This window comes from Amycolatopsis jejuensis (assembly GCF_000717335.1).
GTDB lineage: Bacteria > Actinomycetota > Actinomycetes > Mycobacteriales > Pseudonocardiaceae > Amycolatopsis > Amycolatopsis jejuensis.
Genome location: NZ_JNYZ01000012.1, coordinates 1 through 112,660 on the forward strand (window position 1 = coordinate 1; position 112,660 = coordinate 112,660).

Genomic DNA, 112,660 nt, shown 5'->3' on the forward strand with positions numbered 1-112,660 from the left:
CACGGGCACCACCTCCACCCGGCAGAGTGCCAGGCGTGGCAAATGAGCGGCCCGAAGGGAGCTATTACCTCGCCAACCTTCTGGGGCGCGGCACTAGCAGCAGCGAGATCCCGGCCTGCACCATCATGGTCATTTTCGCCCAGATTCGCAGCGGCATCACGTCGGTGGGGCTGAATGCGGTGGCGTTGGTGAACGACATGTACAGGTAGTCGAGGTACCGCGGTTCCCATTCGGCCTTGGCCATCGACGGGTCGCTCATCTGCGGGAACTGCAGGTCGGGGTATTCCGCGCGGCCGGTCGCGCGCCGGGCCGGGCCGCCGCGGTCGAATTCCCAGTACCAGAGTGAGAAGACGACGACGTTGGTCCAATAGATTACGACGCCGCTGATCAGTACCTGCACCGCATGTCCGCGCAACGAGCCTTCGGCAATCCCGATCACGAGCTGTACCGCCGACGCGCCGTTCAGCACACTGACCACGGCGAGCGCGGCCAGCGAGATCATCCGCTCGATGGTGTTGAATTCGCTCACGCGGCCAGGGTTCAGCAGCATCAGCGCGACGATCAGCACCGCGGTCAATGCGGGCAGCAGCCACCACGGCCGGAGCACCATCTCGTCGGGAAGGGCGAGCTGCAGCGCGAGAGTCCCCATCACCACGATCGCCGCGGGCCAGCGCGTCTCGCCGTTGGTTGCCCGCCGCCAGGCAGGCAGTCGTTCCTCAGCCACCTGCACACGGTAGGGCGCGCGCGACGTCAGGGCGAAGCAACGCGCGGCAGTTTTCGGGCGACGTCGGTGCGGCTGTGGGCGCCTAGCTTGCGTAGCACCTTCGCGACATGCTGTTCCACCGTACGAGGCGACAGGAACAGACCGTCGGCGATTTGCCGGTTTGTCCGGCCTTCCGCGAGCATCTCGGCCACTTCGCGCTCTCGCGGGGACAGTTCCCGACCGTAGCCGCGACGGCCGCGCTGTGACGGTGCCCAGGCACCGTGCTCGCGTAGCAGGTGGTGGCACCGGCCTGCGTCACGTGTCGCGCCTAGCTGTAGGTACGCCGTCGCGGCTTCGCTGAGGGACGTCGTCGCGTCGGATTGGCCTGCTTCGAGTCGACAGCATGCTGCGCGGTCACGCATTCGTGCGGCGAGATACGGCATCGGCAAGTCCGCGTACGCGACGGCGGCTGCGTCGAAGAGGGTTGCGGCGGCTAGGTGTTTCGCACGCGCCGCGGTCAACACAGCGTGACCCGCGTGCAGGGCTGCGGCCGCGAAGGGCGCGTCACGGCCTTCGATGCCGCGCGCGAACTTCTCGACGAAGGCGTCGGCGTCTGGCCAACGTCCTGCGCGCGTGTACGCCTCCGCGGCGGCCGGGACCAACGACGCCGCCCAGACCCACACGCCTTTGCGCCGAGCGGCGTCGACAGCGATGTCGGCTGCTTCGCAGGCCGCGGCGACCTCGTCGGTCGACAGCAGTACGTCGATCAGCACCGATGCTGCGCACAGCACGACGGGAATCGGACCGTCGCCGGGCCGGTGCGCGGACGCCGCGGCCAGATGTCTTCGCGCCGCCGTGAACTCACCGCGCACGGCCGCCAACCCACCCAGGACCAGCGACGTTTCCATCACGAGGGTGCCCAGCTGCGGGTGCCGGGTGCGGATGTCGTCGGTCGCTTCGGCCAGCCCGTCCCACTCGCCGCGGAACCACGCGAGCCGGACCTTGGTTCCCTCCAGCAACCTCTGTGGATACCGCGCCTCCGCTGCCCGTCGTAAACCCTCGCTGACCAGCTGTTCTGCCCGGTCGAGATGGCCGGACCACGACTGCGCGTCGGCGAGGTTGCCCCACAGCCGGGCCAGCTGGACGCGTTCGGCGACGGTCGGCGCGGTGTCCGGCAGCGACTGGAACTCCGTCCACGCCGTCCCGTCGCCGATGTGCGCGGCGGTCGCGATCCGGTCCGCGGTGAGCGCCAGCCGGGCCTCGGGATCGGTCAGTCCGGAGTGGACTTCCCGCGCCCGGCGCATCCACCGCTCGTGCCAGGACAGCGGGGTCAGCCCGTCGAACGGCAGCGCCAGCAGGTTGATCCCGCGCGCGGCCAGGTCCGGCCGGTCGGCCAGCTCGGCCAACGCCTGTTCGACGGCCGCGCGGCCTTGCTCCAGCCTTCCGGCGACGCGGACCAGCAGCAGGCCCTGCGCCAGCCGAATCCTCCCGCGCACGACCGGCGGCAACGGCCGGTCGTGGAGGACCTGCTCCAGCGTCGCGAGCACGTCCGGCCGGAAGGCGCGTAACGCAACTTCGCCGAGTTTCGTGGCGAGCCGTCCGACCGCGGACTCGGCTGCCTTCGCGACGATCGCCTGGAGCAAGTCGATCGCGCGCGCGGTGTCACCCTGCTCGATGGCCTCGTCGGCGGCGGCTTCCGCGTAGTGGCGCCATTTCTCGACGCATCCGGCGGCGAGGGCGTGCTCGGCCAGGAGCGACAGCGGTTGCCCGGGTAGCTCGATTGCCTTGGCGTGCAAGCGCTTCCGCTCGGCTGAGGAGACGCCGTCGTACACCGCTTTCCGGGCGAACGGAAAGCGGAAGCCGTACCGGTTGTCGTCCATTTCGCCCAGCAGGTCGCCGGACAATGCCTCGGGCAGTTCATCCAATCCGGCGAGCTGGGCCAGAATTGCCGGCTCGGCGGGGGTACCCAGCACAGCGGCGGCTTTCACCAGCCGGGCGACGGATTCCGGTAATGCGGCAAGCTGGGTGGAAATCGATTCCCGAAGCGGGACCGGCACTTCCAGCTGGTCCAATGCGGGCAGTTCAGCGCCCCTCAGTGCGCGGAGTGTTTCCTCTGCGACAAACGGGATTCCGGCGGTGTATTCGTGCAATGCTTCCGCGAACTCCGCAGTGACAGGCGCGTCCAGAATATCGCGAGCCATTGCGGTAACCGCAGGGATGTCCAACGGCCCCAAGGTGACCCGCGCCGTGTGCACGCCCGGTACGGTCGGGCCGCCCGCGCGGCTGGTGGCGACTATCCCCAGCTCCGGCGGCCAATCCACGGCGAGAAACCGCAGCAGCTCACCGGTTCCCCGGTCGGCGCGGTGGAGGTCGTCGATGAGCAGAATGGCCGGACCGCACGCAATCAGCAGTTCGCGGAACGCGCGGAAAACCCGGTGCCGCTGTGCGCCCGGATCCGGCAGCAATTCCGGCGCGGGCGGCAGCACCCCGGCCAGTTCCGGAAGGAGCGGACGCAGGGCTCCGGCGACCGGGCTCAACGGCCCGAGCCGATCACCGGCCGTGCGTAATGCGTCGAGAATCGGGCCGTACGGAAATGGTTCCCGCAATCGTGGACACGCGCCCCGCAGCACCCGGACCTCGGCGAACTCCGGTCGCGCGGCGAGTTCGGTGAGAAACCTCGTGCGACCCATTCCGGGCGCTCCCTCGACCACGACCGCAGCGGGGCGGTGCTCGAGCACGTCGGCGACCGCGGCGATTTCGCGGTCGCGTCCGGTGAACAGCGCCGGGCGCGGGCGCACGGAAATCGACGTCGGAACGGCCGGCCACATGACGACCTCCCTGCGCGAGCGTCTTGTCCGTTTCGCCCGGAGCCTAAGCAGCGCTCCGCAGTTGGTAAACCTTCCACCAGCGGTGTCGCGAACCGGGCGCTAACCCGTCTGCCTGCGCACCGTCACCGGTTGGCAGAAGGAACCCCGGCGACCGGTCACGAAGCGTGCGAAACCGCGGGGGAATCGGCGGCTCAGCGGGACAACCCACGGACCGCCCGCGCGGGGGCCAACACACGGTAGTCGCGCAAATACCTACTTAAGGACTGCCCCGGCCGGGGCAGCTACCTATTCTCCCCACCCCTTATTGCAGTGGACTGGACCAGGTCGCACGCTTCGAAGCCGGGGGGAAACGATCACGAGGGAGAAGCATGAGAACCATCCGATTCCTCGGCGCCGCAACTGCTGCCGCTGCGGTGGCCGCCACCTTCGCCGGGATCCCGGCCGCCGGTGCCGCCCCGCTCAATCCCGGCCTGGTCCCCGCCATGCAGCGCGACCTCGGCCTCACCCACGCCCAGGCTCTCACCCGCCTTGCCCGGGAAGACGCCGCCGGCCAGGTCGGCGCGAGCCTCGAGAAGGCGCTCGGCGACAGCTTCGGCGGCACGAGCTTCGACGCGGCGACCGGCAAAGCCCGGGTCGGCGTCACGAACCCGGCGCTCGTGGACCGGGTGCGCGCGGCCGGGGCCGAGGCGCAGGTGGTGCGGTACAGCGCTCGGCAGCTCGACTCGAACGTGCAGACCCTGAACGCCAGCGAGAAGGCCGCGCCGAAGTCGGTCACCGGCTGGGGAGTGGACACCGCGAGCAACCGGGTCACGCTGACTGTCCTCAGTGGACAACGGGAAGCGGCCGACACCTTCGTGCGACAGTCCGGTGTGGACACTGCCGCCGTCGATGTGGTGGAAACGCCTGCGGCGCCCACGCCGCACTACAACGTCCTCGGCGGAGATGCTTACTACATCGGCGGTTCTTCCCGCTGCTCCGTCGGTTTTTCGGTGAACGGCGGCTTCCTGACCGCCGGCCACTGCGCGGCACTCACCGGCGGCGGCGCGCTGACCGGCTACAACCGGGTCGCGATGGGTTCGTTCTCCACCTACCGGTTCCCCGGCTCCGACTACGCTTTCGCCCGGGTCAACAGCAACTGGACGCCGGTGGGCCAGATCAACAACGGCACCCGCGTGACCGGTTCCACCGAGGCGGCGGTGGGCGCGTCGGTGTGCAAATCCGGGTCCACCACCGGCTGGACCTGCGGCACGATCCGCGCCAAGAACCAGACCGTGCGGTATCAGGAAGGCACCGTGACCGGCATGGTGCGCACCAACGCGCGGTCCGACCACGGTGACTCCGGCGGCTCGTTCATCAGCGGCAACCAGGCGCAGGGCCTGCTTTCCGGCGGGGACACCGTGAACAGCTTCTACTACCCGGTGAACCGGGCCCTTTCCGCGACCGGCACGACGCTCGTCCGCGGCTGAATCTCCTTTCGGTCCCCCGAAAAACAGCAGGGCGGCTCGAGTACCTCCAGAGTACTCGAACCGCCCTGCTGCCTTCTGTGCCGCGGGATCGGCAGCTCTCAGACGTTGCTGATCTCCTCGATCAGCGCGTCGATGTCGAAGTGCTCGCTCTCCACGCCGAGCGGCACCAGCTCGTAGGACGATTCCAGGAACGCCTCCAGGTCGGCGCGTTCCAGCTCGAACGACGCGTACCCGTCGGGCGATTCGATTTCCAGCGTGAGCAAGGCCTCGTCCTCGGACAGGTCAGGGCGGATCCGCACGTCGCCGATCCCGGTCGGCTCGGTGAGCCCGGTCACGAGCAGGTCACGGGCGAACGTCCACTCGATCCAGCGGCCGCGTTCGGTCCGGAACGCGACGGTGACCGCGAACGGCTCCGACACGTGGTAGGAGAGGCGGGACAGCACCGGCGTAGTGCTCTCGTTCAGCAACACGAACTGGGTCTGGTGTACGGCGTCGGTGGTGTGCACGGCTGCTCCTGGTGTCCTCCGGTCGTTCGCGCCTCGCGAACTGGTCGGCAGGGAGATGATCGACAGGGGAGGCCGTGACGCCGTTCCGGCGACGTTCACGCGATCGGTTGCATCAGGCCGCGAACAGGTAACGCCGGGAACAAAATCGCTATGTCGCGCGGCCGGTCAGGAAAGCGGCAGCGTGAGGCCCACTTTGACGCGGTCCATCGCCACGCTGGTGGTGAAGTGGCGGACGTCGGGGTTGTCGAAGAACATCCGCCGCGTGAACGCCTCGAAGGCGGCCATGTCGGGGCAGGTGACCACGAGCGCGAAATCGGCGGTGCCGGTGACGTAATAGCACTGCTGCACGCAGTCGTCGGCCAGTACCTGTGCGCGGAAGGCGTCGAGCACCGCCAGGTTCTCGCGCTCCATCTCGACCATGACGACGAACGTCATGTCGAGCCCCAGCGCGGCCGGGGACAGCACCGCGACCTCTTTCTCGATCACCCCGGCCTCGCGCAGCCGTTTGATGCGCCGCTGCACGGCGGCCGCGGACAGGCCCACCTTGGCGCCGATCACCTCGGCAATCGTGCGGGCGTCGGCCTGCAGGCAGGCGAGGATGGCAAGGTCCAGCCGGTCGAGGTCGGGAGTGCGCACGCTTCAGGCTAACCGGATGGACCGACAAAACGCGCCGGGTTTACCTGGGCACGGGACCTCCTCGCGCAATACCTCCTATCGAGCGAATGTGGAAGAGGTCTCTTAGTGACGTAGAACACAACTGACCGGTCTACCCAGGGGTAGGCCATACAAGGGAGAGAGCCGGCGACGTCCGCCATCAGCCGGTCTGGGAGGTTCCATCGTGACTGCCGCAGGATCGCTGCCGCCCCGTTCCGCCGTCGTCGCGGGGCTCGGTGGCGCGCTGCCCGACCGGGTGGTGACGAACGAGGAAATCGCCGCCCGCCTGGACACCTCAGACGAGTGGATCCGCACGCGTACCGGGATTCGCGAACGCCGCCAGGTCGCTCCCGGGCAGTCCACTGTGGATCTTGCCGAGGAAGCAGGCCGGGCCGCGCTCGGCGACGGGCGCGCGGACGCGGTCGTGCTGGCCACGTCCACGGCCGACCAGCTGTGCCCGGCCACCGCCCCCCAGGTCGCCGCCCGGCTGGGGCTGGGGACGGCGCTGGCGTTCGACGTCAACGCGGTGTGCAGCGGGTTCGTGTACGCGCTGGCCACGGCGGCGGGGTTGATCGCGGGCGGTATCGCGACGCGGGTGCTGGTGATCGGCGCGGACGTCTTCACGTCCCTCATCGACCCGGACGACCGCACCACGGTCCCGATCTTCGGCGACGGCGCAGGCGCGGTCCTGCTGCGCGCGGGCGAGCCGGGCGAACGCGGTGCGCTTGGCCCGTTTGACCTGCACAGCGAGGGTGAGCTGGCCAAGCTGCTGTGGGTCGAAGCGGGCGGCGCGGCCCGGCGCGTGTCGGATGACCCGAAGGACCGGTTCATGGTCATGCAGGGCACGGCCGTGTACCGCCACGCATGCGCGCGGATGGCGGAATCGTCGCGTGCGGTGCTGGAGCAGGCCGGCTGGATGGTCGGCGACGTCGACCGGTTCGTGGGGCACCAGGCGAACATCCGCATCCTCCAGGCGACGGCCAAGCAGCTCGGCATGCCGGCGGACGCGGTCGTGGCGAACATCGACCGGGTCGGCAACACGAGCGCGGCGTCGATCCCACTGGCGCTGGCGGACGCGGTCGCGGACGGGACTTTGGTGCCGGGTCACCGGGTGCTGCTGACGGCCTTCGGAGCGGGGCTGACCTGGGGGTCGACGGTGTTGACGTGGCCTTCGCTGCCGTGAGCTAAGTCGTCCACGTACGGGTTTCGCGGTGCCGGCCGCGGAGGTGGAGTTCTCCGTGCAGGCGCCAGTGTTCCCGTTCGCCGCCCAGTGCCGACTTCACCGTCGTTTCGCTGGCCAGCACCCGGGACGGCACCGCTTTCGCATGCTCGGTGAGCCGGGCTGCTTCGTTCACCGCGTCGCCGATCACGGTGTACTCCAGCCTGCTCGACGCACCCAGCTGGCCAGCGAACACCTGTCCCGTCGCGACGCCGATGCCCAGGTCAAGCTCGCCTTCGGCCAGTACTGCGTCGCGGATTGCGCGAGCTGCGGCGAGCGCCATCGTCGGGCCGTCGGCCAGCCGGGTCGGCGCGCCGAACACGCACAGCGCTGCGTCGCCCTGGAACTTGTTGACCAGGCCGCCGCGCGCGTCCACCGCGGACACCACGCTCGCGAAGAACCGGTTCAGTTTCGCCACCAGCTCCCGCGGCGGAGTGCGCGACGCGAGCGCCGTCGAGTCGACGACGTCCACGAACAGCGCGGTGACCTCGCGGACGTCGCCGGACAGGGAAGCGCCGTACTCGAGCGCGTGGCGGGCGACGTCGGTGCCGACGTGCCTGCCGAACAGGTCCCGCATCCGATCCTGTTCGCGCAGGCCCGCGGCGAGTTCGTTGACCGACGTCTGGAGCATGCCGATCTCGCTGGAGTCATCGACGTTGACGTGCACGTCCGTGCGGCCGCGCGCAATTCCGTCCAGCGCGACCCGCAACCGGTGCAACGGTGCGGCGACGGCGCGGGACAGCAGCGCGGTGCCGATCGCGCCGGTGACCAGCCCGGTCACCGACAGCACGATCAGGCTTGCCGTGGGGTTCCCGTGCCCGAGATCGGGTGGCGTGGTCACCAGCAAGACGCCGATCAGCGGTACCCCGCTGGCCAGCGCCCACGTGACCACCAGCCGGGTCAGCACGGTGACCGGCAGCGAGCCACTCGGCGGCAGGACGTCGAGCGCCATCGTCATCACCGGCCGCGCGACCCATTCCGCGGCGAGGTACGTGAGCCCGGCCGTGGTCAGGCCGCCGAGACCGATGGTGAGCGCGATGCCCGCCGCGTCGCCGAACGACCCGAGCACCCCGGCTAGCGTCCCCAGCGTGAGCGCGCCGAGCAGCCACAACGTGCCGCTGACGACGGCCATGTCGATCGGCAGCCGCAGCGCGCGACGGGCCTCGGCCTCAGTGGGCGGGCGGCCGATCGTGAACCAGACGACGGTGCGGCGCTGCAGGTAGGCCGTCCAGAGGGTGCCGACGAGGAGACTCACCGCGACCACGACGGCGGCGGTGACCCCGAGCGTCCAGCCGCGGTCGCCGACGTCCTCCGGCAGACCCTGCAGGAGCAGCAGCAACGCCACGACCCCCGCACCGGCCACACTCGACCCCGCGCCGAGCGCGGCGAAGCCCAGGCTGGTGCGCAGAACCAGCCGGAACCTCCCTGCGGTTTTCCTGCGCACGAGCCGATCGTATGGGGTCGGGGCTCAGAACTCCCATTCGCCGATGCGACCCATCCGGCGGACGGCGGGGATGAGCGCGGTGGCGCGCAGGGCGAGCCGGGACGCGGTGGGGAGTTTCGTGAGCGTGTCACCGGCCGCCCACTCCGATGCGTCCAAACAGGACACCAGGCTAAGGCCGTAGCGCTCGAGGTCATGCGGATCGTCGATGCCCCAACGGAGAGTGGCCCCCGAGCGGCGGACGACCGGGTTCACCATTTGCGCCTTGATGCCGAGCGAGCTGAAGAAATCGCACACGAGCCGGCCGGACGGGAACTTGCCGACGAGCCTGCGGACCAGCTCGCCGCCGGACTCCGCGGTGAGGTACATCGTGAGCCCCTCGGCCACGATCAGCGCCGGACGGTCGCCGGGTACCTGATCCAGCCACTCGAAATCGGTGACCGACGAGCCGATCGTGGTGTAGCCGTCACGTTCCGGGTACAGCCGGGTGCGCAGGTCGACGACCTCCGGGTAGTCCACGTCGAACCACGCGACGGTGGGCGGTGGATCCAAGCGGAAGACCCGCGTGTCCATGCCGCAGCCCAGGTGCAGGACGACCGCGTCGGGATGCTCGGACAGCCATTTGCCCGCGATTTCGTCCATGGCGCGGGCCCGGATCGCCACCGACACGGCGGTGTTCTCGTTGACGCCGAGCTTGCGGAAGTCGTAGTCGATGCGCCGGACGGCCTCGTCGGCAGCGGTGTCGCCGAGAATCGGATCGGCGCGGCGGGCGTCGAGTGCGCGGCCGAACAGCGTGCCGAGCATGGTCGCCTTTTCCCCGGTGAAGTGGACTTTTTCCACGGTCTGCCCCCTGCTGTCAAAACTTTCACAAACTTGTGAAGACTGTAGCGCTGTTTGGGTCCTCTTGCTCAGGAAGACGCGTAGTCGTGCGCGTAGGTTTTCGCGTCTAGCAGATGTTTGAGCGTGATCTCGCGGGCGGCGGCAGCGTCGGAACGGCGGATGGCGTCGAGGATGGCGCGGTGCTCGTCGACGGCCTTGCGAATCTGCCCGGGCAACCGCAGCGCGGCCCGACGTTCCTCGCCGACGAGCGCGAGCACGGAACGGAGCAGGTCAGCGACGTCGTCGTTACCCGCGTTCCCGGCAATGACCCGATGGAACTCGGCGTCGGTCGCAATCACCCGCAGCATGTCCCCGGCCTCGGCCGCAGCGGCCATCTCGGCGACGTTGTCCGCAAGCCGCTGCACGACCCGCGGCGCATGATGCCGCGCAAGCCGCTCGGCGAGGGTCGGCTCGACGGCCGCCCGCAGGTCGAAGAGCTTCTCCACGAGCTGCTCGTGCTCGGAAAACCAGCTGCTCAGCGGCCCGGCTTCCTGTTCGCGGACGTACGTGCCGGACCCCGCGCGAATCTGGACGTACCCGATGGAATCCAGCACCCGCAACGCCTGCCGCAACGACCCGCGGCTGATGCCGAGCTGCTCGCACAGCGTCCTTTCCGCAGGCAGCCGCGACCCCGGCGGGAGCTCACCGGAGTCGATCATCCCGCGCAGATGGTCGACGGTGGCGCTCCATACCTGATCGGTTTCGTGGGCCACGCCGTCCATCCTGGCAGCCGAGGGCGCGGGGCGGGAAATTGTCGGTGGTGGGTGTCACTATCGGGAGTGGGTTTGGTCAGGGGAGGAGAACGTGGTGACTGCGAAGTTCAAGGATCTGGCTTTGGATGCGATGGATCATCAGGCGATGGCGGACTGGTGGTGCGGGGTGCTGGGGTATGTCCGGCGGGAGGTGGCTGGCACGCGGGGGTCGCCGGTGCCGATCGTCGACCCCGGTGGTGAGGGGCCGCTGATCTGGATCAACCCGGTTCCGGAGCCGAAGACGGTGAAGAACCAGATGCACCTGGACGTCTGGGGAGATCCGGAGGAACTTGCGGCAGCCGGGGCGCGGATGGTGGCGCCCCGGGGAGGAGACCGGGAATGGCACCAGATGGCAGATCCGGAGGGGAATGAGTTCTGCGTCTTTGAGCGGTGAGTGCGGGTGAGTGGTGGGGCGGAGAAGGGAGGTGCGGGCTGGGCGGGGTTGAACTCGGTGTGGGCCGGTTGCTTGGAGTGTGTCGGTGTTGACTGCGCGGTGGCTGAGCCCGGTGTGAGTCGTGGGTTGGCTGCCCGGCTGAGCCGGAGCAAGTCGGTGCGACTCCGCGGGGCCGAGTCCAGCGCGAGCCGTGGGCCGGTAGTCCCGCACAACCGGCGGGAAGAGGCACGGCACGTGTGCGGCCGGGATCACGGCGCGGGCGGCGAAAGGGGCCAAACGTGGGAGCCCAAACACAGGAGTCCAAACACAGCAAGCCGTCCGGTGCGCGTCGGGTACAGTGCGTGCATGTTCTGCGTATGCGTGGCTCTGGACTGGTGGGCGCCGTCCGAGTGACGGCCGTCGGGTAAGCCCTTCGGGTCGTCTTCGGACGACCGTGTCCTCTACCGCGCCGCGTGCGTGCTCGTTCGAAGGCGGCTCCTGTCAATGGAGTCCTTCGTGGAACATCTTGCTGCTCATGGAAAAACGACGATTTCCTGGAATGAGAACGGCCGTTCTCGGTCGGCCGAATGGCGGTCGGCTGGTGGGGTGCGGCCGCCGGGGCGAATCGAGGTCATAGAAACCGGACTGCGGGCCGATCGGGCACTTCGGCTGGCTTCGCAGGGGGTCGGGATGTTGTGGCGGGCCGATTTCGCCGATGCGCGGCGGCTGCTTTCCGGGATGAGCACGATCTTGGACCGCCGGTCGGTCGAGGCTTCGCCGGATGGGGCGACGAGCTTCTACCGGCACCGTCAGCGGCGGAAGAACCGGGCGCGGGTGCTCGGAATGCTCCTGATCGAACTCGACGCCGGACGCGATCTCCCCGGGCGGGCGTGCGTGCGGTTTACGGCGACATCGTGGAGCCGTGCGTCGTCTCGGTTCGGGAGCTTCTCGGGGTGCTGAGCGCTCATCAGTGGCGGCAGGACGGCGTCCCCGTCCCGGCGCTGAACGCGCGGATTCATCCCCACTACGGCGTATTTCCGCCGACCCGTAACGAATACGTCGATCTCGTCGCCACTGCCCGGATGACCGGTGTGCGCACGGCGTTCGACATCGGCACCGGCACCGGAGTGCTCGCGGCGGTACTTGCCAAACGCGGAGTTCGCCGCGTCGTGGCTACCGACATCGCACCGCAAGCCGTGGCCTGCGCGCGGGACAACATCCACCGGCTCGGCTTGAGCGGCCGCGTGACCGTGACCCAGACCGACCTGTTCCCACCCGGCCGCGCTGACCTGGTGGTCTGCAACCCGCCGTGGCTACCGGCAACGCCGAGCTCACCACTCGACGCGGCGGTTTTCGACCGGGGCGGGCGCATGCTGTCGGGGTTCATCCGCGGCGTCGCGGACCATCTGACGCCCGGCGGTGAGGCCTGGCTGGTGCTGTCGGACCTCGCGGAACTGCTCAGGCTGCGTACCCGTGCACAACTACTGACCGAATTCGCCGCGGCCGGGCTTGCCGTGCGCGGGCGGATGGAGGTGCGTCCGAGACCTGCCCGGGATGCACGTGACCTGCTCGCGGCGGCACGAGCGGCCGAACGGGTCTCACTGTGGCGTCTTGGCCCGGAAAACGGTGGATGAGTGTCGGACCGGACACATCGCGTCGCCGGGATCGGCGTGGGTGCCTAGGGTCAGCCTGTGAGTGCTTTATGACGTGGTGGCACGCCGTGGTCATCTTCGTCGCCGGGATGTGGGCGGGGACGATCAACACGGTCGTCGGCTCCGGCACGCTCGTCACGTTTCCCGTGCTGGTCGCGCTGGGGTATTCGCCGGTGACCGCGACGACGTCCAATGCCGTCGGGCTGGCGCCGGGGACCATCAGCGGGGCGTACGGGTACCGGGCCGAGCTCGTCGGGTACTGGCCGCAGGTGGTGCGGTTCGCCGTTGCCTCGTTCTTCGGGGCCATCGGCGGCACCATCCTGCTGCTGACGTTGCCCAAGGGCGCCTTCGAGACCGTCGTACCGGTGCTCGTCGGGCTGGCGGTCGTGCTCGTGATCGTGCAGCCGCGAGTGTCCAAGTGGGTGCAGAAACGCCGCGAGGCCAACGGGCGCGAGCACCACGCCGGTCCGCTGCTTTTCGGGCTGCTGTTCGTCATCGGCATCTACGGCGGCTACTTCACCGCCGCGCAGGGCGTGATGATGATGGCCGTCATGGGCATGCTGCTGTCCGAATCCATGCAGCGGCTCAACGGCGTGAAAAACGTGCTGTCGGCCGTCGTGAACATCGTCGCGGGCACGATTTACGCGTTCGTCGCGCCGGTGAGCTGGCCGGTGATCGGGCTGCTCGCGCTCGGCTCCACGATCGGCGGCCAGCTCGGGGCCCGGATCGGCCGCAAGCTGTCGCCCACCGTGCTGCGCGGCGTGATCGTGGTGATCGGTCTCGCCGCTGTCGTACAGCTGGTGCTGAAGTAGCTCAGCCCGCCAGGAACTCCCGCGCGGCGGCCAGCACCTGGTCGTTCTCCTCCGGGGTCCCGATCGTCACGCGGGCGCCCTCGCCGGGGAACGGCCGCACGATCAGCTTCCGGTCCAGCATGTGCTCGGCGAACGCCGTCGTCCGCTCGCCCAGCGGGAACCACACGAAATTCGCTTGCGTCGGCGGGATTTCGTACCCGATCTCCAGCAACGCGTCGCGCACCCGGGTGCGTTCGGAGATGATCTCGCGGCAGCGGGCGAGCAGCTCGTCCTCCGCGTCGAGCGACGCGATCGCGGCCACCTGCGCGATGCTGTTCACCGAGAACGCCACGTACACCTGGCGCAACGCGTCGGCGATCGGCTCCGGCGCCACGGCGTACCCCACCCGCAGCCCGGCGAGCCCGTACGCCTTCGAGAACGTGCGCAGCACCGCCACGTTGTCCCGCGAGCGGGTGTACTCGATGCCGTCCGGCACCTCGGGGTCGGTGACGAATTCCTTGTACGCCTCGTCGAGCACCACCAGCACGTGCGGCGGCACGGCGGCGAGGAACCGTTCGATCTCGTCGCGGTGCAGCGCGGTACCGGTCGGGTTGTTGGGGTTGCAGACGAACACGAGCTTCGTGCGGTCGGTGATCGCCGCGAGCATCGCGTCGAGGTCCAGCCCGTGCTCCGGAGTGACGGGGACCTTCACGCCGGACGCATGGGCCACCTGGACCACGATCGGGTAAGCCTCGAACGACCGCCAGGCGAACAGCACCTCGTCGCCAGGGTCGCACAACGCCTGGATCATCTGCTGGCACAGCGACACCGAGCCGCAGCCGATCGCGACCCGTTCCACCGGCACGTCCAGCCGCCGGGCCAGCCGCTCGCGCAGCGCCTGCGACCCGCTGTCCGGGTACCGGTTCACGCCGGTCAGCGCCGCCGTGATGGCCTCCTGCACGCTCGGCAGCGGGCCCCCGGGCACCTCATTGCTCGCCAGCTTGACGGCGCCCTCGATCGTCCGGCCAGGGACGTACTTCGGCAACGAATCGAGGTCGGGACGGGGGGCGAGGGACGGCATCGTCGGTTCTCCTCGGTTTTCACGGGACGGCGAGGCCACCGTATCTCGCCCCGGCCGATCCGCAAAGGTTCCCAATGTTCACCCGGAGGTGATTGCATGAGGCGATGACGTCGACGACCACCGTGGAACACCAGCGTACCGACGGCCGCACCCTCCGCCTCACCTTCGCCGAACCCGAGGGCGTCATCCGCGGCGGGCTCGTCGTGCTGCACGCGGGCCAGGGCGTCACCGACGGGGTTCTGCTGCTGGTCACGAGCCTCGCGGGGGAGGGCTGGCTCACCGTCACACCGCACATCGACCGCGACGAGCGGCTGACCCAGCGTGACCTGCTCGCCGCCACCGACGTCACGTTGGAATGGCTGCTGGAGCGCGGCGTCGACGCGGATCTGCGTGGCGTCGTCGGGTTCGACCTCGGCGGTACGGCCGCGCTGGTGGTCGCGTCGCATCGCAAGCTCGGCGCGGCGGTGAGCGTCGGCGGGCAGGCGGTCACGGAACTGCCGAAACTGCTGGAAATCGCCGGGCACGTCACGAGCCCGTGGCTCGGCATGTACGGCGACGCGGGGGACGAGGCCGGCGAGGCCGAGGTGGAGCAGCTGCGCGAGGCCGCTGCGGCGGCGAAGGTGGCCACCAACGTCGTCCGCTACCCGGGTGCGAACCACCGCTTCGATGCCGATCCCGGTGCCGCGGCGGAAGCTTGGCAGCGCACCCTCGCCTGGTTCGACGCGCACCTGAGGTGACGTACGGGTTTAGCATCGGAGAGTGACCGCCGACATTCCCGAGGTGCTCTGGCGACCCGACGCGAACCGGGTCGCCGATTCGAAGATCGAAGCCTTTCGCGAGTGGCTGCGCGACCGGCACGACGTCGATCTCACCGATTACGACGACCTGTGGCATTACTCGGTCGAGCACGTCCCCGAATTCTGGGCCGCGGTCGCGGAATTCTTCGGCGTACGTTGGCACGAACAGCCACGGGAAGTGCTGTCCGGGGCAATGCCGACGGCAAAATGGTTCGACGGTGGCACGCTCAATTACGCCGAGCATTCGCTGAGTCCCGGCGCCGGAGCACCGAAAGCCGACGACGAGCTCGCCGTGATCTTCCATCGTGAAGACGGTTTCGCCGAGCAGCTGACGTATGGCGACCTGCGTGCACACGTCGGCGCGGCGCGTGCGGCGCTGCGGGCGCTCGGCGTCGGCAAGGGCGACCGCGTGGTCGCGCTTGCCCCGAACTGCCCGCAGACGCTCATTGCATTCCTCGCCACGGCAAGCCTCGGCGCGATCTGGTCGTCGTGCTCCCCGGACTTCGGCATTCGCGCGATTTCCGACCGTTTCACGCAAATCGAGCCGAAAGTGCTCGTCGCGGTGAACGGGTACGCCTACAACGGCCGCGCTTTCGACGTTCGCGGCACCGTGCAGCGGCTGCGCGAGCAAATCCCGTCCCTCGAAGCCACCATTCTCGTGAAATACGTCGGCGACGGAACCCTGGAGCACACCGTCGACTGGAACGCGCTGCTCGCCGAACACTCCGGCGGCGAACTCGCGTACGAGCCGGTGGATTTCGCGCATCCCTTGTGGGTGCTGTATTCCTCGGGGACCACCGGGCTGCCGAAGGGGATCGTGCAGGGGCACGGCGGGATCGTCGTCGAGCATTTCAAAGCGCTGGCCCTGCAGACCGGACTCGGCCCCGGCGACCGGTTCTTCTGGTTCACCACCACCGGCTGGATGATGTGGAACTTCGTCGTCTCCGGGCTCACCGTCGGTGCCACGATCGTGCTGTACGACGGCAGTCCCGGCCATCCGGACCTGAATGTGTTGTGGCACTTGGCCGAACAGCATCGGGTCAGCTACTTCGGCACGTCCGCGCCGTTCATCCAGAGCTGTCTCAAAGCGGGCATCACGCCGTCCGCGCGCTACGACCTCAGCGCCCTGCGCGCGCTCGGCTCGACCGGCGCGCCGCTGTCGGTGGAGGGCTTCCGCTGGATTGCCGACGAGATCGGCCGCGACGTGCAGATCTGCTCGGTTTCCGGCGGCACCGACCTGTGCGCGGCCTTCGTCGCCGCGGCCCCGGACGTTCCGGTGTGGCTCGGCGAGATCTCCTGCCGCGCGCTGGGGGCGGCGGTGGTGGCGCTCGACGAGCAGGGCGAGCCGGTGGTCGACGAGGTAGGTGAGCTGGTGATCACCGAGCCGATGCCGTCGATGCCGGTGTACTTCTGGAACGACCCGGACGGCTCACGGCTGCGCGAGGCGTACTTCGAGATGTACCCGGGACGGTGGCGGCACGGCGACTGGATCAAGATCACCCGCCGTGGCTCGGCGGTGATCTACGGCCGCAGCGATTCCACGCTCAACCGCGGCGGCGTACGGATGGGCACCGCCGAGTTCTACCGGGTCGTGGAGGGGCTCGCCGAGGTCGCGGACTCACTGGTGGTCGACACGTCGGCCGTGGGCAACGAAGACGGGCAACTGCTCTGCTTCCTGGTCCTCGCTTCGGGTGTCTCGCTCGAGGAAATCGAGCCTGACCTGCGGAAAGAGCTCCGGAACGCGCTGTCGCCGCGACACGTACCCGATCGGTTCATCGTCGTCGCCGAGATTCCCCGTACGTTGAACGGTAAGAAGTGTGAGGTACCGGTGAAGAGAATCCTCTCCGGAGTCGCGCCGGAGAGGGCGGTGAGCAGGGACGCGCTGGCCAATCCGGCCGCGCTCGAGCCGTTCGTGGAGCTCGCCGTGAAGTGACAGGGGGAAGCATGGCAAGGCCGTACGTGTTGCACGCGTGGTGACGGGGACCCGCGCGCAGCACACCTGGCACGTGGCCGGCGTCACGTCGGTCGTGGCCATTACGTGGGTGACCAGGCTGGCCGGCCTGGCCACGCTGGTGTCGACCGTGGTGCCGGTCGGCCGCAACCTGCGCGGGCACGTCGCGGAGTGGCTGGAGCTGCCGCAGGACGCCACCACCGCCGCGGCTGCCGTGTCGCTGGTCACCGGGGTGGTGTTGATCATGCTCGCCGCGGGGTTACGTCGTCGTAAGCGCCGCGCGTGGCAGCTGGCGGTGGCGTTTTCGGCGTTGCTGACCGTGTCCCATCTGGGGCTGCGGCATGTGTTCGGCGCCGGGGTGGTGTCGGTGGTCCTGCTTGCCGGGCTCCTCGCCACGCGCCGGTATTTCATCGCGCGCCCCGATCCGACGGTCGGCCGCTGGCGGGCGTTGCGCGTGCTGCTGCAGTTCCTGCTGGCCGGGTTCGTGCTGAATGTGGTGCTGCTGTCGGTCGCGCCGGCCCGGATGGTCGACCCGCTGAGCTTCGCCGACCGGCTTGCCCACTCGGCGCTCGCGCTCACCGGGGTGAGCGGGCCCGCGGTGTTCCACGAGATGTGGTTCGAGGATCTGTCCGCAACCATCGGGCTCCTCTTCAGCATCGCCGGGGTGCTGGTGTCGGCGTACTTCCTGCTGCGCTCGGCCGAACCCGCACCGGAACTGTCCGACGACGAGCTCGCGCGGCTGCACGCCTTGCTGCAGCAGCACGGAGAACGCGACTCGCTGGGGTATTTCGCGTTGCGGCGCGACAAGTTCGCGGTGTTCTCGAAGACCGGCAAGGCGGCCGTCACGTTCCGGGTGATCGGCGGGGTCGCGCTGACCTCGGCCGACCCGCTCGGCGACCACGAGGCGTGGCCCGGCGCAATCGAGGAGTACCTGGACGTCTGCCGGCGGGGCGCGTGGGTACCGGCTGCGATGGGCGCGTCCGAGCTCGGCGCGACGGTGTGGGCGCGGTTCGGGCTGGAGGTGCTGGAAATCGGCGACGAGGCGATCGTCGACACCGCGACCTTCAGCCTGGAGGGCCGCGTGATGCGCGGCGTGCGGCAGGCGGCGTCGCGGACGAAGCGGGCCGGGTACAAGGTGCTGGTACGCCGGGCCGAAGACCTGCGCCAGGGCGAGCTGACCGAGCTGGTGCACCTGGCCGCGACCTGGCGCGGCACCGAAACCGAACGCGGATTCTCGATGGCGCTGGGCCGGATGGGCGACCGCGGTGCGGTGATCGTCACGGCCGAACAGGGCGGACGCGTGCGCGGCGTACTGCAGTTCGTGCCGTGGGGCGAGCGAGGCCTGTCGCTGGACGTGATGCGCCGCGACCGGACGGCCGACAACGGCGTCAACGAGCTGATGATCTCCGAGCTGCTGCTGCACGCCCGCGACCGCGGGATCGACCACGTGTCGCTGAACTTCGCCGCTTTCCGGGCCCTGATGGAACAAGGCCAGCGCATCGGCGCCGGCCCGGTGGCGCGGCTGTCGGCGAAGGTACTGCACTTCTTCTCGCGCTGGATCCAGATCGAAAGCCTGTACCGGTTCAACGCCAAGTTCCAGCCCCGGTGGGTCCCGCGGTACCTCGTGTATCCCGGCGTGGGTTCCCTCCCGCGGGTAGGCATCGCCACCTTCGAAGCCGAGGGTTTAGGAGGCCGTTCCCCCTGGCTGCGGCGGCTGCTACACCGTTGAGGGGGGTCCGTTCCGGAGGAGGCCGGGGGGTGTGTAACCTATCTGAGCAGTGGTCGTTTGGGCCCAGGAGGCTTCGCCTAGTCTGGTCTATGGCGCCGCACTGCTAATGCGGTTGGGGGTAACCCCCCCTCCCGGGTTCAAATCCCGGAGCCTCCGCTGGTACCTGTTACGGCAGGTGCTAGATTGACAACTGAACACGCGCCCGTAGCTCAGCTGGATAGAGCATCTGACTACGGATCAGAAGGTCAGGGGTTCGAATCCCTTCGGGCGCACGTCTGGTCGAGACAGATACGGCAGGGGCCTTGTTTCCATTCGTGGAGACAGGGCCCCTGCCTATATCCGGCGGCAGCCGCGCGGGCGTGCAGCAGCAGCTCGGAGATCATCAGCTCGTTGACCCCGGCGCCCGCGCCCATTGGCCGCGATCCCGGCGTGTCGGGCCGAAACATCGAACCCCATCGCTGCGGGGACAACCTTCAGCCGTCTTCACCGGGATCGTCCGCAAGCAACCGCTGGGTCGCAAGGGAGCTGCGGTCGATGATGATGCCGTCCTTGATCACGTCGCGGATCTTGCGGTAGTTCTCCGGGGCGGCCAGCGGGTCATCGTCGAGTATCACCATGTCGGCGGCCTTGCCGGGGGTCACGGTGCCGTAGTGGTCGCTCTTGCCGTACGCCTCCGCCGTGTAGGCGCTTGCGGAGCGCAGGATTTCCATTGGTTCCATCCCTCGCTCCCAAGCGGCCTTGATCCACCGGAAGTGGGCTGATCCGAGGTGAGTCGGCATGTCCGGCACGGAGTCTTCGAGGATGCCGGGGCGGAATCCCGGGTGGTTTTTCACGCGTTGCCCGTAGGCGAACGCGTCGGTGGTCAGCAGGACACGGGCGCCCTTGGCGATGAATGCGCGGTTGTTCTGGTCGCTGATGGCTGCACGGGCTCCGAGTTGGGGCTTCGCGTCGGCGAGCCACGCCAGGTACCGCTCGGTGTGGAACATGGTCATGCACGGCAACTGGCGGGCGACGATCTCGTCCATGAGCGGTTCGGGGATCGGGTGGCCGCCGGTGATGTCGGGGTGCTGAAGCAGGTCAGCGCCTGCCTCGACCTCCATGCGCAGGGACTCGATCGAGGTTGTGTGCGCCTGGACCAATTTCCCTTCGGCGTGCGCGGACGCCACGATCCTCCGCTGGGCTTTTTCGGAGAACAGCAGAAAGCCTTCCATGCGATGGTCGGACGCGGCGTACTTGATGAAGTCGACACCAGTGGCGTGAACGTAGGCGACAACCGCGTCACCGATCTCGTCGACCGTCAGCGAGATCAGCTCGGTGCCACAACCGACCTCCCACACATCGTTGATGCGTTGCTTGGTCGCGGGCTCGAAGGTCAGACCGGTCTTGAAGAAGTCCTCGGACATCGGGCCGCCCAGGCCGAGAATGTTGCCGGCGCAGAAGAACCGCGCCCCTGCCCGCCGGCCGCTGTTGATCGTCTCGCGGGCCGTGACGAGCGGTCCGGCCGGGCCCCAGGTGTCGAACACCGTCGTCAGACCGTACTTGAGGGCCAGTTCGGCGGCCTCGAACGCCAGCTCCTCGTAGCGGCCTTCGAACTCCAGGAGCGTGTCCGGTGTACGGGCCGAGACGAGATGGACGTTCGCATCCATGAGACCGGGAATGAGGTAGCTGCCTGAATAGTCGCGGACCTGAGCCTCGGCCGGCACGGGCACCGATGCTGTCGGCCCGGCTGCGCTGATCAGGCCGTCGGTTACGACGCCCGTTGCGTCGGGCACGGGAGAGCACCCGGTCCCGTCGATGAGGGTGGCGTGCTGTAGCGCGACCACCTCTGTCATGGTCACTACCTCTTCCCTGTGCCCAGCCGGAGATCGCCTGCCCCTGGCGTCCCTACCTTGCGGAATGCCTCCGCGACTTGCTCCCGGCTCGATCCGCGCATCAAGAGGAGCAGGAGAACGAGCCGGGATCTGAGGCCGGTGAGGTAACCCGCCGGGATGAGGCCACGATCCAGGAGGTCGCTTTCGGATCCCGGGAAACCATAAGTATGAGTGAGCAGCTCGCCGCTGCCGGTCCGCGAGGCAAGCACGACCGGTATGCGTGCTGCGAGCTGCTGGAGCGGCGCGACCATCGTTCGAGGCACATGCCCTCCACCGAGAGCCTCGACGACCAGACCGGAGTAATCGCGCTCCGCGATGGAAGAAAGCAGCCGCCCGTCGTCGCCGAATCCGACTTTAAGGAGTGCAACGGAAGGGACCAGGGCGCGGTCCGGCCAAACATGGTGGCGCCCGACCGGGCGGACTGCCACCCTGACGTTGCCCTCGGAGATCCAGCCGATCGGACCGGTGGGCGTAGAGCGAAACGTTGCGGGACTCGATGTGTGCGTCTTCTGGACGAAACGCGCTGCGTGGATTTCGTCGTTGAACACCACGACGGATCCGAGGCCCCTCGCTGCGGTGCTGAGCGCGACGCGGACTGCAGCAACGAGGTTGGCCGGCCCGTCCGCACCGGGAAGACTTGGGTTGCGCATCGCACCCGTCACGACGATGGGCTGGTCTCCGTTCCACAGCAGGTCGAGCAGGAAGGCGATCTCCTCCAGGCAGTCACTGCCTTGGATGACGACCGTTCCGGTCGCCCCCGCAGATACCTGCCTGCCGATGTTCTCCACCAGTTCGACCAGGTCGGGTACGGTCAGCTCGAACGAAGGCGCCTGCCGAAACGAGATCGCGGAGACGTCGGCCATCGCGGCCAGGCCGGGCACAGTTGCCATCAAGTCCTCGGCCGTCAGCCGTGGAATTGATCCCATGCCGAGCTCTGCGGGCGAGGCCATGGTGCCGCCGGTCGCGAAGACCGCCACCTTGGGCCGGGCATCAGACATGTTGTCCCTAACCGTTTCGAGTCTTACTTTGTAATGCGCGCAAACAACTCCGACAGGTCGGGTGCCTGCTCGATGGCGAACACCGCTTCGTGTAACGCGTCGGCGTCCTCATGAGAGACCACGCCTTCGGTCAGGTGCTGGAACTTCGCGCGGAGTTCTTCCTCGGTGAGAGGATTCTCAGCGGAGCCACGCGGATGTGTGACGTGGCGTGAGTGTCGCGTGCCGTCGCGAGTCGTCAGCGTGACCGTCGAGGCGACGGACTGGCGACCGGCTCCCGCGGCCTCGTCGAGGCTCTTGTCTCCCTTGACGGTGATGCGATCGTGCAGCTCCTTGACGCGCTCGTCCTCGAGACGGCGATCGTTGATGATGTCGTCGAATCGGACGGTTCCGTGATGGGCTGCGACGGCGACGACGTACTGCAGATTGTGTGATCGCAGCGGGTTTCCGTCGACCACCTCGTAGACCGAGAGGGGAGCGCGGACCGTGATGCTCTCGATCCGGTCGACCGGAACCTGGTCCTCGTCGCGGATGGCGAGGACGCCCTCGACGCTTGCCGGGATGAAGACACAGCAGGACCAGCGTTTGAAGAACAGCTGGCTGACTTCGAGGGACGAGGTGTCCTGCGGCCAGAGCTTGGCCTCGTCCCAGGAGTCGGAAAAGGCGCGGCCGAACGGGTACTTGCCGGCGAGGATGTCCGCCGGACCCTTCAGCCCGGCGGCGGCGAGCAGCGCCGCTTGTGCGCCGTTCCGGGCGGCAAGGCCGATATTCAGGGGCCGCGACTGTTCGGAGGGATCGTCGACCCACGCCAGCAGCCCCGAGGAGGAGTTCCCGGCGAGTCCGAGTGCGTCCAGGAAAGTCTCGTCGTCCAAGCCGAGTAGCAGTCCCGCAGCGACGGCGGCGCCGAACGTGCCGGCGACGGTCGAGGGATGGAACCCGCGCGCATACTGCGCGGCCGGACCGAGCGCGAAGCTGATTCGCGCAGCTGCGTCTATTCCGCCGACGACGGCGGCTAGCAAGTCGGCGCCGCTGCACTGCATGCGCTGTCCGACGGCGAGCGCGGCAGGGACGACGACGGCGGTCGCGTGGACGTTCGCGGTCGGATGATGACTTTCGATGTCGCAGTAATACGCCAGGGTCCCGTTGAGGAGAGCCGCGGTCACCGCGTTGGTTCGCATGCTCGACCCGATCAGTGAGGACTCGGGTACCCCACCGGTCTCCTTCGCGACGCCTTCGACGAGGCCGAGGATCGGCCAGGAATCGGCGGTCGCGGCGAGCATCGCGCCAAGGCAGTCGAACAGAGCACGCTTGCCGTCGTGGAGCGCCTGGTCCTGCAGCGCCGGATACCGATAGTCGCGTAATGAGGCGACAAAGCGCTCGGTCGTGGTAGTGGTCAACGCTGTTCCCCCGGTCATTGTTCGCCATCCGGACTGAAACCGAGCACGCTCGCGAGCTGGGTCAGGTCCGGCATCTCGAGTGTCGGTGCCGGCGTCCCGTCCGCGAGCGTCTGGCCGTGCCGGTTGATCCAGATCGTCGGAATGCCCATCGGCACTGAACGCGGCAGGTCGACGTATTGCGACTGTGCGACGTGAACCGCGTCGTGGGGACTCACGCCCGCTTTCTCGAGAACGAGCTCAAACAGCGCCGCGTCCGGCTTGTACGCACGCACGTCCTCTCCGGTGAACACGTAGGTGAACGGATCTCCCAGAAGCCTGCTGCTCTCGCGGATGATGTCGTGCTGGCTGTTGGAGATCGTGGCCAGCGGCACGTGCCGCGCGAGCCGGGCAAGCGTGCCGGCAGCATCCGGGAACGGTCTGGCGGCTGCCATCGCATCCCCGAAATCGTGGCCGTCGTCGGCGTCCAGCGGTACGTCCGCAGCAGCAAGAGCCGTGCGCAACGTCGTCGTCAGCAACTCTCGATACGGCAGGAAGGGTCCGGTCACTGCAGGCAATGCGTGGCCGTAGTACCAGTCGCGGTAGAAGCTCGAAACGTCAAGATCGACGCCTTTGCGGGCGAAAAGGGCGCGAACATATGCGCGCAAAGCCGTATCCCAGTCGATCAGCGTTCCATACGTGTCGAAAGTGATCAGGTGTGGTTTGCCGGGCAAGGGGGCGGCCATCGACGTCCTCCTCGGCGCTGTGCCGCGCCTCTGCGGCAACAGGCCCTATGGTAGTTTTGACCCTGTCGATACATCAGACGCTAGCGCGAGCCGGAACAGGAGTCAAATGTCTTTTGAACCTTACGGCGAGCGAGCCGTGAACACCGTCGTGGCACTGGTCAACAGCCTCGCCCCCAGCGACGGGACCGACGGCCTGCCGGATCTCGACGCGTGCGCTCAGCTCCTCGGCGAGCACGGCTGGATCGTCGACGATCTGACGTCAGCCGACTTGAGGTTTCTTCGGAAGTTGCGCCCCCGGCTGCGCTTTGCGTTCGAGGTTCAGGACGAGAGGGAGCTGGTGACGCACCTCAATCGGCTGTTGTCCGAATGCGATGTGCTCCCCCAGCTCACCGATCACGACGGGGCTTGGCACTTTCACTACGCGCGTCCCGGTGCGACGCTGGCGCAGCGCGTCTTCGTGACGGGCCTGATGGCGCTCCTGGTCGTGGTTCGAGACCGCGGATCGGACCGGCTCAGAATCTGCGCCGCCGACGGCTGCGCAAACGTGCTCTTCGACACGACCAAAAACCACTCTCGTCGTTTCTGTGATGCCCGAACATGCGCAAACCGCGTCCACACGGCGGCATATCGCCGTCGGCAGCGGGTGAAAGCCGATACGCCGGATCGTTGACCATGACCTCAACTGGCGGGTGTGAAGGGAGGGGGGCCGAACCGATCGAGCAGGGGGTTGCCACAAACGCCGTGAGGCGGCCGCCGACGGCGCGTCCACGGGCCGGGAGAATGTGCAGCCGAAACCCGCCGAAGATTCGAGGAGATTGTTCGCGCGGGGTGCGCAGAATTTGACAACGGATCAATTATGCCGCGAAGGACTTCTGACCTCGGCAAATGATCGGCGACTCGAAAAAAGCGATACCGGGATGCAGCACAATATCCGCGTACGGCACGGTCCGATTGGGCAGGCCTTGCGGCACCTGGTGATCACAGTCGGGCGGGGTGCCGCCTCGGCGGAAAGCACCACGGCCAACCGGACGGCGACTTTCGTCAACCCGGACCGGCCAGCCGATCTGGATCGGCGGCAGGGGCAACGGTGACGGCTCGAAGAACCCGACCGGCCTGCCCCGGCTGAACGACGGCCAGCGGGCGACGGTCACCGTGCCCGAATCGGGCAATCCGGGCCACCGGCGTGGAAAGTTCTTCGCCCGGCAGGGTGGTACCGGAAAATCGGGCAGCAGCTTCCATTGCGTGGTCGGCGATTGCGGCAACGTGGCCGACCGCTGTACCCGCCGGTGAACAGCCGACCAGCCTTGCCGAGTTCACCTTCGACCGGCGCGACAAGGCTGCGCCTTGGTACGACGTCAGCTACGTGAATGCGGTGTCGTTCTCCATTACGATCGAGACGACCGGTGCGAAGCCCGCGCCCGGTTCGAACCAATGCGAGACGATGGGCTGCTCGGCCCCGCTGCTGCGGTACTGCCCGCCGGCCAACCTCACCACGCGCGACGGCAAGCTGCAACGGATTCGGCGTCACGTTCCATCGAGGGAATTGATTGCGGCTGCCGGAACCGGAGCGAACTACGGCAGTACCGGACGCAGATGTCCGGTGCCTGTTGAGCGGCAACGGCGGGTTTCGCAAGGAGCCCGCCGTCACCCCTGGCCGACGTGCGCAGGAAGGGCGGGCGGAAATCGGAACCGGTGGACAATTGTGCCCATTTCGTCGAGCTTGATTTTCTGAAGGCAGCAGTTTGGGAAGCGGTTGACCCGCGCGGGCATTTTGTGCTTCCTGAATTTGCTATCGTTCGCGGATGTGGTACGACTATTTCGTGGCCGCGGACGACGAGACGGCGGCTCGTGAGCTCGAGAATCCGGATACGGCCCGGAGCGCTGGTTACCCCGAGCTCGTCGCGAAGGGTGTCGATCCCGAGCTCGACCTGCTGCCCGTCGAGGCGGTGCTGACCGGCCGGACGACTGATGAGGTCCAAAACGATCCGGCCCACTGCCCGCTGGTCGCGCAAGTCGACGAAGGTGAAGTGGTCATCCTGTCGCTCGCCGACAGTTTCCGCGACGCGCTCGCCGCCGCCGATGTTGGTGCGCTGCACGCCGCTGCGGTCGCCTTTGTGGAAGTGAACGAGGCAGGAGAGGTCGAGGAGGTGGCTGGGTTCTTGACCGAACTCGCTGTCCTGGCCAAGGGCGCAGTCGAGAATGGACACCGGCTCTACTGCGAGATCGCCTGCTGACCGGATTCCTCCGGCGGCCGCGTTCGGCGTGCTCTTCAATGGAGCATGCGGTGGATTCGGTCGTCTCAACCGGTGGCCCGCCGGGTGCCCTGCGACCCGGCCTCCCACGATGATCGTCGGAGGGCTCACCATGCTTCGAACGCGACCGCGTCGACGGTGAGTTGCGGGTGGCGTCGAGATACGAGCGCAGCGTCTCCCGGAGCACGTGCCCGCCGTCCGTGTCGGATGTCGTGGGTGTGAGACAGCGGTCCACCGGCACCGCGCCGCCGTCGTCCGCCGAGGCCACGGCCAGTTGCAGCGACAGCCTTTCCGCGGTGAGCAAACCCGACCTCCCGAAGGCAAGGCCCACGCCGAGGACCTGGCTCGCGCGCCGGAACGACGTCGGCAGGTCGGCTAGTTCGGCAACCGGTCCGACGGCCACCGCGAGATGCTCGGGGATCACCGGCGACGTCGCCCACGAAGATGCCCAGCAGGGAGGGCGCGTGACGAGTTGTCCGCGCGACCAGTTCGGTCAGGGCGCCGCGCTCGGCCGTGGCACGCCGCGGGCATCCCGCTACTCGTGGGCAACACCCGCGACGAGGCCGTCCTGCACCTCGGGACCGCTGTTGCCACCAGGCTGCTCGGCGGGATCCTCGAAGGGTTCGGCTCGCGCGGCCCCGTCATCGAGGTGACCTATCGCCGGGTCTGCCCGGATGCCCCGGACGAGCGGCTCGCCACCGCCCATCGTCGGTGACGCCGCGCTGCGCTACCCCGCGTTCGCCGTCGTCCGCGCAGAGGTCTTCTGCTACCGCTTCGACCAGCCCACCGTCCGCGACGGGCGGCCGCTCGGCGCCGAGCTTCCCCACCTGTTCGACCCCGGGGAAACCGCGGCGGGCCGCACCTGGCGGGCGAGGTCGACGCCGAGCGGGTGCGGGCGGCGTGGGCGGCCTTCGCGACCACCGGACGACCTCGGCCTCCGCACGGGGAATGGCCGCGCCACAGCGTCCGGCAGCCGACGGCGTTGGCGATGTCGGCCACGGGCTTCACCCCCGTGACCGAGCCACTCGCCGCGATCTGGCTGCCGCCGACCTGACCGAACCGCCTTCTCCCGACCGGAGGAACAGGTGACCCAGCCCACTCCGTTTGCGGATTTCGCCCCGAATGCAACGCTGTCACCACGACCGGGGACAAGTGGTTGTGACAACAGTTGCGGATCAAGGCTGGGGGTGGGGGATGCCGGCTGACGTCCCGGGTTCCCCCGACGGCGATCAGGGCCTGTGGGAGCAGGCGGCCACCGGGGACGTCCAGGCGTTCGGGGTGCTCTTCGACCGGCACGCTGCCGCCGTGTGGAACTACGCCTACCGGCTGACCGGGTCCTGGGCTACCGCCGAGGACCTGACCTCGTTGACCTTTCTCACGGCGTGGCGACGGCTCCGCGAGGTGACGTTGGTGAACGACAGCGCGCGGCCGTGGCTGTACACCGTCACCGCCAACTTGGCTCGTCGCGAGCAGCGGCGGCTCGGGCGGTTTGCGGCGGCGTTGACGAGGCTGCCGCGGGCGGCCGTCGTGCGGGATCATGCTGAGGACGTGGCTGGGCGGGTCGATGCGGACCGGCGGTTGCGGACCGTGCTGGGGGCCGTCGCGAAGCTGCCTCGGGCCGAGCGGAGGGCGGTCGAGCTTTGCCTGCTGGGCTCGCTTTCGACGGCCGATGCTGCGGCGGTGCTCGGGATCGCCGAGCCGAGTGTGCGGGCGCGGATCTCCCGCGCGCGCAGCCGGTTGCGCACGTTCCTGCAGGACACCGACGTACTGACCGGGGAGGAGTTCTGATGTCCGACGACCTGAACCTGCCCCCGGACCGGCCGATGCCGGACCTCCTCAAGGAATCCATGTGGAACCGGCTCGCGCCGGAGCTGCGCAGGCCGCGGCGGAAGGTGGGGCGGCCGTTGGCGGTTGCCGCGGCTGTCGGGGCTTTTGCGTTGGGCGCGGTGCTCGTGTTCGCGCCGGTGCGGCAGGTGGCTCCGGAAATGACGCACGTGCCGGTCGGCACTGCGCCGGATGCCGCGGACTGGCAGCGGCTCAGGGAATGCCTCGACAGTGCGCGCGGTCTTGGCATCACCCCGCCCGACCCGAAGGGCTGGCGGCCGTCGCTCAAGATCAAGGCGAATGCCAATCATTCCTCGTACCTGTTCATACGCACCGAAATCGCGACTGCGAGGTGCCTTCTCGAGCCAGGCAATCCGGCCGTGCTTGCCGGGACCACCTCAGTCCAGCTTGCCGGAGAGAACCTCCTGACCAGCTTCCGCTCCGTCGAGCACTACCCCGTGCACTCCCTCTTCTCCAACGACGGCCTCGTGACGGGAATGGCCGGCAACGACGTGGAATCGGTCGCCTTGATCGCGCCGGACAATTCCCTGATCCCGGCTGTGCTGATGGACGGGTTCTATGCGGTCGACGTTCCGGATGGGTTTCCGCGGGTTTCCCAGCTCCGGATCCAAGTGAAACTGTACGACGGGCAAGTGCTGACCGCGTACGCCGCTTAGCCGAGTAAAGGAATTCGAAATGTCACTGGGGCTGAGTGCGCCCGAAATCACCCGGGAACAGCCTGGTCCGGCGGGGCGACCACGGTATCTGCTGCCGGTCACGACGGCCGTGTTGTCGACGCTGTTCTTTTTCCTGGTGCACGGGCACCTGATCGATGACACCTACATCACCTTGAGTTACGCGCGAAATCTGGCTTTTCACGGCACCTGGGGATTGCTGTCCGACAGTGTTTCGAATACCGCGACGTCACCGCTCAATGTCCTTTCCCTGGCCGCGTTGACCTTCATTCTGCGTGACGCGGTTTCCGCCGCGGGGGTCCTCTATGTCGGATGCCAGATGCTGCTCGTGCTGGCATTGCGCAGAGCAGGCAGGTCCACCGGATTACCCGGCTGGTTCCCGATGCTGACCATCGCGGCGCTGACGGTGAACCCGCTTCTGGTGTCCTCGATCGGGCTGGAGGTCGAACTCGGTGCGACGGCACTCGCCTGGCTGCTCGTCTTCTCGATCGAACGGCGGCCGTTCGCGTTCGGCCTGGTCGCCGGTGCGGTTGCGCTGATCCGGGTCGACCTGCTGATTTTCGTCGCGATCATTTTCCTTGCCCGCAAACACTTCTGGCTCGACGCGCGGCGTAGCTTCCAAGGTGCCGCGCTGGTCGCGCTGCCGTGGTTCGGGTTCAGCTGGATCGTGCTGGGGGCAGCGGTCCCGGACACCGTCATCATCAAAACTCTGCAAGGCGCACTGCGATTCTGGGGCGAGTGGCAATTCGGCAACGGGTACCGGATGTACTGGGGAGGAATGCCGCTGCAGACGGTGCTTTCGTTCTTGCCGCTGGGTTTGGCAGTGCTGGCCGGGCTGTGGTGGGTGGTACTTGCCTTGCGCGGCAACGAAACCAGCCGTCGGCTGCTGCCGTTCGCGGTGCTCGCGATTGCCGGAGCGGCGTACACCCTGGCGTACGTACAGCTGAAAGTACCGCCGTATCACTGGTACTACGGCCCCGGCATCATCGCCGCGACGGTGTTCGGGTGCGCCGTCGTCGCCGGCTTCGCCCATCGTGTTCAGCGGATTGCGGGTGCCGTCGTCATCGTGGCCTTGGTCGGCGCCAGCGTGATCGCGTACGCCGGAGCCGGGCTGCCTCGCGCATTCGCTCCGCTGACCACGAACTACACGACGAGCGCGCAGTACGCCGAGATCGGCCGGGAGGTCGGCAGGCTGGCGGACGGGAGGACGGTCGCCAGCGCCGGTGAGATCGGGGTGCTCGCCTACAACTGCGACTGCACGATCATCGACGTCTTCTCCGACCGCGGCCGGATGCCACAAGCGATCGCCGACCTGGAAGCCCACACCGGACACCTGTCACGGGGTCTGCTGCGCGTGAACTTCGCCTTCTTCGACTACGGGTTGCAGCCGCGGAAACCGGAACTCGCCCTGATCCGCAAGAGCGGACCGCCGCCGCCGGGCTACCTCGGCCGGTGGGTGATCTCGGCGCCGCTCTACGAGACCACGCAGCTGTACCTGGTCCCCGCGGAGTAGCGAGAACTACCCCTTGGCAAAACTTACATCAGAACTGTAATCTCTGGCTCTCCCTTCGAGCAGCCGGAGAGTGGCCATGACCTCAGCATCACCTGCCCCACGCGGGGGGATCGAGTTGCACTCGATCGACTACGTGCCGCGGGGGGAGCGCCATGGCAAGGCTTGGCATCAGGCGCCGTTCTGGTTCACCGGCGAGTTCGTCATCACCACGGCGGTCACCGGGTTCGTCGGGCCGCTGAGCGGGCTCAGCTTCGGCTGGTCCGCGCTCAGCGTCGTGCTCGGTGTCCTGTTCGGCACGTTCTTCATGGCCTTCCATGCCAACCAGGGCCCCACCATGGGCCTGCCCCAGATGATCCAGTCGCGTGCGCAGTTCGGGTCCCGTGGCGTGATTCTGCCGCTACTGCTCGTGATGGGGATGTACATCGGGCTCACCGTGTTCGGCGTGATCCTGGCGACGGAAGCCATCCAGACCGTGCTGCCCGGCGGGCCGTGGCTCTGGTACCCGGTGGTCATCGTCGCCGCGGCCGGCGTCGCGATTGTCGGGTACGACCTGTTGCACCTGCTCCTTCGCTGGCTCACCTTCCTGGTCGTACCGATTTTCGGGATCATCACGATCATTGCCGTGGTGACGCTGGAACCGTCCGGCGGCAGCTCGTTCTCCGTCACCGGGTTCCTCGCGCAGTTCGGCGTCGCGGCCGGGTACCAGATCGGGTACGCGGTGTACGTTTCCGACTATTCCCGTTACCTGCCCGCGAAAACGCCTGCCCGCCAGGTGATCGGGTGGACCTACCTCGGTGCCGTGCTCGGCTCGATCTGGCTGATGGTGCTCGGTTCGCTCATTGCCAGCTCGCTGCCCAACCCGGACGCGGTCGGCAGCCTGCGGCAGGTCGGCGACTCGTGGTTCGGTGGCTTCGGCACTTTCGCCGTGGTGGCCACGATCGTGCCGTCGTGCATTGCGATCATGGGCGTGAACTCCTACGGCGCCATGCTGTCCGCATTGTCCATTGTGGAGGGATTCCGCAAGATCCGGCCGACCCGCGGCTGGCGCGTGCTCGGGATCGCGCTGTGCGCCGGGGCCTCGGTCGCGATCGCGACGGTGATGCCGGCCGACTTCGTGGGCAGCTTCAGCGGTTTCATCACCTTGCTGCTGTACGCGCTCGTGCCGTGGACCGCGGTCAACCTGGTCGATTACTACGTGGTCCGGCGGGGCCACTACGCGATCGCGGAAATCCTTGCCCAGGACGGGATTTACGGCCGGTGGGGCTGGCGCGGTCTCGGCGCGTACCTGCTCGGGATGGCCGCGATGGTGCCGTTCATGGTGACGCCGTTCTACGTCGGCCCGGTCGCGGAAGCGCTCGGCGGCGCGGACATCGCGTTCGCAGTCGGGTTGCTGGTGGGCGGTCTCGCGTACTTCCTGATGGCGCGCGGCCACGACCTCACCCTCGAACAGGCCGCGATCGCCCGCAGCGAAGCGTTGCTGGAACCCGGTGAGCTCGTCAGTGACGGCGCCGCGCCAGCATCGTGACGGTGCTCGACACTTCCTGCTCGTCCCATGCACCGGCAGGCAGTTGCTCGATCCACACCGCCTTCATTGCCGCTGTACCTCGGTTCTCCCAGGCAAATTCGCTCCCGCCCGGCATGCTGAGCGCGTCCCCGGTGCCGACAACCAGGTCCTCGTCGCCGCGGGACACGGTCAGCTCGCCTTCGGTGACCAGGACCAGCGTTTCGCCGGGCCGGGCGTAAGAGCCGCCGGAGTTTTCGCCGGGCGGGACGGTGAGCAGCGCGGCTTCGAAAGCGTGTCCGGGCAACACCAATTCCTCCCACAGCACACCGCCGGCGAACTCGCCACGCGCCCGCTCGTCGTTGCGCACGATGTGCGAATCCTTCGCGTGGTGGTCGGCGAGGGCGGTCATCGGGAGCAGGTACGCGTCCGCGACCCGCGCGGCGAACTGTGTGGTGACCGCTGCTTCGCCGCGCTCGACCGACGACAGGAACGACGACGACACCCCGATTCGCTGCGCGGCTTCCTTGATGGACATCCCGCGGTCCTTGCGCACCGCGCGCAGCGTCGGGCCGTGCCACTGCGGTGGCGTGGTGGCGGCCGTGCGGCCGAGTGCGGTGCGAATGGCCGCCGGGTTCCAGCCGTGCTGCTGGCGCAACCGCACGATCGTGAGTGCCCGGTCGAGGTGGTCCTGGGTGTAGCGGCGGTGCCCGCCGTCGCTGCGCTCGGGGATGAGCAGCTCCTTGGCCTCCCACACGCGCAGCGTCTGCGTGCTCACGCCCGCGGCCTCGGCGACCTCGCCGATGGTCAGGTAACCCGGTTCTGCCATGTGCCGGAGTCTACGGGTATCCGCCCGGGCGGTGGTTGTAATACTTACAAGTTCATTGTAAGTTCGAGGCATGGTCTCGATCACCGGCCCGGCCGGTTCCCTTTCGGTCGACGTCTCCGGTGCGGCCGATGGCGAGATGGTGCTGTTCATCCATCCCGCCAACCTGTCTGCCGCGTCGTGGTCGGCGGTCGCGCAGCGAATCGATACCCGCTGGCTCGCGGTGGATCTGCGGGCGCACGGCGGTTCGGCGCGGTCGGCTGACCTGGGGGTGGCGCAGTGGGCGGAGGATTGCCTGGCGGTGCTCGATCAGCTGCATTCCGGGCCGGTGCACCTGGTCGGCGGGTCGGTCGGTGCGGCGGTGGCGATCGAGGTCGCTGCGCGCCGTGCGGAGGTCGTGCGTTCGGTGACGACGGTCGGCGGCGGCTTTCTGCCGGGTACCGGACCGGAACTGCTGGACGCCATCGCCACGCTCGGGCCCTTCGAAGCCTTGCAGCAACACGCCGTTGGGGAGGCTTTGGCGCCCGGCGTGTCGGCGGCGTTGGTGGCCCAGGTGACCGCGGACCTCAGCCGGAACGACGCGGCGACCACTGCCGCAATCTGGCAGGCGGCGCTGGACACTGACGTCCGGCCGGTGCTGGACGCGGTACGAGCGCCGCTGCGGGTGGTGGTCGGCGAGCACGACACCGGGATCGAGGAATCGCGCATCGTGGCGCGGCTGACCGGCGCGCGGCTGGTCGAGCTGCCCGGGGTCGGCCATCTGCCCATGTATGAAGCCCCCGCCGTGCTCACTGAGCACATTGGACTGTCTATTTCGGACTCAAGAGGAGGACGGCCATGAGTGCTGCCCGTACCGCGCCCGCTGCGGACGTCGACGAAATCCTGCGCCTGCACCGGGAATGGTGGGAGTCGAACGAGAACTGGGACATTCCGCGGATGGCCGCGGTGTTCCCGGATCCCGGTGACGAGTACCTGATGTTCAACTTCAACGGCCACACCTACTACAACCTCGCCGAGAAAACGGCGCTGTGGGAATGGTATCGGGACAAGACCGGGCAGGACGGCGGCTTGGTCGTGAAGGTGCTGCGGCTCGAAGTTCGCGGCGACACCGCGTGGCTCGCCGCCGAGGGCAGCATCGGGACGTACATGTACGACGGTGGCGAGTGGACAGTCGACGGCGTTCCGGGACATCGCTTCCGGGCCACCGAGATCTATCACCGCGACCGCGGCGACGGCACGCCGGAATGGCGGATGTGGCACACGCACATCAGCGCACCGGCGCCGGACGACGAGCCGCGACCCGGGTTCGGGGACACCACCGACCAGCGCGGCCTCGGCTGGGTGCCGTGGCAGATCGAGCCGGTGCGCGATGCCTGAGCTGGGATTTCTACTCGGCAGCACGGAAGATCCGGCGCAGATCGTCGCCACCGCGAAGGCGGCGGAACGAGCTGGGGTCGACGAATTGTGGCTGGGTGAGGATTACTTCTTCGCGGGTGGAATTGCCGCGGCGGGCGCGCTGCTCGCTTCGACGTCGTTGCCGGTCGGAATCGGGATTGTCCCGGCGGTCACGCGTCATCCGGCGTTGCTCGCCATGGAATTGGCGACGCTCGCCGGAATTTACCCGGGGCGCGTATACGGCGGAATCGGCGCCGGGGTGCCGGAATGGCTGGACGGAATGGCGTTGCGGCCCAAGGCATTGCTGAGTTCGGTACGGAACACGCTGCGGGCTGTCCGGGATCTGCACGCGGGTAAGACGGTCACGGTGGAGCACGAAACCTTTGCCGCGCAGGAGATCGCACTCCATTGTCCGCCGGTCGAGCCGCCACCGTTGTATGTCGGCGCGAGTGGGCCGAAGGCCTTGGCGATGTCGGGTGCCGAGGCGGATGGAAGTGTGCTGTCCGTGCTCACCGACGCCGATTACGTCCGGTGGGCCAGTGAACAGATCGGGGTTGGCGGTCGGCCACATCGGCTTGTCGGGTATGCGTTTTGCGCGGTCGACGACGATGCCGAAGCAGCGCGGGAATCGTTGCGGGAATTGGTCGGGTTGTATTTGCTCACCGGGCCGCGTAATGCGATCACGCAGGTACAAGGTATTGCGGACCAAGCTGAAGGGCTCGCTGAGCTTGGGCTGGAAGAGGGTACCGCGCGTATTCCGCACGACCTCATCGATCGGCTCACCATTGCCGGGCCGGCGGAGTATTGCGCAGAACGCATTGCCGAGCTCGGTGCGGCCGGGGCAGACGCGATTGTCCTTGCCACGGCACCGGAAACGCAGGTCGAGGAAACAATCCGGGCCGTCGCGCGGGCAATGGGGAGGACGACGTGACGTACACCATTGTCGCCCGTGATCCGGAAACCGGCGAGCTGGGTGTTGCGTGCCAGTCGCATTTCTTTGCCGTCGGTGCTGTCGTTGCGCGAGCGGAGGCGGGGGTCGGTGTGGTGGCCAGCCAGGCCTTTGCCGACACGGATCTGCCGTACCTCGGGCTGAATCGCCTGCGGAACGGTGAACCAGCCTCCGCCGTGCTCGACGGTTGCTCGAAACCACCACACTCGCGCCGTTTCGGCAGGTGGCGGTGATTGACGCGAAGGGGACAGTCGCGCATCACACCGGAGATCGCTGTGTACCCGCGGCTGGTGCGGCAGCGGCAGACGGTGTCGTCGCGCTCGGGAACATGCTGGCCAACGACGGATGGGCCGACATGCTCGACGCGTACCAGCGGACCGGCGGCAGCCTCGTCGACCGGCTCTACGCGGCGCTCGTCGCCGGGGAAGAAGCAGGCGGCGACGCACGAGGGTCCCAATCGGCCATGCTGTACGTGGTTTCCGGCGAACGCACCTACCGGCCGTGGCAGCAGGTCCGCTGCGACATCCGGGTCGACGATCATCCGGACCCGGTCGCGGAACTCGGCCGGCTGCTGCCCCGGCACCGGGCGTTCGGCGAGATCGGGCGAGTCCTGTTCGCGCCGCCGTTGGTGATCGGCGACGACAAGCCCACCCACGCAGAGGCCGAAGCCGCGTTGCCCGGATTGCTCGAGGCGGCGAAGTTGCTCGGGGACAACCGCGAGGCCGACGTCTGGCGTGGGGTGATTCTCTTCCGCGCCGGACGGGAGGACGAAGCAAAGGCGGTATTCGACGAACTCCCGCCGGAACTCGGCGGATTCCTGCGCGCACTGGGGGTCCGGTCATGAATAGGTGCGTTGCGCTTGCCCGGGAACTCGTGCGCTGCGACACCCAGAACCCGCCGGGCCGCGAAGCTCCGGTCGTCCCGCTGCTGGTCGACCTGCTGAGCGGCCTGGGTTGCGAGGTCGAAGTCGTGACCACGGGGCCCGGCCGGGAGTCCGTGCTCGCGAGGTACGGCACTGGCAAACGGCCGACCCTGCTGGTCAACGGGCATCTGGACGTCGTGCCGGTGGCCGAGGAGGACTGGTCGGTACCGCCGTTCGCCGGGGTCGTGCGGGACGGGCGGCTGATCGGCCGCGGCGCCGCCGACATGAAGGGCGGGATTGCCGCGGCGATCGAAGGTTTCCGCGCTTGCCTGGACGCCGGCACGCTCGGTACGGACGTCGTATTCCACCTGGTCGCCGACGAGGAGACCGGCGGACGGCTCGGTACCCAGGCTCTGCTGGAGTCGGGCCGGATTGAGGCCGACGCGTGTGTCGTGCCGGAACCGACGGAACTGCGGGTCGCGGTGGCCGAACGCGGCACTTTCCAAGCCAGGATCGAGGTCTCCGGCATCGCCGGGCACGGTGGCGAACCAGGTCGTGCCCGGTCGGCGATCGCGGACGCCGCCGCAGTCGTCCAGTCTCTGCACCTGGCGGATTTCGGCGACACGCACCCGTTGCTCGGCAGCCCGACGTGCAATGTCGCGCTGATCGAGGGTGGGTCGGCAGCCAACGTCGTCGCCGCGCGGTGCGTGCTCACCATCGACCGGCGGACGCTGCCCGGGCAGACACAAGCGGACATCGTTGCGGCGCTGGAAGCCCGGATTCCCGCGGGGATCGACTACCGGATCGAGCCGCTTTTCTTCGCCGAGGCCTCGGAAATCGCGCCGGGACACGCCTTTGTGGACTTCGCGCTCGACTGCTGCGGCGAGACCGAGCCGGTCGGCCTCTCGCTCGGCACCGACGCCCGGTTCCTGCGCAACCAACTGGGAATCCCGTCCGTGGTTTTCGGCCCGGGATCGATGCGGCAGGCCCACACCGCGGACGAATGGGTGTCGATCGAAGAACTGGCCGCGGCGGCGCGTTGCTTCGAGCGGATGTTCACGCCACCGCAAGGACATCCGATGTTCACCTGAGCTGCTTAGTCTCGCCGTATGTTGCGGGACGTGCGGGAGTACATCGACCGGCTCGAAATCGGCGGACATTCGATCGGCGAGGACCACGATGACGATCCGGTGCTGATCGACGCGTTCGGCAAGGCGGTCGACACCTGGCGGGAGAACTATCCGTACGACGAGCGGATGTCGCGTGAGGAGTACGACGAAACCAAGTACCTGCTGCAGGTCGAGCTGCTGAAGCTGCAGAACTGGATCAGTGAGACCGGCAGCAAGCACGTGCTGCTCTTCGAGGGCCGTGACGCCGCGGGCAAAGGTGGCACCATCAAGCGGTTCATGGAACACCTCAACCCGCGGCACGCGCGTATTGTCGCGCTCGCCAAGCCCAGCGATCGCGAAGCGCACCAATGGTATTTCCAGCGATACGTACAGCATTTGCCCACCGCCGGGGAAATGGTGCTGTTCGACCGGTCCTGGTACAACCGCGCGGGCGTCGAGCACGTGATGCGGTTCTGCTCGGCCGAACAGTACGAGCAATTCATGCACCAGGTTCCGCTGTTCGAGGAAATGCTGGTGGAGAGCGGGATCACGGTCACCAAGTTCTGGTTTTCGGTCACCAAGGCCGAACAGCGGACCCGGTTCATCATCCGCCAGGTCGATCCGGTGCGGCAGTGGAAACTGTCCCCGATGGACCTGCAGTCGCTCGACAAATGGGACGACTACACCGCGGCCAAGGAAGCGATGTTCCTGCGCACCGACCGCGACCTCGCCCCGTGGACCACGATCAAGAGCAACGACAAGAAACGCGCCCGGATCAACGCGATGCGGTATTTCCTGTCCCGCTTCGACTATGAGGGCAAGGATTCCACTGTGGTCGGTGAGCCGGACCCGCAGGTCGTCAAGCGCGGGCGGGACGCGGTCGGCGACTGAGCGTCAGTCGAGCACGTCCGGCTCCTGCTCGATGAGCAATTCCTCCATCAGCTGGAAATTGTTGCGGGCCATGTTCGCGTTGCCGAATTGACGGGCGGCGAGCGTCGCTTCCTCTTCGGTCATCAGCCGTGGCGTACCCGCGGCTTCGGCGAGCAACTGCATTTGGCACGCGCGATCCATGGTGATGAACCACCATGCCGCCTCGCCGACCGTGCGGCCGACCGTGAGCAATCCGTGGTGCCGGAGAATTGCGGCGCGTTTGGACCCCAGCCGCGCGGCAATTCGGACGCCTTCGTCGCGCTCCAGCACCAAGCCCTTGTATTCGTCGAACAGCACATGGTCGTTGTGGAAAGCGCAGGCTTCCTGAATGATCGGGTCCAGCGGACGGCTCAAGGCTGACCACGCGCGTCCGTGAATCGAATGCGCGTGCGCGACAGCGACTACGTCCTCGCGGGCTTCGTGGATGGTCGAGTGAATCGAAAACGCCGCCTTGTTCGAGCGCCGGGTACCTTCCACGACCTTGCCGTTTTCGTCCAGCAAAAGCAGATCGCTGACCTTGATCCGCGAAAAGTGGACGGCATAAGGGTTCACCCAGAACCGGTTCGGGAATTCCGGGTCGCGGGCCGTGATGTGCCCGGCGACGCCCTCGTCGAAGCCGTAGCGGGCAAACAGCCGGAAGGCGACGGCCAGCTGGCGTTTGCGGTAGGCCCGCTCGGCCGTCGCGGACTCCTGCCGCTCGGGCAGCGCTTCGAGGTCGAGTTCCGGAACCTCTTCTACGGTCGCCTTGGTCATCATCGTCTCCTCGCCCGCGAGTGCTGTGCCTGTGTGGCAACTAGCGTGCCTCGGTGACATCTGCCCGTCAAGCAGGTCACCCCAAGAAATATGCCGGAAGTCGACGCATTGGTACTTGCCTAGGAGGCACATCGTGGTGTCTCCTTGTCGGCCAAGGAGGTGTGGGATGTCCGTCACACAGAACACCGGCACGCTCGGCCCGCCCCGCGGGAAGGTGCGCCGGGCCGTCGCGGCGAGCACCGCGGGCAGCACCATCGAGTGGTACGACTTCCAGCTTTACGGGGTGGTCGCGGCGATCGTGCTGCCCGCGGCCTACTTCCCCGAATCCAGCGCGCTCGCCGGCACTTTGCTGTCGTTCTCGACCTTCTTCGTGGGGTTCGTGGCGCGCCCGCTCGGCGCGGTGCTGTTCGGGCATCTCGGCGACCGGGTCGGGCGCAAGAAGGCGCTGGTGGTGACCCTGATGCTGATGGGGATCGGCACCGTCGGCATCGGCCTTACCCCCGGCTACAGCGCGATCGGCCCGGCCGCGCCGCTCTTGCTCGTGCTGATGCGGGTGGTGCAGGGCTTCGGCGTCGGCGGCGAATGGAGTGGCGCGATCCTGATGGCGGGTGAGTCCGGCCGCCGCAGCAGACAGGCGTTCCTCACCAGTTTCCCGCAGGCGTCGGCAATGCTGGGGACGGCGCTGGCGTCGCTGTCGGTGCTCGCGGCCGGGGCGATCGGCGGTCCGGCGGCGTTCATCGAGTGGACGTGGCGGATTCCGTTCCTGATCAGCGCGGTCTTGGTGGTGCTCGGGCTTTGGATGCGGCACGGGATCGGCGAAACCACCGAGTTCGCCGAAGTCCGCGCGCAGGGGAAGGTCGAGCGCGCGCCGGTGCTCACGGCGATGCGGTCGTACTGGCGGGAAATTCTGCTGGGGATGTTCCTGAAGGTCGGGGAAATGGCGCCGGTCTTCATCTTCGTGTCGTTCATCTACACCTACGGCAAGCAGGTCGGCGGCCTCAGCCAGACGACCCTGCTCGCCGCGGTTTCGGTCGCCGCGCTGGTGTCCGCGCTGATCACGCCACTGATGGGGTACCTCGGCGACCGGCTCGGCCCGGTTCGCGTGTACCTCATCGGCGCGGCCGCGATGGCAGTCGAGGCACTCGGGTACTTCGCCGCGATCGGCTCGGGCAACCACGTCCTGGCGATCGGCGTGATCGTGGTGAGCCTCGTCCCGTACGCGCTGATGTTCGCCAACGAGGCCACGATTCTGACCGGCCTGTTTCCCGCGCCGGTCCGGTATTCCGGCAGCTCACTGGCGTTCAACCTGGCCGGAATCCTCGGCGGCGGACCCGCGCCGTTCATTGCCGCCGGTCTTCTCAGCGCGACCGGCACCGCGTGGTCGCTCACCGGGTACCTGCTGCTGACCGTCCTGGTCGGCGCCACCGCCGCGGTACTGATCCAACGCCGGGGGCACTCGTGACGATCCTGGTCCTCACCCCGGAAGGCGGCCCGTTCGTCCCCGGTTCGATTGCCGATCCGGCCACCCATCCAGGGGGTACCACGACGTACCCGCCGGGTGCCGCAGATCTGAGCGGCCAGCTCGGCCCGTCCGGCTCGCTCGGGCCGGCCACCTGCCGCGCGATCGCCGCGGCCCCCGGCGGAGGGCTGGCAGTGACCACGATCGGCTACCTGTCCCGCGCGCAGCACGACCTCGCCCGCGCGACCGGCCGGACGGTGGTGTCCTCACCGCTGCTGGCAGTCCCGATGTTGCTGGCCATGCTGCCGCCCGGACGGCGGATCCTGGTGGTGTACGCGCATCTCGGCCTCGCGTCCGCCGACGACATTCCCGGGGTGCCACCCGAACGAGCGGACGACGTCATCCGCGTCGGGCTGGAGGGCGACGGCGCGTTCCGGCGAGCGGTGCTCGACCGGTCCGAGGATTTCGATCATGCCGCGGTCGCGGCTCAGATCATCGCGATGCTCAATGTCCCGGATCTGGGCGCGGTGGTGCTGGAGTGCGGTGAGATGGCGGCGGTCGCAGGGCGGGTCCGGGCGGCGACGGACGTGCCGGTGGTCGACTACCGGGTGCTGGTCGACTGTTTCGCCGCGGCGCTGGGTTACTGAATCGGCCCAGTCCGGGGGGATGCGATCACGACGATCACCTCCGCGTCCGGCGCGCCGCGCAGGGTGTGTTCGGTGCCGCCGGAGAACTGCGCCGAATCGCCCTTTTCCAGCGTGTGCGCCTCGCCGCCGAGGACGAGCTCGAGCCGTCCGCTGACCACGTGCAGCCATTCCTCCCCACCGTGCCGGCTCGGCCGGGGAGGGATGGCGCGCCCGCGCAACGTCACGCGCGTGGCCTCGATGAACGCGTTCGTGGACGGCGGCGACAGGTGCATCAGCTCGGCGCCGCGGGTGCCGTACGTGGTCGCTTCGTCGCGCTTGACGATCGGCGACCCACGTTCCCCCTCGGAGGCGAGGTCGGCGACGCTCACGTCCAGCACGCGCGCGAGCACCACCAGCGTGCCGACGCTGGGTACGCGCTGCCCGCTTTCGACGCGCGACAGGTAGCCGGGCGTGATGTCCGCGGCGGCCGCGACCTTCTCCAGCGTGAGACCCCGCTCAAGACGAAGCTCGCGCAGCCGCTTCGTGATCCGCTGCTCGGCTTCTTCCACCTCCCGGCTCATCCCCCCACTCTACGGGGGCCGGTGAGCGCCGCCATGCGGTCGAGGGTACGGCGCATGCTGCCGCGGGCCGTGCGGCGGAACCCGAACAGCAGCAGACGCAGGGGTTCCTCGCTGAGGTCCCAGCTTTCCCGGACCAGCGTGTGGTCGCCGTCCGGCTCGAACTCGTACCGCAAGATCCGCCCGCCGAAGAGGAACCGCCACCGCGCCGAATCGCGGTGCGGCCTGCTCTGCCAGGCGAACCGCCGCCCGGGTACGGCCTCGATCACGGTGCTCGTCATCGTGTACTTGCCGCGCAGGTCCATGGCGACACTGAAGGTGTCGCCGACGCCGAGCGGCCGTCCGGTGGTGCTGACCTCGGTGACCCCGACGAGTGCCCCGGACCCGTCGATGTCCTTGTGCCGCACCGGATTGGCGACGAGCAGGTAAAGTTCGTCGGTGGAAGCCGCAATCCGGCGCTCGACCGACTCGACCCAGCGAGGCATGCCCGCGATGCTAAGGGCGGCGCGCACCGCGCTCCCCGCGAACGGCCCGGATGGCCACCGGCTCTGCCCGGTCAGGGCAACTTTTCCGGCGCCGGGAACGCGTAGAACCGCAGGGCGAGCTCCCGCGTCTGGCTGGTGGGCTCGGGGTTCCGGCTCGCATAGCGGTGTACGAGCTCGAGGTACTGGGCGTCGAACTCCGCCAGGTCCTTGGCGGTGAGATGCATCCCGGCGCGGCTCCCGGCCGCCCATTCGCCGAACGTTGTCCGCCGTTGCGCCGCCCAGGCGAACAACCGCAGCTCACGGTCGTACTTCGCGTCGAGATACGCGGTTACTGCGCTGCGATCGGCTGCGGGGAACTGGTCCGGATTAGTTTCCCGCAGATGCTGCGGGACCGAATGCCAACGGCCATCGCGAGCGCGGTGCGCGTAACCGGCATGCGCGAGGCTTCGCAACGCGTCGTCGGCAGAGGGATCCTGCGTGCGGAGTTCTGCAGTGGTGGCGGGCATCCGGCCCAGCAACCGCTGGTAGGCCGGGTTCGTGTGCACGGCGATATCGCCCATGGTCAGTGAGCGCTGCCGCGCGTCACCCGACAAGAGGCTTCGCGCGCGTAGCAGCAGGAACACCGCGATCGGCACCTCCGCAGCGAGCGCCGTACCCAGGCTCGCCCACTGATCAGGCCCACCCCAATCGAGGGCGGCGTCGAACCACGCGTCGCAGAACAGCAGCGTCGCCGTCGCGGCCAGCAGGGGGACCGTGGCGCGGCTTCGGCGGATGCCGAGCACCACCGCAGCCGCGAAGCACAGCAGCAGTACCACGTCGAAGCCCACCCACGCGAACCGCCACTGGCCGGTGTCGAAGCGCTCCGGCAAGGTCACCCCGACGTACACCGTCCACGGCACCAGGAACACCGCGATGGCGGCGAGCAGCGCGAGGAGCAGGCGTCGGGACACGAGGTCGACGCTAATCCCGCGCGGGCGCCCCGGCATCCGGCCGATCCCGGAGATCCGACCCGGGGATCACCCCGAAGTCTACTGTGGACACTCAGGTCCGGTCGCCGGAATCCTCGGCGCGGAACTGCCAGTGGTCGGCCTCGTTCATGGCGCCGCGGGCGCGCAGCATCCGGGCGAGGCTGAGCATTCCCTGCACGTCGCCGGTTTCGGCGGCGGTGCGGAAGTAGTGTTCGGCGCGGGCGAGGTCGTCGCGGGCTTCGGCGAGGTGCCCGAGGTTCGTCAGCGCGGGGACGCTGCCGTGCTCGGCGGCCTTGCGGTACCAGGCCGCGGCCTCGCCGTCGTCGCCGCGGCTGCGGGCCAGCACACCCAGGTTGGTCATCGCCGCCGGGTCGCCTGCCTCAGCCGCGTCGAGGTAGCAGCTCTCAGCCTCCTCGACGTCTCCCCGGCGATGCAACAGCAGCCCCAGCCGCACCTTCGCCTCCACGTGCCCGCCCTTCGCGCCCCGGCGGAACCACGTCTCGGCTTCCTCCGTTCGGCCGAGCCGTTCCGCCTGACGGCCCAGCAGGCACGCCGCCGCGAGTTCGCCCGCTTCCAACGCGGCTCGCCACCACCGGGCCGCCTCGCCGTGCACCCCGGCTTCCCGCAGCGCGATCCCCAGGTCGACCATCGCCGTCGCGTCCCCTGCCTCGGCCGCGTGACGGCACCAGCCCTCGGCGTCGGAGTATCGACCGGCCTCCACGAGCAGATGCCCGAGCGGCCCGCAAGCCTCGCTGACCCCGGCCTGGTACGCGGCGAGGTACCAGTGTTCGGCGTTGTCGCCATGACCGTGGCGTTCGCACGCGCGGGCGTACCCGAGCATTCCGTGCGGTTCCCCGGCCAGCGCGGCTTCGTGGTACCAGCGTTCGGCCTCGCCGTCGGCGCCCCGTTCGGTGAGCAGGTGGCCCAGCGCGGTCATCGCGATCCGGTCGCCCCCCGCGGCGGCGCGCCGGTACCACGCCTCGGCTTCGGCCGATTCGCCACGTTGGCGCAGGTCAGCAGCAACGCGCGTCATGGCGACGACGTTGCCGCCCTCCGCCGCTTTGCGGCGCAGGTAGTCGTCGACCCGCGTGTTCCACTTCCGCAGCCGCCCGGGCATGTCCGGCCTCGCTCCTCATCCGTTCCCCTTTCGCATAATCGCTCGAAACCGCGCGTACGTGACACCCTCGCCCAGCGTTACCCTCCCCCGCTGCCCTGGGCTTTTTCGTTGCCCGGCAACAGATGCCCGAACGTGGTCCCCGCCACGTCCGCGATCGCCGCTGAGAGTGTCTGCGCGATCACGGCTCGATCGACCGGCATACTGCCGCTTCCCGCACCCCGCCCGAGAGGACCCCGCGCGCCATGGCCCGGACGTTTCCCATCAAGCGCACCGCGGCACTCGCGGTCGTGCTGCTACTGGCCGTCGCCGGGTTCTGGTACGCCCAGCGCCAGGTCGGCGACGGACCGTCCGAAGCCGCCCCGGCGAACGTCGGCGACGCCGGACAGCAGCTGGCCGAGCTGAAAATCGCGCCACGGACGCCGATGACCGGCTACTCCCGCGAGAAGTTCCCGCACTGGGACAGCCAGGGGCACAACTGCAACACACGCGAGACGGTGCTCAAGCGGGACGGCAAGGACGTCAAGGCGGGCAACGACTGCAATCCGACGGCAGGCTCCTGGTACAGCAAGTACGACGGCGAAACCTGGACCAAACCCGGCGACCTCGACATCGACCACGTCGTCCCGCTCGGCCAGGCGTGGGAAAGCGGTGCGCGCGACTGGGCGCAGGACAAGCGCGAACAGTTCGCCAACGACCTCACGCGCCCGCAGCTGTTCGCCGTGACCGCCAGCGTGAACCGGCAGAAGGGCGACAAGGCCCCGGACGAGTGGAAGCCGCCGCTCGTGTCGTTCTGGTGCACCTACGCCACCGACTGGGTCACGGTGAAACACCACTACGCGCTGACGATCACCGACCTGGAGAAGCGCGCCCTGCAAGACATGCTTCGTCGCTGCTGAACCGTTTCGTCATCTGCTTGTCCCACTTGCGACATGTCACAACCGCGACACGGCAAGGTAGTGACGCGGACCCCGGTCCGCCCCGAACCTGGTGCGATGACGTGGAGATCACGAGTCATCACTCTCGGCTGCACCGGCGCACTGGTCGTGGGACTCGCCCCGGGCGCTGCGGCCGACCCCGCAAGTGGCCCACCGGCCATTCCCCAAGGTCCCGGTGAACGGCACACCGTCACTCTACTCACCGGTGACGTCGTGCAGGTGGAAGGACCACCGGGCGGCAGGCAGACCGCGACGGTCCGGCCTGGCAAAGGACGCGAGCGCGTCCAGTTCTCGCAGAACGAGGTCGACGGCAAGCTGTCGGTCATCCCCTCCGACGCCGTGCCGCTGCTGGCGGCCAAGCGTCTCGACAAATCCCTGTTCGACATCACCGGCCTGATTGCGCAGGGGTACGCGGACGAGACCAGCAAAGCGTTGCCGCTGATCGCGCATTACCCCGACGGCGTCTCGATCGCGTCCGTACCCACCTTGGCCGCCACCGACCAGGGCGCGGAGCTGCCGAGCGTGCACGGCCGCGCGGTCCGCGAGGACAAACAGCGCGCCGGTGAGTTCTGGAAGGCGTTCACCGGCCCGAAGGCCGCCTCCGGTGGCGTGGAACGGATTTCGCTGGACCGCAAGGTGCACGCGACTCTCGACCGCAGTGTGCCGCAGATCGGCGCTCCCGAGGCGTGGGCCGCCGGGTACGACGGCAACGGCACCACGGTCGCCGTGCTCGACACCGGGTACGACGCCGCTCACCCGGACCTCGCCGGGAAAGTGGTGAAGTCGGCGAACTTCTCGTCGAGCCCGGACATCGTCGACCGGGTCGGCCACGGCACGCACGTCGCGGCCACCATCGCCGGTACCGGCGCGGCCGCGGGCGGCACGCGCAAGGGAGCCGCGCCGGGGGCGAAGCTGATCGTCGGCAAGGTGCTCGGCGACGACGGCAGCGGCACGTATTCCGAGATCCTGCAAGGGATGGAGTGGGCCGCGTCGTCCGGCGCCAAGGTGGTCAACATGAGCCTCGGCGGCGGTCCGACCGACGGCAAGGACGACCTCAGCCTCGGCCTCGACGAGATCAGCGCGCGCACCGGCACGCTGTTCGTGGTCGCGGCAGGCAACGACGGCGAGAACGGCTCGTCCACGATCGGCTCGCCGGGCAGCGCGGACGCGGCCCTCACCGTCGGCGCGGTCGACCGCAAGAACGCGCTCACCACGTTCTCCAGCAAGGGTCCGCGGCTCGGTGACCTCGCCGTGAAGCCGGATCTCACCGCGCCCGGGCTTGGCATCGTCGCCGCCCGCGCGGCCGGTACCTCGCTCGGCGACCCGGTGGACGAGCACTACACCTCGATGTCCGGCACGTCGATGGCGACCCCGCACGTAGCAGGCGCCGCAGCGATTCTGGCCCAGCGCTATCCACAGTGGACGGCGCAGCAGCTCAAGGATGCCTTGGGCAGCACCGCGAAACCGACGCCAGGGCTCACCGCATTCCAGCAAGGCGGTGGCCGGGTGGATGTCGCCGCAGCCGCCGCGCGTCCCGGCGTTTTCGCCACCGGGACGCTCAACCTCGGTCCGATCGATGCCGGTTCCGCGGCAGTGCGCAAGGAAGTCACGTACACCAACACGACTTCCGCTCCGGTACACCTCACCCCGCGGCTCGATCTACATCGGACTGATGGCACCGCGCCCGGTGCCGCGGTGCGCCTTGAAAAGTCCACAGTGGACGTTCCGGCCGGGGGCAGTGCCACGGTCGGGATCATCGTCGATTCGGCCAAGCTGGCGCACGGCAACTACACCGGAAGCCTGGTCGCGGATTCCGTGCACACGACCGTCGGGCTGATGAAGGAGGCGCCGAAGCACAAGGTGACCGTGCGCGGTCTCGGCCGCGACGGCAAGGGCGCGTTCATGGAGTTCACCCTGCGCGGCGACGACGACCGGTTCGACACGTTCTGCTATCTCGACCAAGGCGAACCTGTCACCTTCGAGGTCGCCGAAGGCACCTACTACCTCCGCGGCATGGTCGGCGGCGGCATGGCGCCGGACGAGGAGATGACCGTGGTCATCCTGCCCGAGGTCGAGGTGAACAAGGACGTCGACCTGGTCATGGACGCCCGCAAGGCGGTGCCGGTCGAGATCCGGACGCCCCGCCCGGCGGCGGTGGACAACGTCGTGAACATCTACACCCACCGGGAGATCGGCGAGCGCAACATCACCACCGGCAACACCGCCCTTCCCGGGGTCCGGCACCTCTACGTGACGCCGACCCAGCCGGTGAAGAAGGGCAGTTTCGAGTTCGGCACCAGGTGGCAGCTCACCGCGCCGGCGCTGACCGCGAGCGTGCTGCCGTGGTTCGATCTCCGTACCGAACTGTTCTATTACCCGTCGTCTCCGGCGATTTCCGGGCTGAAGTGGCTGCCGGTGGTCCCGGTCGACGGCAACCGGCCGGACTACGGCAAGGCCCGCGGCAAGATCGCGCTCGTGACCCCGACGGCGGACGGCAGCGTCAACCCCGAGGACGCCGCTCAGGCGGCCGCCAAGGCGGGTGCCGCGATGGTGGCCGTGGTCACCGGGCCGAAGGAGCCCACGTACGGCCGCTGGCTGCCGTCGGGTGAACGGCTGCCGATCCCCACCGTGTGGGTGCCGGGGGAGCAGGGCACGCGCTTGGCCGACCGGGCCGGGCACGGCATGGCGAGCCTGCTGCTGCACGGCACGCCGGTGAGCCCGTACCTGTACGACGTCCTGCAGGTCTCGCGTGGTCAGGTGCCGCAACGGATCGTGTACCGGGTGACCGACCAGAACAGCGCAACCGTGACGGCCAACTACCACGCGACCGGGAAAACCGAGTGGCTGGCCGAACAGCGGTACGCCTGGCGGCCGTGGGAGAAGTACTCGTTCGGCCAGCTCCAGCGGTTCGCCCCCACCGGGCGGGCGCGCGAGGAAATCGTCTCCGCGGACGACACGCTGTGGCAGCACCAGGTCAAGAACGGGCTCAGCTGGGAGACGATGCAGCCGCTGGCGGGCGGCATGATGGACCAGCTGCACGCGTTCCGGCCGGGGCAGCGGGCGACCGAGAACTGGTACCAGCCGGTGGTGCGGCCGTCGATCCCGCGTGGCGTCCCGGGGCTGCAGTCGAGCCGGACCGGGAACAGCCTGACGCTCCGGATTCCGGAGTTCACCGGCGCGGAAGCCGGGCAGTACGCATTCTCCGAAACGACCATGGGCGGGTATCCGGACGAGGTGACCGCGCGGCTGTACCAGAACGGCAAGCTGCTGAAGGAAGGGACGGCCGCGTGGGGCAAGTACCCCGTACCGGGTGATCCGTCGACCTACCGGCTCGACCTGTCGGTGACCCGGTCGACTCCGGACTGGCAGTTCAGCACGCACACGGACACGTCGTGGACCTTCGGCTCGCGCCGTCCCACCGATGGCAAGACCGACCTGCTTCCGTTGCTGCAGCTGGATTACGGGGTCGCGACGGATCTCGCGCAGAAGGCCCGTGCCGGACGTTCGGTGCCGATCGAGCTGACTGTGCGGAATCAGGATGGCCTGGCCGCGCCAAGGAATCCGTCGATGAAGGTGGCAGTGTCCTATGACGACGGTCGCACGTGGACGGACGTCAAACGGCTCGAAAACCTTGGCCAGGGCCGGTTCCGTGCGGTCGCCGACCAGCCGCGGGGCAACGGTTACGTCTCGTTGCGCGTGCAGGCGGGCGACGGGACCGGGAATTCGGTGCAGCAGACGGTGATCCGGGCCTTCGGGCTCGGCTGACGAACCGGGCGGGCGGCTATCCGGCAGCCGCCCGTCCTGGTTCGTCGAGCCAGCCCTGGCGGCTGGTCTCCCAGGCGAGCTGCATCCGGGTCTGGACGTTCATCCGGGTCATCAGGTCGTGGATCCGCCGCTGGACGGTGCGCTGGCTCACCGCGAGCCGGGTCGCGATGGCCTTGTCCGTGACACCCGCGACCAGCAGCGACAACAGGTGGCGCTCGTCCGGATCGGGACGGGCGCCACCGGGTTGCCGGTCGGTGGTGTCGTACAGCGTCCGGTCGGCACGCAGCGGCCAGGCGCGTTCCCAGTAGCTCTCGAAAAGGGCGATCAACGCGGCGAGGAGGGTGCTGTCGCGGATCAGGGCGGCGGTCGGTTCGCCGGAACCGTCCAGGTCGTGGACGAGGGGGCACAGCGCGATGCGGTCGTCGGCGATCGCCATCCGGATGGGCAAGGTGGCGGCTGAGCGTGCTGTCTCGCCGCGCCGGATGCCTTGGGTGATGTTTTCGATCGTGCCGGGTTCTTCGAGCATTGCGCGCTCGTAGATCACGCGGTATCCGACCCCGCGGGCCAGGGCGGCGTACTCCTCGGTGTTTTCGCCGGACGCCATGGCGATGTGCCCGGCGCGGCAGAACCACCGCATTTCGTGGCGGACGCCGGTCTGGATGTTGGTGAGCTGCTGGCGGATCGCTGCGGTGCCGGTGATGATCTCGACGAGTTGGGTGGCGTCCCGGCGTCTTGCGCCGCCGCGGTACTCCTCGGTCAGGTGGTTGACGGCGGTACGGGCCCATTCGAGGGATTCCTGCCCGCGGAGGAGCAGGGGGGCGAAGGCCACGTCGGGTGGGGAGGGGGCGTATGTGCCGGAGATGTGGCTGATGAGGCCCTTGGTGTGGAGGGAGTGGAGGAGGGTGGCCACCTGTGGCGGGGACAGGTGGAGGTGGTGGGCGATCTGGTCGGGGGTGGCGTCGAACATGCCGACGAGGAGGCGGTAGACGCGTTCTTCGTCCGCGGTGACCCCGATGGCGTCCAGCATCCGGCGAGCGTAGGGCACGTGAGGGTGGGGTTTGGGGGACAAGAATGGACAGGTGTCCTGGTGGGCGCTGGGGGGTGCCCGGTGGGCCCTGGTTCCCGGTTGGGAATTGTTGCGTTGGGGGCACCCCGAAGCTGGATTGTGACGACGTGCGGAGGGTGCTTGTCAAGGCGGGAAAGATGCCTTGACAAGCACCCTCCGCACGTGTTGGAGCTTCGGATCGGGGTGCAGGGCGGGGGCTGGCTGCCCGGGTTTCGTTGGGTTCGCGCGTGCGGCTTGGGTTCTTCGGAGGGGGCGTAGCCCCAGCGTCGGGACAGGGCGCGGACCAGTTGCAAGCCGCGGCTTCGTGCGGCTGCGGGGGTTGGTTCCTTCAGTTCCGGGGGCGAAGCCGAGGTGTCGAAGACCTGCACCACCAGCTCGCTGCCCTCGACGCGGAGTTCCAGGCGGTCCGGGTGGTCGCCGTGTTCGAAGGCGTTCGTCACCAGTTCCGAGGTTGCCAGCAGGACGTCGTCGCGGAGTTGGGCGGGGACTTCCAAGTCGGCCAGTGCGGTGCGGACCTGGGCGCGGGCTACTGCGGGCGCGGTGACGTCGTCCGGGAGCGCCAGGCGCACGGTGGCGGCGGCTGCCCCGGTGCTCCTGGTCGGCATCCTCGACGTCGTCATGGCGTTGCACCTCCCGACCTCTGTGCTCGCAACCTCGTATTTACCCAACCTGGGCGAAGACAAATCACGTGCCTTCGGTGATGTCCGTCTCTGCGAGTCCGGTGCGGAGCTTCTTCAGCGTCGCGGCCAGTAGCCGGGACACCTGCATCTGCGAAACCCCCACGCGGCGCGCGATGTCCGACTGGCTCATTCCCGACCCGAACCGCAGCGCCACGATCTTGCGTTCCCGCTCAGGCAGGCTCTCCAGCATGGGGCGCAGTGCCTCGCGCAGTTCCGCCTGGCCGAGGTTCGCGTCCGGGGCTCCGAAGCGGGTGTGCGCGGAGTTCTCCAGCAGGTTGTCCAGCGACGCCCCATAGCGGCCCTGTCCGGCGCGCAGGCCCTCGTACACGTCCTCGATCGGCACCCCCAGATGCCGCGCGATTTCACTCGGCCGGGGGGCGCGCGACAAGCGGATGGTGAGCTCCTCGCGGGCGGCCGAGATCGTCGCGTTGAGTTCCTTCAAGCGTCGCGGGACCCGTACCGACCAGCTGTTGTCGCGGAAGTGGTGGCGCAGTTCGCCGGAGATCGTCGGCACGGCGAAGGCCAGGAAATCGGTGCCCTGGCCGGGGTCGTAACGGTCGACCGCGTGGATGAGGCCGACCGTCGCGATCTGCACTAGGTCGTCCATTGCCTCGTCGCGGTTGCGGAACTTCCGCGCAAGATTGCGCGCCAGCTCGAGGTGCTCGCGTACCAGCTGGTCCCGGATCTCCTCGCGACGCGGCGAACGGTCGGGCAGCCCGGTCAATTCGTGGAACAGTGCTGCCACGTCGGTGGGCTCGCCGCCGCCGGCGGGGGTCGTCACGAGTGGGCCGCCTCGCTCTCCCGGACCAGCTGCACCCGGGAGAGGTACCGGCCGTCCGCGGGAGTCACGGTGCGTCGCGCGGAGGTGGCCAGCGCGGTGAGCAGCTGCCAGGACAGGCCGGTCTCGTCGCCGTGGTCGGCGCGGTCGGAAACCACCGAGACGGTGACCTCGATCCGGCCGTCGATCCAGGAGAAAACGCAGGTCAGCTTGCCGTCGGCGGCCGAGGGCAGCAGCATCGAACAGGCCTCGTCCACGGCCATCCGAAGGTCCTCGACGGCGTCGAGGTCGAAATCCTGGCGCATCGCGATGTCGGCGACGATCGTGCGCAGAGTGGGTACCACGTGCGGGATCGCCGCCGTCCGCACCTCGATGAGCTGTGCGTCCTCGCGCTCGAGCGGGGCGTTCTCCTCCACGTGCTGTCCCTTCTCCGGCGTGCTGCCGCCGAGTCTTTCGTGCCCGGTCTGCCACATGCCCGGGGGGTGAGCAAACCAAACCCGCGTTTGACCGCCGCGACCGGCGGGCATGTAGCGATCGAGTGCATCCCGGGAAAGGTGGGGACGACATGGCTGACGTGAGCCGGCTGCCCAACGTGGTCGCCGAGGAGTGGGAGTGGCAGCTTCGCGGGTCGTGCCGTGGTGCGGACAGCAGCCTGTTCTTCCATACCGACAACGAGCGCGGCTCCGCGCGCGAGCGCCGCGAGTCCCGTGCGAAGGCGATCTGTCACACCTGCCCGGTGCTGGCGCAGTGCCGCAAGCACGCGATGACCGTGCAGGAGCCGTACGGGATCTGGGGCGGTCTCGGCGAGATCGAGCGGCGCGAGCTCTTCATGCGTGAACGGCGGGCCAAGCGCAAGACCGTGTCTGCCTGACCCCGCCCGGAACCCCGCGCACCAGCAGTGCGCGGGGTCTGTTGTGCGTGCCTCCGGCGGGGTACCCCTGTGCCGACGCGGGCGCGGTCACCCACTGGGTTAGGGTTGGGTCTCCAGATGCTTGGGACCGTGACACGGTTGCCGCTTGAGACAACAGGCGCGTACCGGCGCAGGAGCAGCGCCTGACGAGGAGAAACTGCATGCCCGCAGCCGACCAGAACGCCACTCCGCCCGGATTCGGCATCACGCTGGACACCGCGGCCGCCGAGCCGAGGGTGGTGGTCACCGGTGAGCTGGACCTGCTCACCAGTCCGCAGCTGCAGGAAGCCTTGGCCGGATTGATCGCGGACAAGGGCTCCCGCCGCGTGGTGGCCGACCTCACCGGCGTCACCTTCTTCGATTCGTCGGCGCTGAACGTCGTCCTGCACGCCCAGCGTCAGGCCGGGGAACAGGACGTGGAGCTGGAGGTCGTCCCCAGCGCAGCGGTCAGCAGGGTGATCGAGCTCACCGGCGTCGCCGAGCACCTGAGCGTGTCGGAGGAACCCCCGGCCTGATCATTCGCTACGGTCGCGCGGGTTTGCGAAAATGCCCGGCGACCTGGGGGATGATCACGATGATGGGGCGCACGCACGCCCTCACCGGCTGGTGCGCGGGGCTCGCCGTGGCACCCGCGGCCGGCGTCGGCACGGTGCACCAGGCGGTGATTTTCGCCGCCACCACCGCCGGGTTCGCGCTGCTGCCGGACCTGGACCACCCCGGCGCGAGCGCGTCCCGCCTGTTCGGCTGGCTGACCGGCGCACTTTCGTGGGTACTACGCCGCATTTCGGCTGCGGTTTACGCACTGACGAAGGGCCCACGCGACGAAAAAGTGACCGGTACCCACCGGCACTTGTCCCACACGCTGCTGTTCGCCGTAGGCCTGGGCGCGGCCACATCCGCGGGTTGCGCGGCCGGCGGACCATGGGCCGTGCTGGGCGTGTTACTCCTCGGCCTGCTCCTGGCAGTCGGCGCACTGGGCGACTGGCTCCTGCTGGCCTACGGCGGCGCGGCGATCTGGTGGTACTTCACCGCGCCCGACGACCGGGTAGCCCAACTGGCGGACATCTCCGGCTGGCTGGGAGTAGCCGTCGCGGTCGGCTGTTTCGTCCACTGCCTCGGCGACTCGCTCACCGAGTCGGGCTGCCCGTTCCTGTTCCCCCTCCCGATCGCGGGGGAGACGTGGTACGAAATCCGCCCCCCGAAACCCCTGCGGCTGCACACGGGTAAGAAGGTGGAGACCCGGCTGGTGTTCCCGGTGTTCGTCCTGGTGGGAATCCTGCTGGTACCGGGAGTGTGGAACTGGGCGGTGACCACGGGGGAGCGGTTGTTCACCCCACCTGCTTCTCAAACTGCGACCCAGTGAAGCGCTATCCCGGCGTGTGAGTCCGTGCGGCAAGCTGGCGAAGGCCGGGTAGCGCGGCTTGCCAGGGGTGGTGCAGCAGGTCGGTGACGAGACGGCGGACGGTTGCCCTGGTGCGGACCTCGCCGGGCGCGGCCCGTTCGGCCGTCAGCAGCGCTTGATACGCACGGTCAGGCTTGTTCCATTGGGCGAAGCACAGGGCCACGTCGACGAGAAACCGCGCGCGGCGTTCGGTGTCGGGGAACTGGCCGAGCTGTGCAGCCTTGGCACGGTTCAGGGCGGAGCCGGCGTTGCCGAGGACGTAGTCGGCGGAAACGCGGTGGCTGATCACGTTGGCTGTCAGCGCGCGCTGCTCGGCCGGATGGTCTGTGAGCCGGGCAGCGGTCGTGTCAGCCTCGTTCAGGAAATCGGCGGTGCGGTCGTGGTCGCCGGCACGTGCCGAGGCATAGCCGGCCGAGCACATCAGGACCCCGTACAAGGTCAGATGCCGGGGATCGGGCGCCTTTCCGCGGAGGTCGAGCTGGTCTGCCGCGGTCAGGGTGAGTTCCCTGGCTCGCTCGTGGTGCCCGGCCCGCCGGCAGGCGGAGCCGAGCAGGCGCTGCGCTTCCGCGAGGGACAACGGGTCGCCCGCGGCCGCGGCGGCACGGAGAGCCCGGTCGGCGGAGATCCACTCCAGACCGCTGGCCTCCAGTTTGATCAACGCGCGGGTGGCGAGGCGGTATGCCCGCGCGACAGTGCCCGCCGTGACCGGATCCCCGGTCTGCCGGTGGGTGGCTTCGGCAGTGGTGATCAGTTCAGGCAGGCGCGCGGCCAGCTCCAAGTAGCGGCAGCCACGGAAGTCGGCGTGTGCGGCGGCAAGCACCGCCTGGAGCGTCGGGATCGGGACCGGCCGGGCTGCCGCGACGGAGTCGGTGAGGAGGACTCCTTCCAAGCGGCGGGTCAGGAACGCCGCCGAGTCGACCTCGATGGCGTTCGCGGCCTGGGCATTCGGCGCGCCGAACGGGGCACCGGCAGCAACGATGCTGCCGCCCGCGGCGAGCAGGAACGCGCGTCGTCGCACCGGATCATCCCTTTCCTGGCTCAAGTCGTGCCTCACCCTAGGAGCCGCCGTTGTCGAGTCAGGGGAGGCAGGCCGCGGCGTCGGCTCGTTCGTGAGACCGAACGCTTCCACGGGCAAGGCGAGCACGGTCGCGAAGCGGCGCAGTACGACAAGGTCGCGGAGCCCGCGCCGGCCGTTCTCGAACCGGGAGATCGTGGAGGCTGAGCAGCCGAAACGTTCGCCGAGCTCGCCTTGGGACCAGCCGAGCTCCGCACGGGCGTGGCGCAGCACCGCCGGGTGATCACCGCGGCGCGCGGCGTCCCAGAGCGCAGGCGACCACCAGTCCGGCACGGCGTTCCCCTCGTCTTGTTGTCGCACCTACGGTAGCCGCTCGACTACGAATGCAACCACATTTGCGTGGTTGGCACATGCCGTGCAGATCCGGCACGACAGGCTTCTCGCCTGGTCAGCGCATTCCTACCGTCGAGGTAGGGCACCGCCGCAGAGAAGAAATGAGGAGATCATGCTGACGACGATCGAGGGCCTCGAGCCGGAACCGGGCGCCAGCCCGCTGGCATCGGCGGCGTTGCGTTTCCTGGTGCGGCAGTCGGACCAGGCAGACCGGCCGGGTCCGGCTGCCACCCGTCCGTTCGGATTGAACGGCGCCACGCCGGTCGATCCGCCGGTTCGGCGGGAGTTCTGCTACTGCCCGGAGAAGCAGGTCGCGGTCGACGAGCACGGTCTTCCGTTGATCGAGACGATGGGCAAGGACTGGCGCACCAAATCGTCGACCGACGGCGACGAAGGCCCGGAGGAGAACTGGGGCTGGGAAGAGGCATGACTCGAAATCCGGGAACGGTGGTGATCTTCGCCCAGGAAGCCGACGCGCCCGTGGACGCCGTCGTCCGCGAACTCGACCGGCGCGGAGCAGCGGTGTTCCGCGCGGACACCGCCTGGTTTCCCCAGCGCTTGTCCCTGGACGCGCGCCTCGACCGCGACGGGCGCTGGCGCGGGATCCTGTGCACTGAACACCGTGCCGTCGCGCTGGAGGACATCGACGCGATCTGGTATCGCGATCCCTCGGCGTTCTCGTTCCCGGCCGCGCTGACCGAGGTCGAGCGTGCCTACGCCCATCGCGAGGCGCGGCTCGGCTTCGGCGGCGTGCTCGCCGCACTTCCGGTGCTCTGGGTCAATCACCCCAACCGCGCAGCCGACGCGATGTTCAAGCCTCTCCAGCTGGCCACTGCCGCTGCCTGCGGGCTGCGCGTCCGGCCCACTCTGGTCACCAACTCGCCTGCCGCCGCGTCCCGCTTCGCCCGCGAGCACCGCACCGGCGGGACGGTCTGTAAGTCGTTCGGGCCGAACACGATCACCGAAGGCGGACAGCTCAAGGTCGCCTACACTCGTCGGCTCGGCGCCACCGACCTCGCCGCGCTGGACGGGGTCGCAACGACTGCCACTCAATTGCAGGGCTGGGTCGACAAGACGCATGAGGCGAGGGTCATCGTGATCGGCGAGCGGATGTTCACCATCACCATCACCGCGGATTCACCGTCGGCTCACGTCGACTGGCGGTCTGACTTCGCTGCGCTGCGCTACCGACTCGTCGACACGCCGCGTGAAGTGGAGAACGGATTGCGCCGCTACCTTGACAATCTGGACCTTGCTTATGCGGCAGTGGATTTCGCGATCGATCAGGACGGATTCTGTTTCCTCGAAAGCAATTCTTCCGGCCAGTACGGCTGGCTCGAAGCCCAGACCGGGGCGCCGCTCACTGCCGCGTTGGCCGACCTGCTCACCCGTCGCGCAAGGAGCCGCCCGTGATCCATCCCGGCCTCGAGTGGAAGTCGCACGCCGCCCGGCTTGCCGATGATCTGATCGCCGCAGGCAAGCTGACCGATCCGCGGCTGGCCGACGCTGTCCGCGAGACACCGCGGCACGTGTTCGTCCCGGCCTACCACCGGCAAACCGCCGATGGCGGCTGGGCCGAGCACCGCAGCACGGACGATCTCGCCGCTGTCTACGCCAATACCGCCTTGATCACCGCGCTCACGCCGGAACGTGCGGTGCTTTCGTCGTCGACCCAACCGGGGCTGATGACTCGCATGATCGAATCACTGCAGCTCGCCGACGGAATGCGGGTGCTGGAGATCGGCACCGGGACCGGCTACAACGCCGCCCTGCTGACGCACCTGCTCGGCGAGCGGAACGTGTTCTCCATCGACATCGAACCCGGTCTCGTCGAGCTGGCCCGCACACGGATACCCGGCCGTCCGACGCTCGTCACCGGCGACGGCGCGCAGGGACTGCCCGAGCATGCTCCCTTCGACGCGATCATCGCGACCTGCGCAGTTCCTGCAATCCCGTGGCCCTGGATCGACCAGGTCCGGCCTGGCGGGGTGATCCTGGCCGATCTCAAGCCTGCGCCCGGCGCAGGCAGCCTGGTCCGTCTCACGAGGCAAGGTGACGGCGCCGAAGGACGTTTCGACCCCACGTACGCGGCATTCATGGATCTGCGTCCTGCGCCCGGCACCGCCGGATTCCGGGTCGAGCGAGGCCATGCGGAGTACCGCACCACCGACGTGGACCCGAACACCCCGTGGACGTCGTTGGTCACCTGGTTCATCGCATCATTCGACCTGGGATCCGAAATTGCTTACGGCTACACCTTTCCCGAAGGCTCAGCTGCGTCCTCGATCGCCACCCCGGACGGCTCCTGGGCCGAAATCACCCTCGCCGCCGAGAACGGACGGCACGCAGTCGCGGAAGGTGGGCCGCGTCGCCTCTGGCGTCTGGTCGAGGAAGCTCACCGTCTCTGGACCGATCTCGGCTGCCCGGGATGGGATCGCTTCGGCTTCACCGCTACGCCGCAAGCGCAAACCGTCTCGCTCGATGGCGGTCACTCCTGGCGAGTCACCGGCGGACCGGAGTAATCCCGAGACCGCACGATCCTCCCCTCCCGCATCGTCATCACCATTGCGTACGTCGACACATATGGCTTGCCCTCCATCTCGCCGTGCAGGTCGAACTCCGTCACCAGTACCTCCGGGTCGCTGGTCTGATGCACGACCACCCGGTCCGCCTTCGTGATCCGGCGTCGGCTGGCTGCCTGGTGGAAGCGTTTGCGCAACTCCTCCCGGCCCTGTGTCATCGTCGGCACTCCGGCTGGGGCGAACGGGATTTCGATCACCACGTCCTCGGCGTACAGGTCGGCCAGGTCGTCCCAGCGGTTGTCCACTGAGGCGGCCAGGAAGCGCTCGAACACGGCCTCAGTACCCATGACCGTGCTCGCCGCGCCGACGTTGGGGTAGTCGCGGTACCTGGTCACCTTGCCGTCGCGCACGTTCAGCATTCCCACCGACGACGGGAAGCGGTACGTGTCGCCGGTGTGCGGGTTGCGGCCCTCGGCGATGAGTTCGACGGCGAATCCGTCGGCCGTTTCCGTAGTGGTGACCTGCACTTTCTCCAATCCGATCGCCCGTGCACGAGTGCTCCCGGCGGCGAGTGTGGACAGGACCGCATCCCGGCCCTCCGCCCGATCGCCGGTGAACGGGGTTTCGTACACGGCGTCGTCCGCGAGGACGGTGGCCAGCGGCGCGGGGTCGAACGAGCTCAGCGCTTGCGCCACGCTCGCAGCGACTTCGGAGACGGTATGGGGCATCGGAAATCCTTCCCAAGGGCATAATCGGAACGTTGGACCCGCTTAGCACGATACGGAGCACCGACTCCGGTTGTCAACGAGAGCGATCTCGGACACGCTCCGGCGCAACCGAGAATGGGATACGGAAGAATCGCTTGACCCCGAGGAGGCCGCCGGTGGACAAACCCGCGCTGCGTGCGGATGCGCGTCGCAACCGTGCCCGCGTGCTCGCCGCTGCTGAAGCGGCCTTCGCGGCCGACGGGCTGGCGGTTCCGCTCGACGACATCGCGCGGCTGGCAGGTGTCGGCGCGGGTACGGTCTACCGGCATTTCCCCAGTAAGGAAGTGTTGTTCCAGGCGGTGGTCGTGGAGCGGCTGCAGCAGTACTCGGCTGAGGCGCAGGAACTCGTCGACTCCGACGCGCCCGGCGAAGCCTTCTTCGACTACTTCACGCGCGTCATCGAGCAGGCGTCGACAAACCGTGCGATCTGCGAAGCGCTCGGTGAGACGAGCGGGTCTGCGTACAAGGCTGAAGCGAGCGAAAGGTTCCGCGTGAACCTAGAGGCGCTTCTGGAACGCGCGCAGGCCGCGGGCGCTGTACGTACTGACATCGACGGCGAAGACCTGCGCGCGCTCATCGTGGGTGCCTTGGCGGTGGAGCGGTATACGCCCGACAGTCGCCATCTGGTCCGCGTACTGCTCGACGGGCTGCGTACCCATTAAGTGATTCCTACCGACGCGAACGGTTCTCCGTTCGTGCGACCGTGATCCGAGCCGCCGGGAAGGGTGCGCAAATGATCACCGGAATCGATGTGAACGCACCTGTGGTGGTGCACCGCGACGTCGTCATCGACGCACCATTGCCGCGCGCATGGGAATTGCTCACGGACGTTTCTTCGTGGCCGCAATGGCATCCGGACATCACCGTCGCCGAAGCCGACCGTCCGCTGCGCGAGAGCGACACCTTCCGCTGGCGCGCGGGCGGGCTCGACGTCGAGTCCACTGTGTACCTGTCGAAGCCGCCGCGCCGGATCGTCTGGGGCGAAAACGTCCGGGGCATCACGGCCGTCCACGTGTGGACGTTCGACCTCGCCGGTCCTTCCGTGCACGTGCGCACCGAACAGTCCTGGGCCGGGGAACCGGTACTCGCCGACGTCGAGGGCATCCAGGCGGTGCTCGGCGATTCGCTTGCCGCGTGGCTCGGTTACCTCAAGGAAGCAGCGGAAACCGGCCGACGCGGGCGTGCGAGGTAAGCACGCCCGCGTCGGGGGTCAGTTCCCGTGTTTGCCGGGGGCGGCACTGCCCGTGTACTCGTTGAGGCCGGAAACCAGGTCGGCGATCTCGGGCTTGTTCTCGTACCGGCGCCGGTGGATGTCGGCGATCTTGGCGCCCACCTCCGGGTCCGGGTCGTCGGTGACGTCGTAGGACACGAACTTGTCGACGATCGGCAGCCCGGACCGGTCCATCGCCAGGTGCGCCGGGTGGTTCATGTACACCTCGTACGCCTCGAGGTCCTCGAGCACCGTGACGGCGCCGTATTCGTATTCCCCGCCGAAATCGGGGCCGACGACGCGGTGCTTGATGACCGGAATGGCGTTGATGTGGTCCCGCATCTGGGCGAGCCGGGCCGTTTTGTCCTCCTCGGAGACACCGGGCTTGAGAGTGAACCGGATGCAGTGGTAGATCATCGGATCTTCCTTTCGGTGCGGATACGGAATCCGGCCGCGGCGAGTGCCGCGCCGGTGACCATGGCGATCCCGGCCGTCGTGAAGGCGCCACCGACGCCGACGGCCTCGATCAGGGGCTGGATGAGCAGCGGGGACAGGAACTGGCCGAGGAAGATCCCGGAGACGAGCCCGCTGAGGACGCGGCCCCGCCACGCCGGTGCGGCGAGCTCGGACAGCCGCAGGGTGACGTTGGGGACCGAAAGCCCGAGCCCGGCGCCGCCGACGAGCAGCCCGGCCGCGGTACCCAGCACGGAGTCGGTGCTGCCGATCAGCAGCCAGCCCGCGCCCAGCAGTGCGACGGCGCCGGTGATGATCGCGGTGAACCCCAAGCGCTTGCGTACCACCGGAAACGCCAGCGCACCGAGCAGGCTGCTCAGGGTGCTTCCGGCGAGGACGACACCCACGACCGCGGGCCCGACGCCGAGACTCTCCAGCCGGAACGGCACCTGGGTCGGCGCCATGTAGAAGAGCACGGTCACGCCGAGCGCGAGCAGGTAGATGCCGAACACCCGGCCGAGCGTGCCGCGGGTCGCCGGCGCATCGGGGGCAACCGCGGCAGCCGTTTCGCGTGGCCGGTCCTGCACTGACAGAATCGCGAACAGCGCGACCACCGCGGCGAGGCTGTACAGCCAGAACGGCACCCGCCAGCTGATCGTCGCGAGCACACCGGCCAGCGGCAGGAACACGACGCCACCGAGGCTTGCGAAAGCCTGTTGCAGGCCAAGGAAAGCGGCCCGCTTCGGTCCGTCGAACCAGTCGGCGACCGTCGAGCTGACCGCCGTCATCACCCCGCCGATGGCGATGCCGAGCACCGCGCGGGTCGCCACCAGGACGTAGAGATCGGTGACGAAGAACCCGGCGGTGCCACTGATCGCGTACAGCAGGAGCGCCGTCACCAATAGCGGACGGCGTCCGGCGCGATCGGCGATCAGTCCGGACAGCGGGGCGCTGACGGCGATCATCAGCGACGTGATCGTCATCGCGAGCCGGACCAGCAGGGCAGCTCCCGGCTCGGCGGCGAAGACCTGCTCCATCGTCGGCAGGCTGGGCGAGACGACCGCGGGCGCCATGATCGTCAGCATCGCCGCGGCGAGGATCGTGCCGCGGGCGAGGCGGCGCGGCGCTCTGCGATCGGCTTGCGTTGTCATGTCTTCACGATCGCGTGCACCGGCCCGCGTTCGCGTCGGTGAGAATCACTTACTTCGCGGGGTCCGGGATACGCAAAACGGCGGGCGTGATCAGAGATCACGCCCGCCGTCGAAGGGGTTCAGCGAGTGAATGCGCTGGCGTAGTCGCGGGCGAAGTCGGCGACATCGCGCGCGGGATACCCGGTCAGGTCGCTGACGGCGGTGGTCACCTGCGCGGCTTCACCCCGGGCGTAGTGCGCGTAGTCCTCCAGCAGGCCTTCGAGCTGCCACGGCGGAATGAAGCCGGCCAGCGCGGCCGCGAACTGCTCGTCGGACGCGTCGCGGAACGCGATCTCCCGTCCGGTGGCGGTGGCGATCGCCTCGGCGATCTGGTCGTGGGTCACCGCGCGCGGCCCGGTCAGCGTGTACGTGTTGCCAGCGTGCCCGGTTCCGGTCAGCACGGCCGCCGCGGCGGCTGCGATGTCTCTGGTGTCGATGGCGCTCACCGCCGCGCCGTGGATGGGCGCGGCGAACCAGCCCTGCGCGATGGTACCGGCGGAAGCGAGCAGTGCCTGCAGGTAAAGGTTGGGGCGCAACACAGTGTGGTCGAGTCCGAGCGTCTTGACGTGTGCCTCGACCTCGGCGTGCCAGCGCAGAAAGCGCACCGGCGAGTCGGCAGTCGCCGCGTATTGCGAGAGCAGCACGAGCCGCGGTACCCCGGCGGCAAGGGTCAGGTCGGCGAATCGGATCTGGAGTTCCGCGGCGTCGGCAGTCGACGGGCTGTTGAGGAAGACCGCGTCGACCCCCTTCAGCGCGGCGGTGATCGAATCCGGTTCCTTCAGGTCGGCGACCACGGTTTCGGCGCCGAGTACGGAAAGGTCGGGATTGCGGGTCATCGCACGGACGTTGACGCCGCGGTCCTGCAAAGCCGGGATCAGTGCGGAGCCGACGGTTCCGGTCGCGCCGGTCACGAGAACGTTGTACATGGTGGTGCCTCTCTGGATGGTGGTGGATCAGCTGAGGACTGCGGCAGGCTGGGGGCGGACCACGCGGACGAGGGAGATGGCCAGCGCGATGAGGACGAGGGCCGCCTCGCCGATGAATGCGGTGGTGAAGGCGATGTCGCCGGTCTTGCCCGCGGCGCCGATGGCGATCCCGGCCAGCGCCGCGAGCCCGACCGCGCCACCCAGCTGCTGTGCCGCGTTGATCAGGCCGCTGAGCAGGCCGGATTCCCCTGGCGCGCTGTCTTTGACGCCCATTGCGGTGGCGTTGACGAGGCCGAGCCCGAGGCCGGTGCCGATGAGGAGGAACGCGCCGGCGAGGCTGATCGAGAAGCCGCTGGCCGTCCGGTCGAGCACCAGCCAGACGAAACCGGCGAGCAGCACGACGAGGCCGATCGGCAGCGCACGGGCGACCCCGGTCGCCTTGGCCAGCAGCGGCGCGAGCACGCTGCCCACGATGATCATGCCGGCGATCGGGAGCTGGGTCATCCCGCTCGTCAGCGGATCCATCCCGAGCTCCTGCTGCTGGTACTGCGGCAGGAAGAAGAACAGGCTGGTCAGCGTGCCACCGAGCAGCAGGACCACGAGGTTCGACGTGATCACCGGCTTGCGGCGGAACACGTGCAGCGGCACCAGCGGGTGCTCGGACCGCCGTTCGACGGCGACGAACGCGGCAAGGGAGAGCAGGCCGACCGCAATGCCGATGATCGTGCCGGGCGAGCCCCAGCCTGCGTCCGAGGCGGTGACCATGCCGAGGGCGAGGCCGGACGTACCCACGGAGATGGTGATCGCGCCGAGCGCGTCGAACTTGCCGGGCCTGCCGGGAACGGACGGGATCGCGCGCCACACGATCAGCGCACCGGCGAGACCGAACGGCACCGGGGCGAGGAACACCGACTGCCAGCCGAGTACCTGGGTCAGCGTGCCGCCGAGGAACACCCCGATGAGGCTGCCGAAGCCCGCGATCGCTCCCCAGATACCCAGCGCGCGGGTGCGTTCCGCGGGGGTCGGGTGGATGGCGAGCACGAGCGACAGCGCAGCGGGCATCACCAGCGCGGCGCCCGCCCCCTGCCCGATCCGGGCGGCGATCAGCACGCTGCTGCTGGTCGCCAGCGCACAGGCGAGCGAAGCGGTGAGGTAGACGACCATCCCGCCCAGGAACATCCTGCGGCTCCCGAGCACGTCGGCGAGCCGTCCGCCGAGCAGCAGCAGACCGGCGAACGCCACCAGGTAGCTGCCCACGACGACGGTGAGCTCGGCAGCGGTGAGCCCGAGGCCCGCGCGGATCGCCCGCGAGGCCAGGTTCACCATCGCGTTGTCGAGAATGACCAGGAACATCGCCGTGGCCAGGCCGACCATCGCCACCCCTCGGGGCAGCCGGGGCCGGACGGTGCCCGGCGCGGTTTCGTCGCTCATCGTTTCGTCCCCTTGTGCACGCTGTCGGTTGGTTCTGATGCCATGACGATGGCGGGTACCACCGGTGGTTCGCGTCGGTGATCGACACCTATTTGCCCCTTTCGACAGGTGCGCACGGGCACGTAAGGGGCAAGCCGGACGGCATCCGCCCTATGGTTCGTCACATGGCCACGACGACCTCGCGCCCGCTCGTCGGCAGGCACGACGAGACCAGCCGGCTGCTCGCCCTCGTGCGCGCCGCGGAAACCGGGGCAGGTGGCGGGCTCGTCCTGCGCGGTGAACCGGGGATCGGGAAGAGCGCCCTGCTGGCACACCTCGAGCAGGTATCGGACAAGGTCCAGGTCATCCGGGCCTCCGGGGCCGAGTTCGAGGGTGAGCTGCCGTTCGCCGCGTTGCACCAGCTGTGCGTGCCGTTGTCGGCGCACCTCGACTCGCTCGCCGCGCCTTACCGCGACGCGCTGCTGATCGCGTTCGGGCTGGCCGACGGCGCGCCGGAGCCGTTCCGGGTCGGCCTTGCCACGCTCGAACTGCTCGCGACGGCCGCGGCGGACCGGCCGCTGCTGTGTCTCGTGGATGACGCGCACTGGATGGACACCGCGTCCGCGACGGCGTTGACATTCGTGGCCAGGCGCATTGCGGCCGAGCCGATCGCGATGGTGTTCGCGGCTCGTGACCAGGAGGTCGTCCGCGGGCTGGACGAGCTGCCCGAGCTGGTCGTCGGCGGGTTGAGCGACACGGACGCGCGAGCCCTGCTGTCCGGGGAGAAGGCCGGGGTCCTCGACGACCGGGTCCGCGATCGCCTGCTCGCCGAAGCGAGGGGGAACCCGCTCGCGCTCATCGAGCTGCCGCATGCAGGTGGGTTCGCGCTGCCAACGCCGTCGCCGGTGGCGAGCCGGATCGAGCGGAGTTTCCTTGGCCGGATGGCGGACCTGCCGCCGGACGCGCAGCTGCTGCTGGTGGTCGCGAGTGCCGATTCGACCGGTGACCAGAGTCTGTTGTGGACGGCCGCGCAGCAGCTCGGCATCGACGTGGCCGCCGCGAGCGCCGCTGCCGAAGCGTCCGGGCTGATGTTCTTCGACACGCGGCCCAAGTTCTGCCACCCGCTGGCGCGCTCGGCGGTGTACCGCGGAGCCGGGGCGGAGCGGCGCCGGACGGCCCATCGGGCGCTGGCGGAGGCCACCGATCCGGCCACCGCGTCGGACCGGCTGGCCTGGCATCGCGCACAGGCCACCACCGGACCGGACGAAGGGGTTGCCGCCGAGCTGGAGTCGTCGGCGTCGCGCGCGCAGGCACGCGGGGGAGTTGCGGCGGCGGCGGCGTTCCTCGGCCGGGCGGCGGCGCTTTCGCTGGACCCGGCAAAGCAGGTCGAACGCACGATCGCGGCCGCCGAGGCCACGCTTGCGGCAGGCAAGGCGCAAGCGGCGGCGGACCTGCTGGCCGGGATCGACACCGACGCACTGGACGATCTTCAGCACGCATCGGTCGACCTGCTGCACGGCCAGATCGCGTTCGTCGAAGAGACCTCGGGCGCGGTCCGGGGGTCGGAACTCATTCTGCGGGCAGCGCAGCGGCTCGCTGCCGTCGATCCGGAACGGTCTCGCGAATGTTTCGTGGCGGCGCTGGAGATGGGGCTCGTCGTCGGGCGAGCGGGCGGGGTGATGGACCGGGTACTCGACGCGGCCAGGTCAGCGCCACCGGCGGTGGGACCACCGGATCTCCTTGACGCGCTGGTGTCGTTGAGCACCGAAGGCCCCCGCGCCGGGATACCCGCGCTTCGCCGCGTGTTCGACGGCGAGGAGGCGGCCTGGACCAAGGCACCCGCACTGGCCACGGTGCTGTCGGGCGAGCTGTGGGACGTCGACCTGCACGCGGCCACCACCGAATGGCTGGTGCGGACGGGACGGGACACGGGATCGCCGATGACGATGCGGCTCGGCTTGTCGCAGGTGGCGTTGTCCGCGGCGTTCAGCGGCGATTTCGCACAGGCAATGGCGGCGATCGCCGAGGAGGAGGCGATTGCCGACGTCGTCGGGGACCTTCCGCAGCTGTACCCGCGAGTGCATCTGGCCGCGATGCGGGGCCGCCGCCAGGAGGTGGCCGACCTGTTCGCCGAGGTGATGAACCGGGGTACCGGCCAGCAGACCGCGAATGCGCACTGGGCGATGGCCGTGCTGCACAACGGTCTCGCCGAATATCCGGCAGCGCTGGCCGCGGCCACGACAGCCGTTGCGGGCGGCGATCTTTTCCTAGCCGGCATCGCGCTGCCCGAACTGGCCGAGGCCGCGGTCCGGTGCGGCGAGCACGCGGTTGCGCAGTCGGCAGTCGAGTCCTTGACCGAGCGGACGGAACCGGCCGGAACCCCTTGGGCGCTTGGCATGGCGGCGGGCGCGCGGGCCCTGGTCAGCGACGCCGAAGACGACTACGTGGCGGCCGTCGAGCACCTCACCGGCACCCCGCTGGCGCTGAACCTCGCGCGGGCGCACCTGCGGTACGGGGAGTGGCTACGCCGCACCGGCCGTCGTCGCGATGCCCGCCAGCACCTGCGGACCGCGCACGAACAGCTGTCCGAGATCGGGTCGGAAGCGTTCGCCAAGCGTGCCGCCGACGAGTTGCGCGCCACCGGCGAAGTGGCCCGGAGCCGTTCCGAGCACACCTACGATCGCTTGACGATGCAGGAAATGCACATCGCCCGCGAGGTCGCCGCGGGTGCCACGACCAAAGAGGTGGCCACGCGGCTGTTCCTCAGCCCGCGCACGGTGGAAGCCCATCTGCGCAAGATCTTCCAGAAACTCGAGATCACGTCGCGCAGGCAGCTGCGCGACATGCCCGACCTCCTGAGTTGAGCCGTGTCGGCTCAAGTTGCACGGTGTGTAACGGCGCCTATGATCAACGCGACGAGTTCCTCGTAGCCGAGTGATGGCGCGGCGAGGAGGTGCCGGATGTCGGACACCACTCCCACCTGGGGGTACGTCGTCGTGACCGGTCTCGCCGGGTTTGCCGGCGGCCTGCTCGTCGCGGCGCTCCTGGTCGCGGGCAGCGCACCCCGTCCGGCCGGGCAGTCCTCGCCGCCACCCAGCCCGACCCCCGCGCAGCCGGTCACGGTGACGGTGACCGGCCTCCCTCCGCCGCCGATCACCGTCACCCATCGCGAGCCGGCTCCACCGCCGCGCACCACCACCGCGACGGTGTCGGTCACTCCGGCCCCGTCGACCCCGGAGTCGGGCCCCCCGACTTCGCTGAGCCCGACTCTCGGGTTCTACCCGGGCGCGGAACGCTGACGTCAGCCGACGTCCCGGCGGCGCCAGCCGGCCAGTCCGGTCCCGAGCACCACGACCCCGACGGCCAGCAGCACCACCAGCGGCAGCGCGGTGAACGCCTCCCCTGGCACCTTCGGCGGGTGCTGGAACGGCGAGATGTCCAGCAGCGCCTGCGGAGCGTTGACGACCGGCCCGAACAGGCTGATCAGCAGCGCCAGCGCTGCCACTCCCCACGCCGCGCTCGCGGCCTTCGGCAGGAAACCGAAGATCAGCGCCGCCACCGCGACGATCACCCAAGCCGCGGGTACCTGTACTGCAACGGCCGCGACCATGTGCGCCACCGAGCCGCCGACGTCACCGCTGCGCAGCCCGTTCGACAGCCCCAGCAGCACTCCGCCGACCAGCACGAGCAACGCCGTACCCAGGAATGCGAACACGAGGTGGCTAGCCGCCCAGCGGAGCCGTCCGACGCGCGTCGCGAGCAGAGGTTCCAGCCGTATTGCGGTTTCCTCGGTGCGCATCCGCAGCGTCGCCTGTACGCCGTAGAGCGAGGCGAGCATGGCGAACAGGCCGACCATGGTGGCGAGGAACGCGTCGACGATCCCGTTCGAACCGCCGAGCCGTTCGAAAATCTGCCTCGTCTGCTCGGTTTCGCCGACCAGACCGGAAATCCCTTGCGCGATCGTCCCGAACAGCGCGCCGCCGATCGCGAGCCCGGCCAGCCAGCCGATCAGCGGACCCCGCTGCAACCGCCAGGCCAGTGAGAACGGCGACCGCAACGACGATGCGGCTTCGGCGGGCCCGAGCCGCGGCGGGAGCAGGCCGACCCCGACATCACGCCGCGGCAGCAGGGCGTAAGCGACCACGCACAGCACGATCGTGGTCGCGATCGGCAAGGCCAGTACCCACCAGCGTTCCCCGGCGAACGGCCGGATCTGCTGCGCCCAGCCGAGCGGCGAAATCCACGACAGCCAATGCGCGTCGGAGGTCGAATCACCCGCGCCGCGCAACAGGAACGCGACGCCGATCGCGGCGGTACCGATGCTGTTGGCCGTGCGCGAGTATTCGCCGAGTTGCACTGCCACCGCAGCGATTCCGGTGAAAACCAGACCGGCGAGCGCGGTGCTCGCCCCGAGGGCCACCGAACCGGCGGGCGGGAGTTTCCCGGCCAGCGACGCCGCTTGCAGTACCCCGATGAGCAGGCTTGCGCTGCCGGTGACCACCACTGCGGCGGTGAGCGGCGCGTACCGTCCGACCACAGTGGACGCCAGCAGTTCGGCGCGGCCCGAGTCCTCTTCGGCGCGCGTGTGCCGGGTGAGCGTGAACACCGCCATCAGCGCGGTCAGCAGGGCCAGGATCCCGCCCATTCGCCAGGCGATGAAGCCACCGGCCGAGCTGAGGTCGAACGCCGGACCGTAAAGCAGCGAGAACGACGGGTTCGCGGCGGCCGACGCCGACAGCGCGGCCCGGCTCGCGGCGGTCGGGTAGAACTGGTCGTAACTGCTCACTGTGGCCGCCGGGACCACGCTCAGCAGCACGATCCAGATGGGCAGGATCACCCGGTCACGGCGTAGGGCGAGCCGGATCAGCTGCCGGGTTCCATTGAGGGCGCCGTTCATTTCCCGGCCTCGAGCTCGTCGGCGTAGTGGCGCAGGAAGAGCTCCTCCAGCGTCGGCGGACGGCTTTCGAGGCTGCGTACGCCGATCTGGGTCAGCTGGCGGAGCGCGTCGTCGAGGGCCCTGGTTTCCACGTCGAAGTGGACGCGGTTGCCCTGCACCTTGAGGTCGTGCACGTCGGCGAGCTTGGCCAGCCCGTTCGGCGGCCCGGCCAGCTCCGCGGCGATCGAGGTGCGGGTGAGGTGGCGCAGTTCGGCGAGCGTTCCGGTCTCGACCGTACGGCCGTTGCGGATGATGCTCACCTTGTCGCACAAGGCTTCCACCTCGGCGAGGATGTGGCTGGAGAGCAGCACGGTGCGACCCTGCTCGCGTTCCTCCTGGATGACCTCCTGGAAGGTGGCCTCCATCAGCGGGTCGAGACCCGAGGTGGGTTCGTCGAGCAGCAGCAGGTCCACAGTGGACGCCAGCGCGGCCACGATGGCGACTTTCTGCCGGTTGCCCTTGGAGTACGTGCGGCCCTTCTTGCGCGGGTCGAGGTCGAAGCGCTCGACGAGTTCCTTGCGGCGCTTCTGGTCGAGGCCGCCACGCAGCCTGCCGAGCAGGTCGATGACCTCGCCGCCGGAGAGGTTGGGCCAGAGGTTGACGTCGCCGGGCACGTATGCAAGCCGGTGGTGCAGGCTCGCGGCGTCGCGCCACGGGTCGCCGCCGAGCAGCCGGACCTCACCGGCGTCGGCGTGCAGCAGTCCGAGCAGGACCCGGATGGTGGTGGACTTCCCGGCACCGTTCGGGCCGAGGAAGCCGTGCACTTCCCCCGCGGGAACCTGGAGATCGAGGCCGTCGAGGGCCTTCACCCGGCCGAATGCCTTGTGCAGGCCGGAGATCGAGATGGCGTTTCCCATGCCACGGAAGCTACACTGATTTCACGAACTTGTGAAGTTAAGAAAATGTCTAGATCGAGTGATCTTACGGACGGTGGTGCGAGAGGATGGACGGATGACGACGCCTGAGACGAAACGTGACGAGGACGCCGTCCGCCGATATGTCGAAAGCCTTGCCCTCGTGCTGACCCAGATCGGCATGCAGCGCATGGCTGCGCGGGTGTTTGCGGCGCTGATGACGACCGACGAGGGGCAGCTGACGGCGGCCGAGCTGGCGGACAGCCTGTCGGTGAGCCCGGCCGCGATCTCCGGTGCCGTGCGGTACCTCGAGCAGGTGGGGATGGTCACGAAGGTCCGCGAACCCGGTGAGCGCCGGGACCACTACCGGCTCTACGACGACCTCTGGTACGCCACGTTCCTCAAACGCGACCGCTTCCTGATCATGTGGCGGGACGCGGCCACCGAGGGCATCGAAGCACTCGGTCCCGACTCGCCGTCCGGGAAGCGGCTTGCCGAGATGAAGGACTTCCTCGGGTTCGTGCTGAAGGAGATCAACGGTCTGTACGACCGCTGGCATCAGCAGCGGGAAAAATCGTCGTGACCAGCCGGTGCACCAGGTCGGAGCGGGGTGGCCGCTCCTCGAAGGTCGCGAAGAACGCCTCCTGGAAACACGCGCCGAGCAGGAGCCGGGCGACCGCGTCGACGTCGGTGTCCCGCGGAATCCGGCCGAGCTCGGCCTCGGCGGCGAGGTAGCCCGCGACGCGCGCGACGGGGACGTCCGGGCCGTGGCCGAGGCTCTCGCGGTGGCTGCGGAGGAGCTCTTTCGAGGAGAAAATCGAGACCGAGATGGGGAAACTCGCGCGGTAGAAGGCCAGCGCGGTCTCGGTGAGCTCGGTGAGGTTGTCGGCGAGCGTCTTGTCGGCGGCGGTTTCGGTGAGCCGTTGCGTGGTGGCGATCAGGTCGGGTAGCTGTTCCTTCAGTACGGCGAGGAAGAGCGCGGTCTTGTCGCGGAAATGCTTGTACAGCAAGGCTTCCGAGTACCCGGCTGTCCGCGCGATCGCCTTGGTCGTCGCACGCGCGTACCCCTGCTCCCGCATCACCGCCGCCGCCGCGGCGACGATCTCCTCGCGGCTACCCATTCTGTTCGCTCTCCTGAGGGTCTTCTCAGTGGGGTGAGTGTTCACTTACCCTACCTGGTGAGTGAACACTCACCCCTGCTTTTGGGAGGTCGTTTCCCGATGAAGATCACCGTCCTTGGCGCGAGCGGCCGAATCGGCGGCCTGGCCGTACAGGAAGCTCTGACCCGCGACTGGCACGTAACCGCCGTAGTCCGCGACCCTTCGCGGTTGACGGTCCCTGCGCATCCCCAGCTGGAGGTCGCAGTTCACTCGTTGGGTGATCCGGACCTGGCCGATGCCCTGATCGGCCGTGACGCTGTGCTCCTGGCCCTGGGTCCAGCCGACCGCAACCCGACGACTGTCAACACCGACGCCACCCGCGCTGTTGTCGAGGCCTTGCGGGGCTCGTCGACCAGGTTTGTGGTGGTGAGCGCCGGAGGCCTGCCCGCGGACGGGGACAGTGTGTTGATGCGTTTTCTGGTGAAGCCGTTGTTGGGTGCAGTGCTGCGGAACAGCTATGCGGACCTGCTCTCGATGGAGTCGGTCCTCCATGGGGAGCCCGAGGTGCGCTGGACGATCGTCTGCCCACCGAGACTGACGAACACTCCCGGGCGAGGCCAGGTACGCACGAGTTTGGCGGGCAATGTGCGCGGTGGTTCGCAAATCGCGCGCGCGGACGTGGCGAGGTATCTGGTGGACGCATCGGTGGACGACGGTTTGGTGGGGAGAAAGGTGTGGATCGCTTAGGTCGCTTGTCTGCTTGGGGTTTTTGTGAGTGCCATTTTGTCTGCAACTGCCGACACTCTGGGCGCGATGGGTGGGGCCTGAACGCCACGACTGAGTGATCTCCGGCTCGCGTCCACTGGGCATCTGGGGCTTTCAGAGACCGCTGCCTCCATTGGTCCCAATAGCCACACCCGTCCGAACACCTGCGGACGCTGGCAACCCGCCACGGTGTTGCGAGTGCTGGTGTCGGGCCGCTCAGCGGGGTACGCGGTGTCTGCAGCTGCAGACACCGCCGCGGCTGGTTGGTGCCTATCTGCTCTGGCGCAGCCGTTGGTCGCCATGTCCGCTTTGCCGCGTGGCGTCTGCGTTCGCTCCGGACTAGCCCCTGCCCCGGCTGCGGCGCGGTTGCCCGGTGTCTGGTTCTGTGTCGCTTCGGCTGCGTTTCCCTCCGGATTGGCCGTTTGTCGCCACCTTCGGCGCCGTTGCCCTGGTATCTGGTCCGCTTCTCTCGGTCCGGCCGCTGCCGTCACCTCGGGCGCGGCCGCCCATACCGAATTGGCTCTGCCCTGCTTCGCCGCCTTCGGTGCAGCTGCCTGATTGTTGCCGCCGTCCGCGCGGCAGCCTGATTGTTGCGGCCTTCCGTGCGGCTGCCTGATTCGTTGCGTCAACCTGGCTGTTGCCGTCACCTGCGACTTCCGGGGCACAGTTCGCTTTTGTCGTGCCCCCGCCTTTGGCTCGTGGCTGCCCAGCGCCTATCCGTTCCGCTCCCGGGTTAGCCGCTGCCCCGCCGCCGGTACAACCAGCCCGACCCTCCTCCCCGCTCGGCCTTCCCCTCGCCCATCGGCTGTCTGCAACTGCCGACAACCCCAGAGTTGTCCACAACTCCAGCTCCCTGTGGACAACTCCCTCGATCGCCAGGATTTGTCGGTGCCCGTCGCTAGTGTCGGGGCATGGCTGTTTTCCGGTTTTTCCTCCTCTTCCTGCTGGCTCCCGTGCTGGTCGTGCAGGCGGTCCGGGTCCGGCGGGCGACTCCGCGGCTTCCCGGGGCCGCCGGGCCGACCGAGGGCACTGTCGGCACGGGCGGGCAGTTGCGGCTGACCGTGATCGGTGAGTCCACTGTGGACGGTGTCGGCGCGGGCACCCACGCCGAGGCACTCACCGGGCAGCTCGCGACAGTCCTCGCGGGAAAACAGCCCGGCCGGGAGGTGCGGTGGCAGGCGCTCGGTACCACCGGCGCGTCGGCGCGGGATGTGCTGCACGAGCTCGTCCCGCGAATACGGCCGCCCGACGTGGTGGTCGTCGTCCTCGGGGTCAACGACACCCTCGAGCTGCACTCCGCCGCCCGCTACCGGCGGAATCTGCTGGCGATCGTCGTCGAGGTGCAGCGGCGGGTCGGGCAGGTCCCGATTCTGCTGGCGGGGGTGCCGCCGCTCGGGAGCTTTCCGTCGTTGCCGAGGCCGTTGCGGGATGTCCTGGGCGCCCGCGCCGCCGCGCTCGACCGGGCCGCGCGCACGCTCACCCGGCTGCCGAGGGTCACGCACGTCCCGCTCGTGCCCGGGCTGCTGCACGACGGCATGTTCGCGAGCGATGGGTTCCATCCCGGCCCGGCCGGTTACCGGGAGTGGGCCGCCGCGTTGGCGGAGGGCTTACCGGCCGTCACGGACCGTCGGCATCCGGGGGAGGTGGGGCTGACTTCCTGACCAGCGGATTCGAAAAACTCCCAAAAACTTCTGCGCTCCGTGTATCTGGGTGCACCCTGGTTGCGTCCTATGGGGCGAACCGAGGGAAAGGGAGATCCAAGATGCCTGCCGAAGAGAAGGAAGAGCGTAAGCCGGGTAGCACCATCCCGCCGGTCAGCACGGGCTCCGCGCCGCACGTGCCAGGCGGAGGCGCCCAGCCCGACGGCAACCACGAGCCCTTCGACGACCCTGCCACGAAGAAGTAGCCAAGACGGGCGGTGCCCGGGAGCCGAGGGGGCTGCCGGACGCCGTCGGCCGGGCGGGTTCGGGGAGGGAGCCGTCCGGCTGGGCCTGAAGGGGAGCAGGCCCAAGAGGGGGAGGGGAGTATCGGTCGGCGCGGGCACACCACTCGCGCCGACCGGTGCGCACCCACCCCCACCGGCACTCGGTGAGCTGACCGGCCCCAGGGTCGATCAGCTCACCGGGGCAACCGGCGACGTACTTGGCAACGGCGATGTGCCGGGGGCGGTCGGCGTGCCTGGTGACTGGCGGCCTGCTTGGCGACCGGCGACCGGTGGTGTGTTTGGCGACGGCGGCGTGCCCGGGCGGTCGGCTGCTTGGTGACTGGCGGCGTGCCCGGCGACGGCGGCGTGCTTGGTGACTGGCGGTATGCCGGGGGCGGTCGGCGCTCCTGGTGACCGACGCTGTGCCTGGCGACCGTGACATACCGGCGCGAGTAGGCGCTGCCTGGTCCGGACTGGACCCGATCGGGTGCACTTTGACCCGCCCGGGCTGGTCAGGTCTCGCCTGCCTGGTCTTGGCCACGTCGGTGGACTTTGTCCTGGTCGAGCGGCTCTGGCCAGACGAGCGGACCGGCCGGTGGGTTCGTCGGGGGCTCACCGGAGATCCGGCACGGGCGCCCGGCGAAACGTCGGTGCGTCGTCGGCGGCTGAGCAAAGAGCAGCCCCCGTCGGTTGTCAAGAAGTAACTCACCCAGCGAAGACAGAGATCGATGTATCCCAGCGCTCCTTGCCTGCTCCTCAACAGCGACAACACCACTAACAAGACAACCAACAACAGGGCAGACCCCCTGCCCCCAGGCACCCTCGTCCGCTCCACTCGAAGACCACCCACCGCCCCGGGGATTCACGCTCCATCCGGGACTCGACCGCAGACCTGGCACGTGACGGCGGCACCCGCGGTGCCGACACGGACCGGGGGTCTGCCGCCCATGTCAACCCACCTCCGGAGTGAGGCAGCTACGGTGACCGACGTGCACACCACCGAGGTAGACCCGCCATGGGAAGGCCTGACCGGCGCCGACCTGCATGCCGCCTGTATGGCTGCGGCGCGGGACGGGGACCGGCGCGCCATGGCGAGACTCGTCGACGAGCTCACGCCACTCGTGTGGCACGTCGCGCGCGCGAACGGGCTTGACCGGCAGGTCGCCGAGGACGTGGTGCAGACGGTGTGGCTCGCCCTCTTCAGTCAGCTCGCGAAGCTGCGCGACCCGCGCGCGCTCGCTGCCTGGCTCATCACCACCACGCGCCGCGAGGCGACCCGGCCTTACGGGCGGCGGACGCAACCCGTCCCGCTCAGTGACGAGGTCGCTGCCACACTCGAGAGCACCCAGCCTGCACCTGAGGAGGAAGCCGTCCGCGCGGACCGGGATCGACGGGTCTGGCGCGCCTTCCTCCGGTTGCCTGCCCGCTGCCAGGAGTTGCTGCGGCTCACCGTCCTCGCCGGGCGGGCCGAGTACCGCGCGGTTGCCGAGGCCATGCAGATGCCGCGCGGCAGCGTCGGGCCCACCCGGGGCCGCTGCCTCGACTCGATGCGCGATCTGCTCGCAGGAGAAGGGGGTGGCCGGTGAGCGACCACAAGGGACACGGCCAAGCACTGCCGGACGACGAGACGCTCATGGCGGATCTCGGCCGCTTCCTCGACGAGCTCGACCCGCCACCGGAAGATCTGGTGCAGCGGGTCCAGTTCGCGCTCGAGCTCGAGAACCTCGACGTCGAGGTCGCGCGCTGGGAACGGCTCGACGAGCTGGCCGGCGTCCGCAGCACGGCCACCGGCACCATCACGTTCACCGTCAGCGACCTGACCGTGATGATCAACCTGACCAAGATCGGGAAGGTGCACCGGATCGACGGCTGGCTCGCGCCCGCGGGTGAGTATGAGGTCGAGGTCCGGGTGGCCGACGAGGGCACGTTCGCGACGACCACCGACGAGGGCGGCCGGTTCGTGCTCGACCGGGTGCCCTGCGGGACCACGCAGATCCTCGTGCACCTCGGGTCGGGCCCGCACCGCCGCACCGTCGTCACGCCCACCGTCGTGCTCTGAGAAACCCGGACGGACGTTATGGAGAGTGGCGGAGGTGTGCTCCCATAGAGTCCGTGTCCGCGCCGCCTGTCCGAGATCGGTTGATCGCGGCGGCGGCCGATCTGTACGTGCGCGGTCGTGCGGCCGCGTTCGACCAGCGGCCCGGCGCCGCCGTGCGGTCGTTCCGCAGTGCGCTCATGCGGCTGGAGCGCGTCGCCGAACCCACTGACGAGCACCGGGAACTGCAGGTCCGCGTGCTGGTGAGCCTCGGCGCGGCCGAAGCGGAGGTCACGTCCACCGAGGCCGGGCTCGCGCATCTCGCGACCGCGAAACGGATTCGCGACCAGCTTCCGGAGAACCACGCGGTCCGCGAGCTGGGGCTGCTGGTCACGGTCCAGCGCGCCGTGGTGCTGATGCGGGCAGGCCGGTTCGCGGAGTCGCTGGCGGTGCACGACGCCGTGGTACCCGGGATCGAGGCCGAGTTCGACGACGAGCGCCTCGCCCTCGTCCGCACCCTCAACAACCGCGCCCTCGTGCACATGGCGCTCAACCAGCCGGACGCCGCGCAGGCCGATCTGGAGCGCGCGCTCCTGCTCGCGCGGGAAAACGGGCATACCCGGCTCGAGGGCAAAATCCGGCAGAACCTCGGCGACCACGCGCAGCTCGTCGGCGACGTCCCGCTGGCCTTGTCCAGTTACGAGCAGGCGGCCCGCATTCTCGTCACCGAATCGCCAGGTTCACTGCCGCTGATCCGGCTGGACCAGGCCCGCGCGCTGCTCACCGCCGGTCTCGCCGACGAGGCCGCGCGGCACCTCGACGAGGCATTGCCGGAACTGCGCGCCGACGGTTCCGGACAGAACATCGCCGAAGCCGAGGTCGCCCGTGCTGCGGCGGCGTTGCTGGAAGGCGACTTCGCGCTGGCGCGGAAGTTCGCGTCCGATGCGCGGCGCCGCTTCCTCCGCCGTGGCAACCGGACCTGGGCCGAGATCGCCGGTCTCTCGCGGCTTCGCGCCGAAGCGCAGCAGGTGCTGTCCACTCCCGGCGGACGGTCCACCTCGCGCTTGCCCGCCGAACTCGTCGCGCTCGCCGAGCGGCTGGGCGCGCTGGGTTTGCGGGACGAGGCCGCGGTCGCCCGGCTGTTCGCCGTCCGATTGCTGATCCGCCGAACCGAAATCGCCGAGGCGACGCTCGTTTTCACGCACGTACCCGGCCCGCGCGCGACCACGCCGATCGACCACCGGATGCTGTTCCGGCTGTGCCGCGCGGAGCTGGCGGTCGCCGAGGACCGGCCGCGGGCGGCGCTCGCACAGGCCCGCGCCGGGCTGCGGGAGCTCGGCACGATCCGCGACCGCATGGGCGGCCTCGACCTGGTGTGCGGCACGGCCGTGCACGGCGAGGAACTCGGTCGCCTGGCAATGCGGCTCGTGCTGCGACGCGCGCGGCGTAATGCAGCAGGCGCACGGCGGATGTTCGCCTGGCTGGAGCGCACGCGCGCGCAGGTCTACCGGTACGAACCGCTGCCGGTGATCGAGGATCCCGTGCTGGCCAAGCACATCAACGAAATGCGGCACGTACAGCGCACCATCCAGCGTGCTCGGCTCGAGGGCGAGCCGGTGAAGGCGTTGGAGCAGCGGTACACCGCGCTGCAGCGCGAGGCGAGCCGGCTCGGCTGGTACACGAGCCAGTGGGGTCGCCCGCGTCCGGTCGCGACGCCGGACGAGGTCGTCGCCGCCCTCGGGGACCGCGTGCTGGTGAGCCTGGTGCCGTACAACAGCCAGCTGTACTCGCTGGTCGTTGACCGTGGCACGTTCCGGCTGCTGAAGCTGGGTCCGCTGGACGACATCGTCGAGACCGCCACCCAGCTCCACGCCGACCTCGACGCCCTTGCGCCGGACCACCTGCCGCCGATGCTCGCCGACACGGTGTCGGCGTCCGCACGCCGCCGTGCCGACAAGCTCGACGCGCTGATTTCCGCATCCCTGGTCAAAACTCTCGACGACCGCGAGCTGGTGATCGTCCCGATCGGACAGCTGTACGCGATGCCGTGGGGCGCGTTGCCGTCGCTGCGCGGGCATCCGGTGTCGATCGCGCCGTCGGCCACCGCGTGGATCACGGCGAAACGTCCGGCGGAGGACGGTCCGGTGCTGCTGGCCGGCGGCCCCGGCGTGCCCGGCGCGGTCGGCGAGGTGAGCAAGCTGCGCTCGGTGTACCCGGACGCGCAGCTGGTCGAAGGCGACGACGCCACCAGCTCCACCGTCCTGACCGCACTCGACGGCACCCGTCTCGCGCACCTCGTCGCACACGGCGCGCATGAGCCGGCGAACGCGCTGTTCTCGCGCGTCGAACTCGTCGACGGTCCGCTGTTCGCCCACGAAACCACCCGGCTCGCGAACCCGCCGGAACGCGTGGTGCTGGCCGCCTGCGAACTCGCGATGAGCCACATCCGGCCGGGCGAGGAAGCGCTGGGCTTCGCCGGAACGCTCCTGGCGAGCGGCTCGCGGACGGTGATCGGCGCGGTCGCGCGCGTCGGCGACCGGGCCGCCGCGGACACGATGGCCGACCTGCACCGCCGGCTCGCCGAGGGCACGTCACCCGCGCTGGCGCTCGCGGAGGCCATCGCAGTGGACCCGATGCGGCGACCGTTCGTCTGCCTCGGCGCGGGCTGACCTCAGCCCATGCTGAGCTCGGCCCAGGCTGACCTCGGCCCAAGTTGAGCTCGACCCATACTGACCTCGACCAACGCCGAGCTCAGCCCAGGAAATCCGCCAGCGGCACCGGGGTCAGGCCGTCCTTTTTGGCCTGTGCGATGAACGCCTCGTAGTCTTCCTTGAACGTCTTGCGGAAGTGCATCAGCACGATGTCGCCGGGACGGAGGCGGTCGCCGCTCTGGAACTGGACGTGTCCGTCGTTCACCGCGGCGCTCCACAGCACCGCTACGCGCATTCCGCACAACGCCGCGGCTTTCAGGGTGTTTTCGTCATAGATCCCGAATGGCGGGCGGAACAACGTGGGCCGCACGCCGAGGGATTGCTGGTAAGCGTCCGCGTTGTCGCAGATTTCCTTTTGCTGGAAGGCCAGCGGTTTGCCCTTGAGGTTCGGGTGGTTCACCGTGTGGTCACCGAGCACGGATCCGGTCGACTCCAGGATCGCCTTGAAATACGCTTCGTGTCCCTTCACGTACCGATTGTTGAGGAACAGCACCGGATGTCCGCCGGACTGCTGGATCAGGCTCTGCGCGGCGGGGTCCCGGACCGCGCCGTCGTCCATCGTGATGAACACGTACGGCTTGTCGGTGTGGATGCGGCGGACCACGCCGACCTTGCCGTCCTTGATCTCGGGTGCCTTCTGCTGCACGGTGCCGAACGGGTACGGCGCATTCGGGGCAGGCGGTTTTACCGCCCCTGGCGCGGGATTCGGCTGCCCCGGCGGCTCGCTCGACGGCGGGGGCGGGCTCGAACACGCGCTCAACGCGAGCAGTGCCGCCAGTACCCCCACGAGCAAGCGCTTCGCCATGCTGCGTCCTCTCCCTCGGGTCCTCCCCGGAGAAAGACGTCTGTACCCCCGGTTTCGTTTACCGTTGTGGCACAGCGCACCGAGTCAGCGCCCGTTGTCGGCCGCTTTGACCAATTGTGCAGCCAAAAACCGGATGACCGTGCGCAACACGACGAGCGCCACCGGACCGGATCCGGGGAAACGCTCGGAAAAACTGCCCGTCCATCGCAAGTCGGTGCCGCCTTGTGCGTTGGGCGTGAAAGAAACTTCCGCGCGGTAGTCGCGAACGGGCGCGAGGCCGTCGAAGGTGTACACGTGCCGCCGGTCGGGTTCGTACTCCAGCGTCCGCTCCCGCGCGAGCACCGGCCACAGCCCGACCTCGCGGACCGCGCCCACCCGGCCGTCGTCACCCCGCTCCGCCCAGCGGGACTGCCACACCAGCGGACGCGCCCAGGTGGACCACCGCGATCCGTCGGTCTCCAGCCGGAACAGCACGGACGGCGCGGCCGTGCTCACCCCGTGCACCTCGAATGAGTACCTGCGATCCGGCATCGACGCTCCTTACCTGGGAACAGAGTGGATCTCGATACGACAAGATGGACCGGTGACCCGCTCCGACTTCGCCGCGCCGCACTGGCTGGTGCAACTGCTGCGTTCGAAACCGGTTCCCATTCCGTGGAACATGGTCGCTCGCGCGGTCGTCGCGCTGGCCACGCCACTCGCGGTCGCGTATGCAGCGGGCGACATCGCAGTGGGCGCGCTGATCTCCACCGGCGCGCTGCCGACCGTGCTGTCCGAAGCCGCCGGCACGTACCGCTATCGCGCGCGGCGGCTCGGCGGGGCCACGTTCGCCGCCGCAGCCGGGTACCTCGTCGGGTTGCTCACCGGCGGGATGCCGGAATGGTCGGTTCCGGCAATCGTGGTCGTGGCCGCGGTTTCCGCGCTGATCAGTGCCGCGGGCAGCAACGCTTCGGTGGCCGGGCTGCAGATGTTCGTATTTTGCGTACTCGGCACCGCGCAGCACGCGACCGGCGTGGGTACCGGTGCGCTGTTCGGGTACTTCTGCGCCGGCGCGGGCTGGGGCTTGCTGGTCGCGCTGGGGACCTGGACGGTCCGCGCGACGAGCCCCGAACGGACCGCCGTCGCGCAGGTCTACATCGAACTCGCGGCCATGCTCTCGGCCGAGGACGAACCGACGTCGCGCGTCGCCCGCCACCAGCTGACCACCGCGATGAGCACGGCGTACGACCGGCTGCTGATCGCGCGGTCCTGGCTGTCCGGCCGCGATGCCACGTACCGCCGGCTGCTGAACCGGCTGTCCGCGACGACACCGGCGGTCGAAGCGTCGGTGGCGATCGTCAACGCAGGACAGCGCGTGCCCGACGAGGTGATCGACTACCTGACGCGCGTCGCGGCTTCGGTGCTGGCAGGTCAGCCGTTGCCGTCCGCGCCCGAACCGCCGGACACGCCCGACGCCCTGATCGGCGCCCTCTACGCAGGTCTCGCGAGGATAGAAAAGGGGGACGACCGCAACCGCCGCGCGCGGGTTTCGCCGCTGCAGCGGGTGCGCGAGTGGGCGAGTTCGCTCGTTTCCGGACCGTTGACCTGGCTCGCCGCGCTGCGGTTGACGCTGTGCGTCGCGGTGGCGGAAGTGGTGGCGCTGCTGGTGCCGTTCGAACGGTCGTACTGGATCACGCTCACCGTCGGCGTGGTGCTGAAACCGGACTTCGGCTCGGTGTTCGGCCGCGCGGTGCTGCGCGGGATCGGCACGGTCGCCGGGGTCGGGATCGGTGCGGTGGTGCTGGCGTTCGGGGTGCGCGGCTGGGTGCTGGTGGTGCTGATCGCGGTGTTCGCGGGCGGCGCCGCGGTGGGGAAGGTCCGCAACTACGGCATGCTCGGCACCTTTGTGACGCCGCTGATCATCCTGCAGATGGATCTCGCGAACACGGGCAGCTGGACAGTGGTGCTGGCCCGGCTGGTCGACACCGTGATCGGGTGCGCGATCGTGCTCGTGATCGGCTATCTGCTGTGGCCGGGCTCGCGACGGCCGAAGGTCGGCGGACGGCTCGCGGACAGCTTCGACACGGTGGCCAAGTACGTCCGTGCGGCACTGGTGCTGACGTCGACCGGCGAGGCGCGGCTGGCCCGTTCGCGCGCCCGCCGCGGGGCGTACCGCGCGCTGGCCGACCTGCGGACGGCGTTCCAGCAGGTGATCGTGGAACCGTCGCCGGCCGGTCGGCTGGCCGTGGCGTGGTGGCCGGTGATCGCCGGGCTGGAACGCGTGACGGACGCGGTGACCGAGGTCAGCGTCACCATCGGCGAAGGCGCGCCCGCTCCCTCGCCCGCGGACATCGCGCTGCTCACGGACGCCTTGGCGGAGCTGGCCTCCGCGGTACGCGAGCAGCGCGACCCGGATTCGGTGCCGATGCCGGACAACCCGCGCCTCGCCGGGGTGGTGGATCAGCTCGGCTCGACGTACGACGCGGTCCGCGGCCCGGACCTGGTGGAACACACTCCGCTCCGGCTGGTGCGCCGGTTTCTGCCGTACCACCGACGCACCTGAACTCACGTCGCCCCACTGCCACATCGGGTGCGGGGGACGCTGCGAATGTGGCATTGGGTGCGTGAGGCGCAACGAATGCCACATTGGGTGCGTGGGATGCACCCAATGCCACATTGGGGTGCTTACTGCTTGCCCTCGGGAGCCGGGCCACCTTCAGGAGTCGGGCCACCCTCCGGAGCCGGTCCAGCCTCGGGAGCCGGGCCGCCCTCAGGAGCCGGGCCGCCCTCGGGAGCCGGGCCGCCTTCGTCGTGTTTGCCGCTCATCTTGCCCAGGAGGTCCTTCGCCTTCTCCACGCCGCCGTCGATCTGCGAGTCGTGGCCGCTGACCTTGGACTTCGCGAACTCCGCCGCCTTTTCGAGCCCGTGCTCGATCTTGCCGCTGTTCGCGCGCAGTGCGTCCGTCGCCTTGTCCTTGAGCTCGTCGGCCTTGCCCTTGAGCTCGTCGAAGTTGATGCCCATCGGTGCGCCTCCCCGTTTCCGGAATCGAGAGGCTTCAATCGTCACACACCAGGGCGGCCAGGCAAGTCAGGAAACCTCGCCGACCGCGACGCTGCCGTCCAGTCCGGTGATCCGGCCGCCGCGTTCGCCGAGTGCGATGAGGCCGTCGCGGGCGTCGGCGGCGGTCAGGTCGATGCGGACCCCCGAGCGCGCGGCGTCCCGGGCTGCCTCCAGTGCGAGCGCACCCTCGTGACCTGCGTTGATCGTCGCCGCCAGTCCGCCGGTGGACGCCAGCGACCCGCGGGCGGCGCCGAGGCGGCCGAGTGCGTCGTCGACGATCGGGAGGAGCGCGTCGCGGTTGCCTTCGGTCATGGCGCGCACCAGTTCCGCCGACGTGCCTGCCACGCGCGTGCCGTCCCGGTACGACCCCGCGGCCAGCGACATCGCCAATGGGCCGCCCTGCGCGCCGACAGCGGCCAAAATCGCCGCGAAGAGGTGTGGCAGGTGCGAAATCCGCGCGACCGTCTCGTCGTGCGAGTCCGCCGGTAGCGGCACCGCGACCGCGCCGACGTCCAGGACCAGTTGCGTCACCTCGCCCCACGCCGCGAGATCCGTGTCTTCCTCGACGCCGACGACCCACGCCGCGTCGCGGAACAGCGTCGCGTCACCGGCCAGCCAGCCGGAGTGCGCGGTGCCCGCCATCGGATGCCCGCCGACGTACCGCGTGTACGGCGCGCGCCGGCGCACCGCGTCGAGCATCGGCCCCTTCACACTGACCACGTCGGTGAGAACGCAGTGCGACGCGTGCTGCGCGACCAGCCGCAACAGGTTCTCCACCGCGGGCAGCGGCACCGCGACGACCACGATCGCGTCCGCCGACGCCGCGCGGTGCAGAGCCGCCTCGACGTCGGTGGTGACGTCGTAGCCGCTCCGGCTGGCCGCGTCAGCGTCCACTTCGGACACTGTGGCGCCCCACGCGGTCCTGCCGCTCGCCGCGACGGCCCGCAGCAACGACCCGCCGATGAGCCCGAGCCCGATCACGCATACGTCTCGCACGAGGCCATCCTGCCAGTGCGCGCAACCCACTACAGCACGGCGGCCAGCCGGGTGCCTTGGTCGATCGCCCGTTTGGCGTCCAGCTCGCGGGCTTCGTCGGCGCCGCCGATGACGTGTACCGGCGTTCGGCCCAGCGCACCGGCCAGGTCCCGCACCGATTCCTGCCCGGCACAGACCACCACCGTGTCCACCTCGAGCAGCCGCGGTTTCCCGTCGACGGTGACGTGCAGACCGGCGTCGTCGATGCGTTCGTAGGCAACGCCGTTGATCCGTTCGACGCCCTTGGCGCGCAAGGCCGCGCGGTGCACCCAGCCGGACGTCTTGCCGAGCCCGGCACCGATCGGCGATTTCTTGCGCTGCAGCAGGTAGACCTGGCGGGGCGACGGTTCCGGCCGCGGCGTCGCGAGCCCGCCGGGCGCAACCGCGGGATCGGTGACGCCCCATTCGGCCATCCACGCGTCCCGGTCGAGCGCGGGCGACGACGTATGCGTGAGGAATTCGCTGACGTCCACGCCGATCCCGCCCGCCCCGATCACCGCGACCCGGTTGCCGACCGGTTTCCCGCGCCGCACGACGTCCACGTAGGACAGTACTTTCGGATGGTCGATGCCCGGCAGTTCCGGCACGCGCGGCGTGACGCCGGTGGCCAGCACGACCTCGTCGAACCCGGTCAGGTCCGTGGCGGTCACGCGGGTGCCGAGGTGCAGTTTCACCCCGGTGACCTCCAGCCGGCGCGCGTAGTACCGGATGGTCTCGGCGAACTCCTCCTTACCCGGAATCCGCTGCGCAATCCCGAACTGGCCGCCGATTTCGTCGTCGGCCTCGAACAACTCGACACTGTGCCCGCGTTCGGCAAGGGCGGTCGCGGTGGCGAGCCCGGCCGGTCCGGCGCCGACGACGGCAATGTTCTTGGTCCGCCGGGTCGGCAGCAGCTGCAAGGTCGTCTCGTGTCCGGCTCGCGGATTCACCATGCAGGACACAGGTTTCCGGCCGAATGCGTGGTCGAGGCAGGCTTGGTTGCACGCAATACAGGTGTTGATCTCGTCCGCCCGGCCGGTTTCCGCCTTGCGGATCCAGTCCGGGTCGGCGAGCAGCGGACGCGCCATCGAGACCAGGTCGGCGTCGCCGTCGGCAAGTGCTTGCTCCGCGACGTGCGGCAGATTGATCCGGTTGGACGTCACCACCGGCACCGACACGTGCGGCTTGAGCTTCGCGGTGACCCAGGTGAACGCGCCGCGCGGCACGGACGTGACGATCGTCGGTACGCGGGCCTCGTGCCAGCCGATGCCGGTGTTGATGATCGTGGCTCCGGCCGCCTCGACCTCGCGGGCGAGCGCGACGACGTCGTCCCAGCTCTGGCCGCCTTCGACCAGGTCGAGCATCGAAAGCCGGTAGACGATGATGAAGTCCGGACCCACCTTTTCCCTGGTCCGCCGCACGATTTCGACGGCGAACCGGCGGCGCTTCTCCGCGCTGCCGCCCCACGCGTCGGTGCGCCGGTTGGTGCGCTCGGCGAGGAATTGGTTGATCAGGTAGCCCTCGGACCCCATGATTTCGACGCCGTCGTACCCGGCGTCGCGAGCCAGCGCGGCGCAGTCGGCGAACGCGCGGATGGTGCGATGCACGCCGTACGACGTGAGCGCGCGCGGCCGGAACGGGTTGATCGGTGCCTTGCGACTCGACGCGGACACGCTCAGCGGGTGGTACGCATAACGCCCGGCGTGCAGGATCTGCAGTGCGATCTTGCCGCCCTCGGCGTGGACCGCGTCGGTGAGCTGCCGGTGGTTTTTCGCCTCGGCGGGTGTGGACAGCTTGGACGCCAACGGAAGCAGCCAGCCGGTGCGGTTGGGCGCGAACCCGCCGGTGACGATCAGCCCGACGCCGCCGCGCGCGCGTTCGGCGTAGTACTCGGCCAGCTGCGGGAACCGGGATGCGCGGTCTTCCAGCCCGGTGTGCATCGAGCCCATCAGGACCCGGTTGCGCAACGTCGTGAAGCCGAGGTCGAGCGGGGACAGCAGGTTCGGGTACGGCGTCATCGGGCGTCCTTTCCGTCGTCGTGCAGGGCGGCGAGGATCTCTTCGAGCCACTCGACCTGGCCCTCCTCCATGCGGATTCCGCCGCGCAGCACGAGGTATTGGTGCAGTGGACGGCCGCGGAGCCGGTCCGGGGCGGGGAAGTCACGCTTCTCGATCTGCCGGTAGAGCTCGAGCCGCTCGGCGTGGGCGTCGCGGTGCCGGGCCATCTCCGCGGCGGCCGCGGCCGGGTCGCCGAACAACGCGCCCCGCAGCTTCACCGCCAGTTCTTGCACGCCGGCTTGCGGCGACGGTTCGGCCAGCCATCGCCGCAGTTCGGCTCGGCCCGGCGCGCTGACGGTGTAGACCTTCTTGTCCGGCCGCCCGTCCTGCGCGACCACGTTGACGGCGACCTGCCCGGCCTCCTCCATCCGCTTCAGCACGCGGTAAATCTGCTGGTGGGAGGCACTCCAGAAGAGCCCGATGGATCTCTCGAACCGGCGCGCGAGCTCGTAGCCCGTCCCGGACCGCTCGGACAGGGAGACGAGGATCGCGTGCTCCAGTGCCATGCCGGACAGTGTCATATGCAACTAGGTGCAGTGCAACTGGGTGCAACAGAGGTCACCCTGGGATGCGGCAAATCGGGTCGGCTTCGGCGGGGAAAGCGGTCAAGATGGAAGGGTGCACCCGGTTCTGGAACTGCTCACCGCGCGGATCGCGGAAGGCAGCACACCAGGTCAGCGCACAGATTCGCGGCGGCTCGCGCTCGCCGTCGAGGGCGGCAGCAGCCGGGGCACGTACTCCAGTGGCATGGTGCTCGCGCTCGACGAACTGGGCGCCACCGCCGCATTCGACGCCGTTTACGGCTCCTCGGCGGGCGCGCTCAACACCGCGTGGCTCCTGTGCGGGCGATCGCAGACGGGCGTGCGGACCTGGTGGAACCCCGCGGTGATGCGGCGGATCATCAACCCGCTGCACACCCTGCGCGGCCGCGCCGTGATCGACCTCGAATACCTCGTGCATCAGGTGTACTCGGTGCTGGAACCGATGGATTTCCCGGCGATCCTGGCGAATCCCGTCGAATTCCATCCGCTGGCCACCGACGCCGACACCGGTGAGTCGACAGATCTGCAGCCGTTCATCAACGACGTGGCCGGGATCAAGACCGCGCTCGCTGCGTCGTCGTGCATGCCGGTCCTCGCGGGGCCGCCGATCGCGATGGGTGGACGACGATTCGTGGACGCCGGGATCGCCGAGCCGCTGCCGTTTCGCACTGCGCTCGCCCAGGGCGCCACTGACGTGCTGGTGCTGCGTACGCGTCGCGAGGACGAGGTTCCGGCGCGCGTGCCGCGCGTACAGGACGTCGTCGTGCCGCGGTTCCTACGCCGCTACGCGCCAGGCACCATCACCGCCTGGCGCGAGCAGTACCAGCATGACCTGGAGGACGAGCGGCTGCTGCGGGAAGATGCGCGCCTGGCGAGCGTGCGGCCACCGGCCAGGGCGCCGGATGTCGGTGCGCTGGAACGGGATCCGGCCGTGCTCCGGCGCGCGGTGGAGCTGGGTCGGCAGGCCGTTTACGACGCGCTGGAAGGCCTGCGCAAGGCGTCCTGAGGCTTCCGGGCCACGCCGCCGATCACCCGGGATTCCGACGGCGAGTTCGCGAACAGCGTCTCGTCGTCCGGATGCCACGCCGGCGCGTACCCGAGACCTGGGGCCAGCAGCGGCCAGCCGCCGAAGAAGCGTTCGAACTCCGCTTTCGTGCGCAGGACACCTGGATTGGTGGTGGATTCGTAGTACTCGAGGAGATCCGCCAACGCTTGCCGCTCGTTGTCGTCCACCGGATTTTCGTTGGTCATCTGGGAAAGCACGAGCAGCGAGCCCGGCGCGGCCTGGTCGCGATAGTAACCGAGGACACCGTCCGGGTCCTGATCGTCCTTGATGAAATGCAGTACCGCGTTCACGATCAGCGCCACCGGCTGCCGCGCGTCGATCACCGGCGAATCGACGACCCGGTCCCACAACTGTTCCGGCTGAAGGAAATCCGCGGCGATCGCCTGATGCCGGGCTTCGTCGGCGGTGTCGGCGAGCAGCACCTGCGAATGCGCGAGCGCGACGGGCTCGTTGTCGAGATACAGCACGCGCACGTCGTGTTCGGGCCGTTCGGCGTCGGCGACCTCGTGCACGTTGCCCGCGGTGGGCAGCCCGGAGCCGATGTCGACGAACTGCCGGATACCCGCGCGCACGCTTTCCCGCACCGCCCGGCCGAGGAACTGCCTGCTGGTCCGGCAGTAGTCGCCCATCAGCGGCAGCCGGGCGCGGACCTTCTCGGCAAACGCGCGGTCGATCGCGTAGTTCGTGGTGCCACCGATGAAGTAGTCGTAAATGCGGGCCGCCGACGGCCGGTCGAGACTGGCTTCCACCGCGCGCAACGCTTCGTCATGAGTGCCCATCGCGGTCCATGTTGCCAGTTCACCTCGGCTGGTAGGACTCCCGGTAGGCATTCACCGACGTTGTCAGCTGATCCATTGCGGCGCGCATCCGGCCGAGCTCGGCGGTGCTGAGGTTCATCGCGGCGGCGATGTGCGGCGGAATCCGCTCGGCCTTCGCCCGCAGCGCGGTGCCCTCTTCGGTGAGCTGGATCCGCACCGAACGTTCGTCGTCGGCTTGCCGCTCGCGGGTGATCAGTCCCGCCTTTTCCAGCCGCTTCAGCAGCGGGGACAGCGTGCCGGAGTCGAGGCTGAGCGCGGCGCCGAGTTCCTTGACCTGCTGCCGGTCCTGCTCCCACAGCGCGAGCATCACCAGGTACTGCGGGTACGTGAGGTCGAGCGGTTCGAGGAGGGTGCGGTAGAGGGAGGTGACCGCGCGGGACGCCGAGTACAGGCCGAAGCACAGCTGGTCGTCGAGGAGCAGGGAGCCGGTCTCTTCGCTGGTCATCGTCGTTCTCCCTCGGGTTGCTCCGTTCATTGTCCTCGCGGTCGTGGCCAGGGGCAACTCAAGTGCCCTACATCTCATTGTGGCCATTTTAGTTGTGCACAACTTAGTTGTGTGGCAGGTTTAAGGCACGACATCAACTCCAGGAGGTAGCAATGACCGCGAATCCGCAGAACCTGGCGCTCGAACCGGCCGCGCAGGCGTTTGCCGAGGCCACCGACCAGCCGCCGTACCTCTTCCAGCTGCCACCTGCGGAAGGCCGGAAGGCGGTCGACGGAGTGCAGGACGGGGAGGTCGCGTTGGCTCCGGCCGACATCGAGGTGCTGACCGTCGAAGGCGTCGAGGTCCGGATCGTCAAGCCGCAGGGAGTTGCCGGGCCGCTGCCGGTGCTCGTGTATCTCCATGGTGCGGGCTGGGTTTTCGGCGATTTCCACACGCATGAGCGATTGGTCCGGGAGCTTGCCGTGGGTACGGGTGCGGCAGTCGTCTTCCCGGAGTACAGCCGTTCGCCGGAGGCGCGGTACCCGGTCGCGATCGAGGAGAACTACGCCGTTGCGAAGTGGGTCGCGCAGCACGGCGCGGAGAAGGGGCTTGACACAACGCGCATTGCGATCGCAGGCGACTCTGTCGGCGGGAACATGACCGCGGCGCTCACGCTCATGGCAAAGGAGCGTGGTGACGTGACGTTCCTTCAGCAGGTGCTGTTCTACCCGGTCACCGACGCTGCGTTCGAAACCCCTTCGTACAACGAGTTCGCTGACGGCTACTTCCTCAGCCGCGAAGGCATGAAGTGGTTCTGGAACCAGTACACGACCGACGAGGCGCAGCGGGCCGAGATCACCGCTTCGCCGCTTCGCGCGACTGTCGACCAGCTTGCCGGGCTACCGCCGGCGCTCGTGATCACAGGTGAGGCGGACGTGCTTCGCGACGAAGGCGAGGCGTACGCGGCGAAGCTGCGTGAGGCGGGCGTACCGGTGACGGCGGTGCGGTATCAGGGCATCATCCACGACTTCGTTATGGTGAATGCGCTTCGCGAAACGCACGCGGCCGAGGCGGCGATCACCCAAGCGATCACGGTGCTGCGACGGGCGTTCGGCAACTAACGGGCAGTGTTGTTGCCCGAGGGGCCACTTTTGTGTGATCGGGCTCACTTGATCACAACGAGAGTGGCCCCTCAAACGTATTTAGATCAGCGGGTCCTGCCTCCCGGACACGCAGTCGGTCCTGGAGGTTCCCGTGCACCTTAGCGAAATCAGGCTGGATTCGCCGATCCTGCTGACCGTGATCGGCGTACTCACGCTCGCGGCCGTGATCGCGGTGCCGTGGTTCTGGGAGCGATGGCGCAAACGCAAGCAGCTCGGCCGGAGCGCCAGTGTGCTCGTCGCGCTCGGGCTGGTGGTGCTCACCGTGGCCATGGGCGGGAACATGATCGGCGGCTTCTTCCCCACGCTCGGCTCGCTGCTCGGCACCGGCGGGTACATCGCCGACGGCGTTGACGTCGACGGCGGCGACAACGGGGTCGATCTCGGCCGCGCCCGCGACCTCGGGGTGCAGCACGCGAAGGCGGGCAAGGGGACTGTCGCGCACGTGAAGATCACCGGGCGGCGCACCGGGCTCACCCGCGATGTGTCGGTTTACCTTCCGCCGCAATACTTCGAGCACAAGTACAAGACCATGCGGTTCCCGGCAATCGTGTGGATCCCGAACTACCCGTCCGGGCCGGAAGTGGTCACGAGCGGGTACGGCTTGCCCGATCAGCTCGACGCCGCGATCGCGAAGCACGCGATGCCGCCGGTGATCGTGCTGATCCCGGACCCGACCGGGGTCCCGAAGGTCGGGCACGACACCGAATGCGTCGACCAGGTCAACGGAGCGCCGAACGACACGTACCTGTCGGCGGACGTCCGCGAATGGGGAATCCAGCGGCTGGGGCTCAACCCGGACCGGAGCGCGTGGACGATCGCCGGCTGGTCGTCCGGTGGCTACTGCGCGCTGAACATGGTCACGCGGCATCCGCAGTGGTACGCCCATGCGGTGAGCGTGAGCGGCTACGACAAGGCGCAGGTGGACGCCGAAACCGAGAACTTGTTCCGTGGCCGCAAGGACATCGACGAAGCGAACAACGTGCGGACCAACCTCAAGCAGCACCCGTCGCCGATCGAAATCCTGGCGATCTCGGGCGACAAGGAGAAGTACGAGAGCTTCGCGATCGACCAGATGCGGGCCGCCGCGCAGCCGCCGGTCCAGTTCACGTCGTGGCGCATTCCCGATGCCGGGCACAACATGAACACGTTCAAGCAGCAGATCCCCGATGTGCTGTCGTGGATCGGGCAGCGGACCCCGGGTCCGAGCCCGGTGGGGCGGAACGTGGACGTGACCGGCGGGGTGAAGCCGTGGCCGCTGCCGAACGCGGGTTCGAAGGGCGGGCTGACGGCGGTGGAGCAGTGAGCCTGTTGGTTCTGTTGAGTCCGTTGTGCCGGTTGTGTCTTTCGTGTCCTTTGTGGACTAGAGTCGCCCGAGAAGGTGCTTCACCACTGCGGTGATTTCCTTGCCCGCGACGTCGTAGCTGACCGAACGCGGGTTGTCGGTGAGCACGGTGACGATGTACCGATCGTCGGCCACGAGCCCCGAGGTATGCAGGGTCCGCATGGGATTGCAGCAGGACCAGCCTTGTTTGACGGCCCATGAGCCGTTCCCGAACGCGTCGGGAATGCCGAAATACTGGCGAAAACCGTCGGCGCCCGATTCGGTGGCAGCGCGGAGCCCGTCGAGGATGACGGTGCGCTGGTCGGCCGGTGCTTTGTCCATCAGGTACCGGTAGACGCGCGTGATGTCGGCAGCGGTGATTTCGGTGTCGCCCCACCGACCAGGATCACTCGGCGGCGTGGTTTCGGGAAGTTCCATCCGCTTGACCGCCTTGCGGACGATCTCCTTCCCGCCCCCCTCGACCCACAGCCGGTTGGCAGTCTGGTCGTCACTGCGCGAGAGCATTTCCTGCACTGTGTCCGGTGCCGTCCCCCGATCGAGAGCCTCGAAGGCAATCAGAATCTTCACGAGCGACGCCGAGGTGTAATGCCGATGCGCATCAATGGAGACGGCAACGGTCTGCGTCGTGCGATCGAAGACTTCCGCGCTGACGTGCCCGTCGGGCACCAGAGCCGCGACCTCGCCCCGGGGACCTTCGGGCAGCTTGGCGGAAACGGTAGCGCTGGGTCTGGCGATAATGCTGGTACTGGCACTGCTGCCGGACCCGGGCGCGGAGGACGCCCCGCGTTGGCCGGAGACGACCCCGACCCCAGCCACCGGAGCGGACACAGTGACAACATCTCGCTGCGGCTGAGCCACAGTGACCAGAAGAGCGGACATAGCACCCAAACCCAGCCCACCCAAGAGGAACGAGTTCACCCTGCGCATGATCAGACTTCCCCGATCACCCGTCAGGGGTTCGCCAAATCGGGTGAGTTTGTGGGATGAGTCTCGATACTGATCAGTACGCGTGACGATGAGATGCGCTGCGGGCAAGCACTTCCGCTGGGGTGGGTGGACCGGTTGGGGTGGGTGGTCTGGTGGGTTGGACTGGACTGGACCGGCTGGGTGGACCGGACCGGTGGACTGGACCGGCTGGGTGGACTGGACTGGACCGGACCGGACCGCTGGACTGGACCGGCTGGGTGGACCGACCAGTGAACTGGGTCGGCTGGGTGGACTGGACCAGGTCAGACCTGCGGCGGGTCCGGGCTGCGCTGCCGAGCGTGGTGGATCGGATCGGCTGGCCGCGTTGGGCGGGGTGCGCGGATTGCTCGAGGGGCAACCCGTGGGTTGCTCTGGCTACGGCGGACGGATTGGATCAGAACCGGGCGGGCGTATGGAAGGTGGGCTGGACCAGCCGCCAGCCGCCAGCCGCCAGCCGCCAGCCGCCAGCCGCCAGCCGCCAGCCGCCAGCCGCCAGCCGCCAGCCGCCAGCCCCGCCAGCCACCGAGTGCCAGCCGCCACTAGCCGTCGACCGTGAGTCGCGAGCCGCCAGCTGCCGACCGCGAGCTGGCAGCCCGCCAGCTGCCAGCCGCCGTTCGCGGGCCGTGAGCGGCCAGCCGCAGTCGTCGACTGCGAGCCGCCATTAGCTGTCGGCTGCGTGCGGTGAGCCGCCGCTAGCCGGTCCCGTGAGTCGCAAGCCGCTGACTGCGGGCTGCGTGCGGTGAGCCGCCGCCAGCTGATCGCCAGCCCGTCGACCGTGAGGGGCGAGTTGCCAGCTGCTTGTCGTGAGCTGCCCTCAGCCGACCGTGAGCCATGCGGTGCCAGCCGCGTGCCTGCGAGTTGCCAGCCGCGAGTCGTCGACTGCGAGCTGCCAAGCCGTCGACTGATCGTCACGCCGACTGCCAACCAGCGGCTTCGGCTGCGGCACAGACACCCGTACCTGCGTTCCCAATCGACTCACCAGTCACAGAAATCACCACAGCCCAACGTGCACCGCCGAATTGCAGGCACTGGGTTGTCGCCGGGTGAAAAGGGACCCGGTGGTGGGTATTCGGGTTTCGCGGCTGTTTCGGTGAGGGTATTCCATCGGGGTTGACCCACCGTTACCTCGGTACGGGAAGGACTGAGTCATGGTTCGTGCGCACGGAGCCCGCGTTCGGGTGGAGGGGCTGCAGCCCGCGCAGGTGCTCGCCGTTCTGCTCGGGGTCCTTTTTCTCGCTTACGGCATCGTGGGGCTGGTGAAGTCCGGATTCGGCGACTTCACCGGGCACGGTGTCACGTTGTGGCGGTTTTCCGCCAACCCGCTGAATAACGTCGTCCACGTGGCGACCGGCGTGATCGGTCTGCTGCTGGCGTTCGGCTCCGGCCGGTCGCGGACGTTCGGCTGGTTGCTCTTCATCGGCTACGGCCTGTTGTTCGTGTGGGGCATGATGCTCACGGGGATGATCGCGACCAACCCGGTGTCCGGCCTTGGCAACCCGCTTGACCTCGCCACTTCCGACAACTGGCTCCACCTCGGCATCGCGGTGGTCGGCCTGCTGATGGCGGTACTCCCGGCCCGCCGCGGGGTGCTGATGCCCGATGACGGAGCCCCGACGGACACCGCCCCACCCGCCCGCCCCGACCACGGGGGACACGGGCTGGCGCACTGACCGCCCGACCTGACCTCCCGAGCGAGGGAGCCGGTCCGCGACTGGCCCCTTCGCGCGGGGGTAATGCTTCGCGTGCGGGTCCAATCCGCACGAAGGGACCCCTCGTGCGGATTGGCACTGTGTGCGGGGACGCTTGCGGATGGGTGGGTCCGTGTCGCGGGGTTGCGGGCGCGAAATAGTCGCCCGTGTTGGGGATTTTTCTGCGCGATGGGCCCGTTCGCGAAGCAGAGGTGTGTGGGGCTGTCGGTTTCCTTTGTGGGTAGAGGGAATTCGCGGACCGGGCCCGTGACGAGGGCGCGGGTGCATCTCGGTTGATGCAGCGTGTCGTCGGCCTGGATGCGGCGGGCGGGCGGCGAGAATGGTTATGCAGTGGGGAATTCCGTGCAGATCGGCGTCACGAGTCGGGGGTTTCCAAGGCTCGGTCCACCATTCGGGCTGCGGCGCCAAGGTATTGGGTTGGGTCTAGGAGATCCTTTAAGGTTGTCGCGTCTAGGGCGGCTGTGATTTCTGTTGTGTCCGCCAGAATCTCCGACAGGGGCCGACGTTCTTCGATTGCGCGGCGGGATGCGACGCCCAGGATTTCCTTTGCGTGCACCTTTCCCAGCAGCGGAGCCAATGCGGCGGACAGACGTTCCGAGACGATCAAGCCGTTTGTCAGGGTTACGTTGTCGCGCATGCGGGTGGCGTGGACGTCCAGGTTGTTCGTCAACTCCACCGCCGTGTGGGCGGCACCTCCGGCCAGGCGGAGGCATTCGCGCAGCAGTTGCCATTCCGCTTGCCACGCGCCGGCGGAACGTTCGTCTTCTGCCAGGCCCGACTGCGTTACCCCGGCGGCCAGCACCGGTACCTGCAGCGCGGCCGAGCGGATCAGGGCGGACAGCACCGGGTTCTGCTTGTGCGGCATCGCGGACGAACCGCCGCCTGCGGACTCGGTCAGTTCGGCGATTTCGGTGCGGGCGAGGACTTGGACGTCGACCGCGATCTTGCCCAGCGTCGTCGTCACGGCGGACAGTGCGGATGCCAGCTCGGCGACCGGGGTGCGGTCCGCGTGCCACGGCAGGATTGGTGCCGTCAGACCGGTTTCCTCGGCGAATGCGGTGACGAGCCGGTCTGCGTAGTCGTCGGTGCCGTCGCCGTACTGGACGTACGCGGCTAGCGTTCCGGCTGCGCCGCCCAGCGACGCCGGTAGCCGGACCGCGGCCACGCGACGGGCTGCCTCCAGCACTCCCTGCCGCCAGATTGCCGCCTTCAGGCCGAAAGTGGTGGGGACGGCGTGTGCGGTGAGGGTCCGGCCGGGCATGACTGTGTCGCGCTGGGCGCGCGCCAGTGCGGCGAGCGCGTGTGCGGTCGCCTTGAGGTCGGCGCTGATCAGGCGCACGACATTCCGCGCGACGAGCATCATCGCCGTGTCCACGATGTCCTGGCTGGTGGACCCACGGTGGACGTAGTCCGCGACGTCGGGGACCTCCGCCGAAAGAGCGCGCACCAAGCCGACCACGGGGTTGCCCGTGGCGCGGGCGTCGCGGGCCAGCCGGACGACGTCGAGGCCGCCGTCGGCCAGCCGCTGTGCCGCGCGCGTGATGCGCTCGGCCGCGTCGTGGGGCACGGTGCCGAGGCGCGCTTGAGCCCGCGCGAGTGCGACCTCCGCGTCGAGCAGCGCGGCGGCGAAGGCTCCGTCACCGGTCACCGTTTCGGCCGGGGTACCGGCGCGCACCGGCGACAACAGCCCGGAATCAGGATCGGCGGTCATGCCGCCCAGCATCGCACGCCGCCCCGGCCACGGGCGGGACGGTCGGTGGCTACGTCGTGGGGTGTTGGTTGGGGGCAGGTGGGTCACCTTTCGTTGGGGTGGGTCGGTGGCTGCCAGGGGTGGTGTGGGGTTGGTGGTGGGTGCGTGTGGCGTCTCTCGTTGGGGGTGGGTGGGTCGCCTTTCGTTGGGGTGGGTCGGTGGCTGCGTGGGGTGGTGTGGCGTCGGTAGCGAGTGCGTGCGGCACCTCTCGTGGGGCAGGGGCACCTTCGTTGCGGCGGGACTGTGGCTACGTGGGGCGGTGCGTGGGGGTCAGTGGCGGGCCTGCGGCACCTTTCGTTGCGACCAGAGCAGGTACCCAGGGGTGGCGGGCGTGTGCGGCACCTTTCGCTCGGGTAGGAGGGGCAGAAGCCGCGCTTATCGTCGGCGTGCGCAGGTGGTAGGACGGCTGGGCGGTACTGGTCGGTGCCTCGTTTCCGGGCTGGCGGCCCCTCGTCGGGGTGGGCAGGGGCGGTTGGCTGGACCGCTCTGGTGATCGTCTCGTTGCGGCGGGTGGGGCGCTTCTCGTCAGGGCGGTCTGGTCGGGCCGTCCCGGTGGTCCCCTCGTTGTGCGCCGTGGGAACACCCTCACCTCCCCACCGAGCCGTCGAGCGACTCGCGCAGCAGGTCAGCATGGCCGTTGTGGCGGGCGTACTCGGTGATCATCGACAGCAGCATCCACCGCAGCGTGAACTCCTCACCGGTCACCTTCGATGTTCCCCTCGTGTCCAGGGGGACCGCCGCGATCTCCCTGCTGCGTGCGCATTCGGACCGCCACAAAGCCAGCGCTTCGCCGACGTCGCCTTCCAGGTGGTCGAAGTCCTGGTCCGGGTCGTCGTCCGAGTAGTGCAGGAGGGGTACGTCCTCGCCGGCGAACTGGATGCGGAACCACCATCGTTCGACGCCCGCGAGGTGCCTGATGAGGCCGTGCAGCGACATCGTGGACGGGGGCACCGCGCGCCTCGACATCGGCTCCTGGCCGAGGCCTTCGCACTTCAGCGCCAGGGTCGAGCGGTGCCACTCGAGGTACGCGACCAGCGTCTCGCGTTCGCCCGCCAGACGCGGGATGGGTGGGCGGTCGCTTTCGGCGACCTTGGACACGTGCTTCGGGATCTGACTCATGCCCGGCAGCGTCTCACCTGCCACCGACAATTTCCGACGACCGGGTGCGGCAGGTGGTGCACTGCCCACCGTCCGGTTGCCGTAGTGGTCTAGGCCACACGGCAGGCCCGGCTAGCTGCCACGGCTGGTCCTGTCCATGCGGAATTCAGGTGAATTCCGGTTGTGATATGCACACTCAGACACGAATTCCCGACGGCGTTGTCGCTAGGTCAGGGGTATCGTTCGTCGTATTCCGGCGATTAATCTGTAGGACGGCCCGGATGGGGCCTCCGCCGGATGGGGGCCGCCGGGCTGGGCCGAACGCACGAATGAAACGGTGAATACAGCGCCATGGTCGGAACGAGTGTGCCGATGGTCGATTTGTCGATGTACTCCTTGTACTCCCATGCCGGCGGGCAGCTCGACCGGCTTTGCCGGGCGGTCGGTTTCGATCCCGCGGAACGTCGCCACCTGGATCTTCTCCGGTTGCTTCTCGGGGAATCCGGGGAATTGAGTGTTTCCGAACCCGCGCAGTTCGCGTCGAATGTGTCGGACGACACTACCCCGATCGAATTCTCGGTTGCCTTCGACACGACCGGGGAATGTGTGATACGGGTTCTCGGCGAGGCGATCGGCGCGCCCGATCCGCGCTGGTTCCTCGACCGCGTGGCCGCCGAATACGGCCTGGTCACCGATCGGCTCGACGCGGTCGCCGACCTCTTCCTGCCGCACGACGAACGCCGCGGCCCGTTCACCCTGTGGTACTCGCTCATTTTCCGCGACGGCGCCGCACCCAAGATCAAAGTGTACCTCAACCCGCAGATCAGCGGTCCGACGATGGCCGACTCCCTGGTCAGCGAGGGCCTCCGGCGGCTCAACCTGTCTGCCGCCTTCGACCCGGTCGTCGAGCACGCGCTGCGCCGCGGCGACCGGGACAACTTCACCTTCTTCGCGCTCGACCTCGACGACGATCCATTGTCGAGGGTCAAGGTGTACATCTCCCACGACGCCGCGGAAAGCGAGGACGCCGAACACGCGGCGGCGCTCGTCCCCGGCGCGGATCCGATGCTGATCCGCGAGTTCCTTGCGGTGCTCGGCGGCCGGAAAGGACCCTTCGGCGGCCGCCCGCTGATCTCCAGTTATTCCTTTGTGGAGGGAATGGCCGACCGCCCCGGCAACTACAGTCTCTACCTGCCTATTCGAAGCTACGTGCCGGACGACGAGGTCGCTCGCGCCCGCGTACACGCAGTTCTGGCGCAATTCGATTTCGATCCCGGACAACTCGACAAGGCACTCGAAGCAGTTTCGAAAAGGCCATTGCGAGAGGGCGTCGGATTGATTGCGCATGTTTCGCTGAGAATGGGTGAATTCGGTTCCGGAATCACCGTCTACCTGTCTTCGGAGGCGTATGAGGTCACGCCCCCGAGAAAGAGGTCTGCGCTTCGTGCGTTGAGCCTGTCGCGGTAGTCACCCGGAAGTGGAGGAAAATACCTGATGCGGACCTTTCCGCCGTACCGAGCGCAAGTCGTTGCCGAAATTCCGGTCACCACCCGAGCCGAACGGGAAGAGGCCCTCGCCGAGGCGGGCTACAACGCCTTCAACCTGCCCGCGAGCAAGATCAGCATCGACCTGCTCACCGACTCCGGCACCGGCGCCGTTTCCACCACTCAGGAGGCCGCTGCGGCGGGCGCGGACCGCTCCTACGCCGGGTCCGCCTCCTTCTACCGCTTCCGCGACGCGCTCACCGACCTCACCGGCTACCCGCACATCCTGCCGGTGCACCAGGGCCGGGCGGCCGAGCGCGTGCTGTTCTCGAGCGTTCTGGAGCCCGGCCGGATCTCGGTGAGCAACACGCATTTCGACACCACCCGCGCCAACGTCGAGCTGCTCGGTGCCGAGGCACTCGACCTGCCGTGCGCTGAGTTCGGCGACCTGGACAGCCTCGAACCGTTCAAGGGCAACATCGATCTCGACGCCCTCGAACGCGTCCTGACCAGCGGACGCGTCGGCCAGGTGCTGCTCACCATCACCAACAACGGCGGCGGCGGGCAACCGGTGTCGATGGCCAACCTCGCCGCGGCCGCAAAGCTTGCGCGCGCCCACGGCGTGCCGGTCTTCCTCGACGCCGCACGGTTCGCCGAGAACGCCTGGCTCGTCATCCAGCGCGAGGAGGGCTACCGCGACAAGACGCCACGGGAGGTCGCGCAGGAGGCCTTCAGCCTGGTCGACGGCAGTGTCGCAAGCCTGAAGAAGGACGGCATCTCGCCGATGGGCGCGTTCATCGGCCTCACCGACCCGGAGATCGCCCAGCGCTGCGAGACCAACCTCATCGCCACCGAGGGCTTCCGCACGTACGGCGGCCTCGGCGCGCACGACCTCGACCGCGTCGCCAAGGGCGTCCAGGAAGTCCTCGACCCGCATTACCTCGCCGCGCGCGCCGACGAGGCAGCCCGGCTTGCGCAGCTGGCCGGCGACGGCGGGGTGGACATCGTGCAGCCGCCCGGAATCCACGCGCTCTACCTCAACGCCGGACGGCTTCTACCGCACCTGCCCGCGGCACGCTTCCCCGGCCACGCGCTGGCCTGCGAGCTGTACCTCGAGGGCGGAATCCGTTGTGTGGAACTGGGTTCGCTGTACCTCGGCACGCTCGACGAGCACAACGAGCTGGTGACCCCGGCGCCGTTCGAACTGGTGCGGATGGCGTTGCCGCGGCGCGTGTACACCCAGGGCCACTACGACTACGTGGCCGAAATCCTGGGTGACATCGCGAAAAACCCCGAGCGGGTGCCAGGGTACCGGATCATCGACGCGCCGAAGATCCTGCGGCACTTCAATCTCCGCATGGCCCCGGCCCGCTGAGGACGGACATGACCCCAATGTGGCATTGGGTGCGTCACATGCACCGAATGCCACATTGGGTGCGTCAGATGCACCCAATGCCACATTGGGGTGGTCTCAGGCCGGTTGCGGGACCACCGTCATCGCGTGCTTCACCAGCCGGATCAGCGCGATCTTGCTGGAGTCACGCTGCCGCGCGTCGCACATCACGATCGGCACGCCGTCGGGCACCACGAGCGCCTCGCGGATCTCGTCCGGGGTGTAGCGCGGCGCGTTGTCGAAGCAGTTCACCGCAACGATGAACGGGATCTTGCGGCGCTCGAAGAAGTCGATCGCGGCGAAGCTGGTCTCGAGCCGGCGCGTGTCGACGAGCACGATGGTCCCGATCGCGCCGCGCGCCAGGTCGTCCCACATGAACCAGAATCGTTCCTGGCCCGGCGTGCCGAAGAGGTACAGCACGTGCCGCGGCGAGATGGTGATGCGGCCGAAGTCGAGCGCGACCGTGGTGGTCTTCTTGTGCTCCACGCCGGACAGATCGTCGACGTGCGTGCTCGCCTCGGTGAGCACCTCTTCGGTGGACAGCGGAGGGATTTCGCTGACCGAGCCGACCATGGTGGTCTTGCCTGCGCCGAACCCGCCGGCGACGATGATCTTGACCGGGGTGGGGACTCCGTCAAAGTTTGATGAGGCCATCGAGCACCGCCTGGAGAGTTTCGTGGTCCGGCGCCTGGGCCGGCTGACGGGACGGGGCGCGGGTGATGACGAGGCCGCGGTCGATCAGGTCGCCGCACAGCACCCGCACGACGCCGAGCGGCAGCTTCACGTACACCGCGATCTCGGCGATCGACAGCGGCCGACGGCACAGCTGCGTGATGGCCAGGTGCTCCGGGCCGAGCCCGAGCGGTTCGGAGTCCGTCTGCAGGGTCATCACCTGCGTGGAGAGGTCGAGCTGATCGTCGGCGGGGGTCCGCCCGCTGGTGATCGTGTAGGGCCGGACCAGCGGCCCGGCGGCCTCGTCGTACCAGCCGTCGTCGGTCACGTCGCCTCCCGCAGCAGGTTTGCGGCCTCGCGCGGAGCCGACGCCAGATAGTCGCCGACGCGTTTGACCAGCCGGTTCATCTCGTACGCGATCATCTCGACGTCCACGTCGGCGCGGGCGAGCACGGCGAGGCACGCGCCCTGCCCCGCCGCCGACACGAAGAGGTACCCCCGCTCCATCTCGATCATGTTCTGCAGCACGGGGCCCCGGTTGAACTGCCTGCTCACCCCTTTGGCGAGGCTCTGCAGGCTCGATGCGATGGCGGACAGCTGGTCGGAGTCGTCCTTGCTCATCCCGGACGACTTGCCGAGCTGCAGCCCGTCGGCGGACAGCACGATGGCGTTCTGCGCGCCGACGACCCGGTTCACGACGTCGTCGAGCAGCCAGTTGAGATCAGGGGTGGAGTTCCCGTACTCGTTCATGCGGACAAACCCTGACTTTCGGTGTGGTGAGGTGTTCGGTGAGCGGTGCGGTTACGAGTCATCTTGGCCGCCCCGCGCCCGGCGCGTGCCCTTGTGGAATGCCATCAGCGTGCGAGCCGTGGTTTCGCCGACGCCGGTGAGGTCGACGTCCTCGGCACCCGTCTCGTCCTGCAGCTGCGCGACGAGGTTCTGCTGCGGCTGCCGACGGGGCAGCCGGGGCCGTTCGTCGCCCTGCAGCGTGCTCAGGTCCGGTTCCGGGGCCGCTGCCGGTACCGCGGGGATGTGCAGGTCCCCGCTGTGGTGCTCCGGTTCCCGCGGACTCGGCGAGGGCAGCGGACGCGCCGGGTACGGCCGGGGCGTTGCGGCTTGCTGCTGGTCCGGGACCGGCCGCACGATGCGGGCAGGCGCGGCTTCCATCACCATCGGGGCGCCGACCGGGGCGAGCACCGGCGCGTCCTCGGCGGGCTCGGGTGCGGCCGGGTCGGCCAGGTGGTGCGACGGGATCAGTACGGTCGCGCGGGTGCCGCCGTAGCGCGACGGGTCGAAGGTGACCGTGACGCCGAGCCGCGAAGCCAGCCGGGCGACCACGAACAGGCCGAGGCTGGAGTCCGCGCGCAGCGCCATCGCGTCGAATTCGGGTGCGTCGGCCATCATCGCGTTGGCCCAGTCCCGCACGGCTTCCTTCATGCCGAGCCCCTGGTCGGACACGTCGACGACGACCCCGCGCGCGACCATCCGGCTCGTGACCTCGACCTGCGACCCGGGCGGCGAGAACGACGTCGCGTTGTCGACCAGCTCGGCGATCAGGTGGATCGCGTCGGCGACGGCCGAGCCGACGATCGCGACGTCCGGTACCTGCTCGACCTGCACCCGCGAGTACTGCTCGGTCTCCGACACCGCCGCGCGCAGCACCTCCATCAGCGAAACCGGCTTGCGCCAGCGCCGTCCCGGCTGCTTGCCGCCGAGGATGATCAGGTTCTCGGTGGTCCGCCGGGCGCGCGCGGCGAGGTGGTCGAGCTGGAAGAGCGACGCCAGCTGGGTCGAGTTCTCCTCGCGGGCTTCCATCTCGTCCAGGATCTGCAGCTGCCGGTGCACCAGTACCTGGTTGCGGTGCGCGATACCGAGGAAGACGTTGTGTACGCCGCTTCGCGCCTTCGCCTCGCTCGCCGCCGCGTTGACCGCGGTGAGCTGCGCTGTGTTGAACGCTTCGGCCACCTGGCCGATCTCGTCGCGGCCGTGGTCGAGCTGCGGCAGCTCCGCCGCCACGTCCACCGGTTCGCCGTTCTTGAGCCGTCCGACGATGTTCGGCAGCCGGTTACGGGCGAGGTCGAGCGAGTCGTTGCGCAGCCGCTCCAGCCGCGTCATCAGGGTGCGGTCGACGAGCGAACGGGACACTCGCACCGCGACGATGATCGCGGCCAGCGAGGCGAGCAGGGCCACGATGCTGCCGAGGATCGCGTTGCGCAGCTGCTCGTTCCCGGCGTCGATCGCGGCGGCCGAAACCTGGTCGGCCTGTCCGATGGTGAGCTGGTTCAGCCCGTTCGCCACCTGCGCGGTGAGCGTGTGCCAGTCGTTCACGGAGACCGGCACCGTCCCCTGGTCGCCGCTGGTCCAGGCACCGTGCTTGACGATCGCGTCCTCGGCGGCGCTGAGCCGTTTCCACCCGTCGCTCTCGACGAGCTGCTGGTACTGCTTGCGCACGGCCGGTTCGAGGAACGGCGCGATCTGGGCCAGCTGCGTGCGGTAGTAGCCGGAGAGCTGGGTGAACTGGACGAAGTCGTCCGGGGCGAAGGCGCCGCCGGCGAACGCGCTGGACACCAGCGACGTCTCCCGCGACATCATGTCGCTGGCCCGGAAGACGGAGGTCGCGGAGATGGCGCCCTGCACCGCGGTTGCGTCGGGCACGATGCGCGCCTGCGTGTCGAACAGCGTCGCGGCGGAGTCGAGGACACCGTTGTAGTAGCCGTTGACCTGTGCGCGGTTGATGCTCCGGAAGGTGACCTGCGAGCGCAGCACCGGCAGCTGGTCCAGCTGCGCCTTCAGCGCGGTGACCTTGCTGGCGATCTCGTCCGGCGCGCTCGAAATGGTGGACGCGAACGCTTCCTGCAGGCCCTTCAGCTTGCCGTCGGTGTCCTGCTGCTGTTGCTGCAGCTGCTGCGATCCGCCGCCGGGGCTGTCGAGGTACTGCAGGGCCAGCTGGCGTTCCTGCTGCAGCGACGACAGCGTGGTGACCGCGGGGATCGACACCTCACGCACCGAAACCGCGACCAGCCGCACGTACAGGCCGTTGATGAAGAAGGCCGTCGCGAGCACCGCCCACAGCACGAGCAGGGTGACGCTGGGGATCAGTACGGTCCGGGTGAGCCGCTTCCGGATCGACTTGTCGTACGCCTTGCCGGGATCGTCCTTGTTCTCCACGATGATTCACGAACTCCTGGGTCACCCTCGGCGAGAGTGCGGGACACGGCCGGGGAAGCGGACAGACGGTGGGTGCGGGCGGTCACGAGGGATCAGGTAAGGAAATCTCGGACACACCCTTCGTAGGCCCACGTAACGGAACAGCCCCGGTTTCTATCACGAACAGGCCCGCCGTGGTGCCGCTGTTCGGGCAGGCCGAGTGCACTGCGACGCTGGTCACCCAGGGTAGCGGACGGTTCACCCGGCATTTGCCGAGGCACGGGCCCCGGCCGCCGATTCCACCCGAACGGGCTGGGCTGAACGAGTGATTGTAAAAATCGGCGAACGGTCTTGGCGTCCCGAAGGATGGGCAGTCGGCGAATCGACTTGTCGACGACGGAGTGTAAGTCCACAGTGGACTGTCACGCGATCGGCGGAACCGGGCCGAGGAACGGAAGCAGCTCCGTGCCGTCCAGGAGTGCGGACAGCGTGCGGAGGACGCCGGCGCCGCCGGTGGCGACGTCCGCGGACAGGTGCCGCAGGTCGCTACCCGGGAAGGCGAGACCGCCGTGGAACGGGACGGCGTGCCAGGAAAGCCGGGTCAGGTGCCGTTCGATCGCGTCGCGGGTCCTCCGGTCCGGCTGGTTCGGCTGGCCCTGGTGGTGCGGCTGGGTCGGCTGGCCCTGGTGGTGCGGCTGGGTCGGCTGGCCCTGGTGGTGCGGCTGGGTCGGCTGGGTCGGCTGGTTTGCGAAGGCCAGCGCGGCGGCGAGCCCGCACCGGCCGTTCAGCAGGCCGGGATGGAGCGCGAACTCCCCGCGGCACGCCACGCGCAGCCCGGGCAGACTGCGGCACGAGCGCGCTTCGGGCCGGTGCCGCGCGAGCTGTTCGGCGACCATCAGGATTCCGGCGCTGCCGACTCCGGCGGTACGCAGCGGGCCGCGGTCGCCGTCGCGGACCGGCAGCGATCCGTCCGGAGCCGGAAGGCATTCCTCCAGATCGCGTTCGAGGGCCTGGTCGGCGAACTCGAGCCAGACCGGCTCGCCGGTGCGTTCGTGCAGGCGCAGGAACAGCAGCGCCGGACCGGACCAGCCGTGCAGCAGCCCGGCGCGCGCTGACCGTCCCGGTGGCGCCGCGGTGTCGAGCGCGTCCGCCAGCCGGACGCCGGTACCCAGCGCCTGCCTGCCGAACTCGTTGCCGCCGCGGCTCGTGGCGAAGTACAGCCGGGTGAGGCCGATCCCGGCGAGACCGCTCGCGAGGTCGTGGCCGGTGGTCTGGTCCACCAGGCTGCGGGAGGACGCCAGTAGCTCGTCGGCGGCTTTCCGATGGCCGAATTCCTCCAGCACGTAAGCGATTCCGTGGCTGCCGTGGAAGAACCCCGGTTGCTTCGGCGGGTCTCGGCGGACTGCGTCGAGGAGCCATTGCTCGTGTTCGGGGTAGCGTCCGGCGCCCGCGATGTGCAGGGAATGGAGGACGCCGGCCGCTCCGGTGCCGAAGCCTGCACCTTCGCCGGGGAACAGTTGATCGGTCCGCTCCGGCGTCGCACTTGCCAGCAGGGCTTCGGTGATTTGCTTGCGTACCAGCGACCAATGCGGTCGTGGCGCGTCAAGCTCGGTGGGTACGGCCGGTTCGCTGCGGGGCGCGATGCCGTCGGCGTACCCCGTGGGCAGCGAGAACCGGCGTTCGGTGAGTTCGGCGGCCCAGCGCATTTTCTCCGGTACGAGATCGAACAGCGGAGCCAGCGGGAGGAAGATCTTCAGCGGCAGAAGGGTTTTGCTGCTCTCGAAGCCTGTGAGCGACACCGTGTCGGACTCGTCGACCAGGATGTTGCGCGGATTTTCGAGGACGACGCCGCGTTGACGCGCTTCGGCGACGATGCGGTCCACCTGCGCCACCACTGACTGTGCGCGTTTGCGATAGGCGGCGAGGTCGGCCTCGGGACAGTCGCGGCGGGTGAGCGGGTAGTGCCGGGCGAGCCAGTCGTCCAGCGGGAGGCCCGGCAGGTACTCGCGGACCAGGTAGTGCCGCCGTCCGGGGAGATAGGTGTGGACCTGCGGGATGCCGGGGATGCCCGCGAGCCGGTCGAGGATCTCGCGTTTGCGCTGCAGCCGGGTGGCCGCGTCCGTGCCCGCCGCGTCGAAACCGGTGTGCGGCCAGGCCTCCTCGATCACCACCGGGGTACCGCCGCGCTCGGCGAGGTGGACGGCGCGCCCGCGGGCGCGGGCGAGGACATCGGTCACCGGATGCGGTGGTTGTGGCTCCCCGGCGTGTGCGGCCAGGTAATGAGGAATTCGCAGCCAATCCGGTACGGCTTCCTGCTGTTCCGGTTCGAGAGCGCCGCTCGGCCGGCGGATTGCGGGTACCCGGGTTCCGGCATGATCGGTCCACTGTTCCAGAAATCCGCCGTAATGCACATGAATCGGGCATTCGCCGTACCGGATGGTTCCGGGAATATCGGGTCCGGGCTCGCCGCGAAGGAGTGTGGAAAGAGTTCCGAGCAGCTGTTCGAGCGTGTTGTTGTCCGCCGGATAAATAATGGCGAGCGCACCGTTGCCCGCGCGGGTCGGAAATTCGGCATTGTGGTCGAGGAGAATTGCGGTCGATCGCAGGTGCCGGTGCGTGATCCGGTGTTCGACGCAGTGCTCGTGCACGCGCTGGAGTACCGGAATAGCGTTGGCAGCAGCGGAAATCTGCACCTGCCAGCCCTGTTCCGGCAGTTCCTCGCCGACCGGCCGGAGCAGCCGCCACTCCCCTTGGTGCTCGACTGTCCACATCGGTCCGGGCGGGGGAAGTACGCCGGTCAGATCCCCGGCAGGTAATTCCGGACGCCGGTCGGGGAACCTCGGGTCGGCGCGGAATATCTCGTGCCGGACTTCCATGAAAAGCGACCCCTCCTGCCTGCGGCCCCCGAGCGACGGGAACCATTTCCGCACGGCGCGGGTACCGCGGCCAATCCGCCAACCCGGCGGTTCGGATCCGCTGATCAGGGCGGGCCGGAATACGGCAATGGCGAACTGAGGGTGATTTCCCGCCACCCGGTCGAGCAAGATCCGCAGGTCGCGTCGGACCCGTTTGCGGAATTGGCGGAATGCCATCGACCCGATGTGGTGAACCACTCCTCCCGTCCGGTGACGCGGCCGCGGCGGGTAGGTTGAGCGCGGCGGGCAGAAGGAGGAACGGGTGTGATTCTCGGGTTCGCGGTGGCAGTCGCCGGGTGTGCACTGCTCGTCGCGTTGTGGAGCTTCGTCCAGGCGGCGCGCAAGCGGCTGCCGGACACCCCGCTGCTCGTCGCGCTCGGCGTGGTCGAGGTGCTGCTGGTCGCCCAGCTGGTGATCGGGGTGGTGCTGCTGATCGGCGGGCACACTCCGGGCAGCCTCGCGACCTACCTCGCCTACCTGATCGGCTGCCTCGTCGTGCTGCCGATCGGCGCGGCGTGGGCGCTGGCCGAGCAGAGCCGGTCGAGCACGGTCGTGCTCGGCATCGCGTGCCTGGCGATTCCGGTGATGGTGCTGCGACTGAACGAGGTGTGGAGTGGAGCAAGCGCGTAGGACGGCTACCGGTCCCGGCCGGGTTCTGGTCGCGGTGTACGCCATCTTCGCGCTGGCGGCGACGTCGCGGGCGGGCGTCCAGATCAGCACGAAGTTCCATGAGGCGCCGCTCGCGTACGTGCTGTCGGCATTCGCCGCCCTCGTCTACATCCTGGCCACGGTCGCGCTCGCCCGCGGCGGCGAAACGTGGTGGCGGATCGCGCTCGCGGCGTGCTCGGTGGAGCTGCTGGGGGTGCTGACCGTGGGTACGCTCAGCATCTTCGACCGGCAGGCGTTCCCGCATGCCACCGTGTGGTCGGGGTATGGCCAGGGGTACCTGTTCATCCCGCTGGTGCTTCCGTTGATCGGTTTGTACTGGCTTCGCCGCACGCGGAACTCTGGGTAGCGGCTGCTGCGGTTCGGGGTGTTCTGCCAGTCTCGGGGCGATGGCGTCGAAGCCGGGATTGTGACTACGTGCGGAGGCTTCGTATCGGGGTGCGGGCGGGGGCTGGCTGCCCGGGTTTCGTGGGGTTCGTGAGTGCGGCTTTGGTGGTGGGGGAAGTCCGTGAAGGGAACCATCACGGAATCTGGGTCTGTGAAGGGAACCATCACAGAATGTGGAAGTCCGTGAAGGGAACCATGAGGGAATTAGATTCCGTGAAGGTTCCCTTCACGGACGTCAGGCCAGTACCTCGCGGAGGCGGGTAGCGATGGCGTCTGATTTTGTCGGTGGTCCGGCCTACTGTGGGAAGTGCGCACCACCCGTGCGCAGAGGAGGAATGATGTCCCAGCAGTTGATCCCCGGGCCGGGCCACCCGATCACCGTCGAGCCGAACCCGGCGCGGGTGGTGGTCAAGGCCGGCGATCGCGTCGTCGCCGACACCACCCGCGCGCAGGTTCTGCGCGAGGCGAGTTATCCGGCGGTGCAATACATCCCGCTCGAAGACGTCGACCTGGCGATGCTCGCGCGGTCCGAGCATCAGACGTACTGCCCGTACAAGGGAGATGCCGCGTATTACAGCCTCACCGTGGTGCCGGACGGGGAGAACGCGGTGTGGACGTACGAGGCACCGTACGAGGCGGTGTCGCCGATCAAGGGCCACGTCGCGTTCTACCCCGACCGGGTGGAGATCGAGGAGGTCGCTTGAGAGGTCAGCTCAGCATCCGCGCGTAGGCCTCGGGCCGGCGGATCCGGGCGAAGGCCACCACCGCGGCTCCCGCGAGGAAGCAGGTGGCGATCGCGATTCCCACGGCGAGGGCGGCGGCTGGGCCGCCCACGAGTTGCGGGAACTGGTCGATCACCAGGTACAGCACCAGGCCGAGCCCGGCCAGCGACAGCAGGGGCGCCACGGTCGCGTTCCATGCCGGGTCGCGGCGTTTGCCGCGCAGGTGGAACACGATCACGGAAATGCTGGTGAGCACCATCATCAGGATGATGCCGAGCGTGGCCGAGCCGGAGAGCCAGGTGTAGATCTGGGTCACCGGGTCCAGTCCGGAGATGGCGAGCGCGCCGAGCGTGGCCATGGTCGCTGCGGAGACCACGAGCGACGAGCGCGATGGTGCGCGGTGTTTGGGGTGCACGCGGCCGAGCGTGGCCGGGAGCAGGTGGGTGGTCGCGAGGGTGAACTGGTAGCGCGTCACGACGTTGTGGAAGGAGAGCACACAGGCGAAAATGCTGGTCACGAGCAGGATCTGGATGATGTGCTGCAGTGCGGGTCCCACGTACTGCACCGACAGGTCCGTCATCAGCCGCGCCGGGTCGGCGGCCGCGGTTGCGGCCACGTCGCTGCTTCCGGCGCCCATGGCCTGTGCCCAGGAAGTGAAGCCGTAGAGCACGCCGATGAGCAGCACCGAGAGGTAGGTCGCGCGTGGCACGGTGCGGTTCGGCTCGCGTGCTTCGCTGCGGAACACCGCGGTCGCCTCGAAGCCGAAGAACGCGAAGAAGGCGAACATGAGGCCGAGGCCGGGTGCGCCGTCGAACACGTGGGCCGGGTTCAGTGGCATGGCGGAGAGGCCGGATTTGCCGCCGTGGAAGGTGATCGCGAAGTCCACCACGAGGATCACCAGCACCTCGAGCACCAGGAAGACGCCGAGCACTTTCGCGCTCAGCTCGACGTCGCGGTAGCCGAGGTAGCCCACCAGCGCCAGCGCGGCGAGGGAGAAGATCCACCACTTCACCGCCAGGCCGAGGTAGGTCTCCACCACGGCTGACGCCGCCACGCCCAGGTACGCGGTGAGCCCCACCAGGAGCACGGTGTACGACGCGAGCGCGAGACAAGCCGTGCCCGCGGCGGGGATCTTGCCCAGCCCGGCTTGTACGTAGGCGTAGAACGCGCCCGCGTTCTCCACGTACCGGCTCATCAGCGTGTAGCCGACCGAGAACAGGCACAGGATCACGGTCGCGCCCACGAAATACGCCGGTGCGGCGGCGGTTCCGCTGGCCGCGAACACTGTCGGGAGCACCACGGACGCGGCGCCGAGCGGGGCCACCGCGGCCACCACCATGAACACGATCGAACCGACTCCGAGCCCGCGGTGCAGCAGCGCCGGTGTTTCCCGGGTGTGCACCGCGGTTTCCCCATTACCTGCCATCGTGGTCGTTCTCCTTCGCTGCGGCTGCTCCTGGTTCCTGGTCGGATTGCGGCCCGCCGTCGACGTGAGGGCCGCCACAGCGTGCACTTGGGCATCCGCCCTAGTCAAGAGCCCTAGGGCAATTGCCCGACTTTTGCCGCCGTGTCGTTTCGTTCGCGTGACCGCCGCTTGCTACGGTCGGACCAGGGCGGATGCCCCAGACTGCACGATTGACGAGAGGGGCGGCCGTGGCGCGGATGACGGTGGGGGAGCGCAGGCGCCGGCTGCTCATCGCGGCGGCCGAGGTGATCGGGCGGGACGGCATCGCGAACGCGACCACCCGGGCCATCACCGACGAGGCCGGGATGCCCCGCGGCACGTTCCACTACTGCTTCGAATCGAAGGACCAGCTGCTGGGCGAGCTGGTGAAAAGCCACGTCAAGGACATGGTGCAGGCGGCGGTCGACGATTGGGACGACACCAGGTCGCTCGTCGAGAACCTGACTGCCGGGCTGAACGCGTTCCTGAGCGTCGGCAGCGCCCATCCGCGGGAACAGCTGATCAGTTACGACCTCGCGCTTTACGCGTTGCGGTCGGACGATCCGGGCGCGGCGGCCACCCAGTACGCGGACTACAACCGGCAGTCGACGGAGTACCTGGAGTTCGTCGCGGAGCGCGCCGGGATCGACTGGGGTACGCCGATTCCGGTGCTCGCGCGGATGTTCGTCACGGTGATCGACGGTTCGATGCTGCACTGGCTCGCCGACGGCGACCTCGACACCACCCGCGAAGCAATCGACGCGTTCGCCGGGGCGCTGGCCGGGATGGCGAAAGTACGCCGAGGTCGGCGGCGGAAAGTCGCCGGTTTCTGAGTTCGTCCTGGTGGCGGCCTGACCGCGGTCGCCGACTAGGGCAATTGCCCTGGGGCTCTTGACTAGGGCGCTTGCCCTAGTTCAAGCTGGGGGCACTTCGCGAACGGTCCGGCATCGGCGGGCCGCGCAGTCCATCCCGCTCAGGAGACGAGGACGAAATGACCGAACCGGTAGATCGGGTGTGCATCGTCGGCGCAGGTCCTTCGGGGTTGGTGGCCGCTCGGCGGCTGCGAGCTGCGGGGGTGCCGTTCGACTTGTTCGAAAAGCATTCCGACGTCGGCGGGATCTGGGACCCGCAGAACGAGGGCAGCCCGGTGTACCGGAGCGCGCACTTCATCAGCTCGAAGTACTCCAGCGGGTTCTACGGCCACCCGATGCCCGCGGACTACCCGGATTACCCGTCGTGGCGCCAAATTCTCGGCTACCTCCGGCAGTTCGCCAAGGACGAGGACCTGTACCGCGACATCACGTTCGACACCGTCGTCGAGCGCGCCGACCTGCTCGAAGACGGCACCTGGAACGTGACCGCAGGCGGGACGACGCGCCGGTACCGCGCGTTGGTCGTCGCACCCGGGGTCACCTGGCATCCGAACGTTCCGGAGATTCCCGGCCGGGATTCCTTTACCGGCACGGTGTTGCATTCGGTCGACTACTACGACACTTCCCTGTTCGCCGGAAAGCGCGTACTGGTGGTCGGTGGCGGTAACTCCGGGGTCGACATTGCCGGTGACGCCGCGGTCAGTGCGGAGAAGGCATTTCTGAGCGTACGGCGTGGGTACCGATACATTCCGAAGCACATTTTCGGGGTCCCGCTTGACGTTTTCCTCAACTACGGCGGCAAGCCACCCGCCGGGATCACGCTTCCCGAGGACCCGAGCGAGCTCATCGACGCGCTGGTCGGTGATTTGACCCGGTACGGCTTGCCCAAGCCGGACCACGACGTGCTCACCACCCATCCGATCGTGAACGACCAGGTCATCCACTTCCTGCAGCACGGCGATCTCACCGCGAAACCCGACGTCGCCCGGTTCGACGGCAGCGACGTCGTGTTCTCCGACGGCAGCCGCGAGCAGGTCGACGTAGTCGTGCTGGCCACCGGGTACGAATACCTCGTCCCCTTTGTGGACGAGGAATTGTTCGAGTGGCAGGGCGGGCATCCGCAGCTGTACCTGAACATCTTCAACCGCAAAGTGGATTCGCTGTACGTCGTCGGATTCATCGAGTTCGCCGATGCCGCGTACCACCGGTTCGAGGAAATGGCGCAGCTTATCGCGATGGATCTGACCTTGCAGGGCGCGGACAAGGAAAGGTTCGCCGAGATGAAACGCAGTCACGAGCCGGATTTGCGTGGTGGGGTTTCGTACCTCGAAATTCCGCGTAATGCGAATTACGTGGAGACGCACACCTATCAGGCCGCGGTCGCGGAGATCCGGGCGAAGTTCGGGGTCGCGGATTTGCACGAGGAGTTCGGGAGCTGAGCTGTCATGGGAGCTTTCGAACACAAAGTCTGTGTCGTCACCGGTGCTGCTTCCGGGATCGGCCGGGCCGCCGCGGAGCTGTTCGCCCGGGAAGGCGGCCAGGTGGTATCGGCTGATTTGGCTGACGCTGAAGGGGATTTCGTCCGGACGGACGTCAGCGATGCTGAGGATGTCGAGCGGCTTTTCGCGCACACCGTCGCCCGGTATGGCCGCGTCGACGTCTTGGTCAACAATGCGGGGATCATGGCGGATGCGGAGCTCGATCAGGCGACGCCGGAGGATTTCCGACGGCACGTTGACGTCAATACCATCGGCGTGTTCCTGGGGATCAAATACGGCACGCGGGTAATGCCTGAAGGTTCGGCAATCGTCAATACCGCCTCGATGGCCGGGCGGGTCGGTCTTCGCGGTTACGGTCCTTATGCCGCGGCCAAAGCCGCGGTGGTATCGCTGACGCAGGTCGCGGCGGTCGAGTACGGCGGGCGCGGTATCCGGGTCAACTGCATTTGCCCGAGCTCGGTGGAAACACCGATGTTGCAGGCACAGGAGAACGGCGCTCTCGAACGGGAGATCAGCCGTCTTGCCGCGCCTTCGGGAATGGTGATTGCCGCGGAGCAGGTCGCCGAGGTGATTGCTTTCCTTGCCGCACCGGCATCTTCGGCGGTTACCGGGCAGGCGTTGAATGTGGACGCGGGAATGTCGGCCGGGTATTCCGATCATCTGCTGTCGGCGATTTCGGCGGCGATCGCATGACTGGTCAGGTCGCGCTGGTCACCGGGGCCGGACGGGCGCGGGGAATGGGCCGGGCCATTGCGCTTCGGCTTGCGCGCAGCGGCGCGGACGTCGCGGTGGCCGACCTCGCCCGGCCGGTGCCTGGTCTCGACGTCCTCGGCATCGGGGTCGGAGACAGTCTTGCGGAGCTGGAAGAAACCGCGGAGATGGTCCGGGCTTTGGGGTGCAAGAGCGTTGCGGTACCGATGGATGTTTCTGATGTGGACAGTGTGCAGGAGGGAATTGTTACGGTCGCCGGGAAACTCGGCGACGTCGGGATTCTGGTGAACAATGCCGGTACGGCGGTGGGGGTCAAGGAGTTCTCGGAGATCACCGAGGCGGATTGGGAAACCTCGTTTCGGGTCAACGTTCTCGGCGCAGTACACTTGGTACGCGCGGTGTCTCCGGGGATGAAACGCGCGCGACGCGGCGCGATCGTCAACATCGCTTCGACGCTGGGTGTCGCGGCGCTGGCCGAATACGGCAGTTATGTCGTGACCAAGCACGCGGTGGTCGGGCTCACGCGGTTGTTGTCGCAGGAATTGGCGCCACACGGAATCCGTACCAATGCGGTTGCGCCGGGCTACATCGTCACGGATATGGGCAAGGCGGAGCAGGAGAAAATTGCCGCGGCCCGGTCGGTCGGGCTCGACGAAGCGGTGACGGACATCCTCACCGAAATCCCGATCGGACGTCTCGGAAATCCGGACGATGTCGCGGAAACCGTGGCCTGGCTGGCAAGTCCGGCAGCGTCCTTTGTGAACGGTGCGGTGGTTCCGGTCCACGGTGGACAGACTGCCGGGTTCGTCTGAGTCCTATGTAGACAGATGCTGCCGCGCGGCGCGATGGACGGGCGGCAGCAGGGGATTGGGATCGTCGGCCCGGCTGGCGATCACGACCTGAGCCGGGTCGATGCCGTCGATGGCCACCGTGGTGAGGTCCGGGCGCGTGCGGATGCGCCGGTCGCCGATCGGCAGCACCGCGACCGCCCGGCCTTCGGCGACGAGTTCGAGCTTGTCCTCGTAACTCTCCGCGAGCGGCGGGGTGGTGGCGGCCGGGATGCCGTCGGGACGGGGTTCGAGGCGCCAGAACCGGCGCCACGTGGTGGTGGCGCCGGTGCAGGGCACGACGGGCTCATCGGCGAGGTCGTCCACGCCGACCGAATCCTTGGCCGCCATCGGATGGTCAGTGGACACCACCAGCACGCGCGGCTCGTCGCGCAGCACGGTGAGCTGGAGGTTGTCCATCTCATAGGGGAACGGCAGCCGCGAGATGAGGGCGTCCACGCGGCGGTCCGGTAGCGCCGCGGTGTCGTTCCAGACGAGGTGCCGGGTGCGGATCTCGGCATCCGGGTACTGCCGGCGCAGGTCGTGAACCATGGGGGTGACGATGAAGTCATCGGAATAACCGAGCGTGACCATATGCGGTGCGGCTGCGGCTTTCGCAGTGCGCCGCGCGAGGTGGGCGGCGGCCAGCAGCTCCTGCGCGCGCGGCAGGAACGCCTCGCCGGCCGCGGTGAGGCGGGTGCCCTGGTGGGTGCGTTCGAGCAGCTGCACGCC

General features: G+C 68.6%; 104 protein-coding genes, 2 tRNA genes and 2 pseudogenes (1 of these 108 cut by a window edge). 59 read left to right on the top strand and 49 right to left on the bottom strand.

Annotated elements, in window-relative coordinates:
* Positions 1 to 64 precede the first annotated feature (64 nt).
* The gene (locus OO71_RS17410) at positions 65 to 649 is read right to left on the bottom strand and encodes a DUF1345 domain-containing protein (protein WP_033291261.1); all 585 of its coding nucleotides are present in this window, start codon (positions 647 to 649) and stop codon (positions 65 to 67) included.
* 101 nt (positions 650 to 750) lie between these two features.
* The gene (locus OO71_RS17415) at positions 751 to 3,531 is read right to left on the bottom strand and encodes an ATP-binding protein (RefSeq protein WP_033290875.1); all 2,781 of its coding nucleotides are present in this window, start codon (positions 3,529 to 3,531) and stop codon (positions 751 to 753) included.
* Between the two features lie 368 nt (positions 3,532 to 3,899).
* Between OO71_RS17415 and OO71_RS17420 the strand changes: the two genes are divergently transcribed.
* Positions 3,900 to 4,997, top strand: coding sequence for a S1 family peptidase (locus OO71_RS17420; RefSeq protein WP_033290876.1), 1,098 nt, complete (start codon positions 3,900 to 3,902; stop codon positions 4,995 to 4,997).
* 98 nt (positions 4,998 to 5,095) lie between these two features.
* Here OO71_RS17420 and OO71_RS17425 read toward each other — a convergent pair whose 3' ends face one another.
* Positions 5,096 to 5,503: an SsgA family sporulation/cell division regulator gene (locus OO71_RS17425; RefSeq protein WP_033290877.1), complete on the bottom strand. Its 408-nt coding sequence runs from the start codon at positions 5,501 to 5,503 to the stop codon at positions 5,096 to 5,098.
* 165 nt (positions 5,504 to 5,668) lie between these two features.
* Complete coding sequence (locus tag OO71_RS17430) at positions 5,669 to 6,139, bottom strand: Lrp/AsnC family transcriptional regulator (protein ID WP_033290878.1); 471 nt, start codon at positions 6,137 to 6,139, stop codon at positions 5,669 to 5,671.
* Positions 6,140 to 6,341: 202 nt separating this feature from the next.
* Between OO71_RS17430 and OO71_RS17435 the strand changes: the two genes are divergently transcribed.
* Positions 6,342 to 7,340: a beta-ketoacyl-ACP synthase III gene (locus OO71_RS17435; protein ID WP_425388684.1), complete on the top strand. Its 999-nt coding sequence runs from the start codon at positions 6,342 to 6,344 to the stop codon at positions 7,338 to 7,340.
* 1 nt (position 7,341) lies between these two features.
* Here OO71_RS17435 and OO71_RS17440 read toward each other — a convergent pair whose 3' ends face one another.
* From OO71_RS17440 to OO71_RS17450, 3 genes are all read right to left on the bottom strand, one after another.
* Positions 7,342 to 8,820: an adenylate/guanylate cyclase domain-containing protein gene (locus tag OO71_RS17440; RefSeq protein ID WP_033290879.1), complete on the bottom strand. Its 1,479-nt coding sequence runs from the start codon at positions 8,818 to 8,820 to the stop codon at positions 7,342 to 7,344.
* A gap of 24 nt (positions 8,821 to 8,844) precedes the next feature.
* Positions 8,845 to 9,657: a class I SAM-dependent methyltransferase gene (locus OO71_RS17445; protein WP_033290880.1), complete on the bottom strand. Its 813-nt coding sequence runs from the start codon at positions 9,655 to 9,657 to the stop codon at positions 8,845 to 8,847.
* A gap of 68 nt (positions 9,658 to 9,725) precedes the next feature.
* Positions 9,726 to 10,418, bottom strand: a complete 693-nt coding sequence (locus OO71_RS17450; RefSeq protein WP_033290881.1) for a FadR/GntR family transcriptional regulator — start codon at positions 10,416 to 10,418, stop codon at positions 9,726 to 9,728.
* Positions 10,419 to 10,503: 85 nt separating this feature from the next.
* Here OO71_RS17450 and OO71_RS17455 point away from each other — a divergent pair, with 85 nt between their 5' ends.
* The 3 genes from OO71_RS17455 to OO71_RS17465 all read left to right on the top strand — a co-directional run bounded on the left by OO71_RS17455 (position 10,504) and on the right by OO71_RS17465 (position 13,285).
* Positions 10,504 to 10,842, top strand: coding sequence for a VOC family protein (locus OO71_RS17455; RefSeq protein WP_033290882.1), 339 nt, complete (start codon positions 10,504 to 10,506; stop codon positions 10,840 to 10,842).
* An 869-nt stretch (positions 10,843 to 11,711) separates the two neighbouring features.
* Positions 11,712 to 12,455, top strand: coding sequence for a methyltransferase (locus OO71_RS46470; RefSeq protein ID WP_245633697.1), 744 nt, complete (start codon positions 11,712 to 11,714; stop codon positions 12,453 to 12,455).
* 68 nt (positions 12,456 to 12,523) lie between these two features.
* Positions 12,524 to 13,285: a sulfite exporter TauE/SafE family protein gene (locus tag OO71_RS17465; RefSeq protein ID WP_033290883.1), complete on the top strand. Its 762-nt coding sequence runs from the start codon at positions 12,524 to 12,526 to the stop codon at positions 13,283 to 13,285.
* Position 13,286: 1 nt separating this feature from the next.
* Here the strand turns inward: OO71_RS17465 and hisC are convergent, their stop codons facing one another.
* Positions 13,287 to 14,345, bottom strand: a complete 1,059-nt coding sequence (gene hisC / locus OO71_RS17470; RefSeq protein ID WP_033290884.1) for a histidinol-phosphate transaminase — start codon at positions 14,343 to 14,345, stop codon at positions 13,287 to 13,289.
* Positions 14,346 to 14,449: 104 nt separating this feature from the next.
* On the opposite strand from hisC, the gene OO71_RS17475 reads away from it, so the two are divergent.
* The 5 genes from OO71_RS17475 to OO71_RS17495 all read left to right on the top strand — a co-directional run bounded on the left by OO71_RS17475 (position 14,450) and on the right by OO71_RS17495 (position 19,094).
* Positions 14,450 to 15,082, top strand: a complete 633-nt coding sequence (locus tag OO71_RS17475; RefSeq protein WP_033290885.1) for a dienelactone hydrolase family protein — start codon at positions 14,450 to 14,452, stop codon at positions 15,080 to 15,082.
* Positions 15,083 to 15,104: 22 nt separating this feature from the next.
* On the top strand, positions 15,105 to 17,075 hold the full coding sequence (locus OO71_RS17480; protein WP_033290886.1) for an acetoacetate--CoA ligase: 1,971 nt from the start codon (positions 15,105 to 15,107) through the stop codon (positions 17,073 to 17,075).
* A gap of 37 nt (positions 17,076 to 17,112) precedes the next feature.
* Positions 17,113 to 18,822 (top strand): phosphatidylglycerol lysyltransferase domain-containing protein, encoded by a 1,710-nt coding sequence (locus tag OO71_RS17485; RefSeq protein WP_033290887.1) that lies wholly within the window; start codon positions 17,113 to 17,115, stop codon positions 18,820 to 18,822.
* A gap of 66 nt (positions 18,823 to 18,888) precedes the next feature.
* Positions 18,889 to 18,978, top strand: a tRNA-Ser gene (locus OO71_RS17490).
* 42 nt (positions 18,979 to 19,020) lie between these two features.
* A tRNA-Arg gene (locus tag OO71_RS17495) sits at positions 19,021 to 19,094 on the top strand.
* Positions 19,095 to 19,295: 201 nt separating this feature from the next.
* Here the strand turns inward: OO71_RS17495 and OO71_RS17500 are convergent.
* The 4 genes from OO71_RS17500 to OO71_RS17515 are packed head-to-tail and all read right to left on the bottom strand — an operon-like array spanning position 19,296 to position 23,807.
* Entirely contained in the window at positions 19,296 to 20,654 is a 1,359-nt protein-coding gene (locus OO71_RS17500) for an amidohydrolase family protein (RefSeq protein WP_156096355.1), read from the bottom strand.
* Between the two features lie 5 nt (positions 20,655 to 20,659).
* Positions 20,660 to 21,691, bottom strand: coding sequence for an asparaginase (locus OO71_RS17505; RefSeq protein WP_033290889.1), 1,032 nt, complete (start codon positions 21,689 to 21,691; stop codon positions 20,660 to 20,662).
* Between the two features lie 23 nt (positions 21,692 to 21,714).
* Positions 21,715 to 23,085 carry an MmgE/PrpD family protein gene (locus tag OO71_RS17510; protein WP_211260545.1) on the bottom strand — a complete coding sequence of 457 codons (1,371 nt, stop codon included), beginning with the start codon at positions 23,083 to 23,085 and terminating at the stop codon, positions 21,715 to 21,717.
* Positions 23,086 to 23,099: 14 nt separating this feature from the next.
* On the bottom strand, positions 23,100 to 23,807 hold the full coding sequence (locus OO71_RS17515) for an HAD-IA family hydrolase (RefSeq protein ID WP_033290891.1): 708 nt from the start codon (positions 23,805 to 23,807) through the stop codon (positions 23,100 to 23,102).
* 106 nt (positions 23,808 to 23,913) lie between these two features.
* Here OO71_RS17515 and OO71_RS17520 point away from each other — a divergent pair, with 106 nt between their 5' ends.
* From OO71_RS17520 to OO71_RS17545, 8 genes are all read left to right on the top strand, one after another.
* Positions 23,914 to 24,477 carry a CGNR zinc finger domain-containing protein gene (locus OO71_RS17520; RefSeq protein ID WP_033290892.1) on the top strand — a complete coding sequence of 188 codons (564 nt, stop codon included), beginning with the start codon at positions 23,914 to 23,916 and terminating at the stop codon, positions 24,475 to 24,477.
* A 537-nt stretch (positions 24,478 to 25,014) separates the two neighbouring features.
* Positions 25,015 to 25,539: a thaumatin family protein gene (locus OO71_RS52230; protein ID WP_245633698.1), complete on the top strand. Its 525-nt coding sequence runs from the start codon at positions 25,015 to 25,017 to the stop codon at positions 25,537 to 25,539.
* A 70-nt stretch (positions 25,540 to 25,609) separates the two neighbouring features.
* Complete coding sequence (locus OO71_RS17525; RefSeq protein WP_033290893.1) at positions 25,610 to 26,041, top strand: hypothetical protein; 432 nt, start codon at positions 25,610 to 25,612, stop codon at positions 26,039 to 26,041.
* Positions 26,042 to 26,600: 559 nt separating this feature from the next.
* Positions 26,601 to 26,774 (top strand): hypothetical protein, encoded by a 174-nt coding sequence (locus OO71_RS50145; RefSeq protein ID WP_156096357.1) that lies wholly within the window; start codon positions 26,601 to 26,603, stop codon positions 26,772 to 26,774.
* Positions 26,775 to 27,253: 479 nt separating this feature from the next.
* The gene (locus OO71_RS17530; RefSeq protein ID WP_033290894.1) at positions 27,254 to 27,847 is read left to right on the top strand and encodes an RNA polymerase sigma factor; all 594 of its coding nucleotides are present in this window, start codon (positions 27,254 to 27,256) and stop codon (positions 27,845 to 27,847) included.
* Positions 27,847 to 28,560: a hypothetical protein gene (locus OO71_RS17535; RefSeq protein ID WP_033290895.1), complete on the top strand. Its 714-nt coding sequence runs from the start codon at positions 27,847 to 27,849 to the stop codon at positions 28,558 to 28,560. Before OO71_RS17530 ends, OO71_RS17535 begins: the two co-directional genes overlap by 1 nt.
* 19 nt (positions 28,561 to 28,579) lie before the next feature.
* A complete protein-coding gene (locus OO71_RS17540; RefSeq protein ID WP_033290896.1) occupies positions 28,580 to 30,091 on the top strand; it encodes a hypothetical protein in 1,512 nt (503 codons plus the stop codon).
* Positions 30,092 to 30,167: 76 nt separating this feature from the next.
* Entirely contained in the window at positions 30,168 to 31,616 is a 1,449-nt protein-coding gene (locus OO71_RS17545; RefSeq protein ID WP_033290897.1) for a purine-cytosine permease family protein, read from the top strand.
* On the opposite strand, the gene OO71_RS17550 is transcribed toward OO71_RS17545, so the two are convergent.
* The gene (locus OO71_RS17550) at positions 31,588 to 32,421 is read right to left on the bottom strand and encodes a MerR family transcriptional regulator (protein ID WP_033290898.1); all 834 of its coding nucleotides are present in this window, start codon (positions 32,419 to 32,421) and stop codon (positions 31,588 to 31,590) included. The two genes, OO71_RS17545 and OO71_RS17550, sit on opposite strands and share 29 nt — an antisense overlap.
* A gap of 70 nt (positions 32,422 to 32,491) precedes the next feature.
* Between OO71_RS17550 and OO71_RS17555 the strand changes: the two genes are divergently transcribed.
* The 6 genes and pseudogenes from OO71_RS17555 (at position 32,492) to ppk2 (ending at position 37,624) form a co-directional block, all read left to right on the top strand.
* Positions 32,492 to 33,259, top strand: a complete 768-nt coding sequence (locus OO71_RS17555) for an alpha/beta fold hydrolase (protein WP_033290899.1) — start codon at positions 32,492 to 32,494, stop codon at positions 33,257 to 33,259.
* Positions 33,256 to 33,795, top strand: a complete 540-nt coding sequence (locus tag OO71_RS17560) for a YybH family protein (protein WP_033290900.1) — start codon at positions 33,256 to 33,258, stop codon at positions 33,793 to 33,795. Before OO71_RS17555 ends, OO71_RS17560 begins: the two co-directional genes overlap by 4 nt.
* Positions 33,788 to 34,744, top strand: a complete 957-nt coding sequence (locus tag OO71_RS17565; protein ID WP_033290901.1) for an LLM class flavin-dependent oxidoreductase — start codon at positions 33,788 to 33,790, stop codon at positions 34,742 to 34,744. The genes OO71_RS17560 and OO71_RS17565 overlap by 8 nt, the downstream gene beginning before the upstream one ends.
* A pseudogene (locus tag OO71_RS46475) lies at positions 34,741 to 35,606 on the top strand (DUF1028 domain-containing protein). The gene OO71_RS17565 and the pseudogene OO71_RS46475 overlap by 4 nt, the downstream one beginning before the upstream one ends.
* Positions 35,603 to 36,715: a M20 family metallopeptidase gene (locus OO71_RS17575; protein ID WP_033290902.1), complete on the top strand. Its 1,113-nt coding sequence runs from the start codon at positions 35,603 to 35,605 to the stop codon at positions 36,713 to 36,715. Before OO71_RS46475 ends, OO71_RS17575 begins: the two are co-directional and overlap by 4 nt.
* A gap of 18 nt (positions 36,716 to 36,733) precedes the next feature.
* On the top strand, positions 36,734 to 37,624 hold the full coding sequence (gene ppk2, locus OO71_RS17580) for a polyphosphate kinase 2 (protein ID WP_033290903.1): 891 nt from the start codon (positions 36,734 to 36,736) through the stop codon (positions 37,622 to 37,624).
* 3 nt (positions 37,625 to 37,627) lie between these two features.
* Here ppk2 and OO71_RS17585 read toward each other — a convergent pair whose 3' ends face one another.
* Positions 37,628 to 38,416, bottom strand: coding sequence for a class II aldolase/adducin family protein (locus tag OO71_RS17585; protein ID WP_033290904.1), 789 nt, complete (start codon positions 38,414 to 38,416; stop codon positions 37,628 to 37,630).
* 166 nt (positions 38,417 to 38,582) lie between these two features.
* Here OO71_RS17585 and OO71_RS17590 point away from each other — a divergent pair, with 166 nt between their 5' ends.
* Both OO71_RS17590 and OO71_RS17595 read left to right on the top strand, forming a co-directional pair.
* A complete protein-coding gene (locus tag OO71_RS17590; RefSeq protein WP_051791665.1) occupies positions 38,583 to 39,878 on the top strand; it encodes an MFS transporter in 1,296 nt (431 codons plus the stop codon).
* Positions 39,875 to 40,522: an aspartate/glutamate racemase family protein gene (locus tag OO71_RS17595; protein WP_033290905.1), complete on the top strand. Its 648-nt coding sequence runs from the start codon at positions 39,875 to 39,877 to the stop codon at positions 40,520 to 40,522. Before OO71_RS17590 ends, OO71_RS17595 begins: the two co-directional genes overlap by 4 nt.
* Here OO71_RS17595 and OO71_RS17600 read toward each other — a convergent pair.
* The 4 genes from OO71_RS17600 to OO71_RS17615 form a co-directional block, all read right to left on the bottom strand.
* Positions 40,516 to 41,082 (bottom strand): helix-turn-helix domain-containing protein, encoded by a 567-nt coding sequence (locus OO71_RS17600; RefSeq protein WP_063740082.1) that lies wholly within the window; start codon positions 41,080 to 41,082, stop codon positions 40,516 to 40,518. The genes OO71_RS17595 and OO71_RS17600 overlap by 7 nt on opposite strands.
* Positions 41,079 to 41,564: an SRPBCC family protein gene (locus tag OO71_RS47495; RefSeq protein ID WP_051791667.1), complete on the bottom strand. Its 486-nt coding sequence runs from the start codon at positions 41,562 to 41,564 to the stop codon at positions 41,079 to 41,081. Before OO71_RS47495 ends, OO71_RS17600 begins: the two co-directional genes overlap by 4 nt.
* Positions 41,565 to 41,635: 71 nt before the next feature.
* Positions 41,636 to 42,514, bottom strand: coding sequence for a hypothetical protein (locus tag OO71_RS17610; RefSeq protein WP_245633699.1), 879 nt, complete (start codon positions 42,512 to 42,514; stop codon positions 41,636 to 41,638).
* A gap of 91 nt (positions 42,515 to 42,605) precedes the next feature.
* The gene (locus OO71_RS17615) at positions 42,606 to 43,649 is read right to left on the bottom strand and encodes an SEL1-like repeat protein (protein WP_033290906.1); all 1,044 of its coding nucleotides are present in this window, start codon (positions 43,647 to 43,649) and stop codon (positions 42,606 to 42,608) included.
* A 242-nt stretch (positions 43,650 to 43,891) separates the two neighbouring features.
* Here OO71_RS17615 and OO71_RS17620 point away from each other — a divergent pair, with 242 nt between their 5' ends.
* A complete protein-coding gene (locus OO71_RS17620; protein ID WP_033290907.1) occupies positions 43,892 to 44,545 on the top strand; it encodes an HNH endonuclease family protein in 654 nt (217 codons plus the stop codon).
* 96 nt (positions 44,546 to 44,641) lie between these two features.
* Positions 44,642 to 48,349, top strand: a complete 3,708-nt coding sequence (locus OO71_RS17625) for a S8 family serine peptidase (RefSeq protein WP_033290908.1) — start codon at positions 44,642 to 44,644, stop codon at positions 48,347 to 48,349.
* Between the two features lie 16 nt (positions 48,350 to 48,365).
* Here OO71_RS17625 and OO71_RS17630 read toward each other — a convergent pair whose 3' ends face one another.
* The 4 genes and pseudogenes from OO71_RS17630 to OO71_RS17645 form a co-directional block, all read right to left on the bottom strand.
* Positions 48,366 to 49,376 (bottom strand): LuxR C-terminal-related transcriptional regulator, encoded by a 1,011-nt coding sequence (locus OO71_RS17630; protein WP_033290909.1) that lies wholly within the window; start codon positions 49,374 to 49,376, stop codon positions 48,366 to 48,368.
* 305 nt (positions 49,377 to 49,681) lie between these two features.
* A pseudogene (locus OO71_RS48920) lies at positions 49,682 to 50,035 on the bottom strand (ATP-binding protein); the annotation flags it as partial.
* Positions 50,036 to 50,099: 64 nt separating this feature from the next.
* Positions 50,100 to 50,876, bottom strand: coding sequence for a SigB/SigF/SigG family RNA polymerase sigma factor (locus tag OO71_RS17640; RefSeq protein WP_033290910.1), 777 nt, complete (start codon positions 50,874 to 50,876; stop codon positions 50,100 to 50,102).
* A complete protein-coding gene (locus OO71_RS17645) occupies positions 50,873 to 51,289 on the bottom strand; it encodes an ATP-binding protein (protein WP_033291268.1) in 417 nt (138 codons plus the stop codon). Before OO71_RS17645 ends, OO71_RS17640 begins: the two co-directional genes overlap by 4 nt.
* Positions 51,290 to 51,438: 149 nt before the next feature.
* Here OO71_RS17645 and OO71_RS17650 point away from each other — a divergent pair, with 149 nt between their 5' ends.
* The 3 genes from OO71_RS17650 to OO71_RS17660 all read left to right on the top strand — a co-directional run bounded on the left by OO71_RS17650 (position 51,439) and on the right by OO71_RS17660 (position 53,146).
* On the top strand, positions 51,439 to 51,744 hold the full coding sequence (locus tag OO71_RS17650) for a WhiB family transcriptional regulator (RefSeq protein ID WP_033290911.1): 306 nt from the start codon (positions 51,439 to 51,441) through the stop codon (positions 51,742 to 51,744).
* 200 nt (positions 51,745 to 51,944) lie between these two features.
* The gene (locus OO71_RS17655; RefSeq protein WP_033290912.1) at positions 51,945 to 52,298 is read left to right on the top strand and encodes an STAS domain-containing protein; all 354 of its coding nucleotides are present in this window, start codon (positions 51,945 to 51,947) and stop codon (positions 52,296 to 52,298) included.
* Between the two features lie 62 nt (positions 52,299 to 52,360).
* Entirely contained in the window at positions 52,361 to 53,146 is a 786-nt protein-coding gene (locus OO71_RS17660) for a metal-dependent hydrolase (protein WP_033291269.1), read from the top strand.
* Positions 53,147 to 53,150: 4 nt separating this feature from the next.
* Here the strand turns inward: OO71_RS17660 and OO71_RS17665 are convergent, their stop codons facing one another.
* On the bottom strand, positions 53,151 to 54,533 hold the full coding sequence (locus OO71_RS17665; protein WP_033290913.1) for a helix-turn-helix domain-containing protein: 1,383 nt from the start codon (positions 54,531 to 54,533) through the stop codon (positions 53,151 to 53,153).
* A gap of 172 nt (positions 54,534 to 54,705) precedes the next feature.
* Here OO71_RS17665 and tgmA point away from each other — a divergent pair, with 172 nt between their 5' ends.
* The 3 genes from tgmA to OO71_RS17680 are packed head-to-tail and all read left to right on the top strand — an operon-like array spanning position 54,706 to position 57,115.
* The gene (tgmA, locus tag OO71_RS17670; RefSeq protein WP_033290914.1) at positions 54,706 to 55,023 is read left to right on the top strand and encodes a putative ATP-grasp-modified RiPP; all 318 of its coding nucleotides are present in this window, start codon (positions 54,706 to 54,708) and stop codon (positions 55,021 to 55,023) included.
* Complete coding sequence (tgmB, locus tag OO71_RS17675) at positions 55,020 to 56,006, top strand: ATP-grasp ribosomal peptide maturase (protein WP_033290915.1); 987 nt, start codon at positions 55,020 to 55,022, stop codon at positions 56,004 to 56,006. The genes tgmA and tgmB overlap by 4 nt, the downstream gene beginning before the upstream one ends.
* Positions 56,003 to 57,115: a methyltransferase domain-containing protein gene (locus OO71_RS17680; protein ID WP_033290916.1), complete on the top strand. Its 1,113-nt coding sequence runs from the start codon at positions 56,003 to 56,005 to the stop codon at positions 57,113 to 57,115. The genes tgmB and OO71_RS17680 overlap by 4 nt, the downstream gene beginning before the upstream one ends.
* On the opposite strand, the gene OO71_RS17685 is transcribed toward OO71_RS17680, so the two are convergent.
* Entirely contained in the window at positions 57,082 to 57,843 is a 762-nt protein-coding gene (locus OO71_RS17685; protein WP_033290917.1) for a nuclear transport factor 2 family protein, read from the bottom strand. The genes OO71_RS17680 and OO71_RS17685 overlap by 34 nt on opposite strands.
* A 155-nt stretch (positions 57,844 to 57,998) precedes the next feature.
* On the opposite strand from OO71_RS17685, the gene OO71_RS17690 reads away from it, so the two are divergent.
* A complete protein-coding gene (locus tag OO71_RS17690) occupies positions 57,999 to 58,544 on the top strand; it encodes a TetR/AcrR family transcriptional regulator (RefSeq protein ID WP_033290918.1) in 546 nt (181 codons plus the stop codon).
* 71 nt (positions 58,545 to 58,615) lie between these two features.
* On the top strand, positions 58,616 to 59,074 hold the full coding sequence (locus tag OO71_RS17695; protein WP_033290919.1) for an SRPBCC family protein: 459 nt from the start codon (positions 58,616 to 58,618) through the stop codon (positions 59,072 to 59,074).
* Positions 59,075 to 59,092: 18 nt separating this feature from the next.
* Here OO71_RS17695 and OO71_RS17700 read toward each other — a convergent pair whose 3' ends face one another.
* From OO71_RS17700 to OO71_RS17715, 4 genes are all read right to left on the bottom strand, one after another.
* Positions 59,093 to 59,509 carry a Dabb family protein gene (locus tag OO71_RS17700; protein WP_033290920.1) on the bottom strand — a complete coding sequence of 139 codons (417 nt, stop codon included), beginning with the start codon at positions 59,507 to 59,509 and terminating at the stop codon, positions 59,093 to 59,095.
* Entirely contained in the window at positions 59,506 to 60,696 is a 1,191-nt protein-coding gene (locus OO71_RS17705) for an MFS transporter (RefSeq protein WP_033290921.1), read from the bottom strand. Before OO71_RS17705 ends, OO71_RS17700 begins: the two co-directional genes overlap by 4 nt.
* Before the next feature lie 119 nt (positions 60,697 to 60,815).
* A complete protein-coding gene (locus OO71_RS17710; RefSeq protein WP_033290922.1) occupies positions 60,816 to 61,661 on the bottom strand; it encodes an NmrA family NAD(P)-binding protein in 846 nt (281 codons plus the stop codon).
* A gap of 27 nt (positions 61,662 to 61,688) precedes the next feature.
* Complete coding sequence (locus tag OO71_RS17715; RefSeq protein ID WP_033290923.1) at positions 61,689 to 63,092, bottom strand: MFS transporter; 1,404 nt, start codon at positions 63,090 to 63,092, stop codon at positions 61,689 to 61,691.
* Between the two features lie 164 nt (positions 63,093 to 63,256).
* On the opposite strand from OO71_RS17715, the gene OO71_RS17720 reads away from it, so the two are divergent.
* Complete coding sequence (locus tag OO71_RS17720) at positions 63,257 to 65,935, top strand: AAA family ATPase (RefSeq protein ID WP_033290924.1); 2,679 nt, start codon at positions 63,257 to 63,259, stop codon at positions 65,933 to 65,935.
* 96 nt (positions 65,936 to 66,031) lie between these two features.
* Positions 66,032 to 66,370, top strand: a complete 339-nt coding sequence (locus OO71_RS50155; RefSeq protein WP_033290925.1) for a hypothetical protein — start codon at positions 66,032 to 66,034, stop codon at positions 66,368 to 66,370.
* A gap of 2 nt (positions 66,371 to 66,372) precedes the next feature.
* On the opposite strand, the gene OO71_RS17730 is transcribed toward OO71_RS50155, so the two are convergent.
* Positions 66,373 to 67,968: an ABC transporter permease gene (locus tag OO71_RS17730; RefSeq protein WP_033290926.1), complete on the bottom strand. Its 1,596-nt coding sequence runs from the start codon at positions 67,966 to 67,968 to the stop codon at positions 66,373 to 66,375.
* Positions 67,965 to 68,864: an ABC transporter ATP-binding protein gene (locus OO71_RS17735; protein WP_033290927.1), complete on the bottom strand. Its 900-nt coding sequence runs from the start codon at positions 68,862 to 68,864 to the stop codon at positions 67,965 to 67,967. Before OO71_RS17735 ends, OO71_RS17730 begins: the two co-directional genes overlap by 4 nt.
* 94 nt (positions 68,865 to 68,958) lie before the next feature.
* Here OO71_RS17735 and OO71_RS17740 point away from each other — a divergent pair, with 94 nt between their 5' ends.
* Positions 68,959 to 69,444, top strand: a complete 486-nt coding sequence (locus OO71_RS17740; protein ID WP_033290928.1) for a GbsR/MarR family transcriptional regulator — start codon at positions 68,959 to 68,961, stop codon at positions 69,442 to 69,444.
* On the opposite strand, the gene OO71_RS17745 is transcribed toward OO71_RS17740, so the two are convergent.
* Positions 69,395 to 69,982, bottom strand: a complete 588-nt coding sequence (locus OO71_RS17745) for a TetR/AcrR family transcriptional regulator (RefSeq protein ID WP_033290929.1) — start codon at positions 69,980 to 69,982, stop codon at positions 69,395 to 69,397. The genes OO71_RS17740 and OO71_RS17745 overlap by 50 nt on opposite strands.
* A gap of 99 nt (positions 69,983 to 70,081) precedes the next feature.
* Here OO71_RS17745 and OO71_RS17750 point away from each other — a divergent pair, with 99 nt between their 5' ends.
* From OO71_RS17750 to OO71_RS17770, 6 genes are all read left to right on the top strand, one after another.
* A complete protein-coding gene (locus OO71_RS17750) occupies positions 70,082 to 70,708 on the top strand; it encodes an NAD(P)-dependent oxidoreductase (RefSeq protein WP_033290930.1) in 627 nt (208 codons plus the stop codon).
* A gap of 929 nt (positions 70,709 to 71,637) precedes the next feature.
* The gene (locus tag OO71_RS17755) at positions 71,638 to 72,387 is read left to right on the top strand and encodes an SGNH/GDSL hydrolase family protein (RefSeq protein WP_033290931.1); all 750 of its coding nucleotides are present in this window, start codon (positions 71,638 to 71,640) and stop codon (positions 72,385 to 72,387) included.
* Positions 72,388 to 72,488: 101 nt separating this feature from the next.
* The gene (locus tag OO71_RS50160; protein WP_156096363.1) at positions 72,489 to 72,632 is read left to right on the top strand and encodes a hypothetical protein; all 144 of its coding nucleotides are present in this window, start codon (positions 72,489 to 72,491) and stop codon (positions 72,630 to 72,632) included.
* A gap of 998 nt (positions 72,633 to 73,630) precedes the next feature.
* On the top strand, positions 73,631 to 74,236 hold the full coding sequence (locus tag OO71_RS17760) for an RNA polymerase sigma factor (RefSeq protein WP_033290932.1): 606 nt from the start codon (positions 73,631 to 73,633) through the stop codon (positions 74,234 to 74,236).
* Positions 74,237 to 74,283: 47 nt separating this feature from the next.
* On the top strand, positions 74,284 to 74,709 hold the full coding sequence (locus tag OO71_RS17765) for a carboxypeptidase regulatory-like domain-containing protein (protein WP_156096414.1): 426 nt from the start codon (positions 74,284 to 74,286) through the stop codon (positions 74,707 to 74,709).
* A 176-nt stretch (positions 74,710 to 74,885) separates the two neighbouring features.
* Positions 74,886 to 77,354, top strand: a complete 2,469-nt coding sequence (locus OO71_RS17770; protein WP_084145051.1) for a CHAT domain-containing protein — start codon at positions 74,886 to 74,888, stop codon at positions 77,352 to 77,354.
* A gap of 82 nt (positions 77,355 to 77,436) precedes the next feature.
* Here OO71_RS17770 and OO71_RS17775 read toward each other — a convergent pair whose 3' ends face one another.
* Both OO71_RS17775 and OO71_RS17780 read right to left on the bottom strand, forming a co-directional pair.
* Positions 77,437 to 78,201, bottom strand: a complete 765-nt coding sequence (locus OO71_RS17775) for a polysaccharide deacetylase family protein (RefSeq protein WP_033290935.1) — start codon at positions 78,199 to 78,201, stop codon at positions 77,437 to 77,439.
* A gap of 84 nt (positions 78,202 to 78,285) precedes the next feature.
* Positions 78,286 to 78,732 (bottom strand): SRPBCC family protein, encoded by a 447-nt coding sequence (locus OO71_RS17780; protein ID WP_033290936.1) that lies wholly within the window; start codon positions 78,730 to 78,732, stop codon positions 78,286 to 78,288.
* A 52-nt stretch (positions 78,733 to 78,784) separates the two neighbouring features.
* Between OO71_RS17780 and OO71_RS17785 the strand changes: the two genes are divergently transcribed.
* Entirely contained in the window at positions 78,785 to 80,743 is a 1,959-nt protein-coding gene (locus tag OO71_RS17785; protein WP_033290937.1) for an FUSC family protein, read from the top strand.
* Between the two features lie 122 nt (positions 80,744 to 80,865).
* Here the strand turns inward: OO71_RS17785 and OO71_RS53355 are convergent, their stop codons facing one another.
* The 4 genes from OO71_RS53355 to OO71_RS17805 form a co-directional block, all read right to left on the bottom strand.
* Entirely contained in the window at positions 80,866 to 81,201 is a 336-nt protein-coding gene (locus OO71_RS53355) for an antitoxin (protein WP_033290938.1), read from the bottom strand.
* Positions 81,202 to 81,267: 66 nt separating this feature from the next.
* Entirely contained in the window at positions 81,268 to 82,236 is a 969-nt protein-coding gene (locus tag OO71_RS17795; RefSeq protein ID WP_281178434.1) for a prephenate dehydrogenase, read from the bottom strand.
* A gap of 29 nt (positions 82,237 to 82,265) precedes the next feature.
* Positions 82,266 to 84,272, bottom strand: coding sequence for an NADPH-dependent 2,4-dienoyl-CoA reductase (locus OO71_RS17800; protein ID WP_033290940.1), 2,007 nt, complete (start codon positions 84,270 to 84,272; stop codon positions 82,266 to 82,268).
* On the bottom strand, positions 84,269 to 84,817 hold the full coding sequence (locus OO71_RS17805) for a PadR family transcriptional regulator (RefSeq protein ID WP_033290941.1): 549 nt from the start codon (positions 84,815 to 84,817) through the stop codon (positions 84,269 to 84,271). Before OO71_RS17805 ends, OO71_RS17800 begins: the two co-directional genes overlap by 4 nt.
* Positions 84,818 to 84,929: 112 nt before the next feature.
* Here OO71_RS17805 and OO71_RS17810 point away from each other — a divergent pair, with 112 nt between their 5' ends.
* Positions 84,930 to 85,859, top strand: a complete 930-nt coding sequence (locus tag OO71_RS17810; protein ID WP_033290942.1) for a patatin-like phospholipase family protein — start codon at positions 84,930 to 84,932, stop codon at positions 85,857 to 85,859.
* Here OO71_RS17810 and OO71_RS17815 read toward each other — a convergent pair.
* Positions 85,823 to 86,698, bottom strand: coding sequence for an SAM-dependent methyltransferase (locus OO71_RS17815; protein WP_033290943.1), 876 nt, complete (start codon positions 86,696 to 86,698; stop codon positions 85,823 to 85,825). The genes OO71_RS17810 and OO71_RS17815 overlap by 37 nt on opposite strands.
* A 19-nt stretch (positions 86,699 to 86,717) precedes the next feature.
* The gene (locus OO71_RS17820; protein WP_033290944.1) at positions 86,718 to 87,182 is read right to left on the bottom strand and encodes a MarR family winged helix-turn-helix transcriptional regulator; all 465 of its coding nucleotides are present in this window, start codon (positions 87,180 to 87,182) and stop codon (positions 86,718 to 86,720) included.
* A gap of 152 nt (positions 87,183 to 87,334) precedes the next feature.
* On the opposite strand from OO71_RS17820, the gene OO71_RS17825 reads away from it, so the two are divergent.
* Together OO71_RS17825 and OO71_RS17830 are read left to right on the top strand one after the other, a co-directional pair.
* A complete protein-coding gene (locus tag OO71_RS17825) occupies positions 87,335 to 88,282 on the top strand; it encodes an alpha/beta hydrolase (protein WP_033290945.1) in 948 nt (315 codons plus the stop codon).
* A gap of 133 nt (positions 88,283 to 88,415) precedes the next feature.
* Positions 88,416 to 89,627, top strand: coding sequence for an alpha/beta hydrolase (locus OO71_RS17830; protein ID WP_033290946.1), 1,212 nt, complete (start codon positions 88,416 to 88,418; stop codon positions 89,625 to 89,627).
* Between the two features lie 57 nt (positions 89,628 to 89,684).
* Here the strand turns inward: OO71_RS17830 and OO71_RS17835 are convergent, their stop codons facing one another.
* A complete protein-coding gene (locus OO71_RS17835; RefSeq protein ID WP_245633700.1) occupies positions 89,685 to 90,701 on the bottom strand; it encodes a hypothetical protein in 1,017 nt (338 codons plus the stop codon).
* A gap of 1,079 nt (positions 90,702 to 91,780) precedes the next feature.
* Here OO71_RS17835 and OO71_RS17845 point away from each other — a divergent pair.
* Positions 91,781 to 92,302, top strand: a complete 522-nt coding sequence (locus OO71_RS17845) for a DUF4383 domain-containing protein (protein ID WP_033290949.1) — start codon at positions 91,781 to 91,783, stop codon at positions 92,300 to 92,302.
* Positions 92,303 to 92,696: 394 nt separating this feature from the next.
* Here OO71_RS17845 and OO71_RS17850 read toward each other — a convergent pair whose 3' ends face one another.
* A complete protein-coding gene (locus OO71_RS17850; protein ID WP_033291270.1) occupies positions 92,697 to 94,052 on the bottom strand; it encodes a class-II fumarase/aspartase family protein in 1,356 nt (451 codons plus the stop codon).
* Between the two features lie 624 nt (positions 94,053 to 94,676).
* Positions 94,677 to 95,210: a DinB family protein gene (locus tag OO71_RS17855; RefSeq protein WP_033290950.1), complete on the bottom strand. Its 534-nt coding sequence runs from the start codon at positions 95,208 to 95,210 to the stop codon at positions 94,677 to 94,679.
* Between the two features lie 330 nt (positions 95,211 to 95,540).
* Here OO71_RS17855 and OO71_RS17860 point away from each other — a divergent pair, with 330 nt between their 5' ends.
* Both OO71_RS17860 and OO71_RS17865 read left to right on the top strand, forming a co-directional pair.
* The gene (locus OO71_RS17860) at positions 95,541 to 96,656 is read left to right on the top strand and encodes a tryptophan dimethylallyltransferase family protein (RefSeq protein WP_245633701.1); all 1,116 of its coding nucleotides are present in this window, start codon (positions 95,541 to 95,543) and stop codon (positions 96,654 to 96,656) included.
* A gap of 27 nt (positions 96,657 to 96,683) precedes the next feature.
* A complete protein-coding gene (locus OO71_RS17865) occupies positions 96,684 to 98,048 on the top strand; it encodes a tryptophanase (RefSeq protein ID WP_033290951.1) in 1,365 nt (454 codons plus the stop codon).
* Positions 98,049 to 98,144: 96 nt separating this feature from the next.
* Here OO71_RS17865 and OO71_RS17870 read toward each other — a convergent pair whose 3' ends face one another.
* The 5 genes from OO71_RS17870 to OO71_RS17890 form a co-directional block, all read right to left on the bottom strand.
* Positions 98,145 to 98,720 (bottom strand): GTP-binding protein, encoded by a 576-nt coding sequence (locus tag OO71_RS17870; RefSeq protein WP_033290952.1) that lies wholly within the window; start codon positions 98,718 to 98,720, stop codon positions 98,145 to 98,147.
* Positions 98,701 to 99,066 (bottom strand): DUF742 domain-containing protein, encoded by a 366-nt coding sequence (locus OO71_RS17875; protein WP_033290953.1) that lies wholly within the window; start codon positions 99,064 to 99,066, stop codon positions 98,701 to 98,703. Before OO71_RS17875 ends, OO71_RS17870 begins: the two co-directional genes overlap by 20 nt.
* Positions 99,063 to 99,488, bottom strand: a complete 426-nt coding sequence (locus OO71_RS17880; RefSeq protein WP_033290954.1) for a roadblock/LC7 domain-containing protein — start codon at positions 99,486 to 99,488, stop codon at positions 99,063 to 99,065. Before OO71_RS17880 ends, OO71_RS17875 begins: the two co-directional genes overlap by 4 nt.
* Positions 99,489 to 99,539: 51 nt before the next feature.
* Positions 99,540 to 101,906, bottom strand: a complete 2,367-nt coding sequence (locus OO71_RS17885) for a sensor histidine kinase (RefSeq protein ID WP_033290955.1) — start codon at positions 101,904 to 101,906, stop codon at positions 99,540 to 99,542.
* A gap of 401 nt (positions 101,907 to 102,307) precedes the next feature.
* A complete protein-coding gene (locus OO71_RS17890) occupies positions 102,308 to 104,977 on the bottom strand; it encodes a class III lanthionine synthetase LanKC N-terminal domain-containing protein (RefSeq protein WP_425388685.1) in 2,670 nt (889 codons plus the stop codon).
* 87 nt (positions 104,978 to 105,064) lie between these two features.
* On the opposite strand from OO71_RS17890, the gene OO71_RS17895 reads away from it, so the two are divergent.
* From OO71_RS17895 to OO71_RS17905, 3 genes are all read left to right on the top strand, one after another.
* Positions 105,065 to 105,430 carry a hypothetical protein gene (locus OO71_RS17895; RefSeq protein ID WP_033290956.1) on the top strand — a complete coding sequence of 122 codons (366 nt, stop codon included), beginning with the start codon at positions 105,065 to 105,067 and terminating at the stop codon, positions 105,428 to 105,430.
* Entirely contained in the window at positions 105,414 to 105,815 is a 402-nt protein-coding gene (locus OO71_RS17900; RefSeq protein WP_051791670.1) for a hypothetical protein, read from the top strand. Before OO71_RS17895 ends, OO71_RS17900 begins: the two co-directional genes overlap by 17 nt.
* Positions 105,816 to 106,188: 373 nt before the next feature.
* Entirely contained in the window at positions 106,189 to 106,557 is a 369-nt protein-coding gene (locus OO71_RS17905) for a DUF427 domain-containing protein (protein ID WP_033290957.1), read from the top strand.
* Positions 106,558 to 106,561: 4 nt separating this feature from the next.
* Here the strand turns inward: OO71_RS17905 and OO71_RS17910 are convergent, their stop codons facing one another.
* The gene (locus OO71_RS17910; protein WP_084145016.1) at positions 106,562 to 108,001 is read right to left on the bottom strand and encodes an APC family permease; all 1,440 of its coding nucleotides are present in this window, start codon (positions 107,999 to 108,001) and stop codon (positions 106,562 to 106,564) included.
* Positions 108,002 to 108,210: 209 nt separating this feature from the next.
* On the opposite strand from OO71_RS17910, the gene OO71_RS17915 reads away from it, so the two are divergent.
* The 4 genes from OO71_RS17915 (at position 108,211) to OO71_RS17930 (ending at position 111,913) form a co-directional block, all read left to right on the top strand.
* Positions 108,211 to 108,852 carry a TetR/AcrR family transcriptional regulator gene (locus OO71_RS17915; protein ID WP_162186081.1) on the top strand — a complete coding sequence of 214 codons (642 nt, stop codon included), beginning with the start codon at positions 108,211 to 108,213 and terminating at the stop codon, positions 108,850 to 108,852.
* Positions 108,853 to 109,010: 158 nt separating this feature from the next.
* Entirely contained in the window at positions 109,011 to 110,330 is a 1,320-nt protein-coding gene (locus tag OO71_RS17920; RefSeq protein ID WP_033290958.1) for a flavin-containing monooxygenase, read from the top strand.
* A gap of 6 nt (positions 110,331 to 110,336) precedes the next feature.
* Positions 110,337 to 111,083, top strand: coding sequence for an SDR family NAD(P)-dependent oxidoreductase (locus tag OO71_RS17925; protein WP_033290959.1), 747 nt, complete (start codon positions 110,337 to 110,339; stop codon positions 111,081 to 111,083).
* Entirely contained in the window at positions 111,080 to 111,913 is an 834-nt protein-coding gene (locus OO71_RS17930) for an SDR family NAD(P)-dependent oxidoreductase (protein ID WP_033290960.1), read from the top strand. Before OO71_RS17925 ends, OO71_RS17930 begins: the two co-directional genes overlap by 4 nt.
* A 3-nt stretch (positions 111,914 to 111,916) precedes the next feature.
* Here OO71_RS17930 and OO71_RS46480 read toward each other — a convergent pair whose 3' ends face one another.
* Positions 111,917 to 112,660, bottom strand: partial view of a LysR family transcriptional regulator gene (locus OO71_RS46480; protein WP_245633702.1) — the 3' portion only. 174 nt of this gene lie beyond the right edge of the window; 744 of the gene's 918 nt are visible here — the last part of the coding sequence; its start codon lies beyond the right edge, outside the window — the gene reads right to left on this strand; the stop codon is at positions 111,917 to 111,919.

Excerpts from the sequence above, each read along its gene's own strand:
- OO71_RS17410 (WP_033291261.1), bottom strand. The coding sequence starts at position 649 with ATGGGGACTCTCGCGCTGCAGCTCGCCCTTCCCGACGAGATGGTGCTC.
- OO71_RS17415 (WP_033290875.1), bottom strand. The coding sequence starts at position 3,531 with ATGTGGCCGGCCGTTCCGACGTCGATTTCCGTGCGCCCGCGCCCGGCG.
- OO71_RS17420 (WP_033290876.1), top strand. The coding sequence starts at position 3,900 with ATGAGAACCATCCGATTCCTCGGCGCCGCAACTGCTGCCGCTGCGGTG.
- OO71_RS17450 (WP_033290881.1), bottom strand. The coding sequence starts at position 10,418 with ATGGACGGCGTGGCCCACGAAACCGATCAGGTATGGAGCGCCACCGTC.
- OO71_RS17465 (WP_033290883.1), top strand. The coding sequence starts at position 12,524 with ATGACGTGGTGGCACGCCGTGGTCATCTTCGTCGCCGGGATGTGGGCG.
- hisC (WP_033290884.1), bottom strand. The coding sequence starts at position 14,345 with ATGCCGTCCCTCGCCCCCCGTCCCGACCTCGATTCGTTGCCGAAGTAC.
- OO71_RS17475 (WP_033290885.1), top strand. The coding sequence starts at position 14,450 with ATGACGTCGACGACCACCGTGGAACACCAGCGTACCGACGGCCGCACC.
- OO71_RS17500 (WP_156096355.1), bottom strand. The coding sequence starts at position 20,654 with ATGACAGAGGTGGTCGCGCTACAGCACGCCACCCTCATCGACGGGACC.
- OO71_RS17505 (WP_033290889.1), bottom strand. The coding sequence starts at position 21,691 with ATGTCTGATGCCCGGCCCAAGGTGGCGGTCTTCGCGACCGGCGGCACC.
- OO71_RS17515 (WP_033290891.1), bottom strand. The coding sequence starts at position 23,807 with ATGGCCGCCCCCTTGCCCGGCAAACCACACCTGATCACTTTCGACACG.
- OO71_RS17520 (WP_033290892.1), top strand. The coding sequence starts at position 23,914 with ATGTCTTTTGAACCTTACGGCGAGCGAGCCGTGAACACCGTCGTGGCA.
- OO71_RS17525 (WP_033290893.1), top strand. The coding sequence starts at position 25,610 with ATGTGGTACGACTATTTCGTGGCCGCGGACGACGAGACGGCGGCTCGT.
- OO71_RS17530 (WP_033290894.1), top strand. The coding sequence starts at position 27,254 with ATGCCGGCTGACGTCCCGGGTTCCCCCGACGGCGATCAGGGCCTGTGG.
- OO71_RS17535 (WP_033290895.1), top strand. The coding sequence starts at position 27,847 with ATGTCCGACGACCTGAACCTGCCCCCGGACCGGCCGATGCCGGACCTC.
- OO71_RS17540 (WP_033290896.1), top strand. The coding sequence starts at position 28,580 with ATGTCACTGGGGCTGAGTGCGCCCGAAATCACCCGGGAACAGCCTGGT.
- OO71_RS17545 (WP_033290897.1), top strand. The coding sequence starts at position 30,168 with ATGACCTCAGCATCACCTGCCCCACGCGGGGGGATCGAGTTGCACTCG.
- OO71_RS17550 (WP_033290898.1), bottom strand. The coding sequence starts at position 32,421 with ATGGCAGAACCGGGTTACCTGACCATCGGCGAGGTCGCCGAGGCCGCG.
- OO71_RS17555 (WP_033290899.1), top strand. The coding sequence starts at position 32,492 with ATGGTCTCGATCACCGGCCCGGCCGGTTCCCTTTCGGTCGACGTCTCC.
- OO71_RS17560 (WP_033290900.1), top strand. The coding sequence starts at position 33,256 with ATGAGTGCTGCCCGTACCGCGCCCGCTGCGGACGTCGACGAAATCCTG.
- OO71_RS17565 (WP_033290901.1), top strand. The coding sequence starts at position 33,788 with ATGCCTGAGCTGGGATTTCTACTCGGCAGCACGGAAGATCCGGCGCAG.
- OO71_RS17575 (WP_033290902.1), top strand. The coding sequence starts at position 35,603 with ATGAATAGGTGCGTTGCGCTTGCCCGGGAACTCGTGCGCTGCGACACC.
- ppk2 (WP_033290903.1), top strand. The coding sequence starts at position 36,734 with ATGTTGCGGGACGTGCGGGAGTACATCGACCGGCTCGAAATCGGCGGA.
- OO71_RS17585 (WP_033290904.1), bottom strand. The coding sequence starts at position 38,416 with ATGACCAAGGCGACCGTAGAAGAGGTTCCGGAACTCGACCTCGAAGCG.
- OO71_RS17590 (WP_051791665.1), top strand. The coding sequence starts at position 38,583 with ATGTCCGTCACACAGAACACCGGCACGCTCGGCCCGCCCCGCGGGAAG.
- OO71_RS17600 (WP_063740082.1), bottom strand. The coding sequence starts at position 41,082 with ATGAGCCGGGAGGTGGAAGAAGCCGAGCAGCGGATCACGAAGCGGCTG.
- OO71_RS47495 (WP_051791667.1), bottom strand. The coding sequence starts at position 41,564 with ATGCCTCGCTGGGTCGAGTCGGTCGAGCGCCGGATTGCGGCTTCCACC.
- OO71_RS17615 (WP_033290906.1), bottom strand. The coding sequence starts at position 43,649 with ATGCCCGGGCGGCTGCGGAAGTGGAACACGCGGGTCGACGACTACCTG.
- OO71_RS17620 (WP_033290907.1), top strand. The coding sequence starts at position 43,892 with ATGGCCCGGACGTTTCCCATCAAGCGCACCGCGGCACTCGCGGTCGTG.
- OO71_RS17625 (WP_033290908.1), top strand. The coding sequence starts at position 44,642 with ATGACGTGGAGATCACGAGTCATCACTCTCGGCTGCACCGGCGCACTG.
- OO71_RS17630 (WP_033290909.1), bottom strand. The coding sequence starts at position 49,376 with ATGCTGGACGCCATCGGGGTCACCGCGGACGAAGAACGCGTCTACCGC.
- OO71_RS17650 (WP_033290911.1), top strand. The coding sequence starts at position 51,439 with ATGGCTGACGTGAGCCGGCTGCCCAACGTGGTCGCCGAGGAGTGGGAG.
- OO71_RS17655 (WP_033290912.1), top strand. The coding sequence starts at position 51,945 with ATGCCCGCAGCCGACCAGAACGCCACTCCGCCCGGATTCGGCATCACG.
- OO71_RS17660 (WP_033291269.1), top strand. The coding sequence starts at position 52,361 with ATGGGGCGCACGCACGCCCTCACCGGCTGGTGCGCGGGGCTCGCCGTG.
- tgmA (WP_033290914.1), top strand. The coding sequence starts at position 54,706 with ATGCTGACGACGATCGAGGGCCTCGAGCCGGAACCGGGCGCCAGCCCG.
- tgmB (WP_033290915.1), top strand. The coding sequence starts at position 55,020 with ATGACTCGAAATCCGGGAACGGTGGTGATCTTCGCCCAGGAAGCCGAC.
- OO71_RS17685 (WP_033290917.1), bottom strand. The coding sequence starts at position 57,843 with ATGCCCCATACCGTCTCCGAAGTCGCTGCGAGCGTGGCGCAAGCGCTG.
- OO71_RS17695 (WP_033290919.1), top strand. The coding sequence starts at position 58,616 with ATGATCACCGGAATCGATGTGAACGCACCTGTGGTGGTGCACCGCGAC.
- OO71_RS17700 (WP_033290920.1), bottom strand. The coding sequence starts at position 59,509 with ATGATCTACCACTGCATCCGGTTCACTCTCAAGCCCGGTGTCTCCGAG.
- OO71_RS17705 (WP_033290921.1), bottom strand. The coding sequence starts at position 60,696 with ATGACAACGCAAGCCGATCGCAGAGCGCCGCGCCGCCTCGCCCGCGGC.
- OO71_RS17710 (WP_033290922.1), bottom strand. The coding sequence starts at position 61,661 with ATGTACAACGTTCTCGTGACCGGCGCGACCGGAACCGTCGGCTCCGCA.
- OO71_RS17715 (WP_033290923.1), bottom strand. The coding sequence starts at position 63,092 with ATGAGCGACGAAACCGCGCCGGGCACCGTCCGGCCCCGGCTGCCCCGA.
- OO71_RS17720 (WP_033290924.1), top strand. The coding sequence starts at position 63,257 with ATGGCCACGACGACCTCGCGCCCGCTCGTCGGCAGGCACGACGAGACC.
- OO71_RS50155 (WP_033290925.1), top strand. The coding sequence starts at position 66,032 with ATGTCGGACACCACTCCCACCTGGGGGTACGTCGTCGTGACCGGTCTC.
- OO71_RS17730 (WP_033290926.1), bottom strand. The coding sequence starts at position 67,968 with ATGAACGGCGCCCTCAATGGAACCCGGCAGCTGATCCGGCTCGCCCTA.
- OO71_RS17735 (WP_033290927.1), bottom strand. The coding sequence starts at position 68,864 with ATGGGAAACGCCATCTCGATCTCCGGCCTGCACAAGGCATTCGGCCGG.
- OO71_RS17740 (WP_033290928.1), top strand. The coding sequence starts at position 68,959 with ATGACGACGCCTGAGACGAAACGTGACGAGGACGCCGTCCGCCGATAT.
- OO71_RS17745 (WP_033290929.1), bottom strand. The coding sequence starts at position 69,982 with ATGGGTAGCCGCGAGGAGATCGTCGCCGCGGCGGCGGCGGTGATGCGG.
- OO71_RS17750 (WP_033290930.1), top strand. The coding sequence starts at position 70,082 with ATGAAGATCACCGTCCTTGGCGCGAGCGGCCGAATCGGCGGCCTGGCC.
- OO71_RS17755 (WP_033290931.1), top strand. The coding sequence starts at position 71,638 with ATGGCTGTTTTCCGGTTTTTCCTCCTCTTCCTGCTGGCTCCCGTGCTG.
- OO71_RS50160 (WP_156096363.1), top strand. The coding sequence starts at position 72,489 with ATGCCTGCCGAAGAGAAGGAAGAGCGTAAGCCGGGTAGCACCATCCCG.
- OO71_RS17765 (WP_156096414.1), top strand. The coding sequence starts at position 74,284 with ATGGCGGATCTCGGCCGCTTCCTCGACGAGCTCGACCCGCCACCGGAA.
- OO71_RS17770 (WP_084145051.1), top strand. The coding sequence starts at position 74,886 with ATGCGGCTGGAGCGCGTCGCCGAACCCACTGACGAGCACCGGGAACTG.
- OO71_RS17775 (WP_033290935.1), bottom strand. The coding sequence starts at position 78,201 with ATGGCGAAGCGCTTGCTCGTGGGGGTACTGGCGGCACTGCTCGCGTTG.
- OO71_RS17780 (WP_033290936.1), bottom strand. The coding sequence starts at position 78,732 with ATGCCGGATCGCAGGTACTCATTCGAGGTGCACGGGGTGAGCACGGCC.
- OO71_RS53355 (WP_033290938.1), bottom strand. The coding sequence starts at position 81,201 with ATGGGCATCAACTTCGACGAGCTCAAGGGCAAGGCCGACGAGCTCAAG.
- OO71_RS17800 (WP_033290940.1), bottom strand. The coding sequence starts at position 84,272 with ATGACGCCGTACCCGAACCTGCTGTCCCCGCTCGACCTCGGCTTCACG.
- OO71_RS17805 (WP_033290941.1), bottom strand. The coding sequence starts at position 84,817 with ATGGCACTGGAGCACGCGATCCTCGTCTCCCTGTCCGAGCGGTCCGGG.
- OO71_RS17815 (WP_033290943.1), bottom strand. The coding sequence starts at position 86,698 with ATGGGCACTCATGACGAAGCGTTGCGCGCGGTGGAAGCCAGTCTCGAC.
- OO71_RS17820 (WP_033290944.1), bottom strand. The coding sequence starts at position 87,182 with ATGACCAGCGAAGAGACCGGCTCCCTGCTCCTCGACGACCAGCTGTGC.
- OO71_RS17825 (WP_033290945.1), top strand. The coding sequence starts at position 87,335 with ATGACCGCGAATCCGCAGAACCTGGCGCTCGAACCGGCCGCGCAGGCG.
- OO71_RS17845 (WP_033290949.1), top strand. The coding sequence starts at position 91,781 with ATGGTTCGTGCGCACGGAGCCCGCGTTCGGGTGGAGGGGCTGCAGCCC.
- OO71_RS17850 (WP_033291270.1), bottom strand. The coding sequence starts at position 94,052 with ATGACCGCCGATCCTGATTCCGGGCTGTTGTCGCCGGTGCGCGCCGGT.
- OO71_RS17855 (WP_033290950.1), bottom strand. The coding sequence starts at position 95,210 with ATGAGTCAGATCCCGAAGCACGTGTCCAAGGTCGCCGAAAGCGACCGC.
- OO71_RS17860 (WP_245633701.1), top strand. The coding sequence starts at position 95,541 with ATGGTCGGAACGAGTGTGCCGATGGTCGATTTGTCGATGTACTCCTTG.
- OO71_RS17865 (WP_033290951.1), top strand. The coding sequence starts at position 96,684 with ATGCGGACCTTTCCGCCGTACCGAGCGCAAGTCGTTGCCGAAATTCCG.
- OO71_RS17870 (WP_033290952.1), bottom strand. The coding sequence starts at position 98,720 with ATGGCCTCATCAAACTTTGACGGAGTCCCCACCCCGGTCAAGATCATC.
- OO71_RS17880 (WP_033290954.1), bottom strand. The coding sequence starts at position 99,488 with ATGAACGAGTACGGGAACTCCACCCCTGATCTCAACTGGCTGCTCGAC.
- OO71_RS17890 (WP_425388685.1), bottom strand. The coding sequence starts at position 104,977 with ATGGCATTCCGCCAATTCCGCAAACGGGTCCGACGCGACCTGCGGATC.
- OO71_RS17905 (WP_033290957.1), top strand. The coding sequence starts at position 106,189 with ATGATGTCCCAGCAGTTGATCCCCGGGCCGGGCCACCCGATCACCGTC.
- OO71_RS17910 (WP_084145016.1), bottom strand. The coding sequence starts at position 108,001 with ATGGCAGGTAATGGGGAAACCGCGGTGCACACCCGGGAAACACCGGCG.
- OO71_RS17920 (WP_033290958.1), top strand. The coding sequence starts at position 109,011 with ATGACCGAACCGGTAGATCGGGTGTGCATCGTCGGCGCAGGTCCTTCG.
- OO71_RS17925 (WP_033290959.1), top strand. The coding sequence starts at position 110,337 with ATGGGAGCTTTCGAACACAAAGTCTGTGTCGTCACCGGTGCTGCTTCC.
- OO71_RS17930 (WP_033290960.1), top strand. The coding sequence starts at position 111,080 with ATGACTGGTCAGGTCGCGCTGGTCACCGGGGCCGGACGGGCGCGGGGA.